Here is an 88018-nt window from a genome sequence, read left to right on the forward strand (position 1 = left end):
TGGGGTCTCCCCATGCGAGAGTAGGTCATCGTCAGGCACTTATACCGCAGAAAACCCAGCCAACCGGCTGGGTTTTTTGTGTGCGCTAGAAAAGTGTGGAATGTCTCCCAGCGAGATTTCAATGCGTTTGCACTAGTACTACTGTGTCATAAACATCGTGATCGACTACCCAGCGCTATCATGATCGCCTGATTTAGCTCCCATCGCAGGGTGGCGATGGAGTTAACCACGTGGCGTTGTGCGCGTTTTATGACCCCGCGCCCAGTAGCCTTCGGATACGGCAACTGCCTGGCAGGGGCTGATTTTTTTTTGATCCCCACAACGTAGGCGCTCCATGACCAGAAAACCGTATGCGACCGTACACAGAGTGACGTGGTGGTGAAACCCCCGTCAGTTGCGCCCCTCGTAATGCTTCAGTCCAAACTCCTGCTTGAGTTCCTGATAATCTCGTTCGATGCGCCAGCGTCCTTTCGCTGTCGCCACCAGAGTGGTCAGTGACGTATCTTCCGGCAGATTGCTTAACCAATACTTCGCTGGCGCGGCGTCGCTTTGGGGCCATTCGATCAGCAACCACTCCGGTTCGCGCTTCTGCTGGCCGCGCGCCACACGCACTCGGACAGCGGTAAACCGGGAGCACAACGGCTTGTTGGTACCTTCCCGCCAGGTGATAGCCTGATAGGCATTGGCATCCAGCGACTTGGCCAGTGCTTGTGCCGACACTGGGTGATGCTCCGTGGTCTGCTGCCATCGTGTCGGCGGTCGCCCCTGGCCGGACCACTTCGGAGGCAGAGGCTCACTGCCAGGCGGCCAGACACTGATACCCTCCGGCACGTCAACGCAATAACTCAAGCCCCATTTTGCAAGCTGTTCTCGCCAGGGCGTCACTTTGCCGTAAGCCGCATCTGCCAGCACGATACCGGGCGTGATACCGGCCTCCAGTGTCTCGCGCACCTGCTGAAGGACAATCTCCGGTTTGGTGGCAAAGTCGACCTCTTCTAGCACGCCAGCGCGGCGACAGCGCGCCGGATCGTTTGTCCATGATGTGGGCAAATAAAGCCGCCATGCGACCGGCAGGCTGGCCTGTTCGGTCGCCACCGATAGGCTAACGGCGACCTGACAATTGTCCTGTTTACCAATCTCACCGCAGTATTGGCGGCTAACGCCCACCGAATGCCGTCCTTTCTTGCGAATACCGGTGTCATCGATAATCCAGAAAGGCGTCGTATCGGGGGGAAGCAAGTAGGGTAGCACCTGCTGCGCCACGCCATTAAGCATCCCTCGGTCAGACCATCCAGAGCGAGCCACCAGGTGATGCAGCGACTGATGACAGGCCTGAACGTTATACGGATCGACACTGGCGGCGATGGGCTCGATACTCTTGCGTTTCAGCGGCAGCATCAAGCCACGACAGTAATCCTGAAAACCTTGCACCCGATCAGCATGGCCCAGGCGAGGCGCTAGCTCATCAAGATACGTCTCGAAGCGGTCGTGAAGTGCGTCGTTTACCATAATGCGAAATCGCTATACAGAGGACACAATACGTATTGATAACATGTCTATTTATGACACAGTAGTACTAGGCTAAAGCTGAGCACTGGAGGCAGAGCGACAGGTATGGCTTTTTCAATACACAATTGATTCTGCTCTTCGATGCATAGTAGGTTTCTTCGGCACTAAATTAGAAGGCTGGGAGGCGATGAACTCAGCAAGGCCGGCGGTCTCGCGACCAAAGACAGTGGAGGTGAAAGCTTTACGTGGTCCGGTATATGGACCCGAATTGTCAGCCTTTAATAGTGCCTTGGTCGCACCGTCGCGTGCGACCAAGGAATTCCTTTTTAGTTATTGGAGAAATAACCCTTTTGTACTAACGTAAGTTGCCGATGCAGATGGGCTGCTGCCAGCCTGATCGCCTTTCAAAAAAAGTATTCTATGCTAAAGGAGCCCCTGCAATTTGCAAGGTTGGAATGTTGTCCATCGTTGGCATTTGTTACCAATAAACTAAGCGGGGGACCCCTTCATGTATTTACGTACTTTTTTTGTAGGAACTGTTGCATTGTTGTTAGCAGTCTTTCCATTCATCACGGCAAGTAAAGCCATGGACGAAACGCAATTGCATAATGCGGCTAAACAAAATGATGCTTCCCTTGTCACTCGACTCTTGGCGGAGGGTGCGGAAATAGACGCGCATAATAGCAGTGGTGCGACAGCGTTGTTAATAGCCTCCCGCACCAACGCAGTCGAAGCGGCCAGGGTCCTCATCGAGTCTGGGGCTGATGTCAATGCGAAGGACAACATCCTCGACAGCCCCTATCTCTATGCAGGTGCGCGCTGTCATTTGGAGATCCTCAGGATGACGCTGACGCATGGAGCTGACCTGAAAAGCACTAACCATTACGGCGGGACGGCGCTTATCCCAGCCGCGGAGCGCAGGCATGTTGAGACGGTACGAACTTTGATTGAGGCAGGGGTTGACGTAGATCACGTTAACAATCTTCATTGGACCGCGCTGCTGGAGGCAATCATCTTGGGCGATGGGCAGGCCCACCATCGGAAAATCGTAGAGTTGTTAGTTGAGGCAGGCGCTAATGTTAACTTGGCGGATGGTAACGGCGTGACGCCACTGCAGCATGCAAGCGGTGCTAACTATCAGGATATCGAAAAAATCCTTATCGCTTCTGGCGCCCGCTAATATAAGGCCTAACCGCCACTTTTTTGTCAGCTAGTCATGCAAATAGCCAACGAGCTTGAAAAATAAAGCGACTCAAGGCCTGCTCAAGGTCATGGCTAAGCATTATTCATTGCTTTAAGGCTTACAGATAGCAAACTCTTAAGTTTAGATTCTTCCAAGTTATGATTAGCGTTAAGGCCTTGCAACAAGGATAAGAAGAGGGCTAGTGCTAACGGTGCTACTGAGTTTCTGGAATTTCACCTGGTACGCGGTATCTGACACTTTCTGCTTGCTGCTCTTCATAGCGTTTATTTTCATCGTCCGGCACAACGCCAAGTACGGTTTCTTTTGAGCCGTCTGGCCAGGTATACGTCGTGCATCCCGCTAGCGACGCCATTGCTATTAACGCCAGAAAAGCCACTATCCCGGTGGTGAGACGATATTGCAGCATAAAATTATTCCCTGTATTACGTTGGATTAATGAAAAGAATACGGAATTGTAGCAGTGACTATAGGGCTCATGTCAGCGGGTTGTAAATCGTCTTTTGTGTTGTGCGTACGAATAACCGTTTAAAAATAAATGTCTACACTGATATAGAGCGATAATACTGTATGGGGTGTGAGGGTATTTCGTTGGTTGACGATAGGCTTGGAGGAAAAGCCGGGGGGGGGCTCTTGAGACAAGTTAGCCCTTATCTAGCTGCTAATATAAGGTAACCATGGATAGATTGGCTTGTATCGAAGAGGTCTTTAATAGCCGATAGGGATACTGCCGACGAAAATGTAAGGATACATGATGCACTCATCGACAGAGCGCCGCTTGGTATGGCTTTCACGCTTAACGTTATTGGGAACGCTGCTGACTATTGTCGTTATCTTGGTCGGTGCCTGGACGCGTTTAGTGGACGCGGGGTTAGGTTGCCCGGATTGGCCTGGTTGCTATGGTCGCTTGCTCGTTCCTGATGGTGAGCATGCTGCTCTACGCCATCCCGATGCCCCCCTGGATGTTGCAAAAGCCTGGGTGGAAATGGTGCATCGTTATGTAGCTACTCTTCTCGGAATATTGGTTCTAAGCGTTTTAGTGCTTGGCTGGCCACTTCGCAATACTCGCCATTACCCTTGGTGCATTAGCGTGCTTCTAGTTGCCGCTATCATTATACAAGGGGGCTTTGGTGCATTTACCGTGACCCTCAAGCTTTGGCCTCAAGTGGTTACTTTACATTTGCTGGGCGGGCTAAGCGTATTGCTGCTCTTTTTCTGGCTGCATCTCAGGCTAACCAGTATTTCTGAGAAAAAGGTCATGGGAGCAAACTGCTTTAATGTTTTTTGGGGTTTAGCCGCCGTGCTATTGATTTTGCAGCTTGGTTTGGGGGGCTGGGTAACAAGTAACTATTCAGGTATGGCTTGCCAAGGGTTCCCTGCTTGTAATGGCCAGTGGTGGCCAACCATGGATCTTAGTGAAGGTTTCCATCTGACTCAAACGGTTGGCCCCAATTACCTGCATGGACAGCTGCATGCAGAAGCTCGGGTCGCGATTCACTATATGCATCGGCTAGGGGCGCTGTTGCTGGGTGTGTCACTCCTGATGCTTTGGTATCGATATCGCCACAACCCAAGTGTCGCTCGGGCGCTTGTATTTGTTATTGGGGTCTATGCGCTGCAGGTTGTACTTGGCATAGCCAACGTGTTGATGTGGTTGCCTTTGTGGTTGGCACTTGCGCATACTGCAGGGGCCGTTTTACTCGTGATTGGCATGGTGCGGGCTTGGTGGTGCGTGTGCTTGGGCGAGCGATAGAAGATAAGAGTTCAAATTTAAAATGATGTATAATTCCTGTTTAGTTTTTTGATGTACGACGGAGAGCATTATGAATTCGGTCAGCGCACTGATGGCGCTTACATTAGCGCTTGCTGTCATTGCGGCTTTATCCATGTACGCGCTTAAACTGCGCAAAGAGGTAAAACGCCGTGAAGCATTCCGCTTGGATGAAGATTTAAGGGCCCAGCAAAATAGCCTTGAAAATTTGGATTATGTAACAAGTGCATTGGTCCAAGGGCAGGTAGACATTACCGAAGGTTCATGGCGCTGTAAGGTGCTGCTTGAAATTGTTGATGCCAATCTTGCAGAGCATCCTGATTTTAAAGCCTTTTCTGAGGTTTATAACCGGACGCAGCATCTTAAAACGCACTCTGCTCGTGCCAATTTAACGCCCCGTGAGCGCATGAGCGAAGATAAGCAGCGTTTGGAAGTTGAGCGTGATATGAAGCCCGCGGTTCTGGCTGCTGCAGAAGCCGTTATAAAATGGCGTGCACAAGGTGGACCTGAGCTGTATAAAGGCGAAAATAAGAAGTAAGTTTGGTTTATTTTAGTGCGGCAATATGTTTTTTTGGTGCCGGATGTGGCAGTTTTGCTATGCTTGATATGTCGATGTTGGCAAGAAGTTGATATGTCGGCATTGTTGCCTTCAATGGTTAAAGCGTAATAATAGGCAGATTGTTCAATTCAGGCAGGGGAACGCCCGCGTGGTTAAAATTGAACAAGCGAAAAATGGATGCTCTCGCAATAAGAAGCATTGGATAGATTTGGCTATACGGCTAAGTCAGCATTGGATCAAGAAGGAGTCTTGTATGAAAAAGTCAACGACTGGGTTGCTAATCGGTTCCGCCTTGGTAGTGGGCCTTTCAGGCTGTGCCACTTCCGCTAATCAATCTTCTGGCCAAGCTGGTGCTAGCAGCAGTGACCGTAGCTGGTATCAGCACCCTGCTGTTTGCGGTCTGGCGGGAAGTTTGATTGGCGGTAGCATCGGCTATGCCACTAGCAGCTCTTCTGATGAAGATAGCGGTGCGGCAACGGGTGCTGTCGCTGGCGCTGCAATCGGTGGCCTGCTGTGTGCTGATCGTACGCCTGAGCCGGTAGCTCCGCAGTGCCCGACATACGGTGAAGTGCCTGCTGGTGTTGCCGTTGATGCGCAAGGTTGTCCGCTGGACTCCGATAATGACGGCGTGCCGGACTATCGTGACCAGTGTCCGGGTACCCCCGCTGGTGTAGAAGTAGACGCAGTAGGTTGCCCGCTAGACTCCGACGGTGACGGCGTGCCGGATTACCGTGACCAGTGCCCCAATACGCCAGCTGGCACCGAAGTAAACGCGCTGGGTTGCCCAGATAGCGTTGTTCTTCAAGACGTTAACTTCGAGTTTGATTCTGCTCAGTTGACCGATAATGCCCGTAACATCCTGAACGGTGTTGCTGAGCGTCTGGTTAATAACCCCGATGTGCGTGTAAGCATCGATGGTTATACCGATTCACGTGGTACAGCTGCTTATAACAAAGGCTTATCTCAGCGTCGTGCTGAATCTGTGACTGCTTATCTTGCTCAGCGTGGCGTAGAAGCTAACCGCATGCGTGCTGTTGGTTACGGTGAAGAGAATCCGATCGCTACGAACGAGACTGATGAAGGTCGCGCACTGAACCGCCGTGTTGAAATTGACGAGTGGAACTAATACGCAGACTGCTTGGGCGCTAAACGTGTAGTGCTTTTGCTGGATGTGCCGCACATTTACTGTGCGTATCGACGGGAGGCGTATGCCTCCCGTTTTTATTTTCTGCGGCGCTCAAGTCTGTTAGGCTACGCGCTTGTATAACGTTGTATCACTTATTAAACGCCACGATCATTGATAGCGAAATGTGATCCTTGGTATGGATCACCACTGCGCTCAAGGAATACTGAATGCCCATTGTGACACTACCTGACGGTAGCCAAAGAACATTTGAAGCACCACTTTCCATTATGCAGCTTGCAGAATCCATTGGCCCTGGTTTGGCTAAGGCCTGCGTTGCAGGGCGGATAGATGGCGTTTTAGTCGATGCTGCAGATGTTATCGAGCACGATGCAAACGTAGCGATTATTACTGCGCGTGACCCAGACGGCGTGGAGATCATTCGTCACTCCTGCGCGCATTTGATTGGTCATGCGGTAAAGCAGCTTTACCCGGACGCTAAAATGGCGATTGGGCCGGTCATTGATAACGGCTTTTATTATGATGTCGACTTTGGTCGTTCAATTACGCCAGAAGATTTAGAGGCAATTGAAAAACGTATGCAAGCGCTAATAGAGCGCGAGTACGATGTTGTCCGTGAATATGTTGATCGCGATAAAGCAATGTCGACGTTTTCTCAGCGTGATGAAACGTATAAACAGGAAATTATTCACGATATTCCTGACGGTGCGGATATCCGGCTTTATCATCATGAAGAGTACACGGATATGTGCCGTGGCCCTCATGTGCCTAATACCCGCCATCTAAAAGCGTTTAAGTTGACGAAGCTTGCCGGCGCCTATTGGCGCGGGGATGCTTCAAATCCCATGCTGACGCGTATTTATGGCACTGCCTGGGGCGATAAAAAGCAGCTGAAAGCGTACTTGAAGCGGCTTGAAGAGGCTGAAAAACGCGATCACCGTAAGCTTGCGCGCCGTCTTGATCTCTTCCATATGCAGGAAGAGGCGCCAGGGATGGTGTTTTGGCATCCGAACGGTTGGGCGTTATGGCAGCAGATCGAACAGTATATGCGAGGCGTTTATAAAGACGGCGGTTACCAGGAAATTCGCTGCCCGCAAATAATGGACGTATCGTTGTGGAAAAAATCAGGACATTGGGATAATTACGCGGACGGTATGTTCTTTACCGAATCCGAGAAGCGCGAGTATGCTCTCAAGCCCATGAATTGCCCTGGCCATGTGCAGGTGTTTAATTCCGGGTTGCGTAGCTACCGTGAGCTTCCGGTTCGCTTTGGTGAGTTTGGTGGTTGTCATCGTAACGAGCCCTCTGGCGCTTTGCATGGCATTATGCGTGTTCGTGCGTTTACTCAAGATGATGGTCATGTGTTTTGCACCGAAGCCCAGGTTGAGCCCGAGGTCACCAGCTTTCATCGCCAGGCGCTTAAGGTCTATACCGATTTTGGGTTTGAAGATATTGCCATTAAAATTGCGCTTCGCCCTGAGAAAAGAATTGGTAGTGATGACGTTTGGGATGAGGCGGAAGATGCGTTGCGTCGCGCGTTAAAAGCGTGTGATGTCGAATGGCAGGAGCTCCCTGGTGAAGGTGCGTTCTATGGCCCCAAGATTGAATACCATATGAAAGATTGCTTGGGGCGCGAGTGGCAGGTGGGCACCATGCAGGTTGATTTCATGATGCCCGAGCGTTTAGGTGCTCAATATGTGACTGAAGAGGGCGAACGTAAGCCGCCGGTCATGTTGCACCGTGCTATAGTAGGCTCAATGGAGCGCTTCATTGGTATCTTGATTGAACATTATGCGGGCGCTATGCCATTATGGTTGGCACCTCAGCAGGCGGTAGTGATGACAATCACCGATGCGCAGCGTGATTACGCTCTTGAATTAGAGCAACGTCTGCAAAAAAGTGGCTTACGAGCTAAAGCGGACTTGAGGAACGAGAAGATCGGCTTTAAAATCCGTGAGCATACGTTACAGAAAATTCCCTATCTCCTTGTGGTGGGAGATAAGGAAGTCGAAGCTGACTCAGTGGCCGTGCGAACTCGCAGCGGCGAAAACCTCGGCACAATGACAGTCGATGCACTTATCGAGCGTCTTGGTGCGGAGCGAGCAGCCCTGGCGACATCGTCAATTGCCTAAGGAGACGGAACGATCAAGCGAAGCAATCAGCGCGGGCGTCCAGCAGACAAACGCCCACCAATGAACGAGCGAATTACCGAAGAAGAAGTGCGTTTAATCGATGCTGAAGGTGAGCAGTTGGGCGTTGTGCCTACCACCGAAGCGATTGAGCGTGCAGAAACTGCCGGTTTAGACCTCGTGCAAATTTCGAATGCCGATCCCATTGTCTGTAAGATTATGGATTACGGTAAATTCGTTTTTGAGACGAAGAAGCAGAAAGCGGCTCAAAAGAAAAAGCAAAAGCAAATCCAGGTTAAGGAAGTTAAATTCCGTCCTGGCACCGACGAAGGCGATTATCAGGTAAAATTGAAAAACCTGATGCGCTTTTTGGAAGGTGGTGACAAGGGTAAGGTCACTTTGCGCTTCCGTGGTCGTGAAATGGCGCACCAGGACATCGGCCGCAAGCTGATGGAAAGGATCGCGGCAGACCTGGAAGAGATCGGAACGGTGGAATCCTTCCCGAAAATGGAAGGCCGCCAGATGATCATGATTCTTGCCCCGAAAAAGAAGTGATCCAACGGCGAAACCAACGGGCCATCGCGTAGGTGATGGTCGGCCCTGGATTTTCTAAAAAATATCGAGCGGAGTTTTCTCATGCCGAAAATCAAAAGCAACAGCGGCGCTGCAAAGCGCTTTAAAAAGACCGCTAATGGCTTCAAGCACAAGCAGTCTCACCGTAGCCACATCCTGACCAAAAAATCGACTAAGCGTAAGCGTCAGCTGCGTGGAATGAAGCAGGTTCACGCTGCTGATAAAGCGCTGATCCAGCGCATGCTGCCAAACCTATAAGTCGTTTTTTTGTCTGAGTGCTTAAAGCCTCAGCTATAAAGTCAGGAGTGTGTTATGACTCGTGTTAAGCGTGGTGTAGTTGCCCGTCGTCGCCATAAAAAAGTATTGAAGCAGGCTAAAGGTTACTACGGTGCCCGTTCGCGTGTTTTCCGTGTAGCTAAACAGGCCGTTATCAAAGCAGGTCAGTATGCTTATCGTGACCGCCGCAACCGTAAGCGTCAGTTCCGTGCGCTGTGGATTCAGCGTATTAACGCTGCTGCACGCATCAACGGTATGTCTTACAGCCGCTTTGTTGGCGGTTTGAAGAAAGCCGGCATCGAAATTGACCGTAAAGTATTGGCTGATCTGGCTGTACACGAAAAAGCCGCATTTGCTGCTATCGTGGAAAAAGCCAAGGCTGCCCAATAACGTCATAGCTGTGCAAATGCCAGCGTGAATTGACGAAGGTCATTTCAGTGTGACCCGCAGGGGAAGAGCAGCCGCTCTTCCCCTGTTTTTTTGTCACCTTCAATGTGCGACACCCTCATAAAAGGGAACCGCTTAATTCGGAGTGAAACGGATGGACCACCTTCCTACTCTGGTGTCTGAAGCACGTGATGCCATTCAGGCTTCGCAAGATGTTGCTTCGCTGGATGAGTTGCGAGTTCGCTATTTAGGCAAAAAAGGCGAAGTAACGGCTTTGCTGAAAGGGTTAGGCAAGCTAACAGCCGAAGAGCGCCCGGCTGCTGGCGAACGCATTAACCAGGCAAAGCAAACATTGGCTAATGAAATTGACGCTAAGCGCCAGCAGCTTGAAAACGCAGCATTGAATGCACGGTTGGCCGCTGAGCGCATCGATGTTACGTTGCCGGGCCGTGGGCAGGCCAGTGGTGGCTTGCACCCGGTTACGCGTACGCTTGAACGTATCGAAAGCTTATTTACGCGTATCGGTTATGACGTCGCGGTAGGACCAGAAATTGAAGATGACTATCACAATTTCGAAGCGCTCAATATTCCTGCGCATCACCCGGCACGCGGCATGGCGGATACGTTCTATTTTGATGCAACGCGGCTGTTAAGAACGCACACTTCACCCGTTCAAGTGCGCACAATGAAAGAGAGCGAGCCGCCCATTCGGATTGTGTGCCCCGGACGCGTTTATCGTAGCGACTCCGACCTGACGCATACGCCTATGTTTCACCAAGTGGAAGGACTGCTGGTGGACGAAGGGGTTAGCTTTGCTGACCTAAAGGGCACGATTGAAGACTTTCTGCAGGCGTTTTTTGAGCGGGACTACCTTTCTGTTCGCTTCCGCCCTTCGTATTTTCCATTTACCGAGCCTTCTGCTGAAGTCGATATCCAATGCGTTATGTGCAGCGGTTCAGGCTGCCGTGTTTGCTCGCATAGTGGCTGGCTGGAAGTAATGGGTTGCGGCATGGTACATCCTGAAGTTTTCCGCCACTCGGGTATTGATACTGAACGCTATACCGGCTTTGCCTTTGGCATGGGGGCTGAGCGCTTAGCGATGCTGCGTTACGGTGTAAACGACTTGCGCCTGTTCTTTGAAAACGACCTGCGCTTCTTGCGCCAATTCGCTTAAGACCGCTGCCGAACACAGGAACGATCATGAAATTTTCAGAACAGTGGCTGCGCGAATGGGTATCACCGCAGCTGGACACGCAGGCGATTGCTGATCAGATCACGATGGCCGGCTTGGAAGTCGATGCAGTTGAAGCCGTAGCCGCTGCGTTTAGCGGCGTTGTCGTTGCTGAGGTGCTTACCAAAGAGAAGCACCCGGATGCCGACAAATTAAACGTATGTACCGTTAATGATGGCTCGGGTGAACCGGTGCAGGTGGTGTGCGGTGCAGCAAACGTGGATATCGGCCAGAAGATTCCTTTTGCTCAGGTAGGGGGCGTGCTGCCAGGCGATTTCAAAATCAAGAAGGCCAAGCTGCGCGGTGTAGAGTCACGCGGCATGATTTGTTCAGCATCGGAACTTGGGCTTGAGGAAGAAACCTCGCCTGGTATTCTGGTATTGGCTAATTCTGCGCCTGTTGGCGTCGATTTTCGCGAATATATGCACCTCAATGATATGACCATTGAGGTGGATCTTACGCCTAACCGCGGAGATTGCTTAAGTGTCAAAGGGCTTGCCCGTGAGGTGGGCGTACTTAATCGGTTAGCCGTAACGCCACCGGTCATTGAACCTGCCGCGGCTGTAATAGATGACACCTTTGCAGTCAGCGTTGAAGCACCTGAGCAGTGTCCTCGCTATGTGGGTCGCCTCATCAAGGGCATTAATGTAAAAGCGGAAACACCGCTTTGGATGGTAGAGCGTCTGCGTCGTAGCGGTATCCGTTCCATTGATCCTGTGGTGGACGTTACTAATTACGTCATGCTGGAGCTTGGCCAGCCGATGCACGCGTTTGATCGCGATAATTTGAACGGTCGCATCGTTGTGCGCATGGCGAAAGAGGGGGAGCGGCTAACCTTGCTGGATGGGCAAGACGTTGCCCTGCGCCCCGGAACATTAATGATTGCCGATGAGGCGGGTCCGCTTGCCATGGCGGGAGTCATGGGCGGAGAGAATTCTGGGGTTAACGAAACTACCCAGACGATTTTCCTGGAGTCGGCATTTTTTACACCACTGGCGATTGCGGGTAAGGCGCGCTCTTACGGTTTGCACACCGATGCGTCACACCGGTTTGAGCGTGGCGTGGACCCTGAGCTTGCTACAGCGGCCATTGAGCGTGCGACACGCTTACTGTTGGATATTTGTGGCGGCCAGCCTGGCCCTGTCACTGCATGCGTCAGTGAAGAGCATGTGCCTGCTTCTCGCACTATTTTGCTGCGTGAAGCGCGTTTGGAAAGTGCGCTTTCCAAGAAATTGGCCAATGAAGATGTCACCGACATTCTGACGCGTTTGGGTCTTGAGGTGAGTCAGCAGGCTGAAGGCTGGTCGGCTGTTGCGCCTAGCTGGCGTTTCGATGTCGCGATTGAAGAAGACCTGATCGAAGAGATCGCCCGAATTCATGGCTACAATAATCTGCCTGTTCGTCGCCCGGCTGCACGGTTAGCGCTGCGCTCTGCAGATGAAGCAACACTCACCCAAGCGCAGTTGCGTCGCCAAATGGTCGCTCGTGGTTTCCAGGAGGCGATTACTTATAGCTTTGTGGCTCCCGAGCTTCAGGCCGCTATATTGCCTGATGCCGTCTCTCCGGTGCTTGCTAACCCCATTTCAGCGGATCTCTCAGTGATGCGGGCCAGTCTTTTCCCGGGGCTGGTGCGGGCCATGGAGCATAACTTAAACCGTCAGCAAACCCGTGTTCGCCTGTTCGAAACGGGGCTGGTATTTAATGGCGAGCTGGATCAACTGTCCCAGGTTCCCATGATGGGGGCGTTAGTCTGTGGTAGTCGGGAAACGGAAGGCTGGGCAGGTTCTAAAGAGCGTATCGACTTTTACGATCTCAAAGGGGATCTTGAAAGCCTTTTAGCCTTGGGTGGCAATCTTGATGCGTGGCGCTTTGAGCCAGCCGAGCATCCAGCGCTTCACCCCGGCCAGAGTGCTGAAATACAGTACAACGGCGAGCATGCCGGTTGGATTGGGACTTTGCACCCGCAAGTGCGCGCCAAGCTGGGCCTTAAAGTGGATGCGGTACTCTTTGAAGTACGCCTGGATACGTTAAGCCAAGGGCAGATCCCGGCCTTTGAAGCGTTATCACGTTATCCTGAAGTGCGACGCGATCTGGCGTTTATCGTAAAGCAAGTGGTGCCCGTTCAGGCTCTACTGGATTGCGCTAAAGAAAAAGCCGGTGATTACTTAAAAGACATTACGCTATTTGATGTCTATGCTGGTAAAGGCGTGGCGGACGACCATAAGAGTATTGCGTTAGGCTTGACCTGGCAGCATCCTTCACGCACGCTAAACGATGAAGAAATCAACCAGTTGGTAGATTCCATCGTGACACAAGTGCGTGTCCAGTTGGAGGCTGAGCTACGCGGCTGACAATAATATGCCACGACACGGCGCTTATCACGTTCTTGGCAATGCGTTTGCTACAAGGAGGGTCCTATGGGTGCGTTGACCAAAGCAGAGCTGGCAGAGCATTTACATACTGAGCTGGCACTGTCTAAACGAGAAGCAAAAACCATGGTCGAAGCTTTTTTCGAAGAGATTCGAGCCTGCTTACGAGAAAATGAACAGGTTAAGCTGTCTGGGTTTGGTAACTTTGATTTGCGTGATAAGCGTGAACGGCCGGGCCGTAACCCAAAAACCGGTGAAGAAATACCTATTTCTGCCCGCCGTGTTGTGACCTTTCGACCAGGTCAAAAATTAAAGCAGCAAGTCGAGCACTATGTGAAAACCAAGTAGTCCTTGATGTTAATGACCTACCCGTAGCGTCGTTTTCGCTATATAACGGAGTGCCTTTGGGCGCTCCGTTTTTTTATGCGCCACGGTGCATACAGCCTTGTCTGTTCATTTGCGAAATGTGCCGTATAAATGAAGTATGTTAATATTCCTGCAAATTCAACGGCTATTTATCAACGCCGTGACACTTAATAGGGGATAGCAACAATGCCTCAACTGAACATATTGGTTGGCACGATGTATGGCGGTGCGTTAGATGTGGCTGAGCAGGTAAAGCCATTATTCGAGCAAGCGGGCTTTGCCGTTAATATTGTTGAGCAGCCGACGCTTGATGATCTAACGAGCCATGAAGATCTCTCATTATTCGTGCTCTCTACCACTGGCAGTGGTGACTTTCCCGGTAATTTTGTGCCCTTTGTGCGCAGCTTAAAAGATACAAGCCCAGCCCTTACGGCATTACGCTACGGCATGATTGCGTTAGGCGACAGCTCCTACGGTGATACATACTGTGGTGCGGGCAGAGCGCTTGATGCGTTACTTGAAGACCATGGGGCACGCCGTTTGGGTGACCGGTTGGAAATTGATGCCATGGAAACATTTATGGCAGATGATGCCGCACTACCGTGGGTCGAGACGTGGATTGAAGAGCAGCAGCTAAAGGTAGCCTAAGCAATGCAGCCGATGCCTTTTTCAGCAGAGCGCATTAGTGTTGCGCTCGGTTTGTGTGTGGTGATGCTGGCATCTTTGCCGCGTTTTATGGCAGGTGGGCACAGTACCCGTCAAACGCTTATTGTGATGGGTGTCGTACTGGTTGCCAGTGCGGCGGTAGCGCAATGGCGTTTATTATCCCGTGACGCGCGCAAGCAATTACCTCGTCTTTGCCTACGGTTGGTGCTCATGCTGTTAGTGGGCGCTTTAGTCATGGGGGCTTGGCACGCGCTTTTTACCACATGGATCAGCTGGGAAGTCTTTATCTCTCACGCCGCTACCTGTGGTCTTTTAATGCATGCGGTAAGTTTATGGTGGCGCCCTAAACGCCATAAATAACCCGTTTAGGCCCAAAACCCTTGGATAAAATCGATAGTATACTCACCCCAGCAGGTCCCATTGCTGCTCCGTTTCGACGCCTTCGGCGACCGCCTTTATACCTGGCTCACGAGTAAGGCTTGCAATCGCCGCAACGATAGCGCGGCTGTTGTGCTCCTGCTGGTGCAAAGGTCTCAATAAAACTGCGATCTATTTTTAGGCTTTGGGCCGTAATATGATGCAGGTAGCTCAGTGATGAGAAGGGCCTCGCTGAGCAACATTTGATGCGGCGCGTTATGCACGGGTGATGCCATAAATGCGGCGATCGGCCGCATTAGAACCGAGGGCGTACTGAAATTGACCATCAAGGCGTCATGCTCTGTCCAGATACCTAATGCCTGATGGCTCTCCATAATGACAATAGAGCTGCAGTGGCGCTTCGCCATACGCTTTGCCGCTTGGCAAGGCGTATGGCGGGTGTGCAGTGCAAAATGCTGGTTTGCATAATGCGTGAAATAGGTAAGTCTTGATGAGTAGTCATGAGTATCGTTACGATAGCCAGTAAAGGTTGCTAAGTGGCAGGTAGCCTATCGTAATGAGCACGTAATTCTGTGTCCGAGGTCTAAAAGTAATAAATTAGTCACTTATTCCCTTGTAATTAACCGCAGCGCCCCCATCTTGCGAGCATGGCGCTTGCCACCGTGCGCTAGGGTTCTTAAAATTGCCCCTTGGAATTTATTTAAACACTGTTAATACAACGCCCAGCCGCTAGAGGACAATTCATGCAAGTTTCCGTCGAGACGACCTCCCAGATCGAACGCCGTATTTCTATCCAAGTACCGGCTGCCGAAATCGACGAGGCTGTCAGTGCTCGCCTGATAGACACCGCGAAAAACGTGCGGCTGAATGGTTTTCGCCAAGGCCGGGTACCAATGTCTGTTGTCCGCCAACGCTATAGCGACAGCGTTCGCAGTGAAGTAGTGGGCGAGGTAATGCGTGAGCGTTACGTACGTGCCATCACTGAAGAAGGCCTTAACCCGGCTGGCTACCCTCAGATTGAGCCGCAAATTAATGAAGCCGGTAAAGATCTTGAATTCGTAGCGATCATGGAAATTTATCCGCAGATCGAGTTGACCTCTATCGAAGGCACTGACGTTGAGCGCCCGGTGGTTAGCGTAAGCGATGCTGACGTTGATGAAATGATCGAGACGCTGCGTAAACAAAATGCCGATTGGCAAGATGCGGACACACCGGCAGCAGATGGCGATCAGGTAACGATTGATTTTAAAGGTTTCCTGGGCGATGAGCCGTTTGAAGGCGGTAGTGCTGAAGGTCACGCGCTAGTGATTGGCTCCAACAGCTTTATCCCAGGCTTTGAAGAGCAGTTAATCGGTGCCAAGGCTGGCGAAGAGAAAACCATCAAGGTTACTTTCCCGGAAGATTACCAGGCCGAGCATCTGGCAGGTAAGGAAGCCACCTTCAATGTAACGGTGCATAAAGTCAGCACGCAGAAGCTGCCTGAAATTGACGCTGCTTTCATTGAGCGCTTTGGCGTAGACGATGGCGACCAGGATAAATTCCGCGCTGAAATCAAAAAGAACATGACGCGTGAGGCGACTCAGGCCGTTGATAATCGTGTTAAGCAGCAGGTGCTGGACGCGCTTAAAGAAGCCAACGACATTCTGGTGCCAAGCTCGTTAGTTCAGCAAGAAACGGATGCAATGAAGCGTCAGGCTGCTCAACAGTTTGGCCTTGGCGAAGACTTTGATGTTAGCCAGCTGCCCAATGAGCTTTTTGAAGAGCAGGCCAAGGGCCGCGTTCAAGTAGGTCTTTTGCTGGCTGAAGTGATCAAGGTCAATGAGCTTGACGCTGACGATGCTGCGATTAAAGCAAAAGTTGAAGAGCTGGCCGAGCAGTACCAGGACCCTTCTGAGGTTGTTGAGTACTACATGAGCAACGACCAGCTGAAAACGCAGGTTAAGTCTGCCATTCTCGAAGAGAAAGCGGTCGATAAACTGCTTGAGCAAACGAACGTTAAAGACGTTGAAATGTCTTATCAGCAAGCATTAGCTGCCGCTCAGCAGCAGGCTGCACAAGACGAGGGTGCTGAAGAAGGCGAGAAAGCAGACGCCTAAGCAATCCCATCAGCGCGGCGCACTGTTCTCGGTGCGCCTTTCCCTTATCGGACGCAAGGAATCACCCAAATGAGTGGATTTGATATTCAAAACGCCGGCGGTTTAGTGCCCATGGTGGTTGAGCAGAGCGCCAAAGGGGAAAGAGCCTACGATATTTACTCGCGTCTGCTAAAAGAGCGTGTCATTTTCCTGGTAGGCCCTGTTGAAGACTACATGGCTAACCTTGTGGTCGCTCAGATGTTGTTCCTTGAGTCGGAAAACCCCGACAAGGATATCCATCTTTATATCAACTCGCCGGGTGGCTCGGTAACGGCAGGCATGTCGATTTATGACACCATGCAGTTTATTAAGCCCGATGTATCAACCGTATGTATTGGTCAAGCGGCCAGTATGGGCGCGCTGCTTTTAACAGCAGGCGCAGCCGGTAAGCGTTACTGCTTGCCTAATTCACGGGTCATGATTCATCAGCCGCTGGGGGGTTATCAGGGTCAGGCATCTGACATTGAAATCCATACCCGTGAGATTCTGGGAATCCGCGAAAAGTTGAATCAGATTCTTGCGCATCATACTGGTCAGGATCTGGAAGCGGTTGCCCGTGATACCGACCGTGACAATTTCATGAGCGCCAATAAAGCTCAAGAGTATGGCTTGATTGACGCAGTGCTGGATAAGCGGCCTACATCCTGATAGCGTGATGAGGTTTTGCTTTTCTAACGAGCTTTTATGGCGGTGCAAGCCGCCGCAGTGACAGAGGTACGCTAATGGCCGACGGCAAAGGCAAGGATGAAGGTGGTAAATTACTTTACTGCTCGTTCTGTGGAAAAAACCAGAACGAAGTACGTAAACTGATTGCTGGCCCGTCCGTATATATCTGCGATGAGTGTGTCGACTTGTGTAATGACATCATTCGCGAGGAAGTTCTCGAAGCCGATGCCGAGAGCGATGAGGAGCGTTTACCTACGCCTCGCGAAATACGTCATACCCTGGACGATTACGTCATTGGACAAGACCGCGCCAAAATGGTGCTGTCCGTAGCGGTTTATAACCACTACAAGCGTCTGAGACCGGACGTACGTGAAGGCGATGTTGAATTAGGTAAATCCAATATTCTGCTCATCGGCCCCACTGGTAGTGGTAAAACATTGCTAGCGGAGACCATGGCACGTTTATTAAACGTACCTTTCACCATTGCGGATGCAACAACGCTGACCGAAGCGGGTTATGTGGGTGAAGATGTTGAAAACATCATCCAGAAGCTGCTTCAAAAGTGTGACTACGATGTAGAGAAGGCCGAGCGCGGCATTGTATATATCGATGAAATTGACAAAATTTCTCGTAAGTCCGACAACCCGTCTATCACGCGTGATGTATCGGGTGAAGGTGTACAGCAGGCGTTGCTCAAACTAATCGAAGGCACGACGGCTTCTGTACCGCCTCAGGGTGGCCGCAAGCATCCGCAGCAAGAGTTTGTTCAGGTAAATACCGGTAACATACTGTTTATTGTGGGCGGCGCTTTCGCGGGTCTGGACAAGGTTATACGTGACCGGGCTGAAAAGGGCGGAATCGGTTTTAACGCCAGCGTTAAGAGCAAAGAGTCAGCACGTGGTGTCGGTGAACTGCTTGCAGACGTTGAGCCGGAAGACCTGGTGAAGTTCGGTTTGATTCCAGAGTTTGTTGGACGTCTACCGGTCATTGCTACGTTAACGGAGCTTACCGAAGACGCGCTGATCCAGATTTTGACAGAGCCCAAAAACTCGCTCATCAAGCAGTATGGAAAGCTCTTCGAAATGGAAGGCGTGACGCTTGAGTTTAGAGACGAAGCGTTACGAGCGGTTGCTGCGAAGGCGATGGAGCGGAAGACAGGTGCACGCGGCCTGCGCTCTATCCTTGAGTCGGTATTGCTTGACACCATGTATGAAATTCCATCACTGGAAAATGTCAGCAAGGTGGTTATCGATGCATCGGTAATCGCAGGTGAAAGCGAGCCGCTCTTGATGTATTCAAAGCAGGAAGATGCTCGCGTTGATGGCACGGATGGCTAGTAATAGGCCAACGGCGTGACTTCAGCCGCTTGCGCTAAACCAAGGGGTCGCCTAGGCGGCCCCTTGTTGTTCATGGGTGTCACTGCGTAGTTTGCTCTACACTGCGTAGTACTTTTCATACAGTGATGTACTTGCCTTGGTGTTCCATCAAGTACTCTTCCGATTTGTTGAGGAACGTCTGCGATGCAGCAGAACGCCGAACAGACTCAATGTCTACCTTTATTGCCGTTGCGGGACGTCGTCGTGTATCCGCAAATGGTTATCCCTCTGTTTGTAGGGCGTGAAAAGTCGATTCAGGCGCTTGAAGCTGCGATGGAAGCTGATAAGCGCGTATTGCTAGTGGCTCAGCGAGAAGCAGCCCAGGATGAGCCGGACAATGCCGACCTCTATGCCATGGGCACAGTGGCGGACATTATGCAGCTGCTCAAGCTTCCCGATGGCACTGTAAAAGTGTTGATTGAAGGCAGCTTTCGCGCGGATGTACTGGACATCGAAGAGAACGAAGCGGGCTATACGCAAGCCCATCTTTCTCCTCGAGAGAGCGAGCCCTTAACCAGCCGCGAACAGGAAGCGCTGGTACGCGTGCTGCTTAATCAGTTCGAGCAGTACGTTAAACTGTCGAAAAAAGTGCCCAATGAGGTGCTTAACTCGCTTTCCGGGATTGAAGATCCAAGCCGGCTAGTGGACACCATCTGGGCTCATTTATCGCTAAAAATTGGCGATAAACAGGAGCTTTTAGAGATGGATAGGGTGCGCGATCGTATTGAGCACCTGATGGCCTTAATCGAATCTGAAATTGATCTGCTTCAAGTAGAAAAGCGCATCCGCTCACGTGTTAAAGAGCAGATGGAAAAGACCCAGCGCGAGTACTACTTAAACGAGCAGATGAAAGCCATTCAGAAAGAGATGGGCGAGCTCGACAACGTACCAAATGAAGCCGAAAAGTACGAGAAAGCGATCAAAGAGTCGGGCATGCCACAAGAGGCTGCCGATAAAGCGACTCAAGAGCTGAACAAGCTGAAAATGATGGCTGCTAACTCTGCAGAATCGACCGTCGTGCGCTCCTATCTGGATTGGCTGATAGCGGTCCCTTGGAAAAAGCGTACGCGCGTGAAGCATGATCTTGTGAAAGCGCAAGAAGTGCTTGATGAGGACCATTACGGCCTCGAAGAGGTAAAAGCACGTATCCTTGAGTACTTGGCTGTACAAAAGCGCGTACGCAAGATGAAAGGCCCTGTGCTGTGCCTGGTAGGCCCACCTGGGGTGGGTAAGACCTCGCTGGGTCAGTCCATCGCGCGGGCGACCAATCGTAAGTATGTACGCTTGGCATTGGGCGGAGTGCGGGATGAGTCGGAGATTCGTGGCCATCGACGCACTTATATTGGTTCATTGCCCGGTAAGCTAATGCAGCGCATGAGCCGTGCAGGTGTCAAGAATCCACTGTTCCTGCTGGATGAAGTGGATAAGCTCGGCATGGATCATCGTGGCGACCCAGCCTCAGCGCTTTTGGAAGTGTTGGATCCTGAGCAAAACAACAGCTTCAGCGATCACTATCTGGAACTGGATTACGACCTTTCAGAGACGCTGTTCATCTGTACGGCCAATTCGATGAATATTCCTGGCCCGCTTTTGGACCGTATGGAAATTATTCGTCTGCCAGGCTATACCGAAGATGAAAAGCTGGCGATCGCCAAGCGTTATCTGTTGCCGAAGCAGCTCGCTGCCAATGGACTGAAGACAGATGAGCTGGCACTTCAGGATGATGCGCTGCTGGAGCTTATTCGCTACTACTCGCGTGAAGCGGGGGTGCGTGAACTTGAACGCCAGATTGCTAAAGTCTGCCGTAAAGTGCTTCGCGAGCGCTTGGAGCGTAAAGACCTCGAAGAGACGCAAACCCTTTCTGCTGAGCAAATTGAAGCCTATGCCGGCGTACGACGTTACAGCTACGGGCTGGCTGAGCAGGACGACCAGATTGGCCGTGTAACAGGGCTTGCTTGGACATCAGTCGGTGGAGAGCTTCTCAGCATTGAGTCTGTGGTGACGCCAGGTAAAGGGCGAATTAACAAAACGGGCTCGCTCGGCGATGTAATGAAAGAGTCCGTTAGTGCCGCACAAACCGTTGTGAAGGCGCGTGCTCACGGGTTCGGTATTGACCCTGCGCGTTTTGAGAATGAAGACCTGCATATCCATGTGCCAGAAGGGGCTACGCCTAAAGATGGCCCCAGCGCTGGTGTCGCGATGGTAACGGCTATGGTGTCGGCTTATACGCAGCGTGCAGTGCGCTGTGATGTAGCGATGACCGGTGAAGTTAACCTTCGGGGCGAGGTGTTGCCGATAGGCGGCCTGAAGGAGAAATTGCTGGCAGCCCGTCGCGGTGGTATAAAGACCGTCTTGATTCCTGAAGAAAATCGTCGTGATCTCAAGGAAGTACCGGAAAATATCAAGGGTGCACTTGATATTCGTCCGGTACGCTGGATAGATGATGTATTGGCGGTGGCGCTAGTGAGCGATGAAAACGATGAGGGCACGTCTTTAAAAAGTGCTGAAAAGGGTGCTAAAACATCGTTTACTTCCTCCACCGTAGCCAATACACACTAATATTAAAGCCATTGGTCTTTAATGTTTACTTAAAGAATTTGCCCAAAGCCTTGTGCAGCGGGCATACCACGGTGTGTTTGCTTGACAGGTGTTTCAAGGCATTGCTATAAAACGCAGCTATGCTTTGAGGTTGTACCTTCTGGTGGCCATGCCGTACAGAGCCATTTTTTTGAAACAGTTAAGGGGTGAAGTGTGAATAAGTCCGAGCTGATTGAAGCCATTGCCGCGTCTGCCGATATTCCTAAAGCAGCGGCAACCCGCGCATTGGATGCCATGGTGGAGTCTGTCACCGATAGCCTCAAAAAAGGTGAAAGCGTTTCACTGGTAGGTTTTGGTACCTTCGCTATTAAAGAGCGTGCTGCACGTACTGGCCGTAACCCGCAGACGGGCCAGCCTATCGAAATTAAAGCGGCGAAAGTACCTGGCTTCAAAGCAGGCAAGGCGCTGAAAGACGCCGTTAATTAATTGTTCTGTGTTTATGTAATCTAATGGGCGCATCGCATCCGCGATGCGCCCATGTTATTTTTTGGCCTGGTATTTAAGGGGTTATCCGAAAACGATTTCGGGCAACGTGAAGGTTTATTTATATGGCTGTGTTTATCTGAGGCTAGCATGCTGCAAAGTATTCGAAATGGCTCCAGAAGCTGGGGCGCCAAAATTATTATCGGTCTCATGGTGGCTGCCATGGCGCTGTTTGGGGTGGAATCACTGTTTAGTGTGTTTGGCAGCGATCCCAATGAAGTCGCAAGTGTCAATGGCCAGCCCATCATGCGTCAGCAGGTTGAGCTGGAGGTGCAACGAGCGCTTCGGTCAGGCCAGGTCCCGCCGGAACAAGAGCGTGCGTTGCGCAATGATATGCTGGACCAGTTGATCACCCAGCAACTGCTTACTCAGTACGCTGATGACGGTGGGTTCTACGTCTCCGATGCACAGTTAGACCAAATTATTGTAGGCCTCCCCGAGTTTCATGATCAAAATGGTCATTTCTCGGCCGACATTTTCCGTAACCGGCTAGCGGGTGCAGGTTATTCACCTGTCTCGTTTCGTCAGGACTTGCGCGTCGACATTAAGCGTCAGCATTTGCAGCAAGGCTTGGCATTCAGCGATTTTAGCCTGCCCAGCGAACAGGCTCGTTTGGCCGAGTTACAAAATCAGCAGCGCAGTTTTCGTTATGTGCTGATGAACAACGACGACGTAGATGTTGATATCAATGTCACCGACGAGCAGGTACAGGCTTACTATGATGCCCATCAGGAGCGTTTCGAGCGGCCTGAGCAGGTACGCGTTGAGTATGTGCTGATTGATCGCCAAGCCATGGCCGCTGAAAGTGAAATTGATGAAGAGACGCTTCGCCAGGCGTGGCGTGAACAGAATCAAAATGCGGATCGACGCATTTCACATATCATGGTGACCTTTGGTGATGAACGTTCCCGTGAAGAAGCACGCAGCATTGCTGACACTGCTTATGATGACCTGGAAGATGGCGAATCCTTTGCTGATACGGTACTCCGCTACTCTGATGACACAGCAAGTGCCGAGGAAGGAGGCGATCTAGGTACGATTTCGCGCGGTATTTTCGGCAATGCATTTGATGAGGCTGCATTCTCTCTTGCTGAAGGCGAAACGTCGCAGGTCGTTGAAGTTGATGGTGCCTTCCACATTCTGCGAGTGACCGATGTTGATGCCCCCTCGTTTGAAGAGCAGCGCGACACTCTGCGTCAAAACGTGGCGTTAGGAGAAGTTAACGATACGTTTAACGCTAACGTCCAGCAACTGATTGACCAGAGCTTTGCTGCGGACGATTTGCAAAGCGTCGCTGATGATATTGGTTTAACGTTGACGCAAACCGATTGGCTCGCGCGTGGTGAAGGCGAAGGCGTTCTTTCGGAGCCGGGCGTGCTGGATGAAGCCTTCAGCGAAGAGGTGCTGACGGATGGCTATAACAGTGAAGTGATTGAGCTCGACGATGATCGACGCTTGGTCTTGCGTGTGGCCGAACACCGTGAAGCGACGCTGATAAGCCTGGATGACGTTCGCGATGAGGTAGAGCAGTCCGTTGCCGCCCAACAGCGTCAACAAGCCATGCTTGAGCAGGCTCAAGCAATGACAGCTTCGCTTAATGCGGGTGAGACGCTCGACGTCAATTGGCTTGAAGCCACTAACGTTAATCGTCAGCAGAATAGTTCTTTACCTCAAGGATTGGTGTCGGAAGTCTTCCGTATGCCGAATCCGGATGAAGGTGAAAGCCAGTACCGGGCTGTTACGCTGTCGCAAGATGTTGCGGTTATCGCGTTGGATGACGTATCGGCAGGCGAAGATAATGATCAAATAGCGGGTTTTGTCGCGCAAATGGCTGAGCAGTTAAGAGCCCAAGCGGTGATCCAGGGCTTGATTGACACCCTGTATCAGGATGCGGATATCAAGCGCTAACGTTGTCAGGTATGAATAAAAAAGCCGATCATCGATTGATCGGCTTTTTTGTGTTTGCTGAAGGCAGTTACGCCGCGGGCGGCGTGGCCAAGGAGAATTGACGCAGCCTGGGTTCAGGGCGGTCAGACTCCTCGATAATCACGTCCCAGCCGTGCTGGTCATCCCAGTCACCCAGTACAAAGCGTTTAGCAGGTACGTCTTCCACCGTAAGATCATGAACCTTAGGGCGGTGTGTATGGCCATGGATCATGGTGGCAACGCCATAACGCTCCATCAGTTGTACGACTTCAGCATGGGTCACGTCCATAATCGCTTCTGCCTTGTTTGCGTTGGCATCGCCTGATTGCATGCGTAGGCTTTTGGCAAGCTCCAGGCGCTGCTCAAGAGGCAGCGCTAGAATCTGTGCTTGCCATTCAGGATTGCGCGACTGCTGCCTGAACGCCATATAGGCTTCATCCTGGGTGCACAGGCTGTCGCCATGCAACAGTACAAGCGGCACGCCCTCCAACTCCACTTCCTGCACATCGGAGAGCAGTGTTGCCTGGCAGGCATTAACAAACCGTTCGCCCAGCAGAAAGTCACGGTTGCCATGAGACAGATAAATAGCCGTGCCGTCATCGCTCAGCTTGCGTAAGCGTTGGATGACTTCAAGCGCCACGGCGCTAAGGGGATGCTGAGTGTCGAGTAAGTCATCACCCATCCACGCATCAAAAAGATCACCCAAAATATAAAGGGCGCTTGCGCCCTGGGCAGTTTGTTCCAGATAGCGATAAAACCCCTGATTGATCTCAGGGGTGTCGCTGCTTAAGTGCATGTCAGCTACAAGCAGTGTGCGCATGATGCTCCCGAAGAGTTATTCTGCTTCTTTTACATAAGCACGCTCAATGATCACATCTTCCGCAGGCACATCCGCATGCATGCCACGGCGTGTTGTGCTCACACCCTTAATGGCGTTGACCACGTCCATACCATCAACTACTTCACCAAAAACAGCGTAACCCCAACCTTGAAGGCTTTTTCCGCTGTGATCCAAAAAGCCGTTGTCGCCAACATTAATAAAAAACTGGCCAGTCGCCGAATGGGGGTCTTGCGTTCGAGCCATGGCAAGCGTGCCGATAGTGTTCTTTAAGCCATTATCCGCTTCATTCTCGATCGAATCACGTGTCGGCTTCTGGTTGAAATCCTGATCAAAGCCACCGCCTTGCACCATAAACCCGTCAATGACGCGGTGAAACAGTGTGCCATCGTAAAATCCATCACGAACATACTGCTCGAAGTTAGCCGCTGTTACCGGCGCTTTTTCATGATTAAGCGCGATAGTGATGTCACCGTGGTTTGTCTGTAATACGATCATGAATAAATTCCTGTTCAATGAAGACGTTCGCCTTGGCGCTGTGCATCGGCGTCACGCTATAATAGCGGTTTTGCTTGGCACCGCGAAGCGCTAACCTAATAGCGTAGGCAGAGGTTGCCTGGCACGCCATCCACCACGAGGTTTTCAACACCACCATGACCAACGAGACCACCCCAGCGCCGAACTTCATTCGCAACCAAGTACGCGACGAGATCGAGGGCGGCCAGGTCACAAAAATCGTGACGCGTTTTCCCCCAGAGCCGAACGGTTTTCTGCACATCGGCCACGCAAAGTCGATCTGCTTAAATTTCGGATTGGCGGAGCAAATGGGTGGTGAGTGTCATCTGCGTTTTGACGACACCAACCCGGCGAAAGAAGAGCAGGCTTATATTGACGCCATCAAAGAAGACGTCAGTTGGTTAGGTTTTAGCTGGGCGGGCCCGGTTCGCTTTGCTTCTGACTACTTTGACCAGCTTTATGCCTGGGCACAGCATTTAATTCGCGAAGGCAAAGCCTACGTGGATGATCTCTCGCCCGATGAGATCCGTGAGTATCGCGGTACGCTAACCGCTCCTGGCAAGCCAAGCCCTTACCGCGAACGTAGCGTTGAGGAGAACCTGGATTTACTCGAGCGTATGCGTGTTGGCGAATTCGGTGAAAGTGAAAAAGTGCTACGTGCCAAAATCGATATGGCATCGCCTAACATCAACTTGCGCGATCCCATCTTGTATCGCATTCGTCATGCGAATCATCACCAAACCGGCGATAAATGGAAGATTTATCCTTCCTACGACTTCACTCATGGGCAGTCGGATGCGATCGAAGGCATCACTCACTCAATCTGTACGCTGGAATTTGAAGACCACCGTCCGCTATATGAGTGGTTCCTGAATAATCTCCCGGTTCCCGCCAAACCACGTCAGATTGAGTTTGCGCGCTTAAACCTGGATTATACGCTGACCTCTAAACGCAAATTGAAGCTGTTAGTGGACGAGCAGATCGTAGACGGCTGGGATGACCCACGGATGCCGACGATTTCCGGCATGCGCCGCCGTGGTTATACCGCCGCCTCTATTCGTAAATTCTGCGAAATGATCGGCGTGACGCGTGCCGATGGCGGGCTTGTCGATATCGCCATGCTGACCCACGCTATTCGCTCGGACCTTGAAGATAACGCGCCGCGTGCCATGTGCGTGCTGAAACCGCTCAAGGTCGTACTGACTAATGTGGCAGAAGACCACGAGGAAGTGTACGACGTGCCGGGGCACCCCGCGCGTGACGACATGCCGACGCGTAAGGTACCGTTTGGTCGCGAGCTGTACATCGACCAGGATGACTTCATGGAAGATGCACCCAAGAAGTTCTTCCGCTTGGCGCCAGGCAAGGAAGTTCGCTTGCGCAACAGCTACGTCATCCGGTGTGACGAGGTGATCAAGAACGACGCCGGTGAAGTGGTTGAGTTGCGCTGTTCGGTGGACTTCGACACGCTCGGCAAAAATCCGGAAGGGCGCAAGGTGAAAGGCGTGGTTCACTGGGTCAGCGCCACTCACGGTGTGCCCATGGAAGTGCGTCTGTATGACAATCTGTTCATGGTCGAGCAACCGGACCGTGACAAGGATGTCGATTTCCTTGAGCACCTGAACCCAGAATCATTGGTCATCTGCCAGGCAATCGGCGAGCCAAGTCTGGCCAAAGCCGTGCCGGAAGATCGTTTCCAGTTTGAACGCATGGGTTACTTCTGCGCTGACCGTCATCTCTCCAAGCCGGGGCAACTGGTGTTTAACCGTACCGTAGGGTTGAAAGATAGCTGGGCGAAAATCAAACAGAAAGGTTAAGGATCGTCATATGCAAATTTACAATACGCTGACGCGTCGCAAGGAGCCATTTACGCCGCTGGTCGCGGGTAAGGTAAGCATGTATGTCTGCGGCATGACGGTGTATGACTATTGTCACCTTGGCCACGCCCGCGTCATGGTCGCATTTGATGTCATTACTCGCTATTTGCGCCACCGTGGCTATGACGTTACCTACGTGCGTAACATCACCGATATCGACGATAAAATCCTTAAGCGTGCTGAGGAGAATGGTGAAAGCATTACGGCGCTAACCGAGCGCATGATTGATGCCATGCATGAAGACGAAGCGCGGCTGAACGTGCTGCCACCCAGCCAAGAGCCTCGTGCAACGGGGCATATTGGGGATATCGTCGGCATGATCGAAACGTTGATCGAAAAAGGTTTTGCCTATCCTGCCGGAAATGGCGATGTGTATTACCGGGTGCGCAAATTCGCCACGTACGGCAAGCTCAATAACCGTCAGCTAGACGATATGCGTTCAGGTGCGCGGGTTGATGTGGATGTTCATAAAGAAGATCCGCTTGATTTTGTGCTTTGGAAAGCGGCAAAACCGGGTGAGGCGCACTGGTCATCACCCTGGGGCGATGGCCGTCCTGGCTGGCATATCGAGTGCTCGGCCATGTCGACCTGCTGTTTGGGGGATACCTTTGATATTCACGGTGGCGGGCCCGATTTGACCTTCCCGCACCATGAAAACGAAATTGCTCAGTCAGAAGCCGCGACGGGGAAAACTTACGTTAACACCTGGATGCATGCGGGCGCTGTCCGTGTGGATCAGGAAAAAATGTCGAAGTCGCTAGGCAACTTCTTCACCATCCGAGACGTATTGGCCGAGCATGATCCGGAAGTGGTGCGTTACCTGTTGGTCGCCAGCCATTACCGGAGTGCGATTAACTACTCGGTTGATTCCCTCGTAGAGGCGCGTAAATCGTTAACGCGCCTTTATACCGCGCTGGATGGCGTCGACACTGCGGCCCAAATGGATGAAGCCGCTAGTCCTTATCGTGACCGCTTCACCCAGGTCATGGACGATGACTTCAATACCCCGGAGGCGCTCGCTGTACTATTTGAGTTGGCGCGAGAGGTTAATCGTGCCAAAAGCGATACACCTGAAAAGGCCGTGGGGCTGGCTGGTGAATTAAAACAGCTCGCTGGTGTGTTGGGGCTTCTCACGCAAACGCCTGCCGCGTTTTTAAAAGGCTCTCAGTCGCAAGGGGTAGCGCTTAGCGAAACGGCTATCCAGGAAAAAATTGCCCAGCGTCAGGCAGCGAAAGCGAGCAAGGATTTTGCTCAGGCAGATGCCGTTCGTGATGAGTTGGCGGCGCTAGGTATCGTGTTAAAAGACTCACGTGAAGGAACTACGTGGGTCATTGAATCTCCTTAGCAAGAGCCGGTGTGCCAGGCGTCGCTATAGCGGCGTCTGGCAGCCACTCAAATGCCACTTATACTAGTAATGCCTCCCCTCACTAAAAGACGTCTACTAAAGGATTGCCAAGATGCGCTTTACTATCAAATCTCTGCTATCTGTCGCTGCCCTGTCGTTGACAACATTAAGCCAAGCGAATGCCAATGAGCCCGTTGTCGTTGCCTCCAAAATCGACACGGAAGGGGCGGTGCTGGGTGAGTTAATCATTCAGACGCTAGAGCGCAACGGCATACCAACGCAAGACCGTCTTCAACTGGGTGCTACGAATGTGGTGCGTACCGCGCTAACTGCTGGAGAAATTGATCTATATCCTGAATACACCGGAAACGGTGCTTTCTTTTTCGATATGGCGGATAGCGATGTATGGAAAGATGCTGACCAGGCACATCAAACCGTACGTGAATTGGATGCGCAAAATGGGTTGGTATGGCTAACGCCTGCGAGCGCGAATAATACCTGGGCCATGAGTATTCGTCAGGATGTTGCAGATGAGCATAATTTGAAAACACTGGATGATCTTACTGCTTATATTGCCGATGGCGGCGATTTCAAATTTGCGGCTAGTGCAGAGTTCGTTGAATCCGCTCAGGCGTTACCCGCTTTTCAAGAGGCGTACGGATTTGAGTTAACGGATGAACAACTGCTGGTGCTTTCAGGCGGTAATACAGCGGCTACAATGCGTGCCGCGGCTCAACAAACTAGTGGCGTTAACGCAGCGATGACCTATGGAACGGATGGCGGCTTAAGTGCCCTGGGCCTGGTGGTATTGGAAGATTCGAAAGGCGTTCAACCTGTCTATCAGCCCGCACCGGTCGTACGAGAAAGTATTCTTGAAGCCTATCCGGATATCGAGCCGCTGCTTCATGATGTATTTACAACCCTGGACGAGGTAACGCTGCAAGCGCTTAACGCGGATGTAGCCGTTAACGGTTTATCGGCAAGTCAGGTCGCTAACGACTATCTCGACCGTTTGGATAACTAATAAATGTCGCTTTTGGATGCGCTGCCCACGCCTCGTTTGGGGCGTGGTGGTTACCCTAATGCTGTTTTAATCAGTTTAAGTGTGGTGATGCTGGCAGCGGTTTGGGGGGTGGATACCGTCAGCGTTGCACCTAACCGAATTGTGCAAGGAGAGAGTGTTAACGTTCAGGGCGCCTTCGGTTGGCCCGGTGCTGTGCTTGTCTCATTACTGGTCATTGCGTTGGGAAGCCTGGCGTATCAGCCCAGCCGTACCCACTATTGGGCGGCCTTGGGCGTAGTGGTATTACTACTGACACTGATGCCGTTTGGATTAATGGTCGCCAGCCACTTTTTAATAGACCCAGAGCTTCCTCAAGCGCGATTAGGCATCGGGGGCGGTTATTGGGTTGTCTTGTTTATCTCATTGTTAGGTATCGTTGAACTACGCCTGCGGCTTGGTTTAAAACGTTTATGGCCGGTTCTCATATTGTCAGGCGTTGGACTGATTTGGTGGCTTTGCGCGTGGCTCTGGTTAAGCGACTTGGCTCTGGTTCAGGAATTTAAAGCGCGGGATCATCAATTTATACAGGCGATCAGGCAGCATATTTTCCTGGTGAGCACCGCTGTGAGTATGAGTGTGGTAATGGGCACGCTGCTTGCCCTGTTGATGCGTCGCTTTGCCAGGCTGCAAAAGGTTGCTTTTGCGCTGCTTAATTTCCTCCAAACCATCCCTAGCCTGGCACTCTTTGGCCTTTTGCTGGCGCCGCTGGCGTGGCTTGCCGCCAATGTGCCTTTCCTGGCTAAGGTTGGGGTGAGTGGAATTGGTAATACGCCCGCGCTGATTGCGCTGGTGGCTTATAGCCTGCTGCCCATGGTGCGTAATACCTACACTGCCTTGGAAGAGGTCAGTCCGGATACTCTGGAAGCCGCAAGCGCCATGGGCATGCACCGTATTCAGCGGTTTTGGCAGGTTCGCCTGCCCTTGGCTCTGCCTGTGCTGTTGGAGGGTGTGCGTATTACGACGGTTCAAGCCATTGGGCTCACGGCAGTAGCGGCTTTGATTGGCGCAGGGGGCTTAGGTACCTTCATCTTTCAAGGGCTAGGCCAGGCCGCCATGGACATGGTGCTGTTGGGTGCACTGCCCATTTTGATATTAGCTTTGTTAGTGGATGCGGGCCTGGGTGCCTTGGCAGAAGCACTGCGCCCAGGAGGCGTCCAATGATCAAACTTTCACACGTCTCAAAGCGTTTCGGTGCTGAAACGGCAGTTGATGCCATTAATCTAAAAGTGGAAAAAGGCCAGTTTTGTGCGCTGGTAGGTACCTCTGGCTGTGGCAAATCGACCACGTTGCGCATGATCAATCGCTTAATCGAAAAAAGTGATGGTGAGATTACTCTGGATGGCCAGGCCATTGAAGCGTATGACCCGGTCAAGCTGCGCCGCCGGATCGGATATGTGATTCAAAGCACGGGCCTATTCCCTCACTGGACGGTTGCTCGCAATATTGGGCTGGTACCACGCCTACTGAAATGGCCTGCGAAAGATATTCAGGCGCGGGTTGAGGAGCTAATGGGCTTGCTTGGCTTGCCGGTTGCTGAGTTCGCACATAAATATCCGCATCAGCTTTCTGGTGGGCAGGCTCAGCGCGTAGGTGTTGCTCGCGCCCTGGCGGCTGATCCGGATATTTTATTAATGGATGAGCCTTTTGGCGCGCTGGATCCTATCACGCGCGTCAAGTTGCAGGATGAGCTGGCAGGCCTTCAGGCGCGGTTACATAAAACCGTTGTGTTTGTCACACATGATATGGATGAAGCGCTTAAGTTGGCTAATCATCTTGTCGTTATGCGCGATGGCCATATCGTGCAGCAGGGGACACCGCTTTCACTATTACAGCACCCCAAGGACCCTTTTGTTGAATCGCTTTTGGGTGGGCTTGAGCGTGGTTTAAAGCAAGCGGCCTTAACGCGAGTCAAGGACCACATGTCTTCGATGGGTCCAACATTACCCTCGCAATTTCGTATACCCGCTGACTTTTCGTTGCGCCAAGCGCTTTCCATGATGCTGCGCGACCATACGGATCGTCTTGCTGTAGTCGATCAGCAGGATGTTCCAATTGGCGAGCTTTCTCTGCGCAAGATAGTAAAAGAGGCCCAGTTGGAAAAAGGAAGCATGCGTGAAGCCTGATGTGAAGCGTGTGATGCGTTCGACCCAAGTCACCGCAAAGACGGTCTGGTTGTGGCCATTCTTATGGGGCACGCTGTTGGCTGTCTGTATCGTGGGAATACCGCACGCCCAAGGTATCTTTCAATGGATAGAGCCGGATGTTCGGCAGGTTATCTATCAACGTACACCTTTTTATGTGTTGCTTGAGCGCCATGTGCTGGTCGTTGGAGTTGCCGCGATTGTCACTATTAGCCTGGGGGTTGGCGCAGGTATTGCGGTAACGCGTCGAAAAGGGCAGGATTTTTTACCGTTAGTGTCGCAACTTGCATCACTTGGACAAACGTTTCCCCCCGTGGCGGTATTGGCATTAGCCGTGCCGGTACTGGGTTTTGGCACCTTGCCCATTATTGTAGCGTTGATGCTTTATGGCCTGCTGCCGATTGTACGCAATACCCTGGCAGGGCTTCAGGATGTTGATAAAGATATTAAAACCGCAGCCCGTGCGGTGGGGCTAACACCCCTCCAGGTGCTTTACCAGGTAGAGCTGCCCTTGGCTGCGCCCGTCATATTGGCGGGTATTCGTACCTCGGTGACTATCAATATTGCGACCGCTGCACTCGGTGCCACGGTGGGCGCCAGTAACCTGGGGGACCCGATCATTGCCGGCATTATTAATAACAATATGGCTTACGTCCTTCAGGGTGCCTTGGTGATTGCGCTTCTGGCGCTTACGGTTGATAGCATGTTTGATGCACTTCAAACCAGGCTGCGCTTACGACTCTCTTCTTCCTAACGCCTTGCTTCTAAACCGCCATCTCCTTGAACCGCTCCAGAATATCTTGTCGTCGTTGGTCTCTTCGTCTTAAGTGGTATGCCTAAAGTCCTTGTGCTGCGTTACTGTCGTAGTCGTTGCGTTGACTGAAACCAGATAAATCCACTGGCATAAACAGTCATCTCCGACAATACTGCCTTCAAAAGAGGCATAACAAGGACAATAATGATGATTCGCTACGTACACCAGCCGACGTTTCTGACGGGCGATGAGCTTTCCATCTCCACCTTCAGCTTGCTCGACCCTGAAGGCGAACTTTATAGCGGTGCCGAAGCGCCTGCGCTAGAGCGTGAACATGCACGCAGGCTCTACCAGGCCATGCTATCCACTCGTATTCTTGACGAACGTATGATGGCCGCACAGCGCCAGGGGCGGCTTAGCTTCTACATGCAGTGCGTAGGAGAAGAAGCGGCGGTGGTGGGCGCCACCGCCGCCCTGGACGATGCGGATATGATCATGGCGCAATACCGTGAGCAGGGTGCGCTGATGTATCGCGGTTTTTCTATTGATGAGTTTATGAACCAGCTATTCGGCAATGAGCTGGATTATGGCAAGGGCCGCCAAATGCCGGTTCACTACGGTTCGCGTAAACTTCACTACATGACGATTTCGTCACCCTTGGCTACCCAAATCCCCCAGGCAACCGGCTATGCCTACGGTCAAAAACTCGCAGGCGATGAGCAGTGTACGTTGACCTTTTTTGGCGAAGGCGCAGCGTCAGAGGGTGACTTTCATGCGGCGCTTAATATGGCCTCTGTCCATAAAGTGCCTGTCATCTTTTTCTGCCGTAATAATGGCTATGCCATTTCCACTCCTGCCGTTGAGCAGTTTGCCGCGGATGGCATTGCACCACGTGCGTTTGGTTATCACATGCACGTTATTCGTGTAGATGGCAACGATGTACTTGCCGTATACGAAGCCACTCGGCAAGCGCGCAAGCTGGCGGTTGAGCATAATCACCCGGTGCTGATTGAGGCGATGACGTATCGCCTTGCCGCCCACTCATCCTCTGATGATCCTTCTGGCTATCGCTTAAAAAGCGAAGAAGAGACATGGCGCCTCAAGGACCCCGTGCTGCGAATGCAAAAATGGATGTTGAAAAAAGGTTGGTGGAGCGAAGAGGAGGAAACCCAGCAGCAGGAATCACTGCGCCGTGATGTGCTTGAAACCATGAAGCGTGCTGAAAAGCGGCCTCCACCCTCATTGGATAGCCTGGTAAGTGATGTTTATGCCGATGTAACCCCAGCGCTTCAACGTCAATTCGACCAACTTAAAAGCCATATTCGTCGCTACCCTGAGGCGTACCCCCAAGGCGCTCGGTCGTTAGACTTGACCGTGCAGGCGCCCACTGACTCTAAAGGGGAGGCGTAACATGCCCACGATGAACATGTTGCAGGCCATTAACAATGCGCTGGATATTGCCATGGCGGAGGATGAAAAGGTCATTTGCTTTGGCGAGGACGTCGGCATTTTCGGTGGTGTGTTTCGCGCCACCAGCCATCTACAGGAAAAATACGGTAAAGCGCGGTGTTTTAATACGCCCCTGGTAGAGCAAGGCATTATTGGCTTTGCCAACGGTTTGGCAGCACAGGGTTCGGTGCCTGTCGCCGAAATCCAGTTTGCCGACTATATCTTTCCCGCGTTTGACCAGATTGTTAACGAAACGGCCAAGTATCGTTATCGTTCAGGCGACTTGTTTAACGTCGGCGGACTAACGATTCGTACCCCGTACGGTGGGGGGATATCCGGTGGGCTTTATCACTCTCAGTCTCCAGAAGCCTACTTTACCCATACGCCTGGGATAAAAGTGGTGGTGCCGCGTAATCCCTACCAGGCAAAAGGCCTGTTGCTGGCTTCCATCCGCGATCCAGATCCGGTGCTTTTTTTAGAACCCAAGCGTCTTTACCGCGCTTCAGTGGGCGAGGTGCCGGAAGAGGATTATCAGCTGCAGATAGGTGAAGCAGACATCATCAAAGAGGGCAGCGATATTACCCTGGTAGGATGGGGCGCTCAGATGGAGGTAATTGAGAAAGCAGTAGAGCTTGCTGAAGCGCAAGGCATTGCCTGCGAAGTGATTGACCTGCGCTCCCTGCTTCCCTGGGATGCCGATACCGTTGCTGAGTCTGTACTAAAAACAGGTCGGCTCGTCGTCAGCCATGAAGCACCGCTAACCGGAGGTTTTGCCGGCGAAATAGCGGCGACCATTCAAGAGCGTTGTTTTCTCTATCTCGAATCGCCGATAAAGCGGGTGACCGGGCTGGATACTCCTTTCCCTTTGGTGCTGGAAAAAGAGTATTTTCCCGATCATTTGAAGATTTTTGAAGCGATTCGTGAAAGCGTTAATTTCTAGCGCCCAAGGAGAAGAGCAATGAGCGATTTTAAATTGCCAGATATTGGCGAAGGCATCGTTGAGTGTGAAGTCGTGGAGTGGCGGGTTGCGGAAGGTGATCATATCGAGGAAGACCAGCCCATCGTTGAGGTAATGACCGACAAGGCGCTGGTGGAAATCACCGCCCCTGAAGCGGGTGTGGTAACACGGCTTTATGTGCCACAAGGGCAAATTGCCAAAGTGCATGCTCCACTCTACGCCTACCAGGGCTTGGATGAGAACGAAGGGGAAGGAGGCCGCTCTGTTTCGCATCATGCATCGTCAATAAGCAAGCTGCCGGATGACGCTGTTGAGTTACCCGTCGCTACGCCGCCCAGTAACCCAACTGCACAGGGAGCTTATGGCAAAGTGCCCGCGAGCCCGGCGGTAAGGCGACTAGTACGAGAGCATGGGTTAACAATTACCGAGGTGGCTGGCAGCGGCAAAGAGGGCCGAGTGCTTAAGGAAGACGTGCTGGCGCATATTCATCACAACGAGGTAGAGCCGACGTCATCTAAGCCAGCGCCTACTATCGGTGAGGCGCACAACCCAGAGCAGGACGCGCCACGTATAGAACCCTTACGTGGCGTGCGTGCCGTGATGGCAAAACGCATGGTTGCCTCTGCAACGACTATTCCGCATTTTCACTATGGCGAAGAGATTGATGTTACTGAGCTATTGGCGCTACGCGAGCGGCTGAAGCCTCAGGCAGATGCTCAAGGGCAGCGCCTTACGCTGATGCCCTTTTTTATGAAGGCGTTGGCACTCGCCTTGGCCGAGACGCCGATACTTAATGCGCAACTCAATGAAGCCGGTGATGAACTTCACTACTATCCTCAGTGCAATATTGGTATGGCGGTAGATAGCAAAACCGGATTATTAGTGCCAAATGTTAAAGGCGTTGAGCATTTGACGTTGCTTGAAATCGCTCGTGAAGTGGGCCGCTTGACCGTTGCTGCACGTGAAGGCCGCGTCGACCAGGCTGATCTAAAGGGAGGGACGATCAGTATTTCCAATATCGGTGCCTTGGGAGGTACCTATGCCACGCCCATTATTAATGCCCCCGAAGCGGCTATTGTTGCGATAGGAAGAACGCAGTGGCTGCCGCGTTTTGATGAGCAAGGCGCCGTTCAGCGCCGCGCCATTATGACAATTACCTGGGCAGGAGATCATCGGTTTATTGATGGCGGCACCATTGCGCGCTTTTGTAATACGTGGAAAGGCTTTTTGGAAGCGCCTGAAACAATGCTGCTTTATCTGGGATAAACGCACGCTTAGGACACAAGATGCCGCAGGCGCCGTTACAGCAATTTTATATACCTGAAGAGCAGTCGGTCTATCTGCTGAGCCATAATGATGCGCAAAAGCTTAAAGACTGGGTAGCGCTCTGCCAAGCCCAGCTTAGTCAGCTTGGGTATCAGGGTATTGAGCTGATTGGCAAAGGCGCCTACGGTTTTGTGTTTTCTGGCAGCGTGCCCAATGGCGATACGCTGGCGCACTATGTGTTCAAATTTTCTCGCATTACGCTGCCTACACACTTACAGGAACGTCTCGAAGAAGAGGCGTTTATGCTGGATCAAGTGTCGCATGCCCGCATTCCCAGGTTAATCACCTACCAGCGCGCAAGAGGCCAGTCGATTTTAGTCATGGAGCGCGCACCCGGTTGGAATCTGGAGCAGATATCCCTCAAAAGAGGACGTTTGTCACCACGCTTGATTATGCGTATAGCGCGTCAGCTTGTTGATATTTTAATCGCGCTTCGCCGCGACGCTGGGGCCCATGGCCGGCCAGTGGTACATGGTGATATCAAACCCTCCAACCTGGTCTTCGACCCTGACACGGAGTCTATTGCACTGATTGATTGGGGATCGTCTGTTTTTGCTCAATTGGATGCTCAACTACAGTTCGTTGGGGCGAATGTGATGGAGCTGATGTCCGATAACCTACAGCAAACCAATGCACGTTTGGGTGACGTCTATTTTATTGGTGAAGAGCAGCTAAACGGTGCGCTCTCTTCGCCACGTTTTGATGAACAGGGCGTGGCGGGCACGTTGTATGCGCTGGCATCAGCACAGTCGTGCCGGTTTGGTCATCGCGCTATTCCCGCAAGCTCCCTGGGGTTGCCTATGGAATTTGCCCGTACATTGGATGGTATGCTGGACCCCGACCCGCAGGTTCGCCTTACTGCAGGCAGTTACTTTATCGACACAATGCCGCGCATGGCAAACGTGGTAATGCTTGATTTTCCCCCCAGCCCCGAGGCGCCTCTTGTGCCCGTATGGGTTCGCCCTGTGCAGCAGGAAATTGATACCGTGGTGTATAGCTCTCGCAAGGCGTTTCTGCGAGAAGCCAGCGTTGAGGAAACGCTTAACGAGGTTAACGATGTACAGCTGGACCGTTACTATAAACAGTTTATGCAGGGGATGGGGGAGACAGAAAAAGCGTTTTTAGCCTCGGTAAGTCGGCTGGGTAAATATCCGGTAGTAGGAGGGCTGGCCGTACGTTGGGAGCGCGAAGGGGTATATATTGATTCTTCCCTTAACTTGCATGACCCAGACGTGAAGCCCGCCTTTATTGAAGCTGTTAATAATACGGTTCACTTGGCGCGCGCCATTCATCGCCAAGGCGTTTTCAAAAGCTGCTTATTTAATGCGCGCCAAACGCTGCATATAGAGCGGGAAACGGAGCGTGAGCCGTTTTACTGCCAGCCTGATATGGCGATTAACTACGAAATGAGCGCGGTGCCAGAGCTGGAGGATCGGAGCCGCCAGCATAGTTATTTTGAAGATGGGCCCGATCCGGAAGAGCTGTTGATATTGCCCTCCGAGATTATGACGATCCTGCAGCAACTTAACGATATTCATCATACCGGAATGATTATTTTCGAGGCGCTCCCTCAGCATCTTAAAATACACAGTTATTACCGACTGCTTGACCCCGCAAGGGAGCGCGAGTTTCAAACATTGCTTACCCATATTTTAGGCGCGGTTAACCAGATCCAGGGGTTGGGCGTTTCTGGTTTTATGAAGATGCCCTATAAAGACACCCGCTTTTTTACCCATCTGGAGCGGCAGCCCGAGCGCTACTACCCACAAAACCCACGAGAACACGTTAAAAACATAAAAGCCTGCTGATCTCTTACGGATAGACATCAGCAGGCTTAAAGTGGCGTCAAACAGTGGTCTAAAAAGAAGACCTGTTGGCTTGCAGCCATGTGATCAGCTGTTCAACCAGAGTGTCGCTTGCGCGGCCAAAGGCGTCGACCACTGAAGATATATCAACATCGGTTGCCTGACTGGTCGTGGTAAACGTGCGGTAAGCAATAGGCATTCGGTCATGGGTGTTTACAAGCTGGACATCGAGCTGAATAACGGCATTAGGGCGCCCATTTTCATACTCACTTTGAAAACTACGCAGTGAGCTGAGTAGCTGCAGCTGAGAGGGCAGTTGATCGGTTCCGACATTGCCAAAGAGCTGACTTTGCTGCAAACCTTCTATTAACCGTGATTGAACGAGAGCGGGGGTATCTTCATACCAGCGAGCGCCTTCATACACATTAACGATATTTTTTTCCGGATAGACCACTATGCGATTACCGCTCAGCAGGTATCCGGCTTCTGGCGTAGCAATGCCCAATGTTTCAGTCGCTGCATTGGAGGGCATGTTTATGTCAGGCACGTTAGTGGAGGGGAGGCGATAAAGCGTCGCCGGGTCGTTTTTAGGGACGATGGAGCACCCAGCGCTCAACAAGAGTACGGATACAGTGAGTACGGCAAAAACAGGGCGTAAGTTCATGGGCTAAACTCCTTTATCTGGTCCCGGCCCAACAAGAATTCAATTGGGTTTTCATCCAGCTCACGGGCGATACGATCCAATGAGTTAAGCGTTGAACGCAAGGAAGAAAGCGCAGGACCAATATCGCGGGTGCCTTGCAAGGTACTATCAACTGCGTCAGCATTTTGCTCTATCAGTTGCTCCATCCGCTGCGCTGCGCGGGCGATATCCTGGCTGGCATTGGCAGCATTTTGCATAACGTTTTGTCCATCTTGTTCGAGAAGCTGGGTAACTTGCTCACTCAGTACGTTAATACTGGCCATCGTGGTGGTCGCTTGGCGTGATGCAGTGCCTAATAGGGCTAAGTTCTCTTCAAACGCTTCACGCTGTGACGCTATCATTTCGGTAATTTGGTCTATATTCGTCAGTACGTTACTTGCATTCTGACGATTACTATCATCGAAGAGGTTATTCACATTGGCCAAAATTGAATTAATGTTACCAACCACTTCTTTACCCTCTTCTAAAAAAGTGGAGAGCGGGGAGGGGTCTGCATGAATAACGGGTATTTCATCACCCGCATGATCAATTAACGCAGGACTATCCGGTGTGCCACCGTAGAGCTGTATCGACATGCTGCCAGTAATACTCGCAAACGCTAGCTGCGCGTGGGTATCTTCTTTGACGGGGGTATCTTTTTCGACACGAATTTTGGCAATAACCTGACGAGGATCTGCAGGGTTGAGATTCAGCGTTGTTACATCGCCTACTCTGATGCCGTTATATTGCACTGCACTTCCTACTGTCAGCCCGCTAACGCTGCGTTCAAACAAGACACGGTACGTTTGATAGTCGCGCTGACCCGCAGCATGGCTGATCCAGAGCGTAAATAGCAGAGCCGCTGCCGCCGTTATTACTGTAAATAAACCAATTAGAACGTGATGAGCGCGTGTTTCCATGTGCTACTCACTCCTTAGCTGACGATCATTTGAGTGGGCGGTCTTGTTGGCGGCTCTGCCACGAGGCCCGTTAAAGTAGTTCTGAACCCATTCATCATCCGTCCGGGCAACATTTTGAATGGTATCCGTTACTAAAACACGTTTCTGAGAAAGTACGGCCACTCTATCGCAAGCGGCATAAAGTGTATCCAAGTCGTGTGTTACCAGGAAAACGCTAAAGCCGAGCGCATTACGCAACGTGACCAGCAATTGGTCAAACGCAGCGGCGCCAATAGGGTCCAAGCCTGCAGTAGGTTCATCAAGAAACAGAATGTCAGGGTCTAACGCTAGTGCGCGAGCCAAGGCGGCACGCTTAATCATGCCCCCAGAGAGCGACTCTGGATACTGCAATGCAGCTTCGGGCTCAAGCCCCACCAGCGAGAGTTTTACCCGCGCCAGATATTCCGCATCTTCTCGTGGTAATTTGGCATGCTCAATAATGGGCAGCGCCACATTCTCTTGTAAGCTAAGCGAGCTAAACAGGGCGCCTTGTTGAAAAAGCACGCCAAAGCGTCGCTCAACCTGGCTGCGCTCCTTACTGCTTAGCTGGTTAAGATCATTACCCAATACATTAATTTTGCCTGCATTGGGGCGTTTTAGCCCCACGATACTGCGCAAAAGAACAGATTTCCCCGTGCCTGATCCGCCCACGATTCCGAGAATCTCGCCGTCGAGTAGATCAAGGTCCAGCGATTCATGAACGACGTGGTTACCAAAGCGGTTTTCCAGACCGCGAACTTCAATCACCGGTCGTCCAGACGAGTGGCTGGGCGATTGGTTTGAGGAGTCAGTAGATTCGCTCACCAGCCCATCTCCATAAAGAACAGAGCGGCAAGTGCATCAATCAAAATAACCATGAAAATGCATTGCACGACACTGGATGTGGTATGAGAACCTACTGATTGTGCACTACCACTAACCTTGAAGCCTTCCAGACAGCCAATGACGGCAATAACAAAGGCGAATATGGGGGCCTTGCTCATCCCTACCAGGAAATTATTCAACGCAACATCTTTTTGCAGTATGTAAAGAAATTGCCCCGTTGATATATCCAAAGAGAGCACAGCGACAAGCGCGCCTCCCATTAAGCCACACATCATTCCTATAAAGGTAAGTAGAGGCAGACTAACGAGAAGCGCTATGATCCGGGGCAGCACTAATAACTCAATAGGGTCTAGCCCCTGCGTCTGTAGTGCGTCAATTTCTTCATTGGATTTCATCGACCCCAACTGAGCCGTAAATGCACTGGCAGTTCGGCCTGCCAATAAAATTGCTGCCAACAAAACGCCAAATTCACGTAGAAATGAAAATGCCACCAGGTCAATGGTGTAAACAGTCGCGCCAAATTGTTCGAGAACAGTGGCGCCCAGAAACGCAACGACCGCACCCACCATGAAGGTTAACAAAGCAACAATGGGAACGGCATTAAGGCCGCTTTGCTGTATTTGGGCGACGGTGGCCGTTATTCGCCAACGCTTTGGTTTAAAAGCGACCTGTACCAGTGTCGCGATGACGAGCCCGATGAAGGCCAGCAACTGGCGTTGCTGCGACCATAACCCCGCCATGTGCTCCCCAATACTTGCCAGCGCATCAGTGAGACGGTTGGAACTATGCTGCACGGCTTCGATCGGGGCGTCCATCGCTTCAGCGATACGCTTTAAAAGCGCTTGTTGTTCCAGAGGGAGCTCGCCTGCCCAATCGCTTATTGCGCGAGACTTTTCAATGCCGATCATGCCAACAATGACAGCGGCTCCTGCGGTATCCAGTCGCTCAATACCGGTAAGGGATATATCGTTTGGTTGGGAATAGTTTTGAGCCGCATTTTTTAGCTGCTTGTAATTAGAAAGCGTCCATTCGCCCTGTAATACTAATTTTTCGTCCCGCTTTATAATCCACTCACTTGGCATTTTTGCTCCTAAACGCCGTTGGCTCGCTAAAATATTCACATTACTTTAATCGAACCATCTAGAGAAGCCCTCTCAAAACAACGTATTACTTACTCCTTCGTAATTATACTGTAGCTGATTAATCGCCGTTTAGAGTAGCCAGTTATACGCATGTTATCCATCTTATCTACGAAAACTCTCGCCAAGCTGCATAAGTGCTCAAAAAAACCCGACCTGTTAGAGCGTCCAGAAAGGCGCTCTTTTTAAGCTTGTCCATGACAGGACCTTTCACTTCCGATAAATGAAGTTTGACGTTGGAATCTTTGAGTCGCGCATTGATGGCATCAAGGCTTTCCAGCGCAGAGGCATCAATTAGGTTAACCGCTGAACAAATCAGTACCACATGCTCAAGTTCAGGATGACTGGCCACCAGATTATAAACAGTATCTTCCAGGTAGCGAGCATTGGCAAAGTAGAGGCTTTCATCGATACGTAGCAGTGCCACATGGCTAATGGTTTCTACATTATGGCGGTGGGTATTACGAAAATGTTCGGTATCCGGTACCCGGCCAACCAGTGCACTGTGTGGGCGACTGGTACGGTAAAGAAATAGCGCTATCGATAATGCAACACCGCTCATAATACCGGCTTCAACTCCCTCGACCAGCGTCAATAAAATGGTCACGGCCATTGCGGCAAAATCGCTGCGCGAATAACACCAGGTTTGACGCAGCATGGAAATATCTACCAGCGTTAAAATAGCCACCGTAATGGTGGCGGCCAGGGTGGCAATCGGCAGGTAATAAAGCCAGTCGGTAAATGATAAGGTGATAAGTGCAATGCCCAGAGCCGCAAACGCCCCGGCCGCTGGGGTTTGGGCTCCGGCGTCATAGTTGATCACCGTCCTTGAAAGCCCCCCCGTTACCGGCATTCCGCTGGTAACACCCGCTGCCAGATTGGCGGCTCCCAAGCCGATCAGTTCCTGGTTTGGTGAGATGCGCTGGCGCCGTTTTGCCGCCAGCATTTGGCCCATGGACACGGACTCGACAAAACCTACCAGGCTAATCAGCAGCGCCGGAATTAACAATGCTCGCCATAAGGAGGCGTCCTCCCACGGAAAGCTAAGCGCTGGCAAGCCGCTTGGAATAGCGCCTACTACCTCAACGCCTGCCTCTGTGAGTTGCCAATGCCAGGTAATAAACGTAGTTGTAACGACGGCAAAAACAGGCCCCGCCTTGGTGATTAAGTCAGCAAGCGCGGCAGGAAGGCCCAGTGCGCTAAGCGTTTGCTTCCCATAGCGACGCATGGCAATAAGAAATACCAACGTGCCTGCGCCAATCGCAAATGTGTAGGGGTTAAATTGAGGCAGGTTGGGGAGGAGCGTCATCACACGCTCAGTTAGCGTGAAGCCGCTACTGGAGACGCCTAAGAGACTCCCTAACTGGCTTGCTGCAATGAGTATTCCAGAAGCGGTTAAAAAGCCAGAAATGACCGGATGACTTAAAAAATTACTTAAAAAGCCCATCCGTAGCGCGCCCATCGCGACTAATATAGCGCCAGAAAGTAATGAAAGTACCAAGGCTGCCTGTAAGTAGGCATCAGTGCCTGGCTGCGCTACGGAAGCGAGCGCTGCGCCAGTCATCAGCGCGATAATGGCAACGGGGCCTACGGCGAGCGTACGGCTTGTCCCCATTAGGGTGTATAGAAGCTGCGGCAGGATACTGGCATATAATCCGACAACGGCTGGCAGTCCCGCTAGTAATGCATAAGCAAGCGATTGCGGAATGACCATGATGGTCACAATGATCCCAGCAAGCACATCAGCACCCAGCAGGCGTCTATGATAGTGCGGCAGCCAAGTGAGAATAGGTAAATAACGCTTAAACATGGGCTCCGGGCCATCAGGCATCAATGGTTTTTAAGAACCGTTGGTTCTTTTATTAATCCTTATATTAACGCGTTATGCCAGTAATTACGGCTCGGCTTCTTAAATAAGCCACCTCTCTTCCCCCAAAGTGTTACTTATTTCATCAGCATAACCCGTTAAGCTCGTTAAGAAAATTGGGCGCCTCTTGGCGTTTTGCTTACCGCTGTCCACAAAAACGCCGACAAACGCAGCTCGATAACCTTAATTACAAAAGAGTCCCACTATGCGTCTACTTCGTGTGCTGACACCATTGATATTGCTCGGATTATCGGTTTGGTTGGTTGCCCAAGCGGGTACCTTTAAATACCTGGCACTTATTTGCGCCGCGTTAGCGGGGGCGGGGCTGGTCGCTAATGCACTGCTCAGTGTTTTTATGGCCGACCAGCAGCGTCTTGCCCAGCCTGTTCGTGGGCCAAAACCGCTCAAGGATTACGCGTCGCTTCGTGCGATGGCGTATCGCTTAATGAAACGGGCAAGCAAAACGGCCATTGCTTCGGCAGAGGTCTCTCACTATGCCGATCTTATGGACCAACGTCTTATCAGGCAGGAGGCGATGGCGCATGAAGCATCCTCAAGCATGAACGAAATCAATACCGCTATTTTGCAAGTAAGTACGAGCGCGACTCACGTGGCCACATTGGCAGAAAAGGCGCGCGATGCCAGCCATCAGAATCATGACGAGCTGACGGATATTGTCAGCGATATGAGCCATGTGGCCGAGCGCTCAGATCAGGCGTTAGAAATGTTGACTGCGCTTAATGACAAAATAGAGAGGGTGCGCAATGTCACCGAAATGATTGAAGGCATTGCCGAGCAAACCCATTTGTTATCACTTAATGCGTCGATTGAAGCGGCCCGGGCGGGTGAGCATGGCAGTGGGTTTGCCGTGGTGGCCGAAGAGGTACGGAGCTTGGCGCTTAAGACCTCAACCGCGACGCAGAACGTAGAAACGCTGGTTAAGGATATGCATCAAAGCGGCCAGGGAGTTGTCTCTACGATGGGCGCGATAATGGTGCGTATTCGAGAGCGCTCCGAAGGGCTGCAACAGGTAGGCAAGCGTCTGGCCACCATTACCCAAGAGTTTGATCAGGTTCAGCATGAGACCACAAGCGTCGCCACCGCCATGGAGAGCACCAAAACCCATAGTCAGACCGTTGCCGAGAGTCTACGTCAATTAGAGAGAGACGTAGATGAAGGTAATCACAATATGCATGATTTGGCTGCGCAGGCGCGTTCGTTAATGGAAGCGGCTGAAGGGGTGGATGGTGAGCTGGCTCAGCAGCGCCTTCAGGGGCGGCATCAACAGGTGTTTAAAGCGGCTCGCCAAACGGCTGACCGCATTGGCAAGCTATTGGAAAAGGCCATTTCCCGCGGAGAACTCGTAGAATCAGCCCTTTTTCAGCCAGATTATCAGGCACTTCCGGACACTCGGCCAACGCTCTATCGCACAGGGTTCGACAACTTTACCGATCAATATTTACCAAGCGTGCAAGAGCCTCTGCTGACGGAATATAGCTTGAGCTATGCGATTGCCTGTAATCGTGATGGCTATGTGCCTACTCACAATGAGGCGGTTAGCCGACAGCCTACGGGCGATATGGAGCATGATTTAAAGTACTGCCGCAGCAAGCGTATTTTTGATGACGCGACGGGAAGTCGGTGTGGTGCTCATCAACACCCATTATTGCTTCAAACCTATAAACGCGATACGGGCGAGATCATGCATGACCTATCGGTACCGATTTTTATCCATGGCAAACACTGGGGTGGTTTCCGGGTTGGCTATCAGCCAGAGGGGGTAGAAGAGGCGAGCTCTGCCCTGACATTATCGCATTCAGGGCAAGAAGCGTTAGCGGATAGCGGTCTAGTGCGGGCGTGATTGCCAGGATGACCAGGAATAGAGCGCAAGCCCAAACCAGATCATAATAAAAGTGGCAAGCTGTATGGTACCCAGCGGTTCACCAAAAATGGTTAAGGCGATCAAAAACTGAATTGTAGGGTTGATGTACATCAAAAAGCCCAACGTCGAGAGCCGTAAGCGTCGAGCCGCACCCGCGAAAGCCATCAGCGGTAAAGCGGTTATTACGCCGCTTACCGCCAGTAAAACACTCGTTGGTACATCAATCATGAAGTGTGAATTACCCTGCCAGCTAAGCCATGTCAGGGCGAGCAGTGCCAGTGGGAACAGCAGGAGGGTTTCTACAAACAGTCCCGATAAACCGTCCAGTGGCACCTGCTTTCGAAAAAGCCCGTAGCTACCAAAGCTGAGTGCTAGCATCAGGCTGATCCAGGGCAGTTCACCCAGCAGTGCAAATTGGATGGCAATGGCCACGCCTGCAAGGCCTAACGCCACTAGCTGAAGACGTGCCATCACTTCACGCAGCACCAGCACGCCCAGTGCCACGTTAACGAGTGGCGTTAAAAAATAGCCAAGGCTTGCTTGCAACACCTGATTACTTTCCACCGCGTAAATATAAAGCCCCCAATTGAAGCCGATTAACACGGCGCAAATCAGCACACGGCCTAAACGGCGAGGCTGGCTCAACGCCGTTATCACCGGGGACCAACGGCTTAACATCGTGATGAGTACCACAAGAAAAACACACGACCACACTATTCGGTGGATAAGAATTTCAAACGCTGGAATACCGTCAAACAGCGCGAAAAAAAGCGGGAAACACCCCCACATTATATAGGCTGCTAACCCAAATGTGACGCCTTTGATGGCCTGTGGATCACGCGCTGGAGGGGAAAGCATAGCAGCCTCATTATTTAAAAATGCTAATCTACCACATAATTGCGAAAACATACTGGCAAAGGAGACGTGACATGAGTCAGCTAAGAACGAGCCTGGTACAGTGCGATTTGCGCTGGGAAGACCCACAGGCCAACCATGATCATTTAGTCCGTTTGCTGGGCGATCTGGACAGCCGTGACACCGATCTCATCGTATTACCCGAGATGTTTGCAACGGGTTTTACCATGAACTCGCGCGAAATGGCCCAGCCCATGGCGCAAAGTCAAAGCGTCGCCTGGCTGCAAGCGCAAGCTAAAGCGCGTAACTGTGTTATCACCGGGAGTGTGGCCATCGTTGATGACGGCCAGTATTACAACCGTATGATATGGGCCACGCCCGAGGGTGATATCCGCCATTACGATAAACGCCACTTGTTTCGTATGGCGGGCGAGCATGAACGCTATGGTATGGGCAGCCAGCGTGAAATAGTCGAGCTCAAGGGGTTTAAGCTACTGTTAAGCGTTTGCTACGACCTGCGTTTTCCTGTTTGGTTGCGTCAACAGCCAGCAGCGCAAGAGCACTTCGAGTATGATGCGCTACTGTGTGTTGCCAACTGGCCAGCACCGCGTCGGCAGCCTTGGCGAACGCTGCTCCAGGCTCGGGCGGTGGAAAACCTTGCGTATGTCGTGGGGGTTAACCGCGTTGGTGAAGATGCCAAGGGCCTTGCTTACAGCGGCGACTCCATGCTGGTCGATTTCAAGGGCGAACCGCTCATCGACCACTCTGAAAATACGCCGTTTATTGAAACGGGGACGCTTGATAAAACGGAGTTAAATGCTTTTCGTGAAAAATTTCCTGCCTGGCAAGATGCCGACCATTTTTCGTTACTGCCAGGAGTGGGCCAATAATGCGCCTTGATCGATTTTTAAGTGAAACCACACCGCTAACGCGTAGTTTGGCAAAACGAGCGCTTAAAAATGGCGAAGTAACGCTTAATGGTGAGCCTATTAAGCAGTCGGCCACCCAGATTGATACCGAGCAGGATGAGGTGCAATTCAACGGCGAAACGCTTTCGCTGGTCGGGCTTCGCTATTTAATCATGCACAAGCCAACGGATGTTGAGTGCACTGCCAGGCGCGGGCTGTATCCACGGGTAATTGATTTGATTGATTTGCCCAAAGTAGAGCGTCTTCAACCAGTAGGGCGGCTGGATGTTGATACCACTGGCCTTTTACTGATGACTGATGATGGCCAGTGGTCTCATCGTGTTACTTCACCGCGCCATCGTTGCGCCAAGGTCTATATCGCCGACTTGGCTGAGCCTATGGAAGGCAACGATGCGGAGTGGGCAATCAATCAGGTAGCCCAGGGCATTCTGCTGGATGATGAAGAGACACCAACGCAGCCTGCGTTACTACGGTTTATAACGCCTCTACAAGCGGAACTTACCCTGACTGAAGGGCGCTATCACCAGGTTAAGCGTATGTTTGCCGCGCTGGGTAACCATGTTAATGCGCTGCACCGTCAATCTATTGGTGATGTTGTATTAACGGATGATTTGGGCCCCGGGGAGTGGCGCGAGTTAACGCAGGAAGAAATCGACAGCTTCTAAATTCAGCCGCTAAGCGCACTTGGCCAAACGGCAGTAGGTCAAGTGCGTATTCAATACTCGGCTTATACCGTTACCTTGCTTCTTTAAACAACGCCTCTGCTTACATTTTTCAAAGAAACGCTAGGCAGAAAAACGTGGCAAATGGGCGGCGGCAATCAGCGATTGAGTATATGCATGCTGAGGCGAGGACAGCACGTCAAGGCAGGGGCCCTGTTCGACCACTTCACCATCCTTTAGCACCATAATACGGTGCGCCATGGCACGTACTACGGCTAAGTCGTGGCTAATAAATAGATAGCTAAGCTGACGACGTTCCTGTAACTGACGAAGTAGCGTCACAAGCTGCTTTTGTACGGTACGGTCCAGCGCTGAGGTAGGCTCGTCCAACACTAGAAGTTCAGGCTCTAAAATAATGGCTCGGGCCACGGCTATTCGCTGGCGCTGTCCGCCGGAGAACTCATGGGGATAGCGTGCCGCACAGCCTTCAGGTAAACCCACCTCAAGCAGCGTTTGTTGCACACGGCGGGTAACTTCATCGAGTGAAAGCGCGGGATAGTGAAAACGTAGCCCCTCACTCACGATATCAAACACCGGCATACGCGGTGAAAGCGCACCGTATGGGTCCTGAAATACCATTTGTAATCGATGACGCTGGTGCCGTAGCGCATTGCCCGTAAGCTGGCTCAAGGTAGCATCACCTAAGATAACGTCTCCCTGACTTTGCACCAGGCGCATAATCGCGGATGCCAGCGTCGTTTTACCTGAGCCTGACTCGCCGACAATGCCCAACGTTTCACCGGGCGAAATACTCAAGTCGGTTGCTTTAAGCGCTTCAAAGGGGGGAGGCTGGCGTTTGAATAGCCCTGTTTTGGGTCGCTTAAAACTAACGCTTAGCTGGCGAGCGGTTAATAAGGGCGCCGTATTGGCAGGCGCTGCCGGGCGGCCTTCAGGCTCCGCTGCTAACAGTGCTTTGGTGTAATCACTTTGTGGGTTTTGAAAAACCTCTTCAACTGGCCCCATTTCCTGAATCTTACCGCGATACATCACACAAACCCGCTCGGCATAGCGGCTTACAAGATTCAAGTCGTGGCTGATAAACAACATGCCCATGCCATGCTGATCGCGAAGCTCTTTTAAAAGGCCGAGTATGTCTTGCTGGACGGTGACATCCAGCGCGGTCGTCGGCTCATCGGCGATTAGTAGTGTTGGGTTATTGGCAATGGCCATGGCAATCATGACGCGCTGACGCTGACCACCGGAGAGTTGATGAGGCCAGGCATCCAACAGCTCATCAACGCGGGGCAGTTTCACTTGTTCAAGCAGTTCTCTGGCCCGCGCTCGCGCCGCTTGCCCACTTAACCCTTGATGCAGGCGCAGGGTTTCCCCAATTTGCTTACTGATACGGTGTAAAGGGTTGAGTGATGTCATGGGTTCTTGAAATACAAACCCTACGCGGTTGCCACGCACGCTGTTCCAATCGCGCTTGCCAAGTTGATTGAGGTCAGTCTCCTCTAGCCAGCGCTCACCGCTTATCATGGCATTGCGGGGTAAAAGGTTAATAGCCCCTAGTGCTGAAACGGACTTGCCCGAGCCGGATTCACCCACAATCGCCAGCGTTTCGCCTGCATTGACCGTTAATGAAAGCGCATCTACCACTACATTATCATCAAAGGCAATCGTGAAATCCGTTAGCCGAAGTAGTGGTTTAGGCATGTTGGGTGTCCTGCGCAGGCGTTTGGCGCTGATTAATGTGGCGTGGGTCGAAGGCATCGCGCAGCCCTTCACCAATAAAGACAAGCAAGGAGAGCATCACGGCAAGCGTCATGAAGGCGGTAATACCCAGCCATGGCGCGTGCAGATTATTTTTACCCTGAGCGGCAAGCTCCCCCAGGGATGGGGAACCTGGCGGCAGGCCAAAGCCCAAAAAGTCGAGCGCTGTTAACGTACCAATCGCCCCGGTAAACAGAAAGGGGATAAACGTTAGGGTAGCCACCATGGCATTCGGCAGGACATGGCGCCACATAATCAGCCGAGACGGCAATCCCATGGCTTTTGCTGCGCGTACGTATTCCAAATTGCGTGCTCGTAAAAACTCGGCCCGCACAATATCGACCAGGCCTAGCCATGAAAACAGCAGCATAATGCCCAGCAGCCACCAAAAACCGGGTTGAACGAAGCTTGCTAAAATAATCAGCAAAAACAGCACCGGTAGCCCCGACCATATTTCAGTGACCCGTTGGCCTACAAGGTCCACCTTGCCGCCAAAATACCCCTGCACACCGCCCGCTAGAACGCCTAACGCCAGCGAGCCTGTCGTAAGCACTAACGCAAAAAAGACAGAGAGCCGAAAACCGTAGATCACGCGGGCCAGCACATCGCGCCCTTGGTCATCCGTGCCCAGCCAGTGGCGGCTATCCGGGGGGGCTGGTGAGGGTTGTTGCATCTGCATGTCCAGCGTTTGATAGGAGAACGGAATAAGCGGCCATATGGCCCAGCCGTTGTCGCTAATTTGCTGTTGAATAAACGGGTCCAAATAGTCAGTACGGGTGGGAAGAAAGCCCCCGAAATCTGTTTCCGGATAATCCACCAGTAAAGGTGTATACCACTGCCCGTCGTAGTTCAGAATAAGCGGCTTGTCATTGGCAATCAGCTCGGCAAACAGGCTGATAATGAACAGCACGCCAAACAACCAAAGCGATATCCGCGCGCGACGATTTGCTTTAAAGGCGGCTAAACGGCGCTGCGTAATGGGGGATAGCCGTGATGTAAAACCGCTCATTTTCACGACTCCCTCGTTGCAAAGTCGATGCGTGGATCCACCCACACGTAGGTCAAATCGGATATCAGCTTTAGCACAAGCCCGATGACCGTGTACAAAAACAGGGTGCCGAAGATGACCGGATAATCCCGCTGCATAACGGCTTCAAATCCTAGAAGGCCCAGCCCATCAAGCGAGAAAATCACCTCAATCAGCAGGGCGCCGGTAAAGAAAATCCCAATCATCGCGGCCGGCAATCCCGCAATAATGATGAGCATGGCGTTACGAAAAACATGACCGTACAAAATGCGCTGTTCGTTAGCACCTTTGGCGCGAGCGGTGAGCACGTACTGTTTATGAATTTCGTCTAAAAAGCTGTTCTTGGTCAGCATGGTAAGGGTGGCAAAGCTGCCGATAGCGGCCGCTGTGACGGGCAACGTGATATGCCAGAAGTAGTCTTTTACTTTGCCGCCTAGCGAAAGGTCCGCAAAATCTGGAGAGGTTAGCCCTCTGAGGGGAAACCAGTCCCAATAGGTGCCGCCCGCAAACAGCACAATCAACAGGATGGCGAATAGAAAGCCCGGTATCGCATAGCCGACAACCACCAGCCCTGAGGTCCACACATCAAAACGTGAGCCGTGGCGCAAGGCTTTACGAATACCTAGTGGAATGGAAATCACATAGACCAGCAGGGTGGTCCATAAGCCCAGAGAAATGGATACCGGCAGGCGCTCAATTATCAGTTCGATCACCGGGCGGTCGCGAAAAAAACTGGTCCCGAAGTCGAGCGTAAGATAATCGGTCATCATGCCGATAAAGCGTTCATGGGCTGGCTTGTCGAACCCAAACTGCTGTTCCAGCTGTTCGATAAAGCGGGGGTCAATACCCCGTGCGCCCCGCGAATCATCGCTTACTTGAACATCTGCTCCGCCCATGTCTAAACGTGTGCTGGCCATGGCGTTGGCGCCTTCAAAACGCGCTAGCATCTGATCAATGGGGCCGCCGGGCGCGGCTTGAACGATCATGAAGTTAAGCAGCATGATGCCGAGTAGCGTCGGTATCATCAGTAGCAGTCGGCGTAGGGTGTAACGTGCCACAGAGTGCACTCCAGTCGTTATTATTTAGCCCTTCAGCGACGCCGGTGACGGCGCTGTAATTCTGCTTCACGGTCGGTATCGACCCACCAGGCATCTAAATCCATTGCGTATTCCGGGAAAGGCTCTTGATAGCCGAACTTGTCCCATACTGCAATACGCGTTTCGCCGGAGTGATAGTGGGGGATGGTGTAAAAACCCCAGCGCAGCACCCGGTCGAGCGCGCGCGTCGCTGTATCCAGTTTCTCCCGGCTCTCTGCGCTAATAATGTCCTCGATTAATGCATCCACTGCCGGGTGAGCAAGCGCCATTCGGTTACGGCTTTGCGGCGCTTTGGCGGCCTCACTACTCCAGAAGTCGCGCTGTTCGTTACCGGGGTTATTGGATTGGGGGAAATGGCTGATCACAATATCGTAATCGTAACTACGCTGGCGATTAAGATATTGGTTAATGTCCACGATCCGCATGGTGGTCTGTACACCGAGACGCGCCATATTGCGCAGCATAGGCTGTACCACACGCTCAAGACTCGCATCGTAAAGCAGCACTTCTAACTGTAAGGGCTTGCCTGTTTCAGTATGAACCAGTACGCCGTCTTCCACCTGGTAGCCCGCTTCGTTCAGCAATTCGAGCGCCCGGCGTAAGCGTTCGCGCAGGTCCGTCGGCTGGTCGATAGGGAGTGCATCGGTAAATATTCGCTCAGAGCGATGAGAGGCTAAAAGCTCCTCTCGATAAGGCTCAAGCAGGGCGAGTTCTTCCTCTGACGGCAGGCCATCAGCTTGCATCTCTGAGTTCTGGAAATAACTTTCGGTACGCTGATAGGCGTTATAAAAAATATTGGTATTCAGCCAGGGAAAGTCGAACGCCAGGCTGAGCGCTTCGCGTACGCGCGGGTCCTGGAACTTCTCCTTACGAAGATTGAATACGAATGCCTGCATGAGCGAAGGATTTACATCAGGCACCGTGATGCGTTTCACCAACCCTTCGCGATACGCCGGGAAATCGTAGCCAATGGCCCAGGTCGCCGCACGGGCATCGGTCCTGAAGTCGGTTAAGCCCGCCTTGAATGCCTCCCAGGCAATATCCCTGTCTCGGTAATAGTCGTAAACCACACGATCAATATTGTAGCGGCCGACATTAACAGGCAGGTCTTTACCCCAGTAGTCGTCGTCCCGCTGATATACGATGCGCCGGCCTGGGTCGACGTCACTGATGCGATAAGGGCCGGAGCCTGGGTGTGCTGTCAGTGTCGGGGCGGCAAAGTCACGGGGTTCCCAGTAGTGGCGGGGGAGGATCGGTAACTGTGTGACGATTAATGGTAATTCACGAGACTCCGTACTGCTAAATTCGAAGCGAACCTGGTGTTCATTTAGCGCAATGGCGTTATCAACATCGGCATAGTAACTGGCGTAAAAAGGATTACCCTCTTCACGCAGCAGGTTAAAGGAGAACACCACATCGTACGCGGTTACCGGCTCGCCATCTTGAAAACGTGCTTCGGGGCGGAGGTCAAACTCAATCCACTCCCGGTCAGGGTCCAAGCGGACGCCTTCCGCCAGTAATCCATACACGCTGAAGGGTTCGACTGGATTGCTGGTCATTAACGTATCGTATATCTGGCCTACGCCGGTGGCCGGCGTGCCACGAATGATAAAGGGGTTGGTGGAATCAAAGCTGCTGCCCACGGCGGTGTGGGTGATGGTGCCGCCCTTGGGAGCCAGTGGATTAACATGAGGGAAATAGGCAAAGTCGGCAGGTAACTCAGGGCTATCGTAAAGTGACAGCCCATGCACCGTTTGAATCGATGTATTGTTGCTTGCGACGCTATCTGCAGGCGTTAGGCTATTGCCAGCCATGATCTGCGGTTGAGGTTCAGCCTCTGTCGGTTCTGCAAAGGCTGACATACTCATGATGAGGCAGCTAACGATTAGCAGCGTCTTTACAAACACACCACGTGGCATTGGTTACGTCCCATGTGAGCAGATCTTGTCAACTCATTGCCCTGAAAGTGTCAGGAGTTGGCCTGGTTGTAAAGCATTAGGTCGATCAAGCGCATTCCAGCGTATCAAGTCATTTTGGTTAACCTGGTAGCGGCTGGCAATGGCGGATAGATTGTCTCCACGTTCAACACGATGAACGTTGGGCGCTTGTGTCGAGGCAAGTTCGCTAGACGTGGTTTGCGAAAGCTGAGCTAATACCTGTGTATCGGCTTCCTCAGGTACTAAAAGCGTTTGTACATTGCGGGGGTCGATGCTGCCGTTAAGCAGCCCAGGGTTTAGCTCGGCTAGCGCTGATTGGCTGACATCTAAAAGCTGTGAGGCTTGAGCGATACTTAAGGGTTGCTCCAGTTTTACTTTGGCAAAGGCTGGGTCCATGTGAATGTCTGGCAGGCTAATATCAAAGCGTTCCGGATCATTAATGATGGTCGCGATCGCTTTTAGTTTGGGAATGTACTGCATGGTTTCATGCGGTAACGATAGATCCCAATAGTCACCCGCCAGCCCCTGATTTTGTGCCTTGCGTAGAGCGCGATTAACGGTGCCCGCTCCGGCGTTGTAAGCCGCCAACGAAAGCATGATGCCGCCCTCGTACCACTGATCCGCCTGCATCTCAAGGTAATCAAGCGCCGCTGCGGTGGAAGTGAGTACGTCCAGGCGCCCGTCATAATTGCCGTTACGAACCAGACCCAACGCATCACCTGTGTTGGGCATGAACTGCCAGAGCCCCGCTGCGCCACGATGGCTGCGCGCACTGGGGTCGAAGGAGCTTTCGACAAACGGAATCAAGGCGATTTCGCCGGGTAGGCCGCGATCACTCACTTGTTGAGTGATCCAGGCAAGCCAGGGCGTGGCGCGCTCAGTAATTGTGGCTATGTTTTCGGGGCTGGCGCGATAATATTCGATCCACTCATCCACGCGGGCCTGAGCGCTGGGGGGCAGTGTTAGCTCCTGCCACTGAAACGTTTGACGCAGCGCTGTCCAGGCATCCTGATGCTGAAGCTCTAGGTCTTCCCAAAAACTGGTGTGGAAAGAAGTCGAAGCCGCCTGCGTTGAAGGCGTGTGCTCTGTGTAGGAAGTAGCACTATTAGAAGGGCTATATGAGAGTGCTGAGGCTTGTGAGTTAGCGGCAGCGGCCAATAACAAGCCCATAATTACCGTACTGCCAGCGCTTAATACCAAGCGCTGTCGCATCGTTCGATAGGTCATAGTTTAATTCATTTGGTTTCTGGAGCGTTCTTAAAATCGGTTCTTCCACTCACGTAGAGTGGCGAACGTCGCGAGGTCGTTGTCATTAGCTCCCTGTTCTCCTGCCGCTTGGCGTACGCTTTGCGTACCGACGCGCAGGTAGGGATTAATTTTCAGCTCGCGTCCTATTGTGCTGGGTAAGGTGGGGCGATTTAATGCCCGAGCCTTTTCACACTCACTTAAGGCATAAGTCACATCGTCATTCTCTGGGTCAGCTGCGTGGGCAAATACAAGATTCGCCTGTGTGTATTCATGAGCAGCAAAGACCAGTGTATCGGCAGGTAGTTCCGCGAGTTTGTTCAATGACGTGTGCATTTGTTCGGGTGTGCCTTCAAATAAACGGCCACAGCCTGCACAAAACAGCGTATCTCCACAAAACAGTAGTGCCGGAATACCCGGCGTATAAAAGCTAATGTGATCAAGCGTGTGCCCGGGGGTTGCCATGACATCAAATTGGCGTCCCATCACACGCACGGTGTCGCCGTCACCGACATGCTGATTAATACCCTGAATATCCGGATTCGCTGGACCAATGACATGGGGAGAGTAGCGCTTGATGAGCGTTGCCAAGCCTCCCGTATGATCATGGTGATGATGGGTAATCAGAATGGTGTCCAGCGTCAGCGACTCACGCTCTAACAGCTTGATGACAGGATCGGCCTCACCAGGGTCCACCACGCAAACGCTTTGACTGGTATCTTGTCTCAATAGCCAAATATAGTTGTCGCTAAGGGCGGGAATCGGTGTCACGCTCATCATGGGCGAGATCCTTTTAAGGGTTGCAAACCTGCTGTCATTACGCTGATAAGTACGTTGAAAAGACACATAGAAAGCGTTAAAAAGCCGTTACTTTGGAGGGAAGCGCTGTCCATGTCAAATTCGACAACGGCCGATAAGGCGATGACCAGCCGCTTGGTAAATAGCCAAGCCTACTGGAAAACGGATACTGGTCGATCACTGTGGGACGTGCAACGTGCTTGCCTAGGGCCCGTGGTTGAAAGCCGGGCGGGCAGGCATAGCCTGGAGATAAGCATGGGGCCTTCTTTGATGACCATGTCGTCGATACCGCACGCGGTCCGCTGGGTTCCAACGCTTGAGTTCGCCACCAGCCCATCAACGCTGGTTTGCCCACCTGACCGTTTGGCGTTGCCTGATCGTTGTATGGATGTAGTTATCATCCACCACTGGCTAGAGCAATTGGAAAACCCTCACCACACCCTACAAGAAGCGGCACGAGTGACGGCGGACAACGGAATGCTGGTGCTCTTTGGTTTTAATCCTCTGAGCGTTAAAGGCCTGGCACATCAGTGGCGTAAACGCCGGCCCGAATTCCCTTGGAACGGGCAGTGGCACAAGCTTGGGCGACTGCGTGACTGGCTAGCATTTGTCGATTTTGAGGTCGAACGCGTAGACTATTGCTGTTTTAGAGGCTTGCTGAATGCGTCTTGCCCCGAAGGGCGAGAGGCGCTGGGGCGTCGGCATAATTTGCCTTGGGGGGAAAGTTACATGATCCAGGCACATCGCCGCCAGCAGTCGGCTTACGTCAAACGCATTAAGTTTGCGCTACAACGCCCTGTTTCCTCTTCATCGCTCGGTGCTACACGCAGAGGTAAACCGGCGCATAACCAGTCTCATCAGGATACGTAGCGCCAATACCTGTTAATAAAGGATGGAAAGATTGAGTAATCAAGCGGCCGAGCAGCTACCGCAGGTCACGGTATATACCGATGGTGCATGTCGGGGAAATCCTGGCCCTGGCGGTTGGGGGGTGGTGCTGTCTAGCGGCGAGCATGAAAAGACCTTAAAAGGTTATGAAGCTGACACCACTAATAACCGGATGGAATTAATGGCTGCCATTATGGCGCTGCGCACGCTCAATAAGCCGTGTGAGATCGCGCTATGGACCGACTCTCAGTATGTTCGCCAAGGCATTACTCAGTGGATTCACAACTGGGTTAAACGCGGCTGGAAAACCGCCGCCAAGCAGCCAGTCAAGAACGCCGAGCTGTGGAAAGCGCTGCACGAAGAGACCCATCGACACAAGGTAGAGTGGCACTGGGTAAAAGGGCATAGCGGGCATCCAGGTAATGAGCGCGCTGATGCGCTCGCCAATGAAGCCATTGATGAGCACCAGCAGAGGAGAGCGTGATGCGCCAAATTATCATGGATACCGAAACGACCGGTATCGACCCCAAGGATGGCCATCGCATTGTAGAGATTGGCGCCGTTGAAATGGTGAATCGCCGTTTTACTGGGCGTACCTATCATCAATATATCAACCCTGAGCGGCATATCGACGCAGAAGTCGTGGCAATTCACGGCATTGACGATGAAAAGGTCGCAAACGAGCCAGTGTTTGCTCAAATAGCGGACGAGTTCTGGGCTTTTATCGAAGGCGCAGAGCTGGTTATTCATAATGCCCCCTTCGATGTGGGTTTTATGGATCATGAATTTGGCCGGTTAAATAAGCAGCGCAGTGGAGCGCCATTAGGTCCGGTGCGTGAGCACTGCCGCGTTCTGGATACGCTCACAATGGCCCGGGAGCTGCATCCAGGTCAGCGTAATAGCCTGGATGCCCTGTGTAAGCGTTATGACATTGATAACGGCCACCGTGTGCTCCACGGGGCGTTGCTCGACTCCGAGATTCTGGCCGACGTTTATCTGGCCATGACGGGAGGGCAAACGGCATTGACGCTGGATGCTGCCACGTCTTCAGAAGAGCAGCAGGCCGATTCGTCAAATGAAGGCCTATCGGTTCAGCGGCTAACGCTTACACCCGGTCAGTTGCGTGTCATCCGTCCAAGCGCACAAGAGCACGCCGCTCATCAGGCAAAATGCCAGGCACATAAGCTGAATTGGTTTGAGGAACGTGATCACAATGCTTAGGCGTGAGATTCCCCACCATGTACGTGAAGGGCGCGTTGTTCGTCTATCGCGCAGCCAACTGGCGCCAGCCCCTCTATCGGGCGACCAGGAGCTGACGCCGCTTCAGCCTTATCAACCTTGGACTGAACAAATGCAGCCGTTGTGTTACTGGAATGACGAGCCAGTAGCGCTATGGGTTGATAAAGAGCCGGGTGATGACTGGATTGATGGGCGCCAATGGATGGCGGATCTTCCCAGCGGGTGGTTTAGCTTGATTTCTACCGCGCTTCAGGTTGGCGCATGGCTTGAGAATCACCGTTTTTGCGGACGTTGTGGCGCTGCGGCCACGAGGCTTGAAGCTGAATTCGCCATGCACTGTAATGCGTGTGGGCATCGCAACTACCCACGTATTTCACCGTGTATTATCACTCTGGTCACCAGCGGTGAAGCGATGCTGTTAGCACGAAGCCCACGTTTCCCGCCAGGACGTTACTCGACCCTGGCAGGCTTTATTGAACCGGGTGAGTCAGCCGAAGAGGCTGTCCATCGTGAAGTGTTCGAGGAAGTGGGTGTACATGTTGATAAGCTGCGCTACCACCAAAGTCAGGCATGGCCATTCCCCCATTCACTGATGTTTGGTTTTTTTGCTGAAGCGACCACGCGGCGTATTAATATCGATGGGGTAGAGATTAGCGATGCGGCCTGGTTTTCGCCGCGGCAACTACCTTCGTTGCCGCCGCCGTACTCCATTTCACGTGAACTGATTGAAACGCATTTGGCTAAATGGCGTGAGTAAGCCACTAACACCCTGGCTTAAAAAGTTCACGGCGAGCGTTTAGTTGGGAAACAGGCTGGTGAGTTTGGTGGCCAGCATTACGTTGCCGGTTGCTTTTAACTTGCCAGTCATAAAGGCGGTCATGCCATTGATATCACCTGTCATAATACCCTTGAGGGTATCTGTGCCCATGCTCAAGCTGACCGAAGGATCATCATGTTCGCCTTCCTGAACATCCAGAGCGCGATCCTTGATAACAAGGTAGTGATCACCCGCATCTTCAAAGTGAAATTGAAATACTTCGTCCATACCCTCAGCCGCATCCGGATTAAAGCGTGCTTTCAACTTATCAAGCGTGCTGTTTGACATAACTATCTCTCCAAAGGCGGTAAAATATATAAATGGGTCATCAATGACCCGATGAATGTGAATGAGAGTATTTTAAACAATCGTTTAGTTCAAGCCGTGCGAACGGATATTGAACGATAGTGCTAAACCTTGGCAGGAGCGTATACGTGAGTGAATGGATAGCAGGAATGGGCACCTTTCTGGTGCAAGCGACGATGGTTGTTGGATTGCTGGGAGGCGTCGCCTTGCTGATCTTGCGCAGCAAAGCAACTCAAGAAAGTGATCTTCGGTTGCATATTGAGCCACTCAATGAGCAGCGTCAGTCGCGTAATCGCCGTCTTCGCATGGCTGCCACTGAGCAGGGCGCGCGTAAAAAGCTGCTTAAGGGGTTTCGCCAGGAAGACAAGAGTCGTCAAAAAACAGCGAAAAGCAAAGAGGCTACTCGATCAAAGAACAGAGTATGGGTGCTGGATTTTCACGGTGATATCAAAGCTTCTCAAACGGAGCTTTTCGCTCAGGAAGTATCGGCCATTATTGATGTCGCTGAGCCCAATGACGAAGTAGTGGTACGTTTGGAGTCTGCTGGGGGGCTTGTGCATGCCTATGGATTGGCTGCCGCACAACTGGATAGGCTGCAAAGCGCGGGCCTTACTACCACCGTGTGTGTCGATAAGGTGGCGGCCAGCGGCGGATATATGATGGCCTGTACGGCTCAGCATATTAAAGCTGCGCCGTTTGCGGTAATTGGCTCAATTGGTGTGGTCGCTCAGGTGCCGAACATTCACCGCCTTCTTAAACGTCATGATATTGACGTTGAGCTACTTACGGCGGGTAAGTACAAGCGCACGCTAACGGTGATTGGTGAGAATACCCAGGAAGGCCGTGAAAAATTTGTAGAAAACCTGGAAAATACTCATCGCCTGTTTAAGGACTACGTGAGTAGCCACCGCCCTGAAATGGATATCGATACTCTGGCAACAGGGGAAATTTGGTACGGCAGCGAAGCCGTTGCCAATCAGTTGATCGATAGTCTGGGCACCAGTGAGGCGTATCTGGTTGAACGAATGGCCGACGCCAATGTATACCATGTGCGCCTTGAAGCGCCGAAAACTATCAGCCGCAAAATAGGCTTGGCGGTCTCTGCGGGTGTAGAAAACGCCGCGCTAAAGGCTCTCAGCATGCTGGAGGCCTCCGGCTGGCAGCGTCGGTAGTCCCTAAAAACAGTGCGTTTTTTACGTTGTATAGTGCTGCGCCAGGGTGTCTAAAATTGCCTTGGCGCTGTCGCTACGCAAGGAGTAATAAATGGTTTGTGACTCACGTCGTGTATTGACCAGCTCATCCCTGCGTAAAATAGCCAGATGTTGCGAAAGCGCCGATTGGCTCAGTGAAAGCTGCTGATTAATTTGCGTGACCGAAAGCTCCTCCTCGGCCAGTAAGCAGAGTATTTGTAGGCGTTTTTCATTCGCCAAGGCTTTTAATAAATTCGTAGCGGATACAAGGTTTTGGCAGTTATTTTCGAGCAGACATGCAGCGGCGCTTGAGGACGCAGACATCATAATCTCCTTGCCTACACTGGACGGGAAGCGGTTATTTTTAGTGTTTATACATGCATTTTTATCAATTGTTATGCCATCGCCGCAGTGCAACGATGATTAATTTAATAATCGGTAATTTAGTGAGTTTTGTCCAAATCTTCATTTAACGGTTAATCAATGATAACGCTGGCTCTTTAACGTCTTCCCTGGCCCATTGTCCGTCTTTAGCCGATAGTATGAGGGTGAGTACGGCAATTACTTTATAGAGTAGAAGCTATTCAATGCTACTTCGATAATACAATAAAGACAGGGTCATTATGAGCCGCTACCAAGAATCCTACCTGCAAGCGAACAGTCAGCCCGAACACTTCTGGGCTGAGCAGGCCAAACGCCTGCCCTGGTTTACGCCACCTACACGGATTCTTACCTATGATGACCAGCAGCATGCTCGCTGGTTTAGCGATGGTGAGATCAACATCTGCTATGCCGCGCTCGACCACCATGTTGAGCAGGGCCGAGCGGAACAGCCAGCTATTTACTGGGATTCACCTGTAACGCATGCCAAGGCAACGCTAACCTACCGGCAACTGCGTGATCAGGTAGCCTACTTTGCCGGTGCGCTTTCCGAACTTGGCGTAAAAAAAGGGGATCGCGTGGTGATTTATATGCCCATGATTCCTGAAGCCTTGGTCGCGATGTACGCCTGTGCGCGGCTTGGGGCCGTCCATTCCGTCGTTTTTGGCGGTTTTGCGCCTCACGAGCTTGCGGCAAGAATCGAGGATGCTGAACCCAGCGTGGTGGTTGCTGCCTCCTGTGGTGTTGAGGTGGATAAGGTCATTCCCTATAAGCCAATCATTGACCAGGCGCTGGCATTAAGTACTCACCAGCCGAATGCCTGTGTGATTTATCAGCGTGACATAGCACCGGCTACCTTGGGCGATCGTGATTATAACTGGAAGGATTTAGTGGCCAGCGCCGCCTTTGCTGAATGTGTTCCCGTAAAAGGGACCGATCCCCTGTATATCTTGTACACCTCAGGCACGACGGGAAAACCCAAAGGTGTGGTACGAGATACTGGCGGTTATGCGGTGGCGCTTGAGTACTCGATGGAGGCAATTTACGCCCTGGAGCCAGGCGACGTATTTTTTACTGCCTCAGATGTGGGGTGGGTGGTGGGCCACTCCTATATCGTTTACGCCCCGCTACTGCGAGGCTGTACCAGCGTTGTTTATGAAGGCAAACCGGTCAATACACCCGATGCGGGTAGCTTCTGGCGCATTATTGAGGAATACAACGTCAAAAGCTTCTTTACCGCGCCCACGGCTTTTCGGGCAATTAAAAAAGCGGATCCGGATGCCGCGCTGTTTTCCCGGTACGATATCAGTAGCTTGAAGCATGTATTTGTAGCGGGTGAACGACTTGACCCGCCTACATTTCATTGGCTGGATGATCTATTGGATGTGCCGGTGATTGATCACTGGTGGCAAACCGAGACAGGCTGGCCGATTGCTGCTAACCAACCAGGCCTGGCAACCATGCCTATTAAAGCGGGGTCGGCGACCTTGCCGGTGCCTGGATTTAATGTACAGGTGTTATGCCGCGACGGCGAACCCGCAGCACCCATGGAGCAAGGGAGTGTGGTTATCAAGCAACCGATGCCGCCTGGGTGCCTGATGGGCATTTGGCATGACCCCCAGCGTTTTCATAGCGCTTATATGGCGGCGTTTCCGGGTTACTACTTAACCGGTGACGGCGGCTACCTCGATGAAGAGGGTTATCTGTTCATTATGGGGCGCACCGATGACGTGATCAATGTGGCAGGGCATCGGCTCTCCACCGGAGAAATGGAGGAGGTGGTGGGAGCGCATCCTGCGGTGGCCGAATGTGCGGTGATTGGCATCCACGATATGCTGAAAGGGCAAATCCCCCTTGGCTTGGTGATTCCCAAGGATGGATTTAACGGCGATGAAATGGCGCTTGAAAATGAGCTGATCGCGCGTGTCCGTGAGTATATTGGTCCTATCGCATGTTTTAAGCAGGTGCTGGTGGTCAACCGTTTACCGAAAACCCGCTCTGGAAAAATATTGCGAAAGCTATTGCGCACGATTGCAGATGGGAAGGCGTTTGGGGTCCCTTCCACCATTGATGACCCGGCAAGCCTGGAGGATGTGCGTATTGCCATGTGTGAACGCGCTATCGGCGATGCCGATAAAGCAACGCCGCGTGATTGAGTCAATTAAGTGCTGATAGGCAGGGTGGCGACTTTTAATGCAGTTAAGAACGCGTATAATGCGCGGCCAGCAGCGCTATGCGCTTTCTTATGAGGGTTCCCTAACCCCTCTTGGCTTGTAAAAAAAGGTCATTTTGCATGTTTGCACTAAGTGATACGCAGTACCGCCGTTGCCTCGTGGTAATGGTCGCCTTCCATATCGGCATTATTGCTGCCAGTAACTACCTTGTTCAGCTGCCGTTTACGCTCTTTGGGTTCCATACCACCTGGGGAGCGTTTAGTTTTCCGTTTATCTTTCTGGCCACTGACTTAACGGTCCGCCTTTTCGGCAAAAATGCTGCACGCGCCATTATCTTGCGCGTGATGTTGCCCGCTCTGGTCGTGTCGTATGTTGTGTCGGTAGTATTTCCGCGGGGCAGTTTTGCCGGGTTTGAAGCACTTGGTGAGTGGAATGTGTTTGTGGCGCGCATTGCGCTGGCAAGCTTTCTTGCGTATGTCATAGGGCAGTTACTGGACGTGCAGGTATTTGATCGCTTGCGCCAATTGGCCTGGTGGGTAGCGCCGGTATGCTCGACGGTGCTTGGCAATCTTGCTGACACTTATGCGTTCTTCTCCACCGCATTCTATAACAGCCCTGACGCCTTTATGGCCGCAAACTGGCTAGAAATTGCTGCGGTGGACTATGCCATAAAGCTCGCCATCAGCCTGCTGTTCTTTTTACCCTTGTACGGCTTGCTGCTTGCCTGGTTGACGCGCCGCTTGGTGGTTTGGACGGGGCATACCGACCTCTCTCCACGTACGGTTTAATAATGTACGGCTAATCGTTGTTGCTTAACAATGACGGCCTTGTTGACAATCACCTGATTAATCAACGCTTAGGGAGTTTACATGACTGATGCTGCCACGGTGGATCTTCACTATCTGGAAATGGAGAGTGAAGGAACTCCCGATGCGACACCGCTTGTGGTGATTCATGGCTTAATGGGTAGTGCCGACAACTGGCGCTCCCATTTGAAAGTCTGGCAGCGTTCGCGCCGCGTCATTGCCGTGGATTTACGTAACCATGGTCGTTCACCGCATAGCGATGATATGCGTTATGCCACAATGGCCCAGGACGTAATTGCACTGCTCGATAGTCTCTCTATTACTCAGGCGCATGTGCTTGGCCACTCCATGGGCGGTAAAGTTGCTATCAGCCTTGCAAGGATGGCGCCCCAGCGCGTAGTGACGTTGACAATAGGCGATATCGCCCCGGTCGTTTATCAGCATGGCCATGATGATATTTTTGCGGCCCTTAAGCGTGTTAGAGAAGGCCGGCCAAAAAATCGTCGTGAAGCCGATGAGCTGCTGGCTGAACACGTTGATTCGCGATCTACACGGCTATTTCTGGCGACCAACTTAGCGCGTACCGAAGAAGGCGAGTTGGGGCTGCGTATAGGCCTGGATGAGATTCAGCGAGGGTATGACGATATTATTGACTTGCCTGCGGGAGAAGCCCCTTACGAAGGCCCGACGTTCGTGCTTCGCGGCGCCCAGTCGCACTATGTGACGGACGATATGCTGCCTGCCTTGCGTGAGATGATGCCCCAGGCGCGCGTAGTAACGCTTAAAAACGCAGGTCACTGGCTTCACGCAGAGCAGCCTGAGGCGTTTCAGCAAGCCGTTGAGGCCTTTTTGGAACACCATGAGCGCTAGGCTGCTTGAAAACAGTGCCTGCACTTAACAGGTCTTAATGATAAGCCCCCGCTACGAGTTTCTCCTGAACAATCAGCGCTCCCGGATTAAAGAGTGTAAGGGTCAATGGCCAAACGTGATGTGGGCAGTTCAGCGTCTATTAGTCCTTGCTGTAAAAGATACGTTTCAAACGTTGCATAGCGGCGTGCGTTCAAGGTAGCAGGGCTTAATGCGATCCGGCGCAGAATATCCGGCCAAGCGTTGGCATTGGTTGCGTTATCAAGAATGGGGTGAGCACCAATCAGCGTTTCCCAAGCGGACTCTGGATTTTCCACCATCCAGTTGCTGGCTTCTTCTAAAGCCACCAAAAAACGCGACCACGTATCGGCTTTTTTGACTAATGAGTTGCTATTGGCCACTACAATTAGTCCATCATGGTGAGGAATGCCCAGCTCGCTATAGCGCACGGTATGCGTAGCAATGCCGTTTGAGGCTAATTGCTCGGGCAGAAAATGATAAAAGCCGTCAGCAATGGCATCTACGCTCTCTTCAGTAAACGCATTGACCACATTAAAATGAACGCTTTGAGGCGCTAAAAATGTATCGGTTTGGCGTACGGAGCGCGGCACGAGCTTGGGAACCAGCAAGTTGGCACCTTCTCGGGTGTTGTAGCCATAATGAAGCCCGGCCAGGTGCGTCGCATTTTCCGGTTGAGCGTCGCCAGTGACAATGACGGCGTTAAGAGGCGTTTCAATCAGTGTCGCAATGCGTGTGATGGGAACATCTTCGTGGGCAAGTAGATGAAGCAATGGCTGGCGCGTTAACGCTAAATCTACTTCTCCCGCCGTCAGCAGTTTTATGGCGATCGCAGGGTCCGCCGGTGTTTGAAGCTCCACTTCCAGCCCCTGGGCGCTAAATAGGTCTCTCGTTTGCGCAATGACCAAGGCCGCATGCTGAGGACTAAGATACCAGTCCAGCATTAAACGCACGCTTTTCAATGGCGGCGGCTCAAGCGGAGCCGGAGGTGCCAGTGCCGTAGTGGGGACTTCATCAACAACATCACTGTCAACGGATGGCCAAAGCATGTCAGGAATCATAATGTCACTTTCAAGAGAAAGCGGTGTCTGATCCTCCTTCGGCGTGTCTTGTTCTGCATAAGCTAATGGATATGCGAAAAATAAACAAAAAATCACCATCAAAAAACGTAAGTGCCTATAACCAGAAAGGCAGCATGACATAATCATAACTCCTGATATCGAGATGGCGGAGTTTATCCCTGACAAACGGTGCGTGACTAGCCTTGAACGTGTTGGTCTGCTGAGTTCGCACAGTAAATTTACCGGTAGCATGCAATAATAGTGTGGCATTGATGTAGAGACGGAGAGACATGGACGGAATTTACACCTTCTTTTTAATTGGTGGTTCTCTAATGGCACTGAGCATTTTGGCGAGCCGACTCTCGTCAATGGTTGGTGTGCCACTTCTGCTCATCTTCCTGGGGCTAGGTATGCTGGCAGGGGAGGAAGGCGTTCTTGGCGTTGCCTTTGACGACTACTCAATGGCGTTCACAATTGGCCACCTCGCGCTTGCCATGATTCTGCTTGATGGCGGTTTACGTACGCGCCTTAAAACGTTCCGGGTAGGTTTTAAGCCGGCACTTTCGCTGGCGACTTTCGGGGTTTTTATCACCAGTGCGGTCGTGGGCATGATCGCTATGTGGGTGTTTGATTTAACGCTGGTGCAAGGGTTATTGGTGGGCGCTATTGTGGGTTCCACCGATGCTGCCGCCGTTTTCTCAATGCTTAGTGGTCGTGGCGTGAACCTCAACGAGCGGGTAGGGGCAACGCTTGAGATCGAATCGGGTACCAACGACCCGATGGCGATTTTTCTGACCTTAATGCTGGTAGAGCTTTTGGTCGGTGATATGGGCGGGGTATTTGAAACCCTGACCTTCTTTGTTTCTCAATTTGGTATTGGCTTGATTGTCGGCATTGGCGGTGGCTGGCTAAGCGCCAAGCTGCTCCGCTGGCTGGATTTAGCGCCTGGCCTTTATGCCATGCTGGCATTGGCGCTGGGCTTTAGCGTTTTCGGGCTTACCAGCGTGCTGGGAGGCAGTGGTTTTCTGGCGATTTACCTGGCAGGCCTGATGATCGGCAATCAGCCTGGCCGACACCTCAACTTTATTCTTCCCGTACACGATGGCCTGGCGTGGTTAAGCCAGATTGGCCTTTTCCTGGTGCTCGGGCTTCTGGTAACACCCAGCCAGCTGTGGGATGTTGCATTACCCGCAAGCCTGGTTGCGCTGGCGCTTATCTTTATTGCGCGCCCTTTGGCGGTATTAATTACCATTAAGCCATTTTTTAAATTTCGCTGGCGTGAAACCTTTTTTATCGCTTGGGTAGGCTTAAGGGGAGCAGTGCCCATTGTGCTGGCCATTTTCCCCGTCATTGGTGGGGTAGAAAATGCGTCACTTTACTTTAACGTCGCCTTTGCGGTTGTGTTGTTGTCTCTATTGATACAAGGCGGCTCGCTCACGTTGGCAGCCCGATTATTAAAAGTGGAGGTGCCAGTAGGCACAACGCCTAACCGCCGTGGGCCGCTGGGGATCTTGCCAGATAACGATTTTGAGATGTTTGTTTACGTGGTCGAAAACCAGGACCTTGAAGATGTGCCCATCCGGCTGCTGCGCTTCCCATCGGGTGCGTTGATTTCAGCGCTGTTTCGTAATCACACCATGCTGCATCCCAAGGGCAGTACTCGATTGAAATTAGACGATGTCATCTGTGTGATAGGACGTACAGAAGATCTTTCTGCGCTAAACCGCTTATTCAATGGCGACGCTGGCCTCAAGCATGAGCGTGCGTTCTTCGGTACCTTCACGCTAGAGGGCGACGCACTTATGCAGGACGTTGCTCAAGCATATGGCTTAACGCTAAGCCCGGGGGAGCATAGTATGACCCTCGCCGAGTTCGTCGCTCTGCGCGTGGGCGGGCATCCTGTCGTGGGTGATGATGTGGATTGGCATGGTATTCACTGGGTCGTCAGCGAAATGGAAAAAGGCACGATTACCCGTGTAGGCCTGCGATTGTATTAATTGGGCTAGAAGGTGTTGACTTCCAAGGGAATACTGCTATTATACGCACCCATAAGCCGGAGGGATGGCAGAGCGGTTGAATGCACCGGTCTTGAAAACCGGCATAGGTTAATAGCCTATCCAGGGTTCGAATCCCTGTCCCTCCGCCACTTATCTCGAAAAGCCCCTGATTCTTCAGGGGCTTTTTCCGATTCTAAGCTCTGCATTTCTGTCCCAATACCTCCTCTATAGAATGCGCCGGTCTTTCATTGTGTCCAGAATGTGTCTGAGAATGTGCAAGCGCGGTGGCTTTGGCGCATTCTTGTAGCATGATTGGCACAGTTTTTACTCTCTTACCCACCTGGGCCTCAGCCACCAAGCCGCTTTCAGCAGACTAGCGGGTTACTGCATAAACCAGCCGTGGCTTACTACCAACGACTGACCGGTCATCACATTGCTCTCGGCACCCGCAAAGAACAGTACGGCATCGGTCACATCGTCAGTGGTAGTGAATTGCCCGTCCACCGTGTCTTTAAGCATGACGTTCTTGATCACTTCCTCTTCAGTGATACCCAGCTCTTTTGCTTGCTCAGGGATCTGTTTGTCTACCAAGGGTGTGCGCACAAAACCTGGACATACCACGTTGGACGTCACGTTGTACTCTGCTCCTTCCTTGGCCAGCACCTTGCTAAGGCCGATCATGCCATGCTTGGCGGTGACATAGGGCGCCTTGAGCTTAGAGGCCTCTTTGGAGTGGACCGAGCCCATATAAATTACACGGCCATAATTGGCGGCGTACATGTGTTTTAAGCAGGCTCGCGTAGTAAGGAATGCGCCGTCAAGATGGATGGACAGCAGCTTTTTCCAGTCCTCAAACGGAAAGTCGACCAGCGGATGTACGGTCTGGATACCTGCGTTACTGACCAGGACGTCAATCTTGCCGTACTTGGCAATGACCTCATTCACCGCCTTTTCGACTTGCGCTGCGTCGGTGACGTTCATTGCCACCGCAAACGCATCGGCGCCCGAGGCCTTGATCTCTTCGACAGTGGCCTTGGCGGCATCCAGGTTGAGATCAGCAATGATAGGAGTACCACCCTCGGCAGCAAAACGAATGGCAATTTCCTTGCCGATGCCGCTGGCAGACCCCGTAATAAGACCAATTCTGTTGTCAAAACGCGCCATGGTATACTCCTTTTAAGTGTTGGAAGTGCCATCAAGATAATCAAAAACAACCTGACCCAAGCCAAGGGCCAGGTTGGCAATGCAGTGAGTGGCTGAAACCACGCCAAGAACCGGCAGATAAGCAGCATATAATGCTCGCTGATCACTGTGGTAGAAACACTCCATCATCGCAAATTACTAAAGGCCGCTACTTAAAACGGCTTTCAGAAGAGGGGATATATGATTTGCTTAATCTCCCGCCTCTTTTGTAAACGTTTTGACACGTCTTTCTGTCCACCACATCCAGATAATCGAAATAAGTGTTACCGCGAAGCACAGCATCCATACGGTGGTGGCGATGCCTGTCAGGTCGACGAGGGCGCCAAACATGATAGGCAGTAGAAAACCTCCCAGGCCGCCTGCAAGGCCGACAATGCCGGACACCAAACCAAGGTTTTCCTGGTAGTCATTGGCAAGATACTTAAAGACGGAGGCTTTACCAATTCCCCACGCAATGCCCACTACAAATAGCGCGGTAGTGAAAAGCCACACGGGAATGCCAAACCCAAACTCCACGCGAGCCCCATTGGCAGCGCCCTGAACGCTATAGTAGGTCTCTGGATAGGACATGATAAAGAGCGCAATTAAACTCGCCCATAAGCATGTCCAGGTTACGGTGTGGGCGCCGAAACGGTCCGATAACCAACCGCCGAATGCGCGAATAATGCCGGAAGGCAAGACGAAAATAGTGGCAATCACGGCAGCTAATTGAATGCCAAAGCCATATTCATTCATGTAGTAACGGGTAAGCCATAGTGAGACGCCGACATAGCCGCCGAACACTACCGAGTAGTATTGGCAATACTTCCAGACTTTTGGGTCGTTGATAACGTTGAGCTGCTCACGCAAGGAGCTACGTTGTGTATTGCGATGGCTCGGGTCAGTAAACGAGAAGAACCAAAAGAAAGCGGCAGTTGCGACCATGATAATCGCATACAGATTGGGTACTGCTTGCCAGCCAAGCATAACGATAACGGTAGGGGCTATGTATTTGGTAACGGCGGCACCTGCATTGCCCGCCCCAAATACCCCCATTGCCAAACCTTGGCGATCTTTTTCAAACCACTTTGCCGTATAAGTGATACCAACCGAAAAAGCTCCCCCGGATAGGCCGATAAAAGCGCCTAGTATTAATAACTGCCAATAAGCGGTGGCGAACTGTACCAGCCAGATAGCGGGCACAATAACCAAAAGCACAATAAAGAAAACCGGACGCCCGCCGTAACGGTCTGTCATTGAGCCTAGGGGCAAGCGGGCGAGAGCACCGGTAAGAATGGGAATGGCCGTTAAAATGCCAAACTGCGTTCCGTTAAGTGCTAACTCCTCGGCAATAGGAACGCCAATTTCACCAAACAAGGTCCAGACCATAAAGCACATGGTGAACGCAAAGGTGTTGGCAATGAGTACCGCATTCTGCTTAAAACGATGGGTAGCCATGGCGCCCCCTGAGTTTTCGCGTCAATAGGATAGATAGCATTGATATCCAGGTCCCCAATTTAATTGGCATCAAACCACTATGGATTACGCACATAGGCATTTTTGCGCAGGTAGAACCACCAGTTGATCAGCAGGCAAACCAGGTAAAAAACGGCAAAACCATACATGGCTACTTCAGGCGAGCCTGCACGAATTTGATCCCCCAGCACAACGGGGGCAATAAACGAGCCGTAACCAGCAATAGCCGCTGTCCAACCCAGTACCGGGCCCTTTTTCTGCGCATCAAAAATAAAGCCAATACTGCGAAATGTAGAGCCGTTGCCAATGCCGCTGGCGGTGAAAAGCACCATAAACAGCAGCATGAATAACCAGAAGTATTGGTTAGGATCGGTGGCGTTGTACGCCAGCATCATGACGTAACCTGCCCCGGCTGATGCAAAGACCATTACCACCGTGATGATTTGTGTGACCAGTGAGCCACCGAATTTATCGGCTACCCAGCCACCGATAGGGCGTACCAGCGCACCTATAAAAGGGCCTATCCATGACCACGTAAGCGCGCTGGGCGCATCCGGGTTGGCGATTCGATTAATGCTTCCATCGGCCGCTATTTCGGCCATATTGCCGAATATAATCGTGATTGAAAGGGGAAGAGCCGCTGAAAAGCCAATAAATGAGCCAAAGGTGACGATGTAAAGTAGCGTCATTGCCCACGTGTGTTTGTCACGGAAAATCGTAAACTGTTTTTGGATATTAGGTTTAATTTGTTCGCCAGGTATAAGGCGCAGCATGATCAGAGTGACAATGACGGTGCAGGGCAGAGCCAGCCACATATTTAGCCAAGACAGCGCCACAAGGCCAAGGAACGTCGCAATAATACCGACACCATAAAGCCCCAGTATTTTGCCAAATGCCTGTAGCGGTGTGCCTGGGTCGGGGCTAATAGGGCGCAAGTTATTCATACCAAACCAGCCAGCAAAGGCCAAAGGGATGAGAAAGAGCACCCAGATAAACGCCGCATTCTGTATCCAGGTAAGGGTGCCCGCCTCAATTCGGCCAATCAAGGTTCCGCTTGTGTTTTGAAGCTCCATGGGGCCGCCCGCAAGAACACCAAAAAGGCCGACAGTCATCACCAGGGGAACAAGGATTTGCATGGTGGTGACACCAAAATTGCCAAGCCCTGCGTTCATTCCCAGTGCGTAGCCTTGCTGTTTTTTGGGATAGAAGCTCGAAATATTACTCATGGAACAGGCAAAGTTTCCTCCGCCAATACCTGATAACAGGGCCAGTGCCTGAAAAATCCAGAAAGGCGTGTTCGGATTCATAAGCGCGAACCCAGTGCCTGCTGCGGGTATGATCAGCAATGCTGTGGTGAGAAAAACCGTATTACGTCCCCCCGCTAAACTAAGCATAAATGCCGCAGGGATACGTAATGTTGCGCCCGCCAGCCCCGCAGTAGCGGTAAGGGTAAAGAGCTGGTCAGTAGTGAAAGGAAAGCCCAGGTTTTGCATCTGGGTGGTGATCATGCCCCACATCATCCATACCGCAAAGCCTACCAGAAGGCTCGGAATAGAAATCCATAAATTGCGGTTTGCAATGTGCTTTCCTTCGTTTTCCCAGAAGCCGGAGTCTTCGACATCCCAGCGTTCAATGTCAGCATTTTTTCTGGCCATCATGTACCCCCTTGTAGAAAAGTGCCGCATAGCACTGCTTATACGAAAGATACGCGCTAGCAAGCAGAGGGGGAATGAGGCAGGTCAATGGATGGGAACTCTCAAGTACCTCTTACGAGGTATGTATGCTGAGTATCTAATGTATTGTTTTTAAAAGTTTTAATGATGCGCTAGGTGGTGTAATAAATGGCAATAAGTGGAAGTTGGATTTTAAGGGGTATCCACTCATGGCAGGCTTTCAGCTACTTATTGAGGCCTTCTTGTACGGCCCAAACAGCCGCTTCAACGCGGGAGCGCAGGCTTAGCTTTTTGAGCAGGTGCTTAACATGTACCTTGACGGTGCCTTCGGTAATATCCAGCTTGCGAGCAATGAGCTTGTTCGACATGCCCGCGGCTAACTCGGCAAGAATCTCTTTTTCGCGCTGAGTAAGCGCATTAATAGACGGTTTCGTAGGGAGTGAACGCTGGTTGCGCAATGCTTGGGCAAGTAGCGCTGTTAAATTTTCGCTAATGGCCATGCGGCCTTTGGCAGCCTGGCGCAGTTGATGAATCATATCCTCTGGCTCCATGTCCTTTAACAAGTAGCCATCGGCCCCGCCACGCAGTGCATCGACCACGTCGTCTTCCTGATCTGACACGGTATACATAATGACGCGGCCTGCATAACCTTCTTCGCGCAAATGTTTAAGTGTTTCCAGGCCATCCATCTCGGGCATATTGAGATCCAGCAGTACCATGTCTGGATCAAGCGTAATGGCTTGATAGATGCCTTCACGGGGGCTTCCTGTTTCAAATACCAATGCCAGATCATCTTCCATTTCCAGTAATTGACGTACGCCTCGTCGTAGCAATGGATGATCATCAATTACGATAAGTGTGGCGGGCTCGTCGTAAATTTCGCTAGCCATATTCAAGTACTTCCTTCCTTGATAAGACGTTCGGTCAACGGGGTAAAGCACAGATAAACGCCTGTGCCTCCTTCCGGTCGATTATTGAAATGGAGGTCGGCATTAATGTTATTGGCTCGATCACGCATGATCACTAGCCCGTAGTGCATGGGGGGGGACTGATCATCCTGTAGGCCTATACCGTCATCTTCAATCGCCAAGTGCAGTGTTGCCTGATTAAATACCAGGCTAACGTGTGCCCAGTGAGCTTTGGCATGCTTATGTGTATTGGCGAGTGCTTCACGCGTGATTTGCAGCAGGTGTATTTCTTCACTTGCGCTAAGTAAGTGAGGCGGCAGGCGGTAGGTTAGCTCGACCGGGAACCCAAGCCGCTGGCTAAATTCTTTGATGGTTTGCTGAAGGGCGGGTTGAAGGCCTGGCGTATCCAAACTAAGCCGGAACGTGCTTAATAGCTCACGGAGCTGGCGATAGGCGCTATTCAGCCCTTCACGTAAATCGCTGGTCACGCCACGTTGTTGCTCGGCGGAAAATTGCTTCGCCTGCATACGTTCCAAGCGGGTTACCTGCATCTTTAAATAAGACAGCGACTGGGCGAGTGAATCGTGAAGCTCACGGGCAATAATCGTGCGCTCGTTGACAAGAGAAAGCTGTTGCTCTTCTTCAATACGCTTCTGTAAAAAGATAGCTGTGGCCAGGTTGTCGGTAAGCGTATTGAGTAGCTGCTGCTTCGATGCGTTGATGGGCGCAGAGTAGCCCACGGTAAGCGAGCCAAGAATCTCCTCGCCAACCGCAACGGGCAGCACGATCGCTTCGGCATTGCGAGCAACTGCATTGCCTCGTTGCGGCTCCAGGCAGGCAAGGCAGTTTAAGTCTCGACAATAGAGAGGCCGCTCGGATGAGTGGGTTGCCAAAATTGCCATATCAGTATCGTCATGCTCGCTGCGCAGCGAAAGCACGATAGGGCCGATATCCAGTAAGTCTTCAAGCTCGCGTAAGATAGGTGCCGTGCTGGCGCAAAGGTCATTGCCGCCCCCATAAAGCGTACGGCTTCCATTGTGAATGATCTGGAGGGCGCGATTGTGGCGTTTAAGCTCTGCCTGCTTGCGAGATACACGCGCTTCCAACGCCTGGTAACGCGTATCCAGCCTCGCTGCCATCTGATCAAAAGCGCGCCCAAGCTGGCCTAGCTCATCGTGGCTGGAAAAATTAGAGCGATATTGGAAGTTGCCATGGCCCGCTTCGCGGCTCAGGACTCTAAGCTGGCGGAGTGGCGTCACCAGATTATGCCGAATATCGTAGAGCGCAATGAAAAGCAGCACACCAATCAAAAGGAAAAAAAGCAGCTGCAGAGAACCCAGTAAATGCATCTTGGATTTAGTGCTGCTTTCAAGTGTCGAGACATACTGGTCAATATGATGAATAAGATTATTCAGCGCTACTCTGGCTTGTGCTATATCGTTGCTACTACCGTGAATAGCATCATCAAGCAGGGGGATTAAGGTGTTATGCCACAGCGCTTTTAGCCCAGCAAGCTGCTCTTGAAGCACCTCATCATGGGTGTAGTGATACCCAACGGCGAGTGCTGGGCCTTCCAGTTTCGCGGTAAGCTGATCAGTCAGTTGGTTAACGTTTTGTTGAGACCCGTTTTGCGTTTGGGTCAATGGGCCCAAGGCTTCAGAAAGCTGAGCGCTGTTCAAGCGTAATGAGCCCGCGACATTAATCGCCGCTGCATCACCTTGGCTATTTTGGGCAATCATCATGGTGAAGCCGATGCTGAGAACGGTCATCCCCGTGATGGCCAGGAGGTAAGCAGTAATACGAGCTACAAGAGAGTGGCGTAAGAGATTCATGCGACTCCCATGGATTTAAAAAAGGAGGGGGCTTAAAAAGATAAGTAAAAGCTGCTGAAGCCGACGGCATGGCTAACGATAAATGACTATATTACTTATCGAAAGATATGAGAAGCAGATACATCGTATCCTGATGAATCATGTAATCTTCTTTGTCTCTCGTCAATATAACGGTTGGTTAAGAGGCCTATCACGTAAAACTTAAAAAAGTGAGGCCGTGTGGTTTTTTTTAGATTCGGGTATTTCTGATGAGCGTTATTTTTAGCGCTCACAAGCGACGTCTTCGCACATTGAAAATGCGCTAGAACTATGGCGTTCAACGGCGTTTAGTAAGCCCAAACAACCGCGAGCAAAACACCCCATCCAAGAATGCCGGCTGACATAATAGTATAAGTGGCTGATATAGTGGCAACATCCAGCTCGTTACGAGTGCAGAGCGCTTGCAAGCCGTGATAAATCAGACTGCATGAAACGCCTAGAGCCGCCAATCCGACGATCACATTGAAAAATAACGAGGGCACCCATAGCGCAAGGGCTGATATCCATAAGGGAAGAGGAGCGAGTGTGGCAAGTAAATAGGCATTTTTATAGCTAATTGAAAGCTGCTCGACACCATTGACGACTGCGTGAATAACCCAGCCCATTATAAAAAAAGTCAGTAGCTCGGCCAAAAAAAGAATTGTCGTAATAAATCGCCACTCCCTTTCAGCAAAACCGGTCATAAAGGTATCGCCATAATGCGTTCCTGCATAATAGAGCATTAAAGGGGGCAATAACGACATGGGAAGAACCACACACCACGCTAACGTCGGAATGGAAGGCGAGTTCGATTTAAGCGCTTGCCAACCAGCGCGATGACTAAAGGGCATTTTGAAAAATGTAAGTACATTCATCTCAACTACCTCTTGGTGTCTTAAAATTAAACGACTATATATCATATAATGATATTTTATTTTTAGAGGACGTCTTCGGTATTGTCAAGCGGGGGAAAGTCGTCACGAGCACGTTAAGGAGCATCCATGGCAGAAAAAACAGCAGTGCAAAAAGGTGAGCTTGATAAGGAAGATTTCGAGCGTCTATCTCAGTTTCGCTATCAGTTACGCTGTTTTTTACGTCGCAGCGAAGATATCTGCCGCAAGCATGGGCTCACCGCGTTGCAATACCAGCTGTTGCTGCACTTACGCGGTTTTGCTGAGCGTGATTGGGCAACGGTAGGTGAGCTTGCCGAGCGGCTGCAAGCCAAGCATCACGGCACTGTGGCATTGGTCGATCGCTGTGAGCAGCTATCACTCGTTGAGCGCCGTCAAGGACGTGAAGACCGCCGCCAAATAGAAGTGCACTTGTTGGAGGAGGGAATCGAACGCGTCACCCGAATTGCTGAAGCGCATCAGCCAGAACTCTACCAACTTCACGTCGGTATGTTATTCCCGCCTGGTGAGTAATGAGCGCTAATGGCGTCACTTTTTATGGGTAACGTCATCAGCTTAGCCATGAAAGCGGAGTCCGATGCATCGCAACGCCCAGTATGTAGATAAATACAAGCACCGCTGCCACGGCGGTACCGGCCCGAATGGCTGGTGTTTTACCGCGTTTAATCGCCATTGTACCGAGCAGTATATAAACAATCAGCGCGGTGATTTTGGCGCTGAGCCATGGCGGAAGTGGCCAGAAGCTCAGCATGATGGCCAATAGCACGCCGAAGGTTAGAAGCGCCGTATCGATGATATGGGGGAGTATCTTGACCCAGCGCGCCTTAAGAATCGGTCGCTCAGTCACTGACCAATAAGCACGTACTATAAAGAAGACGAGGCTCGCATAGGCGGCCGCCATATGAAGATGCTTAACCGCAAAATAGTGCTCAATCATACGTTTATCTCTGGATTAAAATAGCTTCTTGTGAACAAAAAACACCTCTTTTCGCTGAGGGGTTATACGGAGTTTCATCGCTATCTTGTCTGATTTACTGCCATGAATGAAACGTCGTCGCCTGTGGTCTTTAGCCGCGTATCCCTTAAGAGGTAGGGTGGGGTTATATGGAGGTAACCTGGCAGATATTGCCGTTTTAATCGCTCAGAATCGATTTCCAAGACGCCTGTTTAGGCATTGCTTTCTTTTTGGCGCCAGGGAGATCGACCATGAGTCATTTCATTGACCGGCTAAATTTTTTCCGCAAAACGCGCGAGCCTTTTGCCAATGACCACGGCGAAGTTCGCCAGGAAGACCGCCAGTGGGAAGACAGTTACCGCCGCCGATGGCAACACGACAAGGTCGTCCGCTCTACCCACGGGGTTAACTGTACCGGTTCGTGTAGCTGGAAAATTTACGTCAAAAACGGCCTGGTGACATGGGAAACTCAGCAGACTGATTACCCACGTACACGCCCCGACCTGCCTAATCATGAGCCTCGCGGCTGTCCTCGAGGGGCGAGCTACTCGTGGTATCTTTACAGTGCTAACCGCCTTAAGTATCCCCTTATCCGTAAACCGCTGTTGGCGCTTTGGCGTGCGGCGTTAAGTGAAAAAGGCGACCCGGTAGAGGCCTGGGCCTCGATTGTTGAAGATCCGGCCAAAACAAAAGAGTACAAACGCGCCCGCGGCATGGGCGGCTTTGTTCGTGGCAACTGGGATGAGCTTAATGAGTTAATCGCGGCTTCCAACGTTTATACCGCCAAACAGTACGGGCCTGATCGCATCATTGGCTTTTCGCCTATCCCTGCCATGTCGATGGTCAGTTACGCCGCCGGTAGCCGCTACCTGTCGTTAATCGGCGGCGTATGCATGAGCTTTTACGACTGGTACTGCGATTTGCCACCCGCCTCGCCGATGACGTGGGGCGAACAAACCGATGTTCCCGAATCTGCCGACTGGTACAACTCAGGCTATATCATTGCCTGGGGGTCGAATGTGCCTCAGACCCGCACGCCAGACGCCCATTTCTTCACTGAGGTTCGCTATAAGGGCACCAAAACCGTTTCCATTACCCCCGATTACGCCGAGGTTTCCAAACTGACGGACGAGTGGCTCTCTGCCAAGCAGGGCACCGACGCAGCACTCGCCATGGCCATGGGCCACGTCATTCTCAAAGAGTTTCATCTTGAAAATCCCAGCGCCTACTTTACCGATTACGTGCGCCGGTATACCGATATGCCCTGCCTGGTCGAGCTGGAGCCACGCGATGATGGCTCTCTTGTGCCCGGGCGCCAACTGCGCGCCAGTGATATTGCTGATCACTTGGGGCAGGACAATAATCCTGAGTGGAAAACACTGGTTTGGGATGACGCACGTGATCAGCTGGTAGTCCCGCAGGGCTCTATTGGTTTCCGGTGGGGGGAAGAAGAAGCTCACCAGGGTAAATGGAACCTGGAGCCTTTGGATGCCGACGGCGTTGAGATTTCACCTCTCTTGAGCCTTGACGAGCGCCATGACGACATCGCGCGCGTGGCCTTTCCCTATTTCGGCGGTATCGAGCATAAGCACTTTGCGCATGTAGAAGGCGAAAGTGGCGACCGCTTGTTCCATAGCCTGCCCGCTAAACGGCTGCAAAAAGCCGATGGCAGCAGCGTGCTGGTGGTGACGGTCTTTGACCTGATGTGTGCCAACTACGGTATCGACCGAGGGTTTGGTCAAGCGGGTGAGGACGATGGCGCTACCGACTATGCCCAGATAAAACCTTACACCCCCGCTTGGCAGGAAAAAATTACCGGTGTCTCGGCCGAGCAGTGTACCCGTATCGCGCGGGAGTTTGCCGATAATGCCCACAAGACACGTGGGCGCTCCATGATTATCGTGGGTGCCGGTATGAACCACTGGTACCACATGGACATGAACTACCGCGGCTTGATCAATATGCTGATCATGTGCGGGTGTATTGGCCAGAGCGGCGGCGGCTGGGCACACTATGTGGGCCAGGAAAAATTGCGCCCCCAAACGGGCTGGCTGCCCTTGGCATTTGGGCTTGATTGGACGCGCCCACCGCGTCATATGAACTCAACGTCATTCTTCTATAACCACTCTTCGCAGTGGCGCTATGAGAAGCTTGAGATCAAAGAGATTCTTTCGCCACTGGCTGACCCACGCCGTCACACCGGCAGCCTGATCGACTACAACGTGCGCGCCGAGCGTATGGGCTGGCTGCCGTCTGCTCCTCAGCTAACCACGAATCCGCTGCATTTGGCGGGTAAGGCCAAAGACGCCGGCATGGCCACCAAGGATTATGTCGTTCAGCAATTAAAAGCCGGTGAGCTTTCTTTTGCTGCCGAAGACCCGGATAACCCCCAGAACTTCCCGCGTAACATGTTTATCTGGCGTTCTAACCTACTGGGTAGCTCCGGTAAAGGGCATGAATACATGCTCAAGTACCTGCTGGGGACTCGGCATGGCATTCAGGGTAAAGACCTGGGCGATTTTGGCGGGCAGAAGCCAGAAGAGGTCAAATGGCACGACGAGGCGCCTGAAGGCAAGCTTGATCTATTAGTCACGCTCGATTTTCGTATGTCGACGACCTGCCTCTACTCGGACATCGTGCTACCCACGGCGACTTGGTATGAAAAGAACGACCTTAATACCTCCGACATGCACCCGTTTATCCATCCGCTAACGGCTGCCACCGATCCTGCCTGGGAGTCGCGCAGCGATTGGGATATTTATAAAGGCATCGCCAAGGCGTTCTCGAAAGCGTGTGTGGGCCACTTGGGCGAAGAGACGGATTTAGTCACGCTCCCCATGCAGCACGACTCCCCGGGCGAGCTTGCGCAGATAGATGTAAAGGATTGGAAAAAGGGCGAGTGCGCGCCCATCCCCGGCAAAACCATGCCTGCATTGATAGAAGTACAGCGCGATTACCCCGCCACGTACGAGCGTTTTACCTCACTTGGCCCGGCGCTTGAAAAGCTCGGTAATGGTGGCAAAGGCATCAGTTGGAACACGGATAGCGAAATAGAACTGATCAGCAAACTGAATCACGTTAAGCATGAAGGCCCGGCAAAAGGGCGCCCGAACATCGAAAGCGCTATTGACGCGGCAGAAACCGTACTGACGCTGGCGCCAGAAACCAATGGCCAGGTAGCACTCAAGGCGTGGGAGGCACTCTCCAAAATTACCGGGCGCGACCACTCGCATCTGGCACGACCTAAAGAGGATGAAAAAATCCGCTTTAGCGATATCGTGGCGCAACCGCGCAAGATCATTTCCAGCCCCACTTGGTCGGGCCTGGAGGATGAGCACGTCTCCTATACCGCCGGGTATACCAACGTTCATGAGCTGATTCCGTGGCGCACGGTCAGTGGCCGTCAGCAGTTCTATCAGGATCATGCCTGGATGCGCGACTTCGGCGAAAGCCTGTTGGTGTATCGCCCACCGATCAATACCCGCGCCGCGGAAAATTTCAAGCTGCCCGAGGATAACGGCTTCAAAAGCAAGGCACTGAATTTCCTGACACCGCACCAAAAGTGGGGGATTCACTCCACCTACTCCGACAACCTGCTGATGTTGACGCTGAATCGCGGTGGCCCCGTGGTGTGGCTTTCCGAAGGTGATGCTGCCGATATCGATATTCAAGACAACGACTGGATAGAGGTTTATAACGCCAACGGCTCGATTGCTGCCCGCGCCGTGGTCAGTCAGCGCGTTAAGGATGGCATGGTGATGATGTACCACGCCCAAGAGCGTCAGGTGAACGTCCCCGGTTCGGAAATTACCGGCACGCGTGGTGGTATTCATAACTCTGTGACGCGTGTTTGCCCTAAACCCACTCATATGATCGGCGGCTACGCCCAGCTCGCTTACAGCTTCAACTACTACGGAACCGTAGGCTCGAACCGCGATGAGTTCGTGCTGGTACGCAAGATGAAGCATATCGAATGGCTGGATGGTGAAGGCCAGGATGACGTTCAGGAGGCCGTGAAATGAAAATTCGCTCTCAGGTAGGCATGGTCCTCAACCTTGATAATTGCATTGGTTGTCACACCTGCTCAGTAACGTGCAAAAACGTCTGGACTAGCCGCGAAGGTGTCGAGTATGCCTGGTTCAACAACGTTGAGACCAAGCCGGGTATCGGCTATCCCAAAGAGTGGGAAAACCAGGCCAAGTGGAAGGGCGGCTGGATGCGCAGCCGTGATGGCAAGATCGAGCCACGCATTGGCGGTAAATGGCGTGTATTGGCCAATATATTCGCCAACCCCGACTTACCCGCTATTGATGACTACTACGAACCTTACACCTTTGATTACCAGCACCTGCACACTGCCAAGCCCGGCCAGCACCAGCCGGTAGCCCGCCCGCGTTCACTGATCTCTGGCGAGCGTATGAAGAAAATTGAATGGGGCCCTAACTGGGAGGAAATTCTGGGCACCGAGTTTGCCAAGCGTCGCAAGGACATCAACTTTGAACAGGTGCAGGCAGATATCTATGGCCAGTTCGAAAACACTTTCATGATGTATCTGCCGCGCCTGTGTGAGCACTGCCTTAATCCAACCTGCGTGGCAAGCTGCCCCAGTGGCGCCATTTACAAACGTGAAGAAGACGGCATCGTACTGATTGACCAGGATAAATGCCGCGGCTGGCGGATGTGTATTTCCGGTTGCCCCTACAAGAAGATCTACTACAACTGGAAAAGCGGCAAATCCGAGAAGTGCATTTTCTGTTACCCGCGTATTGAGTCGGGCCAGCCAACCATCTGCTCAGAAACCTGCGTGGGGCGTATTCGCTATTTGGGTGTTCTGCTTTATGACGCCGACCGCATTGAGGAAGTCGCAAGCTCCGCCGACGAGCAGGACTTGTACCACCGTCAGCGCGACATCTTCCTGGACCCTCATGACCCTGAGGTTATTGCCCAAGCCAAGAAAGACGGTATTCCCGACAACGTCATTCAGGCCGCTCAGGCATCGCCCGTCTACAAGCTGGCCATTGATTGGGAGCTGGCGCTTCCGCTGCACCCTGAATACCGCACGCTGCCCATGGTCTGGTACGTACCGCCGCTGTCGCCCATTCAGTCTGCGGCCGAAGCGGGTAAGGTCGAGTTCGATGGCGTGATGCCAAAAATTGAGTCGCTGCGCATCCCGGTGAAGTACTTGGCCAATATGCTGACCGCCGGGGAAGAAGCCCCCGTTGTGCTCGCGCTTAAGCGTTTGATGGCGATGCGCCTTTATATGCGCGGTAAGCATGTTGAAGGAGAAGCGGATATCAGCGTGCTGGAAGATGTGGGTCTAAGCGTTGCTCAGGTGGAGGACATGTACCGCTATCTGGCAATCGCCAACTATGAAGATCGGTTCGTAATTCCAACCAGTCACCGCGAGATGGCGCGCGACGCCTTCCCGGAACGGGGTGGGTGCGGATTCACCTTTGGTGACGGGTGCAACGGCGAGAGCACGCCGAACCTGTTCAACGGTCGGCCTATTGAGAGCACGATGGTGAAACCGGTCAATGTTTTTGATCCGCAGGCGCAATCCGAGGAGGCTCGTCATGAGTAATCTGGCAGAACCGCTCTTGACCCCAGAGCAACAGACCATGCGCAGCCTGCGTGTACTGTCGCGGTTGCTTGACTACCCAACCGCTGAATTGCAGCAGGCCGTAGGGGAGCTTGTCGAGATCGTGGCCGCGGAGAATCGCTGGCCCGCTTCGTTACGCCAACGTTTGATGAGTTGGTGTCAGCAAATTGCCGATAGCGAGCTTTTAAGCCTTCAAGCCGAGTATGTCGCGCTTTTCGAACAGGGTCGGGCTACATCGATGCTGCTGTTTGAACACGTACACGGAGAATCACGAGAGCGTGGCCAGGCCATGGTGGATCTCATGGATGAGTACCGAAAGGCGGGTTTTGAGCTAGACGCCCGGGAGCTTCCTGACTATTTACCGCTGTTCCTGGAGTATCTCTCCACGCGAAGCGATGCGGAAATGGCCCGCTGGATTGGCAATATTCGCCATATTCTGGCGCTACTTGCCGCTCGCCTGGAAGAGCGTGATAGCGACTATGCCCTGGTGACCCATGCGCTGCTGGCGCTCATCGGCGCCGAAGCGGACATAAACGCGCATCGCCCCGTTGTGAAGGCGGAAAAGCCTGACAATACCCCCGAAGCGCTGGATGCCGTATGGGAAGAGGAAGCCGTACGTTTTTCTGCGGCATCCGACGAGGACTGTGCGTTGCAATCTGCCGAAGGGCGTCGCTTGGCTGAACGCAAGCAGGGTGTTCAACACGATGCCGTTCGCATTCTCTCTCCCGGAGCCCAGCCTCCGGCAATGGGTCGTTAACAGGAGAATCTCAATGTCCGCTATTACGACTTACCTCGAGTATTTTATCTACGGCTACTATCCCTATCTCGCCGGTACCGTATTTCTGTTTGGGAGCCTGGTGCGTTTTGACTACGGGCAGTACACCTGGAAGACCGGCTCCAGCCAGATGCTGTCGACCAAAAACATGCGCCTGGCCAGCAATCTCTTCCATATCGGCATCATTACCATCTTTTTTGGCCACTTGGTTGGTCTGCTTACCCCACACTGGATGTATGAGCACTTTCTTCTCCCTAGCACCAAGCAACTGCTTGCCGTGGTGATTGGTGGTATTGCCGGCGTGTTGTGTGTGATCGGCGGGGCGATGCTGCTTTATCGGCGGATGTTCAATCCACGTGTGCGCGCCTCATCGAGTAAAATGGATACGCTGATTCTGGCTATTTTGCTTATTCAGGCATGCCTTGGGCTCACGACCATTTTCTTCACGCTGGGCCATATGGATGGCGAAATGATGCTGACGTTGGCAAGCTGGGCACAGGCCATTGTGTTCTTTAACGGCGGCGCAGCGAACTATCTGCAAGATGTTTCCTGGATATTCAAGCTGCATATCTTTTTGGGGCTAACCATTATCCTGTTGTTCCCTTTCACTCGGCTAGTGCATGTATGGAGCGCGCCTTTCGGTTATCTGACCCGGCGCTATCAATTAGTGCGTAAACGCGGCTAAGCGCTTATTTATCAGGAGAGTTGTTATGCAAATGATTGATATCGAAGCGCTGCCCAGTGAAGCCACGCTACCATTGATACAGGTGGGTAGCCGCGCTATTGAAGAAAGCGACATTGCCCATGAAATGCAGTATCACCCGTCAGACAGTGCGGGGAGTGCCCAGCTTAAGGCTGCGCGGGCGTTGGTTGTCCGTGAGCTGCTGTGTCAGCAGGCCCAGGCGCAAGGGTTATTGGCTGATAATGAAACAGCGGATGACAAGGTGATTGCACAGCTTCTAGAGCAAGCGCTGAACGTGCCGGAGCCCAGCACCGAAGATTGCCAACGCTTTTATGCGCACCACCCCGAGCGTTTTAGTGAGCCCACACGCTTAAAGGTGCGTCATATTTTGCTGGCTGCGGCGCCTGAAGATGCTGTGGCTCGGGATGCACACTATCAGCAAGGCGTAACACTGCTGGAAACATTGAAGGACGATCCTGCGCGCTTTACGGAGTTTGCCCAGCGCCACTCAGCGTGTCCTTCCAACACCCAAGGTGGGGAACTCGGCTGGTTGGCCCAAGGGCAAACGGTTGCTGAACTTGACCGAGTGCTACACCACTTACCCAACGGCCTTCATGAGCGGCCCATTGCCTCCCGCTATGGTTGGCACTTGGTGGTGGTTGATGCCCGCGAGGAAGGGCAGTTGCTGCCTTACGAAGCCGTTACCGAACGTGTTCGCCATCACCTGGAGGAACAGGCAACGCGGCGCGCATTGCGCCACTACCTGTTGTCATTAGAGTCGGAGATAGGCGTCCAGGGAATCGCGCTTGACGACGACGCGGGCGGTAGTCTGATGCAATAGGACCACTCTGCGTGGTTATCGGCTTGCCCGGACTTTATGGAACCATTTCTTTCTTCTAAGGTTGAAGTGATATAGGAAAAAGGAGAATGGCCATGGAACATGTCGATAAGTGTCAGAAATGTGGTAAGGAATATATCGCCGACGCAAACGATACGGAAAATGCCCTCCCAACGTGTGGCACTTGTGGTGCAGAAATATACAGCGGGGGGGCGAACTCAGAGTTTAGCGTGACAGGTGATAATGATGATGAGCATCCGATTGAAAGGGGATTGCGAAAAGTCACCGATGAAATTACCGGAGATAAAAAGAAAGTTTGATTGAACCGCTTGTGGCTGAAAACTCTCATGGACTCCGCCACCCTTGGCCTAGACGTCGTTACGGCTAGCCAAGGGTCGCAGAACTAAATGTCACGCTACATCGTTATGTTGCTCTGCTAATGCCCTGCGTAGCTTGGCGTTTTCAGTAGCCAATATCTTGTTTTCGGCGATAAGCCCATATTTTTCAAATTCAAGGCTGTCGACACGGTTAATAAGCTGGTTGATAACCAAACGCCGGTAAATAGCTGAAAACGCAATTTTGGTACCCTGATGAACAGCGATCATCACTTTCTCCTCCATGAGTTATGTATCAACCCGAATACGGGTGATGAAAGACTATAGGCCTTTTTTCATCTAATGTTACATACTATTTTTAAATCAAAAGAAGGTTTCTTATTGTTAATTTGTATTAGAGTGCATGGCGCCCTCAATAAGTATGATAAATAAGATTATAGTTATAACTACTTATGGCTAAGTTTCTACTACTTAACCCGAAGTGGATTAGCAGGTGGCCTCATTGTTTGGCTAGTTGGCTAACTAACAGAGTTACTGAAGGTTAATAAATAAGTGCGTTTTTACTATCAATTATACTATGTTACTTACAGGCCATTTTTAGTGTGGCAATCTCAACCCACTGGACAAGGATGTTCAGCAAGGAGTAGTGAGTCAGGAAGACTCCCTAAGGATGGGCAGGCAGGAAGCTTGCGGAGTGTACAAGGATGCAACGTTAAAGCCCGGCCTCTGGTCGGGCTTCTTGCTTTAAGCGTAAAAGTAAATAACGTATATCTGGATTATATCGTCGGTTACGTTGGGTTCGCCTTGCCCAAGTGTAAATTCTTCTCAGGTGCGAGGCATACATTTCGTTATGGTGGGTAATCCATGAGAATTTAAAAAATAAACATGACCGTTTAGCAACCAAGCTAGCCTACTCTACAGGTTGTTGTTTAATAATAATTAACAAGAAGCCCTGCCAAGTTGACCTTTGCTGATACCCGTATCTATACCTATAGGCCTAGTGAACATTTATATGAAAGTGACGAGCTAAGGCGTAGCTTTGCCATGGAGGCTTAAATGAGTAAGCAGCGGGTAGGTGATTTTCTGGTTCAACGTTTGGGTGAGTGGGGGGTTAAACGTATTTTCGGGTATTCGGGGGATGGCAGCAACGGCATCATGGGGGCATTACAACGAGCGGGTGACCAGTTCGAGTTCGTGCAAGCCCGTCATGAGGAGATGGCGGCATTCATGGCGTGTGCTCATGCCAAGTTTACGGGGGAAGTGGGTGTGTGTACCGCGACTTCCGGGCCTGGCGCCATTCATCTGCTTAATGGCTTGTACGATGCCAAAAAAGATCATCAGCCAGTCGTTGCCATTGTTGGCCAGCAAGCACGTGCGGCCTTGGGCGGTGAATATCAGCAGGAAGTCGACTTGGTGTCGCTTTTCAAAGACGTCGCCCATGAATTCGTGCATATGGCGACCAGCCCAGCTCAGATACGCCACCTTATTGACCGCGCTATCCGTATAGCCCTGGCCGAGCGGACCGTGACGGTTATCATCATTCCCAATGACCTTCAGTCCCAGCCTGCGGTTGAAACACCTGCGCATGCTCACGGTACTGTGCATTCGGGCGTGGGCTACTCAAGCCCCATTACCGTGCCTCATGACAATGATTTGCGCCAAGCCGCCCAAGTGTTAAATGAAGGAAAGAGAGTGGCGATGCTAGTGGGTGCTGGGGCTTTGAATGCGACCGATGAGATTATTCAGGTGGCTGACAGGCTAGGCGCTGGTGTCGCTAAAGCGCTACTAGGGCGTGCAGTGCTTCCTGACGACTTGCCTTTCGTTACCGGATCTATCGGGTTACTGGGTACTAACCCAAGCTGGGAGTTAATGGCCAACTGCGACACGCTATTGATGATTGGCTCAAGCTTCCCCTATTCGGAATTCTTGCCGGAGGAGGGGCAGGCCCGGGGGGTACAAATCGATATTGATGGGCGCCAGGTGAGTATGCGTTACCCAATGGAGGTGAACCTCGTGGGTGATAGCGCGACTACCTTACAAGCGCTGTTGCCCTATTTAGAGCAGAAAACAGATCGTGGTTGGCGTCAAGATATTGAGAAAAGTGTTGCCCAATGGTGGGAAGTGCTTGAAGAGCGTGCCATGGCGGAGGCTGACCTGGTTAACCCGCAGCGTGTTTTTTGGGAGCTGTCGCCGCGCCTGCCTGATAACTGCATTCTGACCAGCGATTCCGGTTCCGCTGCTAACTGGTACGCACGTGATCTCAAATTACGCCGTGGCATGATGGCATCGGTTTCTGGTGGACTTGCCACGATGGGAAATGGCGTTCCCTATGCGATAGCCGCCAAGTTCGCTTATCCCGAACGGGTGGCCATTGCGCTGGTTGGGGACGGGGCCATGCAGATGAACGGTAATTCGGAGTTAATTACCATTGCCAAGTATTGGCAGCAGTGGGCGGACCCACGCTTGATCGTTATGGTGCTTAATAACCAGGACCTTAATCAAGTAACGTGGGAGATGCGGGTAATGGAAGGCGACCCGAAGTATGAAGCCTCGCAGGATCTCCCTGACTTTCCCTATGCTGAATATGCCGAGCTTATTGGGCTCAAGGGCATTAAGGTCAGCGATCCCGAGATGCTAGCGAATGCTTGGGAGCTGGCCTTAAGTGCTGACCGCCCCGTTGTGCTGGAAGTTATAACTGACCCTGATGTTCCGCCGATCCCGCCGCATATAAAGCCCGAGCAGGCGAAAGCCTATATGTCAGCGCTTTTGCACGGCGACCCCGACGCCCTGGGTACGGTTAAAGCCTCGTTTCGGCAGTTCGCCCGGCAGATAACCCCCAAGCTTCGCAAGCACTGACACCCCAAGCCGCATAAAAGGAGAGTCTCATGTCGTTAAAAGCCTTGGCTATCAACTGTACGCTTAAAGCATCACCCGCAGCGTCTTCTTGTGATCGACTTATATCCGAGGCCTTGGCAGCGCTTGAGCGCCATGGCGTCACTGGCGAGAAAATCCGTGCTGCGGATTTTAATATTAAGCCCGGTGTGACATCGGATGAAGGTGAGGGTGATGATTGGCCGCAAATACGAAAGCAGATTCTGGATGCCGATATCTTCATCCTGGGTAGCCCTATCTGGTTGGGCCATCACTCCAGTATCTGTCAACGTGTATTAGAGCGACTGGATGCGTTTCTTGGCGAAACCGATGAGCAGGGACGAATGGTCTCGTATGGTCGGGTCGCCGGTGTCGTGGTGGTAGGTAATGAAGATGGCGCTCATCATATTGTTGCCGAGCTGTTTCAGGGGCTAAACGACGTTGGTTTTACCCTTCCTGCCAACGCATGCACCTATTGGGTGGGTGAAGCCATGCAGGGAGTCGACCTCAAGGATTTTGAGAAGACACCAGAAGCGACTCAGAGCGCTACGGCAGGCCTGGCGCTTAATTGTGTTCACTTGGCCACGTTATTAAAGCAGAACCCGTATCCACCACAAGAGAGCTAGGCGCTGAATGTGCTATAGGTGCACATACGCAGTTAATTCACTTCTCAGCTAAGCTGTAAAGGTATGTCGCACACAACACAAGGAGTAATTTTAAATGGTAT

77 protein-coding genes, 1 tRNA gene and 1 pseudogene are annotated in these 88018 nt (G+C 52.0%); 51 read left to right on the forward strand and 28 right to left on the reverse strand.

Going from position 1 to position 88018, the window contains the following annotated elements; all coding sequences use genetic code 11:
- Positions 1-222: 222 nt before the first annotated feature.
- Positions 223-1509 (reverse strand): annotated as a pseudogene (locus ACT3T6_RS13885) (IS701 family transposase).
- Between the two features lie 508 nt (positions 1510-2017).
- Between ACT3T6_RS13885 and ACT3T6_RS13890 the strand changes: the two are divergent.
- On the forward strand, positions 2018-2689 hold the full coding sequence (locus tag ACT3T6_RS13890; RefSeq protein WP_193054549.1) for an ankyrin repeat domain-containing protein: 672 nt from the start codon (positions 2018-2020) through the stop codon (positions 2687-2689).
- Between the two features lie 217 nt (positions 2690-2906).
- Here ACT3T6_RS13890 and ACT3T6_RS13895 read toward each other — a convergent pair whose 3' ends face one another.
- Positions 2907-3119 (reverse strand): hypothetical protein, encoded by a 213-nt coding sequence (locus ACT3T6_RS13895; protein WP_172118812.1) that lies wholly within the window; start codon positions 3117-3119, stop codon positions 2907-2909.
- Between the two features lie 345 nt (positions 3120-3464).
- On the opposite strand from ACT3T6_RS13895, the gene ACT3T6_RS13900 reads away from it, so the two are divergent.
- The 12 genes from ACT3T6_RS13900 to ACT3T6_RS13955 all read left to right on the forward strand — a co-directional run bounded on the left by ACT3T6_RS13900 (position 3465) and on the right by ACT3T6_RS13955 (position 14541).
- Positions 3465-4463, forward strand: a complete 999-nt coding sequence (locus ACT3T6_RS13900; RefSeq protein WP_172118811.1) for a COX15/CtaA family protein — start codon at positions 3465-3467, stop codon at positions 4461-4463.
- 70 nt (positions 4464-4533) lie between these two features.
- Positions 4534-5019, forward strand: a complete 486-nt coding sequence (locus ACT3T6_RS13905) for a DUF2489 domain-containing protein (RefSeq protein ID WP_172118810.1) — start codon at positions 4534-4536, stop codon at positions 5017-5019.
- Between the two features lie 274 nt (positions 5020-5293).
- Complete coding sequence (locus tag ACT3T6_RS13910; protein ID WP_172118809.1) at positions 5294-6166, forward strand: OmpA family protein; 873 nt, start codon at positions 5294-5296, stop codon at positions 6164-6166.
- A 227-nt stretch (positions 6167-6393) separates the two neighbouring features.
- Positions 6394-8316 (forward strand): threonine--tRNA ligase, encoded by a 1923-nt coding sequence (gene thrS / locus ACT3T6_RS13915; protein WP_172118808.1) that lies wholly within the window; start codon positions 6394-6396, stop codon positions 8314-8316.
- 60 nt (positions 8317-8376) lie between these two features.
- Complete coding sequence (gene infC, locus ACT3T6_RS13920; protein WP_193054550.1) at positions 8377-8868, forward strand: translation initiation factor IF-3; 492 nt, start codon at positions 8377-8379, stop codon at positions 8866-8868.
- 81 nt (positions 8869-8949) lie between these two features.
- Positions 8950-9144 carry a 50S ribosomal protein L35 gene (rpmI, locus tag ACT3T6_RS13925; protein WP_087111489.1) on the forward strand — a complete coding sequence of 65 codons (195 nt, stop codon included), beginning with the start codon at positions 8950-8952 and terminating at the stop codon, positions 9142-9144.
- A gap of 54 nt (positions 9145-9198) precedes the next feature.
- Entirely contained in the window at positions 9199-9552 is a 354-nt protein-coding gene (rplT, locus tag ACT3T6_RS13930; RefSeq protein WP_018916261.1) for a 50S ribosomal protein L20, read from the forward strand.
- Positions 9553-9703: 151 nt separating this feature from the next.
- Positions 9704-10723: a phenylalanine--tRNA ligase subunit alpha gene (pheS, locus tag ACT3T6_RS13935; RefSeq protein ID WP_193054551.1), complete on the forward strand. Its 1020-nt coding sequence runs from the start codon at positions 9704-9706 to the stop codon at positions 10721-10723.
- A gap of 26 nt (positions 10724-10749) precedes the next feature.
- Positions 10750-13131, forward strand: a complete 2382-nt coding sequence (gene pheT / locus ACT3T6_RS13940) for a phenylalanine--tRNA ligase subunit beta (RefSeq protein ID WP_193054552.1) — start codon at positions 10750-10752, stop codon at positions 13129-13131.
- A 66-nt stretch (positions 13132-13197) separates the two neighbouring features.
- Complete coding sequence (locus tag ACT3T6_RS13945; RefSeq protein ID WP_087111483.1) at positions 13198-13497, forward strand: integration host factor subunit alpha; 300 nt, start codon at positions 13198-13200, stop codon at positions 13495-13497.
- A 204-nt stretch (positions 13498-13701) separates the two neighbouring features.
- Positions 13702-14163 (forward strand): flavodoxin, encoded by a 462-nt coding sequence (locus ACT3T6_RS13950; protein WP_193054553.1) that lies wholly within the window; start codon positions 13702-13704, stop codon positions 14161-14163.
- A gap of 3 nt (positions 14164-14166) precedes the next feature.
- Entirely contained in the window at positions 14167-14541 is a 375-nt protein-coding gene (locus ACT3T6_RS13955) for a hypothetical protein (protein ID WP_193054554.1), read from the forward strand.
- A 42-nt stretch (positions 14542-14583) separates the two neighbouring features.
- Here ACT3T6_RS13955 and ACT3T6_RS13960 read toward each other — a convergent pair whose 3' ends face one another.
- Positions 14584-14709 carry an EAL domain-containing protein gene (locus tag ACT3T6_RS13960; RefSeq protein WP_193054555.1) on the reverse strand — a complete coding sequence of 42 codons (126 nt, stop codon included), beginning with the start codon at positions 14707-14709 and terminating at the stop codon, positions 14584-14586.
- A gap of 593 nt (positions 14710-15302) precedes the next feature.
- On the opposite strand from ACT3T6_RS13960, the gene tig reads away from it, so the two are divergent.
- From tig to ACT3T6_RS13990, 6 genes are all read left to right on the forward strand, one after another.
- The gene (gene tig / locus ACT3T6_RS13965; RefSeq protein ID WP_193057204.1) at positions 15303-16655 is read left to right on the forward strand and encodes a trigger factor; all 1353 of its coding nucleotides are present in this window, start codon (positions 15303-15305) and stop codon (positions 16653-16655) included.
- Positions 16656-16724: 69 nt separating this feature from the next.
- The gene (gene clpP, locus ACT3T6_RS13970) at positions 16725-17342 is read left to right on the forward strand and encodes an ATP-dependent Clp endopeptidase proteolytic subunit ClpP (protein WP_193057203.1); all 618 of its coding nucleotides are present in this window, start codon (positions 16725-16727) and stop codon (positions 17340-17342) included.
- 74 nt (positions 17343-17416) lie between these two features.
- Positions 17417-18697 carry an ATP-dependent Clp protease ATP-binding subunit ClpX gene (gene clpX / locus ACT3T6_RS13975; protein WP_172118799.1) on the forward strand — a complete coding sequence of 427 codons (1281 nt, stop codon included), beginning with the start codon at positions 17417-17419 and terminating at the stop codon, positions 18695-18697.
- A 183-nt stretch (positions 18698-18880) separates the two neighbouring features.
- Entirely contained in the window at positions 18881-21295 is a 2415-nt protein-coding gene (gene lon, locus ACT3T6_RS13980; protein WP_287077892.1) for an endopeptidase La, read from the forward strand.
- Positions 21296-21487: 192 nt separating this feature from the next.
- Positions 21488-21760: an HU family DNA-binding protein gene (locus ACT3T6_RS13985; RefSeq protein ID WP_087111465.1), complete on the forward strand. Its 273-nt coding sequence runs from the start codon at positions 21488-21490 to the stop codon at positions 21758-21760.
- 147 nt (positions 21761-21907) lie between these two features.
- Positions 21908-23725, forward strand: coding sequence for a SurA N-terminal domain-containing protein (locus tag ACT3T6_RS13990; RefSeq protein WP_193054610.1), 1818 nt, complete (start codon positions 21908-21910; stop codon positions 23723-23725).
- Positions 23726-23792: 67 nt separating this feature from the next.
- Here ACT3T6_RS13990 and ACT3T6_RS13995 read toward each other — a convergent pair whose 3' ends face one another.
- Together ACT3T6_RS13995 and ACT3T6_RS14000 are read right to left on the reverse strand one after the other, a co-directional pair.
- Positions 23793-24563, reverse strand: coding sequence for a UDP-2,3-diacylglucosamine diphosphatase (locus ACT3T6_RS13995; RefSeq protein ID WP_193054609.1), 771 nt, complete (start codon positions 24561-24563; stop codon positions 23793-23795).
- A 15-nt stretch (positions 24564-24578) separates the two neighbouring features.
- On the reverse strand, positions 24579-25079 hold the full coding sequence (locus ACT3T6_RS14000; RefSeq protein ID WP_087111461.1) for a peptidylprolyl isomerase: 501 nt from the start codon (positions 25077-25079) through the stop codon (positions 24579-24581).
- A gap of 155 nt (positions 25080-25234) precedes the next feature.
- Here ACT3T6_RS14000 and ACT3T6_RS14005 point away from each other — a divergent pair, with 155 nt between their 5' ends.
- The 10 genes from ACT3T6_RS14005 (at position 25235) to ACT3T6_RS14050 (ending at position 37818) form a co-directional block, all read left to right on the forward strand.
- Complete coding sequence (locus ACT3T6_RS14005; RefSeq protein ID WP_193054608.1) at positions 25235-26914, forward strand: glutamine--tRNA ligase/YqeY domain fusion protein; 1680 nt, start codon at positions 25235-25237, stop codon at positions 26912-26914.
- 10 nt (positions 26915-26924) lie between these two features.
- A complete protein-coding gene (cysS, locus tag ACT3T6_RS14010; protein WP_193054607.1) occupies positions 26925-28319 on the forward strand; it encodes a cysteine--tRNA ligase in 1395 nt (464 codons plus the stop codon).
- A gap of 112 nt (positions 28320-28431) precedes the next feature.
- Complete coding sequence (gene osmF / locus ACT3T6_RS14015; RefSeq protein WP_193054606.1) at positions 28432-29343, forward strand: glycine betaine ABC transporter substrate-binding protein OsmF; 912 nt, start codon at positions 28432-28434, stop codon at positions 29341-29343.
- A gap of 3 nt (positions 29344-29346) precedes the next feature.
- Positions 29347-30543 (forward strand): ABC transporter permease, encoded by a 1197-nt coding sequence (locus tag ACT3T6_RS14020; RefSeq protein ID WP_172118791.1) that lies wholly within the window; start codon positions 29347-29349, stop codon positions 30541-30543.
- The gene (locus ACT3T6_RS14025) at positions 30540-31505 is read left to right on the forward strand and encodes an ABC transporter ATP-binding protein (protein WP_172118790.1); all 966 of its coding nucleotides are present in this window, start codon (positions 30540-30542) and stop codon (positions 31503-31505) included. Before ACT3T6_RS14020 ends, ACT3T6_RS14025 begins: the two co-directional genes overlap by 4 nt.
- Positions 31506-31518: 13 nt before the next feature.
- On the forward strand, positions 31519-32277 hold the full coding sequence (locus ACT3T6_RS14030; protein WP_193054613.1) for an ABC transporter permease: 759 nt from the start codon (positions 31519-31521) through the stop codon (positions 32275-32277).
- Positions 32278-32484: 207 nt separating this feature from the next.
- On the forward strand, positions 32485-33687 hold the full coding sequence (locus tag ACT3T6_RS14035; protein WP_193054612.1) for a thiamine pyrophosphate-dependent dehydrogenase E1 component subunit alpha: 1203 nt from the start codon (positions 32485-32487) through the stop codon (positions 33685-33687).
- A 1-nt stretch (position 33688) separates the two neighbouring features.
- Positions 33689-34666 carry an alpha-ketoacid dehydrogenase subunit beta gene (locus tag ACT3T6_RS14040; protein ID WP_087111445.1) on the forward strand — a complete coding sequence of 326 codons (978 nt, stop codon included), beginning with the start codon at positions 33689-33691 and terminating at the stop codon, positions 34664-34666.
- Between the two features lie 18 nt (positions 34667-34684).
- A complete protein-coding gene (locus ACT3T6_RS14045) occupies positions 34685-35950 on the forward strand; it encodes a 2-oxo acid dehydrogenase subunit E2 (protein ID WP_193054605.1) in 1266 nt (421 codons plus the stop codon).
- A gap of 20 nt (positions 35951-35970) precedes the next feature.
- Positions 35971-37818, forward strand: a complete 1848-nt coding sequence (locus tag ACT3T6_RS14050; RefSeq protein WP_193054604.1) for a protein kinase domain-containing protein — start codon at positions 35971-35973, stop codon at positions 37816-37818.
- A gap of 49 nt (positions 37819-37867) precedes the next feature.
- Here ACT3T6_RS14050 and ACT3T6_RS14055 read toward each other — a convergent pair whose 3' ends face one another.
- The 5 genes from ACT3T6_RS14055 to ACT3T6_RS14075 form a co-directional block, all read right to left on the reverse strand.
- The gene (locus ACT3T6_RS14055; RefSeq protein WP_193054603.1) at positions 37868-38479 is read right to left on the reverse strand and encodes an ABC-type transport auxiliary lipoprotein family protein; all 612 of its coding nucleotides are present in this window, start codon (positions 38477-38479) and stop codon (positions 37868-37870) included.
- Positions 38476-39417 (reverse strand): MlaD family protein, encoded by a 942-nt coding sequence (locus tag ACT3T6_RS14060; protein ID WP_193054602.1) that lies wholly within the window; start codon positions 39415-39417, stop codon positions 38476-38478. The genes ACT3T6_RS14055 and ACT3T6_RS14060 overlap by 4 nt, the downstream gene beginning before the upstream one ends.
- Positions 39418-39420: 3 nt before the next feature.
- Positions 39421-40260: an ABC transporter ATP-binding protein gene (locus ACT3T6_RS14065; RefSeq protein ID WP_172118783.1), complete on the reverse strand. Its 840-nt coding sequence runs from the start codon at positions 40258-40260 to the stop codon at positions 39421-39423.
- Positions 40257-41363 carry an MlaE family ABC transporter permease gene (locus ACT3T6_RS14070; RefSeq protein ID WP_193054601.1) on the reverse strand — a complete coding sequence of 369 codons (1107 nt, stop codon included), beginning with the start codon at positions 41361-41363 and terminating at the stop codon, positions 40257-40259. Before ACT3T6_RS14070 ends, ACT3T6_RS14065 begins: the two co-directional genes overlap by 4 nt.
- A 166-nt stretch (positions 41364-41529) precedes the next feature.
- A complete protein-coding gene (locus ACT3T6_RS14075) occupies positions 41530-43230 on the reverse strand; it encodes a SulP family inorganic anion transporter (RefSeq protein ID WP_193054600.1) in 1701 nt (566 codons plus the stop codon).
- A 262-nt stretch (positions 43231-43492) separates the two neighbouring features.
- On the opposite strand from ACT3T6_RS14075, the gene ACT3T6_RS14080 reads away from it, so the two are divergent.
- Positions 43493-45148 carry a methyl-accepting chemotaxis protein gene (locus tag ACT3T6_RS14080; protein ID WP_172118780.1) on the forward strand — a complete coding sequence of 552 codons (1656 nt, stop codon included), beginning with the start codon at positions 43493-43495 and terminating at the stop codon, positions 45146-45148.
- Here ACT3T6_RS14080 and rarD read toward each other — a convergent pair.
- Positions 45134-46027, reverse strand: a complete 894-nt coding sequence (gene rarD, locus ACT3T6_RS14085; RefSeq protein WP_193054599.1) for an EamA family transporter RarD — start codon at positions 46025-46027, stop codon at positions 45134-45136. The two genes, ACT3T6_RS14080 and rarD, sit on opposite strands and share 15 nt — an antisense overlap.
- Before the next feature lie 71 nt (positions 46028-46098).
- On the opposite strand from rarD, the gene ACT3T6_RS14090 reads away from it, so the two are divergent.
- Together ACT3T6_RS14090 and ACT3T6_RS14095 are read left to right on the forward strand one after the other, a co-directional pair.
- Complete coding sequence (locus ACT3T6_RS14090) at positions 46099-46914, forward strand: amidohydrolase (RefSeq protein WP_172118778.1); 816 nt, start codon at positions 46099-46101, stop codon at positions 46912-46914.
- The gene (locus ACT3T6_RS14095; protein ID WP_193054598.1) at positions 46914-47618 is read left to right on the forward strand and encodes a pseudouridine synthase; all 705 of its coding nucleotides are present in this window, start codon (positions 46914-46916) and stop codon (positions 47616-47618) included. The genes ACT3T6_RS14090 and ACT3T6_RS14095 overlap by 1 nt, the downstream gene beginning before the upstream one ends.
- 120 nt (positions 47619-47738) lie before the next feature.
- On the opposite strand, the gene ACT3T6_RS14100 is transcribed toward ACT3T6_RS14095, so the two are convergent.
- Genes ACT3T6_RS14100 through gloB form a run of 6 tightly spaced genes read right to left on the reverse strand, consistent with a single transcriptional unit; the run spans position 47739 to position 55474 of the window.
- Complete coding sequence (locus tag ACT3T6_RS14100; protein WP_264298673.1) at positions 47739-49331, reverse strand: ABC transporter ATP-binding protein; 1593 nt, start codon at positions 49329-49331, stop codon at positions 47739-47741.
- Positions 49324-50397, reverse strand: coding sequence for an ABC transporter permease (locus tag ACT3T6_RS14105; protein WP_193054596.1), 1074 nt, complete (start codon positions 50395-50397; stop codon positions 49324-49326). The genes ACT3T6_RS14100 and ACT3T6_RS14105 overlap by 8 nt, the downstream gene beginning before the upstream one ends.
- A gap of 2 nt (positions 50398-50399) precedes the next feature.
- Complete coding sequence (locus ACT3T6_RS14110) at positions 50400-51473, reverse strand: microcin C ABC transporter permease YejB (RefSeq protein WP_193054595.1); 1074 nt, start codon at positions 51471-51473, stop codon at positions 50400-50402.
- A gap of 32 nt (positions 51474-51505) precedes the next feature.
- Entirely contained in the window at positions 51506-53431 is a 1926-nt protein-coding gene (locus ACT3T6_RS14115) for an extracellular solute-binding protein (protein WP_193054594.1), read from the reverse strand.
- 33 nt (positions 53432-53464) lie between these two features.
- Positions 53465-54676 (reverse strand): transglycosylase SLT domain-containing protein, encoded by a 1212-nt coding sequence (locus ACT3T6_RS14120; RefSeq protein ID WP_193054593.1) that lies wholly within the window; start codon positions 54674-54676, stop codon positions 53465-53467.
- A gap of 30 nt (positions 54677-54706) precedes the next feature.
- Positions 54707-55474: a hydroxyacylglutathione hydrolase gene (gene gloB, locus ACT3T6_RS14125; protein ID WP_193054592.1), complete on the reverse strand. Its 768-nt coding sequence runs from the start codon at positions 55472-55474 to the stop codon at positions 54707-54709.
- Between the two features lie 111 nt (positions 55475-55585).
- Here gloB and ACT3T6_RS14130 point away from each other — a divergent pair, with 111 nt between their 5' ends.
- From ACT3T6_RS14130 to nudC, 4 genes are read left to right on the forward strand one after another with little or no spacing between them, the layout of a single operon-like run.
- Positions 55586-56362 carry a class I SAM-dependent methyltransferase gene (locus ACT3T6_RS14130; protein WP_172118771.1) on the forward strand — a complete coding sequence of 259 codons (777 nt, stop codon included), beginning with the start codon at positions 55586-55588 and terminating at the stop codon, positions 56360-56362.
- A 22-nt stretch (positions 56363-56384) separates the two neighbouring features.
- Positions 56385-56864 (forward strand): ribonuclease HI, encoded by a 480-nt coding sequence (gene rnhA / locus ACT3T6_RS14135; RefSeq protein ID WP_406565437.1) that lies wholly within the window; start codon positions 56385-56387, stop codon positions 56862-56864.
- Positions 56864-57601 (forward strand): DNA polymerase III subunit epsilon, encoded by a 738-nt coding sequence (gene dnaQ / locus ACT3T6_RS14140; protein ID WP_172118769.1) that lies wholly within the window; start codon positions 56864-56866, stop codon positions 57599-57601. Before rnhA ends, dnaQ begins: the two co-directional genes overlap by 1 nt.
- Positions 57594-58376: an NAD(+) diphosphatase gene (gene nudC / locus ACT3T6_RS14145; protein WP_172118768.1), complete on the forward strand. Its 783-nt coding sequence runs from the start codon at positions 57594-57596 to the stop codon at positions 58374-58376. Before dnaQ ends, nudC begins: the two co-directional genes overlap by 8 nt.
- A 39-nt stretch (positions 58377-58415) precedes the next feature.
- Here the strand turns inward: nudC and ACT3T6_RS14150 are convergent, their stop codons facing one another.
- A complete protein-coding gene (locus ACT3T6_RS14150; RefSeq protein ID WP_172118767.1) occupies positions 58416-58724 on the reverse strand; it encodes an SCP2 sterol-binding domain-containing protein in 309 nt (102 codons plus the stop codon).
- 146 nt (positions 58725-58870) lie between these two features.
- Between ACT3T6_RS14150 and sohB the strand changes: the two genes are divergently transcribed.
- Entirely contained in the window at positions 58871-59914 is a 1044-nt protein-coding gene (sohB, locus tag ACT3T6_RS14155) for a protease SohB (protein ID WP_193054591.1), read from the forward strand.
- A 21-nt stretch (positions 59915-59935) separates the two neighbouring features.
- Here the strand turns inward: sohB and ACT3T6_RS14160 are convergent, their stop codons facing one another.
- Positions 59936-60256 (reverse strand): ArsR/SmtB family transcription factor, encoded by a 321-nt coding sequence (locus ACT3T6_RS14160; RefSeq protein ID WP_087111368.1) that lies wholly within the window; start codon positions 60254-60256, stop codon positions 59936-59938.
- Between the two features lie 299 nt (positions 60257-60555).
- Between ACT3T6_RS14160 and ACT3T6_RS14165 the strand changes: the two genes are divergently transcribed.
- The 3 genes from ACT3T6_RS14165 (at position 60556) to ACT3T6_RS14175 (ending at position 64163) form a co-directional block, all read left to right on the forward strand.
- Positions 60556-62469 (forward strand): propionyl-CoA synthetase, encoded by a 1914-nt coding sequence (locus ACT3T6_RS14165; RefSeq protein ID WP_193054590.1) that lies wholly within the window; start codon positions 60556-60558, stop codon positions 62467-62469.
- Positions 62470-62606: 137 nt separating this feature from the next.
- Complete coding sequence (locus ACT3T6_RS14170; protein WP_172118764.1) at positions 62607-63275, forward strand: 7-cyano-7-deazaguanine/7-aminomethyl-7-deazaguanine transporter; 669 nt, start codon at positions 62607-62609, stop codon at positions 63273-63275.
- Between the two features lie 81 nt (positions 63276-63356).
- Entirely contained in the window at positions 63357-64163 is an 807-nt protein-coding gene (locus ACT3T6_RS14175) for an alpha/beta fold hydrolase (RefSeq protein ID WP_193054589.1), read from the forward strand.
- Positions 64164-64249: 86 nt separating this feature from the next.
- On the opposite strand, the gene ACT3T6_RS14180 is transcribed toward ACT3T6_RS14175, so the two are convergent.
- On the reverse strand, positions 64250-65239 hold the full coding sequence (locus ACT3T6_RS14180) for an ABC transporter substrate-binding protein (RefSeq protein ID WP_444625954.1): 990 nt from the start codon (positions 65237-65239) through the stop codon (positions 64250-64252).
- Positions 65240-65529: 290 nt separating this feature from the next.
- Here ACT3T6_RS14180 and ACT3T6_RS14185 point away from each other — a divergent pair, with 290 nt between their 5' ends.
- Positions 65530-67236, forward strand: a complete 1707-nt coding sequence (locus tag ACT3T6_RS14185) for a potassium/proton antiporter (RefSeq protein WP_193054587.1) — start codon at positions 65530-65532, stop codon at positions 67234-67236.
- Positions 67237-67294: 58 nt separating this feature from the next.
- Positions 67295-67385 (forward strand) — tRNA-Ser (locus ACT3T6_RS14190).
- Between the two features lie 232 nt (positions 67386-67617).
- Here ACT3T6_RS14190 and ACT3T6_RS14195 read toward each other — a convergent pair.
- The 6 genes from ACT3T6_RS14195 to ACT3T6_RS14220 form a co-directional block, all read right to left on the reverse strand.
- Entirely contained in the window at positions 67618-68400 is a 783-nt protein-coding gene (locus tag ACT3T6_RS14195) for a 3-hydroxybutyrate dehydrogenase (protein ID WP_193054586.1), read from the reverse strand.
- Between the two features lie 228 nt (positions 68401-68628).
- Positions 68629-69876: an MFS transporter gene (locus ACT3T6_RS14200; RefSeq protein ID WP_193054585.1), complete on the reverse strand. Its 1248-nt coding sequence runs from the start codon at positions 69874-69876 to the stop codon at positions 68629-68631.
- Between the two features lie 77 nt (positions 69877-69953).
- Complete coding sequence (locus tag ACT3T6_RS14205; RefSeq protein WP_193054611.1) at positions 69954-71549, reverse strand: antiporter; 1596 nt, start codon at positions 71547-71549, stop codon at positions 69954-69956.
- Positions 71550-71791: 242 nt separating this feature from the next.
- Complete coding sequence (gene narL, locus ACT3T6_RS14210) at positions 71792-72457, reverse strand: two-component system response regulator NarL (protein WP_193054584.1); 666 nt, start codon at positions 72455-72457, stop codon at positions 71792-71794.
- A gap of 2 nt (positions 72458-72459) precedes the next feature.
- Complete coding sequence (locus ACT3T6_RS14215) at positions 72460-74307, reverse strand: histidine kinase (RefSeq protein WP_193054583.1); 1848 nt, start codon at positions 74305-74307, stop codon at positions 72460-72462.
- Positions 74308-74633: 326 nt separating this feature from the next.
- Positions 74634-75245 (reverse strand): Yip1 family protein, encoded by a 612-nt coding sequence (locus tag ACT3T6_RS14220; protein WP_353744594.1) that lies wholly within the window; start codon positions 75243-75245, stop codon positions 74634-74636.
- Positions 75246-75326: 81 nt separating this feature from the next.
- On the opposite strand from ACT3T6_RS14220, the gene ACT3T6_RS14225 reads away from it, so the two are divergent.
- The gene (locus ACT3T6_RS14225) at positions 75327-75749 is read left to right on the forward strand and encodes a MarR family winged helix-turn-helix transcriptional regulator (protein ID WP_193054582.1); all 423 of its coding nucleotides are present in this window, start codon (positions 75327-75329) and stop codon (positions 75747-75749) included.
- Between the two features lie 37 nt (positions 75750-75786).
- On the opposite strand, the gene ACT3T6_RS14230 is transcribed toward ACT3T6_RS14225, so the two are convergent.
- Complete coding sequence (locus ACT3T6_RS14230; RefSeq protein ID WP_193054581.1) at positions 75787-76173, reverse strand: SirB2 family protein; 387 nt, start codon at positions 76171-76173, stop codon at positions 75787-75789.
- Between the two features lie 269 nt (positions 76174-76442).
- On the opposite strand from ACT3T6_RS14230, the gene ACT3T6_RS14235 reads away from it, so the two are divergent.
- The 6 genes from ACT3T6_RS14235 to ACT3T6_RS14260 all read left to right on the forward strand — a co-directional run bounded on the left by ACT3T6_RS14235 (position 76443) and on the right by ACT3T6_RS14260 (position 84405).
- Entirely contained in the window at positions 76443-80213 is a 3771-nt protein-coding gene (locus tag ACT3T6_RS14235; RefSeq protein ID WP_193054580.1) for a nitrate reductase subunit alpha, read from the forward strand.
- Positions 80210-81772, forward strand: a complete 1563-nt coding sequence (gene narH / locus ACT3T6_RS14240) for a nitrate reductase subunit beta (protein ID WP_193054579.1) — start codon at positions 80210-80212, stop codon at positions 81770-81772. The genes ACT3T6_RS14235 and narH overlap by 4 nt, the downstream gene beginning before the upstream one ends.
- Positions 81765-82547, forward strand: a complete 783-nt coding sequence (gene narJ, locus ACT3T6_RS14245; protein WP_193054578.1) for a nitrate reductase molybdenum cofactor assembly chaperone — start codon at positions 81765-81767, stop codon at positions 82545-82547. The genes narH and narJ overlap by 8 nt, the downstream gene beginning before the upstream one ends.
- A 13-nt stretch (positions 82548-82560) precedes the next feature.
- Entirely contained in the window at positions 82561-83250 is a 690-nt protein-coding gene (narI, locus tag ACT3T6_RS14250) for a respiratory nitrate reductase subunit gamma (protein ID WP_087105405.1), read from the forward strand.
- A gap of 25 nt (positions 83251-83275) precedes the next feature.
- The gene (locus ACT3T6_RS14255) at positions 83276-84088 is read left to right on the forward strand and encodes a peptidylprolyl isomerase (RefSeq protein WP_193054577.1); all 813 of its coding nucleotides are present in this window, start codon (positions 83276-83278) and stop codon (positions 84086-84088) included.
- 92 nt (positions 84089-84180) lie between these two features.
- A complete protein-coding gene (locus ACT3T6_RS14260; protein WP_172116663.1) occupies positions 84181-84405 on the forward strand; it encodes a hypothetical protein in 225 nt (74 codons plus the stop codon).
- A 90-nt stretch (positions 84406-84495) separates the two neighbouring features.
- Here the strand turns inward: ACT3T6_RS14260 and ACT3T6_RS14265 are convergent, their stop codons facing one another.
- On the reverse strand, positions 84496-84690 hold the full coding sequence (locus tag ACT3T6_RS14265; RefSeq protein WP_193054576.1) for a hypothetical protein: 195 nt from the start codon (positions 84688-84690) through the stop codon (positions 84496-84498).
- Positions 84691-85476: 786 nt separating this feature from the next.
- Here ACT3T6_RS14265 and ACT3T6_RS14270 point away from each other — a divergent pair.
- Positions 85477-87276, forward strand: a complete 1800-nt coding sequence (locus ACT3T6_RS14270; RefSeq protein ID WP_193054575.1) for a thiamine pyrophosphate-requiring protein — start codon at positions 85477-85479, stop codon at positions 87274-87276.
- Positions 87277-87305: 29 nt separating this feature from the next.
- The gene (locus ACT3T6_RS14275) at positions 87306-87917 is read left to right on the forward strand and encodes a flavodoxin family protein (protein ID WP_193054574.1); all 612 of its coding nucleotides are present in this window, start codon (positions 87306-87308) and stop codon (positions 87915-87917) included.
- Positions 87918-88018 lie beyond the last annotated feature (101 nt).

The organism is Halomonas sp. 72 (assembly GCF_052379785.1).
GTDB classification, from domain to species: domain Bacteria; phylum Pseudomonadota; class Gammaproteobacteria; order Pseudomonadales; family Halomonadaceae; genus Vreelandella; species Vreelandella citrativorans.

What these genes read in the sequence shown, in the direction of transcription:
- infC (WP_193054550.1), top strand. Translation starts at nt 8,377, where the DNA reads ATGAACGAGCGAATTACCGAAGAAGAAGTGCGTTTAATCGATGCTGAA.
- pheT (WP_193054552.1), top strand. Translation starts at nt 10,750, where the DNA reads ATGAAATTTTCAGAACAGTGGCTGCGCGAATGGGTATCACCGCAGCTG.
- ACT3T6_RS14220 (WP_353744594.1), bottom strand. Translation starts at nt 75,245, where the DNA reads ATGATATATAGTCGTTTAATTTTAAGACACCAAGAGGTAGTTGAGATG.
- ACT3T6_RS14050 (WP_193054604.1), top strand. Translation starts at nt 35,971, where the DNA reads ATGCCGCAGGCGCCGTTACAGCAATTTTATATACCTGAAGAGCAGTCG.
- ACT3T6_RS13950 (WP_193054553.1), top strand. Translation starts at nt 13,702, where the DNA reads ATGCCTCAACTGAACATATTGGTTGGCACGATGTATGGCGGTGCGTTA.
- cysS (WP_193054607.1), top strand. Translation starts at nt 26,925, where the DNA reads ATGCAAATTTACAATACGCTGACGCGTCGCAAGGAGCCATTTACGCCG.
- rpmI (WP_087111489.1), top strand. Translation starts at nt 8,950, where the DNA reads ATGCCGAAAATCAAAAGCAACAGCGGCGCTGCAAAGCGCTTTAAAAAG.
- ACT3T6_RS14025 (WP_172118790.1), top strand. Translation starts at nt 30,540, where the DNA reads ATGATCAAACTTTCACACGTCTCAAAGCGTTTCGGTGCTGAAACGGCA.
- rplT (WP_018916261.1), top strand. Translation starts at nt 9,199, where the DNA reads ATGACTCGTGTTAAGCGTGGTGTAGTTGCCCGTCGTCGCCATAAAAAA.
- ACT3T6_RS14070 (WP_193054601.1), bottom strand. Translation starts at nt 41,363, where the DNA reads ATGCCAAGTGAGTGGATTATAAAGCGGGACGAAAAATTAGTATTACAG.
- ACT3T6_RS14060 (WP_193054602.1), bottom strand. Translation starts at nt 39,417, where the DNA reads ATGGAAACACGCGCTCATCACGTTCTAATTGGTTTATTTACAGTAATA.
- ACT3T6_RS13890 (WP_193054549.1), top strand. Translation starts at nt 2,018, where the DNA reads ATGTATTTACGTACTTTTTTTGTAGGAACTGTTGCATTGTTGTTAGCA.
- pheS (WP_193054551.1), top strand. Translation starts at nt 9,704, where the DNA reads ATGGACCACCTTCCTACTCTGGTGTCTGAAGCACGTGATGCCATTCAG.
- rnhA (WP_406565437.1), top strand. Translation starts at nt 56,385, where the DNA reads ATGGAAAGATTGAGTAATCAAGCGGCCGAGCAGCTACCGCAGGTCACG.
- ACT3T6_RS14180 (WP_444625954.1), bottom strand. Translation starts at nt 65,239, where the DNA reads ATGATTCCTGACATGCTTTGGCCATCCGTTGACAGTGATGTTGTTGAT.
- ACT3T6_RS14075 (WP_193054600.1), bottom strand. Translation starts at nt 43,230, where the DNA reads ATGTTTAAGCGTTATTTACCTATTCTCACTTGGCTGCCGCACTATCAT.
- ACT3T6_RS13995 (WP_193054609.1), bottom strand. Translation starts at nt 24,563, where the DNA reads ATGCGCACACTGCTTGTAGCTGACATGCACTTAAGCAGCGACACCCCT.
- narI (WP_087105405.1), top strand. Translation starts at nt 82,561, where the DNA reads ATGTCCGCTATTACGACTTACCTCGAGTATTTTATCTACGGCTACTAT.
- clpX (WP_172118799.1), top strand. Translation starts at nt 17,417, where the DNA reads ATGGCCGACGGCAAAGGCAAGGATGAAGGTGGTAAATTACTTTACTGC.
- narH (WP_193054579.1), top strand. Translation starts at nt 80,210, where the DNA reads ATGAAAATTCGCTCTCAGGTAGGCATGGTCCTCAACCTTGATAATTGC.
- ACT3T6_RS14165 (WP_193054590.1), top strand. Translation starts at nt 60,556, where the DNA reads ATGAGCCGCTACCAAGAATCCTACCTGCAAGCGAACAGTCAGCCCGAA.
- nudC (WP_172118768.1), top strand. Translation starts at nt 57,594, where the DNA reads ATGCTTAGGCGTGAGATTCCCCACCATGTACGTGAAGGGCGCGTTGTT.
- ACT3T6_RS14185 (WP_193054587.1), top strand. Translation starts at nt 65,530, where the DNA reads ATGGACGGAATTTACACCTTCTTTTTAATTGGTGGTTCTCTAATGGCA.
- ACT3T6_RS13895 (WP_172118812.1), bottom strand. Translation starts at nt 3,119, where the DNA reads ATGCTGCAATATCGTCTCACCACCGGGATAGTGGCTTTTCTGGCGTTA.
- ACT3T6_RS14095 (WP_193054598.1), top strand. Translation starts at nt 46,914, where the DNA reads ATGCGCCTTGATCGATTTTTAAGTGAAACCACACCGCTAACGCGTAGT.
- ACT3T6_RS14275 (WP_193054574.1), top strand. Translation starts at nt 87,306, where the DNA reads ATGTCGTTAAAAGCCTTGGCTATCAACTGTACGCTTAAAGCATCACCC.
- ACT3T6_RS14195 (WP_193054586.1), bottom strand. Translation starts at nt 68,400, where the DNA reads ATGGCGCGTTTTGACAACAGAATTGGTCTTATTACGGGGTCTGCCAGC.
- ACT3T6_RS14160 (WP_087111368.1), bottom strand. Translation starts at nt 60,256, where the DNA reads ATGTCTGCGTCCTCAAGCGCCGCTGCATGTCTGCTCGAAAATAACTGC.
- narL (WP_193054584.1), bottom strand. Translation starts at nt 72,457, where the DNA reads ATGGCTAGCGAAATTTACGACGAGCCCGCCACACTTATCGTAATTGAT.
- ACT3T6_RS14105 (WP_193054596.1), bottom strand. Translation starts at nt 50,397, where the DNA reads ATGAGCGGTTTTACATCACGGCTATCCCCCATTACGCAGCGCCGTTTA.
- ACT3T6_RS14235 (WP_193054580.1), top strand. Translation starts at nt 76,443, where the DNA reads ATGAGTCATTTCATTGACCGGCTAAATTTTTTCCGCAAAACGCGCGAG.
- ACT3T6_RS14255 (WP_193054577.1), top strand. Translation starts at nt 83,276, where the DNA reads ATGCAAATGATTGATATCGAAGCGCTGCCCAGTGAAGCCACGCTACCA.
- ACT3T6_RS14000 (WP_087111461.1), bottom strand. Translation starts at nt 25,079, where the DNA reads ATGATCGTATTACAGACAAACCACGGTGACATCACTATCGCGCTTAAT.
- ACT3T6_RS14215 (WP_193054583.1), bottom strand. Translation starts at nt 74,307, where the DNA reads ATGAATCTCTTACGCCACTCTCTTGTAGCTCGTATTACTGCTTACCTC.
- ACT3T6_RS14200 (WP_193054585.1), bottom strand. Translation starts at nt 69,876, where the DNA reads ATGGCTACCCATCGTTTTAAGCAGAATGCGGTACTCATTGCCAACACC.
- ACT3T6_RS14170 (WP_172118764.1), top strand. Translation starts at nt 62,607, where the DNA reads ATGTTTGCACTAAGTGATACGCAGTACCGCCGTTGCCTCGTGGTAATG.
- ACT3T6_RS14035 (WP_193054612.1), top strand. Translation starts at nt 32,485, where the DNA reads ATGATTCGCTACGTACACCAGCCGACGTTTCTGACGGGCGATGAGCTT.
- clpP (WP_193057203.1), top strand. Translation starts at nt 16,725, where the DNA reads ATGAGTGGATTTGATATTCAAAACGCCGGCGGTTTAGTGCCCATGGTG.
- ACT3T6_RS13910 (WP_172118809.1), top strand. Translation starts at nt 5,294, where the DNA reads ATGAAAAAGTCAACGACTGGGTTGCTAATCGGTTCCGCCTTGGTAGTG.
- ACT3T6_RS14090 (WP_172118778.1), top strand. Translation starts at nt 46,099, where the DNA reads ATGAGTCAGCTAAGAACGAGCCTGGTACAGTGCGATTTGCGCTGGGAA.
- ACT3T6_RS14045 (WP_193054605.1), top strand. Translation starts at nt 34,685, where the DNA reads ATGAGCGATTTTAAATTGCCAGATATTGGCGAAGGCATCGTTGAGTGT.
- gloB (WP_193054592.1), bottom strand. Translation starts at nt 55,474, where the DNA reads ATGATGAGCGTGACACCGATTCCCGCCCTTAGCGACAACTATATTTGG.
- osmF (WP_193054606.1), top strand. Translation starts at nt 28,432, where the DNA reads ATGCGCTTTACTATCAAATCTCTGCTATCTGTCGCTGCCCTGTCGTTG.
- ACT3T6_RS14120 (WP_193054593.1), bottom strand. Translation starts at nt 54,676, where the DNA reads ATGACCTATCGAACGATGCGACAGCGCTTGGTATTAAGCGCTGGCAGT.
- ACT3T6_RS14030 (WP_193054613.1), top strand. Translation starts at nt 31,519, where the DNA reads ATGCGTTCGACCCAAGTCACCGCAAAGACGGTCTGGTTGTGGCCATTC.
- dnaQ (WP_172118769.1), top strand. Translation starts at nt 56,864, where the DNA reads ATGCGCCAAATTATCATGGATACCGAAACGACCGGTATCGACCCCAAG.
- ACT3T6_RS14175 (WP_193054589.1), top strand. Translation starts at nt 63,357, where the DNA reads ATGACTGATGCTGCCACGGTGGATCTTCACTATCTGGAAATGGAGAGT.
- ACT3T6_RS14055 (WP_193054603.1), bottom strand. Translation starts at nt 38,479, where the DNA reads ATGAACTTACGCCCTGTTTTTGCCGTACTCACTGTATCCGTACTCTTG.
- ACT3T6_RS14100 (WP_264298673.1), bottom strand. Translation starts at nt 49,331, where the DNA reads ATGCCTAAACCACTACTTCGGCTAACGGATTTCACGATTGCCTTTGAT.
- ACT3T6_RS13990 (WP_193054610.1), top strand. Translation starts at nt 21,908, where the DNA reads ATGCTGCAAAGTATTCGAAATGGCTCCAGAAGCTGGGGCGCCAAAATT.
- ACT3T6_RS14205 (WP_193054611.1), bottom strand. Translation starts at nt 71,549, where the DNA reads ATGGCCAGAAAAAATGCTGACATTGAACGCTGGGATGTCGAAGACTCC.
- ACT3T6_RS14150 (WP_172118767.1), bottom strand. Translation starts at nt 58,724, where the DNA reads ATGTCAAACAGCACGCTTGATAAGTTGAAAGCACGCTTTAATCCGGAT.
- ACT3T6_RS14115 (WP_193054594.1), bottom strand. Translation starts at nt 53,431, where the DNA reads ATGCCACGTGGTGTGTTTGTAAAGACGCTGCTAATCGTTAGCTGCCTC.
- rarD (WP_193054599.1), bottom strand. Translation starts at nt 46,027, where the DNA reads ATGCTTTCCCCTCCAGCGCGTGATCCACAGGCCATCAAAGGCGTCACA.
- ACT3T6_RS14225 (WP_193054582.1), top strand. Translation starts at nt 75,327, where the DNA reads ATGGCAGAAAAAACAGCAGTGCAAAAAGGTGAGCTTGATAAGGAAGAT.
- ACT3T6_RS14020 (WP_172118791.1), top strand. Translation starts at nt 29,347, where the DNA reads ATGTCGCTTTTGGATGCGCTGCCCACGCCTCGTTTGGGGCGTGGTGGT.
- ACT3T6_RS13905 (WP_172118810.1), top strand. Translation starts at nt 4,534, where the DNA reads ATGAATTCGGTCAGCGCACTGATGGCGCTTACATTAGCGCTTGCTGTC.
- ACT3T6_RS14040 (WP_087111445.1), top strand. Translation starts at nt 33,689, where the DNA reads ATGCCCACGATGAACATGTTGCAGGCCATTAACAATGCGCTGGATATT.
- narJ (WP_193054578.1), top strand. Translation starts at nt 81,765, where the DNA reads ATGAGTAATCTGGCAGAACCGCTCTTGACCCCAGAGCAACAGACCATG.
- lon (WP_287077892.1), top strand. Translation starts at nt 18,881, where the DNA reads ATGCAGCAGAACGCCGAACAGACTCAATGTCTACCTTTATTGCCGTTG.
- thrS (WP_172118808.1), top strand. Translation starts at nt 6,394, where the DNA reads ATGCCCATTGTGACACTACCTGACGGTAGCCAAAGAACATTTGAAGCA.
- ACT3T6_RS13945 (WP_087111483.1), top strand. Translation starts at nt 13,198, where the DNA reads ATGGGTGCGTTGACCAAAGCAGAGCTGGCAGAGCATTTACATACTGAG.
- ACT3T6_RS14260 (WP_172116663.1), top strand. Translation starts at nt 84,181, where the DNA reads ATGGAACATGTCGATAAGTGTCAGAAATGTGGTAAGGAATATATCGCC.
- ACT3T6_RS13900 (WP_172118811.1), top strand. Translation starts at nt 3,465, where the DNA reads ATGCACTCATCGACAGAGCGCCGCTTGGTATGGCTTTCACGCTTAACG.
- ACT3T6_RS14265 (WP_193054576.1), bottom strand. Translation starts at nt 84,690, where the DNA reads ATGATCGCTGTTCATCAGGGTACCAAAATTGCGTTTTCAGCTATTTAC.
- ACT3T6_RS13955 (WP_193054554.1), top strand. Translation starts at nt 14,167, where the DNA reads ATGCAGCCGATGCCTTTTTCAGCAGAGCGCATTAGTGTTGCGCTCGGT.
- ACT3T6_RS14005 (WP_193054608.1), top strand. Translation starts at nt 25,235, where the DNA reads ATGACCAACGAGACCACCCCAGCGCCGAACTTCATTCGCAACCAAGTA.
- ACT3T6_RS14230 (WP_193054581.1), bottom strand. Translation starts at nt 76,173, where the DNA reads ATGATTGAGCACTATTTTGCGGTTAAGCATCTTCATATGGCGGCCGCC.
- ACT3T6_RS14130 (WP_172118771.1), top strand. Translation starts at nt 55,586, where the DNA reads ATGTCAAATTCGACAACGGCCGATAAGGCGATGACCAGCCGCTTGGTA.
- ACT3T6_RS14080 (WP_172118780.1), top strand. Translation starts at nt 43,493, where the DNA reads ATGCGTCTACTTCGTGTGCTGACACCATTGATATTGCTCGGATTATCG.
- ACT3T6_RS14270 (WP_193054575.1), top strand. Translation starts at nt 85,477, where the DNA reads ATGAGTAAGCAGCGGGTAGGTGATTTTCTGGTTCAACGTTTGGGTGAG.
- tig (WP_193057204.1), top strand. Translation starts at nt 15,303, where the DNA reads ATGCAAGTTTCCGTCGAGACGACCTCCCAGATCGAACGCCGTATTTCT.